114 protein-coding genes, 1 tRNA gene, 1 other RNA gene and 1 pseudogene (2 of these 117 running past the window's edge) are annotated in these 110364 nt (G+C 63.2%); 78 read left to right on the forward strand and 39 right to left on the reverse strand.

Going from position 1 to position 110364, the window contains the following annotated elements; genetic code table 11:
* The 5 genes from ACYG9R_RS12775 to ACYG9R_RS12795 all read left to right on the forward strand — a co-directional run.
* On the forward strand, nucleotides 1-409 hold the final stretch of the coding sequence (locus ACYG9R_RS12775; protein WP_460221827.1) for an IucA/IucC family protein. Its footprint begins 1379 nt before the window's first position; the window shows 409 of its 1788 coding nt (coding positions 1380-1788); its start codon lies off the left edge, out of view; it ends in the stop codon at nucleotides 407-409.
* Entirely contained in the window at nucleotides 406-1455 is a 1050-nt protein-coding gene (locus ACYG9R_RS12780) for a GNAT family N-acetyltransferase (protein WP_023824299.1), read from the forward strand. Before ACYG9R_RS12775 ends, ACYG9R_RS12780 begins: the two co-directional genes overlap by 4 nt.
* On the forward strand, nucleotides 1452-3272 hold the full coding sequence (locus ACYG9R_RS12785) for an IucA/IucC family protein (RefSeq protein WP_050590536.1): 1821 nt from the start codon (nucleotides 1452-1454) through the stop codon (nucleotides 3270-3272). Before ACYG9R_RS12780 ends, ACYG9R_RS12785 begins: the two co-directional genes overlap by 4 nt.
* On the forward strand, nucleotides 3269-4603 hold the full coding sequence (locus ACYG9R_RS12790; RefSeq protein ID WP_023824297.1) for a lysine N(6)-hydroxylase/L-ornithine N(5)-oxygenase family protein: 1335 nt from the start codon (nucleotides 3269-3271) through the stop codon (nucleotides 4601-4603). Before ACYG9R_RS12785 ends, ACYG9R_RS12790 begins: the two co-directional genes overlap by 4 nt.
* Before the next feature lie 110 nt (nucleotides 4604-4713).
* The gene (locus tag ACYG9R_RS12795; RefSeq protein WP_023824296.1) at nucleotides 4714-5409 is read left to right on the forward strand and encodes an aspartate/glutamate racemase family protein; all 696 of its coding nucleotides are present in this window, start codon (nucleotides 4714-4716) and stop codon (nucleotides 5407-5409) included.
* 16 nt (nucleotides 5410-5425) lie between these two features.
* Here the strand turns inward: ACYG9R_RS12795 and ACYG9R_RS12800 are convergent, their stop codons facing one another.
* On the reverse strand, nucleotides 5426-5614 hold the full coding sequence (locus ACYG9R_RS12800; RefSeq protein WP_023693181.1) for a hypothetical protein: 189 nt from the start codon (nucleotides 5612-5614) through the stop codon (nucleotides 5426-5428).
* A gap of 138 nt (nucleotides 5615-5752) precedes the next feature.
* Here ACYG9R_RS12800 and ACYG9R_RS12805 point away from each other — a divergent pair, with 138 nt between their 5' ends.
* The 7 genes from ACYG9R_RS12805 to lepB all read left to right on the forward strand — a co-directional run bounded on the left by ACYG9R_RS12805 (nucleotide 5753) and on the right by lepB (nucleotide 12834).
* A complete protein-coding gene (locus ACYG9R_RS12805; RefSeq protein ID WP_023684099.1) occupies nucleotides 5753-6148 on the forward strand; it encodes an AGROH133_08824 family phage infection protein in 396 nt (131 codons plus the stop codon).
* A 246-nt stretch (nucleotides 6149-6394) separates the two neighbouring features.
* Nucleotides 6395-6955, forward strand: a complete 561-nt coding sequence (locus ACYG9R_RS12810) for a F0F1 ATP synthase subunit delta (protein WP_023824295.1) — start codon at nucleotides 6395-6397, stop codon at nucleotides 6953-6955.
* A complete protein-coding gene (atpA, locus tag ACYG9R_RS12815; RefSeq protein WP_023684101.1) occupies nucleotides 6955-8484 on the forward strand; it encodes a F0F1 ATP synthase subunit alpha in 1530 nt (509 codons plus the stop codon). Before ACYG9R_RS12810 ends, atpA begins: the two co-directional genes overlap by 1 nt.
* A 34-nt stretch (nucleotides 8485-8518) precedes the next feature.
* The gene (locus ACYG9R_RS12820) at nucleotides 8519-9403 is read left to right on the forward strand and encodes a F0F1 ATP synthase subunit gamma (protein WP_023698225.1); all 885 of its coding nucleotides are present in this window, start codon (nucleotides 8519-8521) and stop codon (nucleotides 9401-9403) included.
* Nucleotides 9404-9473: 70 nt separating this feature from the next.
* Nucleotides 9474-11045: a F0F1 ATP synthase subunit beta gene (atpD, locus tag ACYG9R_RS12825; RefSeq protein WP_023698224.1), complete on the forward strand. Its 1572-nt coding sequence runs from the start codon at nucleotides 9474-9476 to the stop codon at nucleotides 11043-11045.
* 109 nt (nucleotides 11046-11154) lie between these two features.
* On the forward strand, nucleotides 11155-11562 hold the full coding sequence (locus tag ACYG9R_RS12830; protein ID WP_023668674.1) for a F0F1 ATP synthase subunit epsilon: 408 nt from the start codon (nucleotides 11155-11157) through the stop codon (nucleotides 11560-11562).
* Nucleotides 11563-12087: 525 nt separating this feature from the next.
* Entirely contained in the window at nucleotides 12088-12834 is a 747-nt protein-coding gene (gene lepB / locus ACYG9R_RS12835) for a signal peptidase I (protein ID WP_032886549.1), read from the forward strand.
* A 28-nt stretch (nucleotides 12835-12862) separates the two neighbouring features.
* Here lepB and ACYG9R_RS12840 read toward each other — a convergent pair whose 3' ends face one another.
* A complete protein-coding gene (locus tag ACYG9R_RS12840; protein ID WP_023824294.1) occupies nucleotides 12863-14371 on the reverse strand; it encodes a mannitol dehydrogenase family protein in 1509 nt (502 codons plus the stop codon).
* 175 nt (nucleotides 14372-14546) lie between these two features.
* Between ACYG9R_RS12840 and uxaC the strand changes: the two genes are divergently transcribed.
* The 10 genes from uxaC (at nucleotide 14547) to ACYG9R_RS12890 (ending at nucleotide 24342) form a co-directional block, all read left to right on the forward strand.
* Complete coding sequence (gene uxaC, locus ACYG9R_RS12845; RefSeq protein WP_023824293.1) at nucleotides 14547-15956, forward strand: glucuronate isomerase; 1410 nt, start codon at nucleotides 14547-14549, stop codon at nucleotides 15954-15956.
* 38 nt (nucleotides 15957-15994) lie between these two features.
* Nucleotides 15995-16972 carry a TRAP transporter substrate-binding protein gene (locus tag ACYG9R_RS12850; RefSeq protein WP_023824292.1) on the forward strand — a complete coding sequence of 326 codons (978 nt, stop codon included), beginning with the start codon at nucleotides 15995-15997 and terminating at the stop codon, nucleotides 16970-16972.
* A gap of 70 nt (nucleotides 16973-17042) precedes the next feature.
* Nucleotides 17043-17606 carry a TRAP transporter small permease gene (locus tag ACYG9R_RS12855; protein WP_023668678.1) on the forward strand — a complete coding sequence of 188 codons (564 nt, stop codon included), beginning with the start codon at nucleotides 17043-17045 and terminating at the stop codon, nucleotides 17604-17606.
* Nucleotides 17607-18887 carry a TRAP transporter large permease gene (locus ACYG9R_RS12860; RefSeq protein ID WP_023684106.1) on the forward strand — a complete coding sequence of 427 codons (1281 nt, stop codon included), beginning with the start codon at nucleotides 17607-17609 and terminating at the stop codon, nucleotides 18885-18887.
* 38 nt (nucleotides 18888-18925) lie between these two features.
* Entirely contained in the window at nucleotides 18926-19702 is a 777-nt protein-coding gene (locus ACYG9R_RS12865; protein WP_023824291.1) for a FadR/GntR family transcriptional regulator, read from the forward strand.
* 21 nt (nucleotides 19703-19723) lie between these two features.
* The gene (kduI, locus tag ACYG9R_RS12870; protein ID WP_023824290.1) at nucleotides 19724-20581 is read left to right on the forward strand and encodes a 5-dehydro-4-deoxy-D-glucuronate isomerase; all 858 of its coding nucleotides are present in this window, start codon (nucleotides 19724-19726) and stop codon (nucleotides 20579-20581) included.
* Entirely contained in the window at nucleotides 20578-21345 is a 768-nt protein-coding gene (gene kduD / locus ACYG9R_RS12875) for a 2-dehydro-3-deoxy-D-gluconate 5-dehydrogenase KduD (protein ID WP_023704936.1), read from the forward strand. Before kduI ends, kduD begins: the two co-directional genes overlap by 4 nt.
* A gap of 10 nt (nucleotides 21346-21355) precedes the next feature.
* Complete coding sequence (locus ACYG9R_RS12880; protein ID WP_023684110.1) at nucleotides 21356-21694, forward strand: cupin domain-containing protein; 339 nt, start codon at nucleotides 21356-21358, stop codon at nucleotides 21692-21694.
* Nucleotides 21695-21954: 260 nt separating this feature from the next.
* Nucleotides 21955-23793 carry a DNA helicase RecQ gene (recQ, locus tag ACYG9R_RS12885; RefSeq protein WP_023824289.1) on the forward strand — a complete coding sequence of 613 codons (1839 nt, stop codon included), beginning with the start codon at nucleotides 21955-21957 and terminating at the stop codon, nucleotides 23791-23793.
* A 396-nt stretch (nucleotides 23794-24189) separates the two neighbouring features.
* Nucleotides 24190-24342, forward strand: a complete 153-nt coding sequence (locus ACYG9R_RS12890) for a hypothetical protein (RefSeq protein WP_023684112.1) — start codon at nucleotides 24190-24192, stop codon at nucleotides 24340-24342.
* A 768-nt stretch (nucleotides 24343-25110) separates the two neighbouring features.
* On the opposite strand, the gene ACYG9R_RS12895 is transcribed toward ACYG9R_RS12890, so the two are convergent.
* On the reverse strand, nucleotides 25111-26049 hold the full coding sequence (locus ACYG9R_RS12895) for an AraC family transcriptional regulator (RefSeq protein ID WP_023824288.1): 939 nt from the start codon (nucleotides 26047-26049) through the stop codon (nucleotides 25111-25113).
* 127 nt (nucleotides 26050-26176) lie between these two features.
* On the opposite strand from ACYG9R_RS12895, the gene ACYG9R_RS12900 reads away from it, so the two are divergent.
* Nucleotides 26177-27070 (forward strand): SDR family oxidoreductase, encoded by an 894-nt coding sequence (locus tag ACYG9R_RS12900; protein ID WP_023824287.1) that lies wholly within the window; start codon nucleotides 26177-26179, stop codon nucleotides 27068-27070.
* A 277-nt stretch (nucleotides 27071-27347) separates the two neighbouring features.
* Here the strand turns inward: ACYG9R_RS12900 and ACYG9R_RS12905 are convergent, their stop codons facing one another.
* Complete coding sequence (locus tag ACYG9R_RS12905) at nucleotides 27348-28394, reverse strand: class I SAM-dependent methyltransferase (RefSeq protein WP_023824286.1); 1047 nt, start codon at nucleotides 28392-28394, stop codon at nucleotides 27348-27350.
* A gap of 266 nt (nucleotides 28395-28660) precedes the next feature.
* Between ACYG9R_RS12905 and ACYG9R_RS12910 the strand changes: the two genes are divergently transcribed.
* Nucleotides 28661-30640, forward strand: a complete 1980-nt coding sequence (locus tag ACYG9R_RS12910; RefSeq protein ID WP_023824285.1) for a putative bifunctional diguanylate cyclase/phosphodiesterase — start codon at nucleotides 28661-28663, stop codon at nucleotides 30638-30640.
* Nucleotides 30641-30780: 140 nt separating this feature from the next.
* Here the strand turns inward: ACYG9R_RS12910 and ACYG9R_RS12915 are convergent.
* Nucleotides 30781-30870 (reverse strand) — tRNA-Ser (locus tag ACYG9R_RS12915).
* Between the two features lie 369 nt (nucleotides 30871-31239).
* Here ACYG9R_RS12915 and ACYG9R_RS12920 point away from each other — a divergent pair.
* The 4 genes from ACYG9R_RS12920 to ACYG9R_RS12935 all read left to right on the forward strand — a co-directional run bounded on the left by ACYG9R_RS12920 (nucleotide 31240) and on the right by ACYG9R_RS12935 (nucleotide 33582).
* Entirely contained in the window at nucleotides 31240-31938 is a 699-nt protein-coding gene (locus ACYG9R_RS12920; protein ID WP_023726143.1) for a 50S ribosomal protein L21, read from the forward strand.
* Nucleotides 31939-32037: 99 nt separating this feature from the next.
* Nucleotides 32038-32307: a 50S ribosomal protein L27 gene (rpmA, locus tag ACYG9R_RS12925; RefSeq protein ID WP_015315190.1), complete on the forward strand. Its 270-nt coding sequence runs from the start codon at nucleotides 32038-32040 to the stop codon at nucleotides 32305-32307.
* Between the two features lie 132 nt (nucleotides 32308-32439).
* On the forward strand, nucleotides 32440-33027 hold the full coding sequence (locus ACYG9R_RS12930) for a GNAT family N-acetyltransferase (RefSeq protein WP_023824284.1): 588 nt from the start codon (nucleotides 32440-32442) through the stop codon (nucleotides 33025-33027).
* Nucleotides 33028-33048: 21 nt separating this feature from the next.
* Complete coding sequence (locus tag ACYG9R_RS12935) at nucleotides 33049-33582, forward strand: GNAT family N-acetyltransferase (RefSeq protein WP_023726145.1); 534 nt, start codon at nucleotides 33049-33051, stop codon at nucleotides 33580-33582.
* Nucleotides 33583-33593: 11 nt separating this feature from the next.
* On the opposite strand, the gene ACYG9R_RS12940 is transcribed toward ACYG9R_RS12935, so the two are convergent.
* Nucleotides 33594-34457: an endonuclease/exonuclease/phosphatase family protein gene (locus ACYG9R_RS12940; protein ID WP_023700238.1), complete on the reverse strand. Its 864-nt coding sequence runs from the start codon at nucleotides 34455-34457 to the stop codon at nucleotides 33594-33596.
* Between the two features lie 167 nt (nucleotides 34458-34624).
* On the opposite strand from ACYG9R_RS12940, the gene obgE reads away from it, so the two are divergent.
* Complete coding sequence (gene obgE / locus ACYG9R_RS12945) at nucleotides 34625-35656, forward strand: GTPase ObgE (protein ID WP_023668691.1); 1032 nt, start codon at nucleotides 34625-34627, stop codon at nucleotides 35654-35656.
* A 2-nt stretch (nucleotides 35657-35658) separates the two neighbouring features.
* Nucleotides 35659-36786 (forward strand): glutamate 5-kinase, encoded by a 1128-nt coding sequence (gene proB / locus ACYG9R_RS12950; protein WP_023824283.1) that lies wholly within the window; start codon nucleotides 35659-35661, stop codon nucleotides 36784-36786.
* A gap of 26 nt (nucleotides 36787-36812) precedes the next feature.
* On the opposite strand, the gene ACYG9R_RS12955 is transcribed toward proB, so the two are convergent.
* Nucleotides 36813-37298: a hypothetical protein gene (locus ACYG9R_RS12955; protein ID WP_023824282.1), complete on the reverse strand. Its 486-nt coding sequence runs from the start codon at nucleotides 37296-37298 to the stop codon at nucleotides 36813-36815.
* A gap of 78 nt (nucleotides 37299-37376) precedes the next feature.
* On the opposite strand from ACYG9R_RS12955, the gene ACYG9R_RS12960 reads away from it, so the two are divergent.
* The 3 genes from ACYG9R_RS12960 to ACYG9R_RS12970 all read left to right on the forward strand — a co-directional run bounded on the left by ACYG9R_RS12960 (nucleotide 37377) and on the right by ACYG9R_RS12970 (nucleotide 40847).
* Complete coding sequence (locus tag ACYG9R_RS12960; protein ID WP_023824281.1) at nucleotides 37377-38657, forward strand: glutamate-5-semialdehyde dehydrogenase; 1281 nt, start codon at nucleotides 37377-37379, stop codon at nucleotides 38655-38657.
* A gap of 203 nt (nucleotides 38658-38860) precedes the next feature.
* Nucleotides 38861-39493 (forward strand): nicotinate-nucleotide adenylyltransferase, encoded by a 633-nt coding sequence (locus ACYG9R_RS12965; RefSeq protein WP_023700240.1) that lies wholly within the window; start codon nucleotides 38861-38863, stop codon nucleotides 39491-39493.
* Between the two features lie 85 nt (nucleotides 39494-39578).
* Complete coding sequence (locus ACYG9R_RS12970; protein ID WP_460221828.1) at nucleotides 39579-40847, forward strand: MFS transporter; 1269 nt, start codon at nucleotides 39579-39581, stop codon at nucleotides 40845-40847.
* Between the two features lie 15 nt (nucleotides 40848-40862).
* Here the strand turns inward: ACYG9R_RS12970 and ACYG9R_RS12975 are convergent, their stop codons facing one another.
* On the reverse strand, nucleotides 40863-41717 hold the full coding sequence (locus tag ACYG9R_RS12975) for a mechanosensitive ion channel family protein (RefSeq protein ID WP_352666438.1): 855 nt from the start codon (nucleotides 41715-41717) through the stop codon (nucleotides 40863-40865).
* A gap of 240 nt (nucleotides 41718-41957) precedes the next feature.
* Here ACYG9R_RS12975 and rsfS point away from each other — a divergent pair, with 240 nt between their 5' ends.
* The 5 genes from rsfS to ACYG9R_RS13000 all read left to right on the forward strand — a co-directional run bounded on the left by rsfS (nucleotide 41958) and on the right by ACYG9R_RS13000 (nucleotide 47053).
* Nucleotides 41958-42335: a ribosome silencing factor gene (rsfS, locus tag ACYG9R_RS12980; protein WP_023668698.1), complete on the forward strand. Its 378-nt coding sequence runs from the start codon at nucleotides 41958-41960 to the stop codon at nucleotides 42333-42335.
* A gap of 62 nt (nucleotides 42336-42397) precedes the next feature.
* Nucleotides 42398-42880: a 23S rRNA (pseudouridine(1915)-N(3))-methyltransferase RlmH gene (rlmH, locus tag ACYG9R_RS12985; RefSeq protein ID WP_023668699.1), complete on the forward strand. Its 483-nt coding sequence runs from the start codon at nucleotides 42398-42400 to the stop codon at nucleotides 42878-42880.
* 122 nt (nucleotides 42881-43002) lie between these two features.
* Nucleotides 43003-44361, forward strand: coding sequence for a murein hydrolase activator EnvC family protein (locus tag ACYG9R_RS12990; protein ID WP_023668700.1), 1359 nt, complete (start codon nucleotides 43003-43005; stop codon nucleotides 44359-44361).
* 1 nt (nucleotide 44362) lies between these two features.
* Complete coding sequence (locus ACYG9R_RS12995) at nucleotides 44363-45688, forward strand: S41 family peptidase (protein ID WP_023668701.1); 1326 nt, start codon at nucleotides 44363-44365, stop codon at nucleotides 45686-45688.
* Between the two features lie 183 nt (nucleotides 45689-45871).
* Entirely contained in the window at nucleotides 45872-47053 is a 1182-nt protein-coding gene (locus tag ACYG9R_RS13000) for a divergent polysaccharide deacetylase family protein (RefSeq protein ID WP_023815252.1), read from the forward strand.
* Nucleotides 47054-47072: 19 nt separating this feature from the next.
* Here ACYG9R_RS13000 and ACYG9R_RS13005 read toward each other — a convergent pair whose 3' ends face one another.
* Complete coding sequence (locus ACYG9R_RS13005) at nucleotides 47073-47537, reverse strand: hypothetical protein (protein ID WP_245260086.1); 465 nt, start codon at nucleotides 47535-47537, stop codon at nucleotides 47073-47075.
* Nucleotides 47538-47584: 47 nt separating this feature from the next.
* On the opposite strand from ACYG9R_RS13005, the gene ACYG9R_RS13010 reads away from it, so the two are divergent.
* The 3 genes from ACYG9R_RS13010 (at nucleotide 47585) to ACYG9R_RS13020 (ending at nucleotide 50828) form a co-directional block, all read left to right on the forward strand.
* Nucleotides 47585-48097 carry an RNA pyrophosphohydrolase gene (locus ACYG9R_RS13010; RefSeq protein ID WP_023824279.1) on the forward strand — a complete coding sequence of 171 codons (513 nt, stop codon included), beginning with the start codon at nucleotides 47585-47587 and terminating at the stop codon, nucleotides 48095-48097.
* A gap of 271 nt (nucleotides 48098-48368) precedes the next feature.
* On the forward strand, nucleotides 48369-49478 hold the full coding sequence (gene alr / locus ACYG9R_RS13015; RefSeq protein ID WP_031199514.1) for an alanine racemase: 1110 nt from the start codon (nucleotides 48369-48371) through the stop codon (nucleotides 49476-49478).
* A gap of 93 nt (nucleotides 49479-49571) precedes the next feature.
* Nucleotides 49572-50828 carry a D-amino acid dehydrogenase gene (locus tag ACYG9R_RS13020; RefSeq protein ID WP_023668705.1) on the forward strand — a complete coding sequence of 419 codons (1257 nt, stop codon included), beginning with the start codon at nucleotides 49572-49574 and terminating at the stop codon, nucleotides 50826-50828.
* 103 nt (nucleotides 50829-50931) lie between these two features.
* Here ACYG9R_RS13020 and ACYG9R_RS13025 read toward each other — a convergent pair whose 3' ends face one another.
* The 3 genes from ACYG9R_RS13025 to ACYG9R_RS13035 all read right to left on the reverse strand — a co-directional run bounded on the left by ACYG9R_RS13025 (nucleotide 50932) and on the right by ACYG9R_RS13035 (nucleotide 54524).
* A complete protein-coding gene (locus ACYG9R_RS13025) occupies nucleotides 50932-53082 on the reverse strand; it encodes a phospholipase D-like domain-containing protein (RefSeq protein ID WP_023824277.1) in 2151 nt (716 codons plus the stop codon).
* On the reverse strand, nucleotides 53079-53519 hold the full coding sequence (locus ACYG9R_RS13030) for a hypothetical protein (protein WP_023737897.1): 441 nt from the start codon (nucleotides 53517-53519) through the stop codon (nucleotides 53079-53081). The genes ACYG9R_RS13025 and ACYG9R_RS13030 overlap by 4 nt, the downstream gene beginning before the upstream one ends.
* Before the next feature lie 123 nt (nucleotides 53520-53642).
* Entirely contained in the window at nucleotides 53643-54524 is an 882-nt protein-coding gene (locus ACYG9R_RS13035; RefSeq protein WP_023822438.1) for a LysR family transcriptional regulator, read from the reverse strand.
* A gap of 365 nt (nucleotides 54525-54889) precedes the next feature.
* Here ACYG9R_RS13035 and ACYG9R_RS13040 point away from each other — a divergent pair, with 365 nt between their 5' ends.
* A complete protein-coding gene (locus ACYG9R_RS13040; RefSeq protein ID WP_023684131.1) occupies nucleotides 54890-56386 on the forward strand; it encodes a CoA-acylating methylmalonate-semialdehyde dehydrogenase in 1497 nt (498 codons plus the stop codon).
* A gap of 203 nt (nucleotides 56387-56589) precedes the next feature.
* Nucleotides 56590-56889 (forward strand): hypothetical protein, encoded by a 300-nt coding sequence (locus tag ACYG9R_RS13045; RefSeq protein WP_023693151.1) that lies wholly within the window; start codon nucleotides 56590-56592, stop codon nucleotides 56887-56889.
* Between the two features lie 37 nt (nucleotides 56890-56926).
* On the opposite strand, the gene ACYG9R_RS13050 is transcribed toward ACYG9R_RS13045, so the two are convergent.
* Nucleotides 56927-57616, reverse strand: a complete 690-nt coding sequence (locus ACYG9R_RS13050; protein WP_373420159.1) for a GntR family transcriptional regulator — start codon at nucleotides 57614-57616, stop codon at nucleotides 56927-56929.
* 69 nt (nucleotides 57617-57685) lie between these two features.
* Here ACYG9R_RS13050 and ACYG9R_RS13055 point away from each other — a divergent pair, with 69 nt between their 5' ends.
* The 13 genes and pseudogenes from ACYG9R_RS13055 (at nucleotide 57686) to ACYG9R_RS13115 (ending at nucleotide 72723) form a co-directional block, all read left to right on the forward strand.
* Nucleotides 57686-58579: a dihydrodipicolinate synthase family protein gene (locus ACYG9R_RS13055; protein WP_023693150.1), complete on the forward strand. Its 894-nt coding sequence runs from the start codon at nucleotides 57686-57688 to the stop codon at nucleotides 58577-58579.
* A gap of 51 nt (nucleotides 58580-58630) precedes the next feature.
* Nucleotides 58631-60049 (forward strand): NAD(P)/FAD-dependent oxidoreductase, encoded by a 1419-nt coding sequence (locus ACYG9R_RS13060; RefSeq protein WP_280800232.1) that lies wholly within the window; start codon nucleotides 58631-58633, stop codon nucleotides 60047-60049.
* A 13-nt stretch (nucleotides 60050-60062) separates the two neighbouring features.
* Nucleotides 60063-61064, forward strand: coding sequence for a 4-hydroxyproline epimerase (locus tag ACYG9R_RS13065; RefSeq protein WP_023693148.1), 1002 nt, complete (start codon nucleotides 60063-60065; stop codon nucleotides 61062-61064).
* A gap of 580 nt (nucleotides 61065-61644) precedes the next feature.
* Nucleotides 61645-62547 (forward strand): branched-chain amino acid ABC transporter permease, encoded by a 903-nt coding sequence (locus tag ACYG9R_RS13070; RefSeq protein WP_023668715.1) that lies wholly within the window; start codon nucleotides 61645-61647, stop codon nucleotides 62545-62547.
* Between the two features lie 4 nt (nucleotides 62548-62551).
* Entirely contained in the window at nucleotides 62552-64147 is a 1596-nt protein-coding gene (livM, locus tag ACYG9R_RS13075; RefSeq protein ID WP_023668716.1) for a high-affinity branched-chain amino acid ABC transporter permease LivM, read from the forward strand.
* Nucleotides 64147-65256: pseudogene (locus ACYG9R_RS13080) on the forward strand (ABC transporter ATP-binding protein); the annotation flags it as partial. The gene livM and the pseudogene ACYG9R_RS13080, both read left to right, overlap by 1 nt.
* 17 nt (nucleotides 65257-65273) lie before the next feature.
* Nucleotides 65274-66002 carry an ABC transporter ATP-binding protein gene (locus ACYG9R_RS13085; RefSeq protein ID WP_023668718.1) on the forward strand — a complete coding sequence of 243 codons (729 nt, stop codon included), beginning with the start codon at nucleotides 65274-65276 and terminating at the stop codon, nucleotides 66000-66002.
* A 112-nt stretch (nucleotides 66003-66114) separates the two neighbouring features.
* Nucleotides 66115-66462 (forward strand): DUF6867 family protein, encoded by a 348-nt coding sequence (locus ACYG9R_RS13090; RefSeq protein ID WP_023668719.1) that lies wholly within the window; start codon nucleotides 66115-66117, stop codon nucleotides 66460-66462.
* 137 nt (nucleotides 66463-66599) lie between these two features.
* Nucleotides 66600-67721: a branched-chain amino acid ABC transporter substrate-binding protein gene (locus tag ACYG9R_RS13095; RefSeq protein ID WP_023668720.1), complete on the forward strand. Its 1122-nt coding sequence runs from the start codon at nucleotides 66600-66602 to the stop codon at nucleotides 67719-67721.
* A 279-nt stretch (nucleotides 67722-68000) separates the two neighbouring features.
* Nucleotides 68001-71459 carry a pyruvate carboxylase gene (pyc, locus tag ACYG9R_RS13100; protein ID WP_023824276.1) on the forward strand — a complete coding sequence of 1153 codons (3459 nt, stop codon included), beginning with the start codon at nucleotides 68001-68003 and terminating at the stop codon, nucleotides 71457-71459.
* Nucleotides 71460-71609: 150 nt separating this feature from the next.
* Nucleotides 71610-71870, forward strand: a complete 261-nt coding sequence (locus ACYG9R_RS13105; protein ID WP_023668722.1) for a DUF2312 domain-containing protein — start codon at nucleotides 71610-71612, stop codon at nucleotides 71868-71870.
* 93 nt (nucleotides 71871-71963) lie between these two features.
* Complete coding sequence (locus ACYG9R_RS13110; RefSeq protein ID WP_023694568.1) at nucleotides 71964-72404, forward strand: hypothetical protein; 441 nt, start codon at nucleotides 71964-71966, stop codon at nucleotides 72402-72404.
* 7 nt (nucleotides 72405-72411) lie between these two features.
* Nucleotides 72412-72723 (forward strand): hypothetical protein, encoded by a 312-nt coding sequence (locus ACYG9R_RS13115; RefSeq protein ID WP_031196451.1) that lies wholly within the window; start codon nucleotides 72412-72414, stop codon nucleotides 72721-72723.
* A gap of 62 nt (nucleotides 72724-72785) precedes the next feature.
* Here the strand turns inward: ACYG9R_RS13115 and msrB are convergent, their stop codons facing one another.
* From msrB to ACYG9R_RS13140, 5 genes are all read right to left on the reverse strand, one after another.
* Nucleotides 72786-73190, reverse strand: coding sequence for a peptide-methionine (R)-S-oxide reductase MsrB (gene msrB, locus ACYG9R_RS13120; RefSeq protein WP_023688927.1), 405 nt, complete (start codon nucleotides 73188-73190; stop codon nucleotides 72786-72788).
* A gap of 100 nt (nucleotides 73191-73290) precedes the next feature.
* The gene (locus ACYG9R_RS13125) at nucleotides 73291-74088 is read right to left on the reverse strand and encodes an MBL fold metallo-hydrolase (protein ID WP_023726160.1); all 798 of its coding nucleotides are present in this window, start codon (nucleotides 74086-74088) and stop codon (nucleotides 73291-73293) included.
* 16 nt (nucleotides 74089-74104) lie between these two features.
* Nucleotides 74105-75295, reverse strand: coding sequence for a vWA domain-containing protein (locus ACYG9R_RS13130; RefSeq protein WP_023824275.1), 1191 nt, complete (start codon nucleotides 75293-75295; stop codon nucleotides 74105-74107).
* 306 nt (nucleotides 75296-75601) lie between these two features.
* Complete coding sequence (locus tag ACYG9R_RS13135; RefSeq protein WP_023824274.1) at nucleotides 75602-76048, reverse strand: GNAT family N-acetyltransferase; 447 nt, start codon at nucleotides 76046-76048, stop codon at nucleotides 75602-75604.
* Between the two features lie 58 nt (nucleotides 76049-76106).
* Nucleotides 76107-76970 carry a LysR family transcriptional regulator gene (locus ACYG9R_RS13140; RefSeq protein WP_023824273.1) on the reverse strand — a complete coding sequence of 288 codons (864 nt, stop codon included), beginning with the start codon at nucleotides 76968-76970 and terminating at the stop codon, nucleotides 76107-76109.
* Nucleotides 76971-77111: 141 nt separating this feature from the next.
* Between ACYG9R_RS13140 and ACYG9R_RS13145 the strand changes: the two genes are divergently transcribed.
* Entirely contained in the window at nucleotides 77112-78650 is a 1539-nt protein-coding gene (locus tag ACYG9R_RS13145) for an MFS transporter (RefSeq protein WP_023736866.1), read from the forward strand.
* A gap of 41 nt (nucleotides 78651-78691) precedes the next feature.
* Here the strand turns inward: ACYG9R_RS13145 and ACYG9R_RS13150 are convergent, their stop codons facing one another.
* On the reverse strand, nucleotides 78692-79531 hold the full coding sequence (locus ACYG9R_RS13150; protein WP_023806577.1) for an AAA family ATPase: 840 nt from the start codon (nucleotides 79529-79531) through the stop codon (nucleotides 78692-78694).
* A 149-nt stretch (nucleotides 79532-79680) separates the two neighbouring features.
* Here ACYG9R_RS13150 and ssrS point away from each other — a divergent pair.
* The 6 genes from ssrS (at nucleotide 79681) to ACYG9R_RS13180 (ending at nucleotide 82838) form a co-directional block, all read left to right on the forward strand.
* A non-coding RNA gene (gene ssrS / locus ACYG9R_RS13155) (6S RNA) lies at nucleotides 79681-79836 on the forward strand.
* A gap of 92 nt (nucleotides 79837-79928) precedes the next feature.
* Nucleotides 79929-80513: a 5-formyltetrahydrofolate cyclo-ligase gene (locus ACYG9R_RS13160; RefSeq protein WP_023698428.1), complete on the forward strand. Its 585-nt coding sequence runs from the start codon at nucleotides 79929-79931 to the stop codon at nucleotides 80511-80513.
* A gap of 82 nt (nucleotides 80514-80595) precedes the next feature.
* Nucleotides 80596-80727 (forward strand): hypothetical protein, encoded by a 132-nt coding sequence (locus ACYG9R_RS13165; protein WP_280800231.1) that lies wholly within the window; start codon nucleotides 80596-80598, stop codon nucleotides 80725-80727.
* Nucleotides 80724-81122 carry a DUF3592 domain-containing protein gene (locus ACYG9R_RS13170; protein ID WP_023824271.1) on the forward strand — a complete coding sequence of 133 codons (399 nt, stop codon included), beginning with the start codon at nucleotides 80724-80726 and terminating at the stop codon, nucleotides 81120-81122. The genes ACYG9R_RS13165 and ACYG9R_RS13170 overlap by 4 nt, the downstream gene beginning before the upstream one ends.
* 56 nt (nucleotides 81123-81178) lie before the next feature.
* Nucleotides 81179-82003 carry a TIGR00282 family metallophosphoesterase gene (locus ACYG9R_RS13175; protein ID WP_023668734.1) on the forward strand — a complete coding sequence of 275 codons (825 nt, stop codon included), beginning with the start codon at nucleotides 81179-81181 and terminating at the stop codon, nucleotides 82001-82003.
* A 73-nt stretch (nucleotides 82004-82076) separates the two neighbouring features.
* A complete protein-coding gene (locus ACYG9R_RS13180; protein WP_023694576.1) occupies nucleotides 82077-82838 on the forward strand; it encodes a TerC family protein in 762 nt (253 codons plus the stop codon).
* 21 nt (nucleotides 82839-82859) lie between these two features.
* Here the strand turns inward: ACYG9R_RS13180 and ACYG9R_RS13185 are convergent, their stop codons facing one another.
* The 3 genes from ACYG9R_RS13185 to ACYG9R_RS13195 are packed head-to-tail and all read right to left on the reverse strand — an operon-like array spanning nucleotide 82860 to nucleotide 84237.
* A complete protein-coding gene (locus tag ACYG9R_RS13185) occupies nucleotides 82860-83342 on the reverse strand; it encodes an SRPBCC family protein (RefSeq protein WP_023698429.1) in 483 nt (160 codons plus the stop codon).
* A 29-nt stretch (nucleotides 83343-83371) separates the two neighbouring features.
* Entirely contained in the window at nucleotides 83372-83734 is a 363-nt protein-coding gene (locus tag ACYG9R_RS13190; protein ID WP_023700266.1) for a VOC family protein, read from the reverse strand.
* Nucleotides 83735-83754: 20 nt separating this feature from the next.
* Nucleotides 83755-84237 (reverse strand): SRPBCC domain-containing protein, encoded by a 483-nt coding sequence (locus ACYG9R_RS13195; protein ID WP_023668738.1) that lies wholly within the window; start codon nucleotides 84235-84237, stop codon nucleotides 83755-83757.
* A gap of 50 nt (nucleotides 84238-84287) precedes the next feature.
* On the opposite strand from ACYG9R_RS13195, the gene ACYG9R_RS13200 reads away from it, so the two are divergent.
* The 4 genes from ACYG9R_RS13200 (at nucleotide 84288) to ACYG9R_RS13215 (ending at nucleotide 86719) form a co-directional block, all read left to right on the forward strand.
* Entirely contained in the window at nucleotides 84288-84611 is a 324-nt protein-coding gene (locus ACYG9R_RS13200; protein WP_023824270.1) for an ArsR/SmtB family transcription factor, read from the forward strand.
* A 180-nt stretch (nucleotides 84612-84791) separates the two neighbouring features.
* Nucleotides 84792-85541 (forward strand): YebC/PmpR family DNA-binding transcriptional regulator, encoded by a 750-nt coding sequence (locus ACYG9R_RS13205; protein WP_023668740.1) that lies wholly within the window; start codon nucleotides 84792-84794, stop codon nucleotides 85539-85541.
* 81 nt (nucleotides 85542-85622) lie between these two features.
* A complete protein-coding gene (locus tag ACYG9R_RS13210) occupies nucleotides 85623-86411 on the forward strand; it encodes an RDD family protein (protein WP_023700267.1) in 789 nt (262 codons plus the stop codon).
* Nucleotides 86408-86719: an Rdx family protein gene (locus ACYG9R_RS13215; RefSeq protein ID WP_023824269.1), complete on the forward strand. Its 312-nt coding sequence runs from the start codon at nucleotides 86408-86410 to the stop codon at nucleotides 86717-86719. Before ACYG9R_RS13210 ends, ACYG9R_RS13215 begins: the two co-directional genes overlap by 4 nt.
* Before the next feature lie 33 nt (nucleotides 86720-86752).
* Here the strand turns inward: ACYG9R_RS13215 and ACYG9R_RS13220 are convergent, their stop codons facing one another.
* Nucleotides 86753-87229, reverse strand: a complete 477-nt coding sequence (locus ACYG9R_RS13220; protein ID WP_023824268.1) for an anthrone oxygenase family protein — start codon at nucleotides 87227-87229, stop codon at nucleotides 86753-86755.
* 1 nt (nucleotide 87230) lies between these two features.
* Complete coding sequence (locus ACYG9R_RS13225) at nucleotides 87231-88058, reverse strand: NAD(P)H-binding protein (RefSeq protein ID WP_023824267.1); 828 nt, start codon at nucleotides 88056-88058, stop codon at nucleotides 87231-87233.
* Nucleotides 88059-88176: 118 nt separating this feature from the next.
* Here ACYG9R_RS13225 and ACYG9R_RS13230 point away from each other — a divergent pair, with 118 nt between their 5' ends.
* Nucleotides 88177-88818, forward strand: a complete 642-nt coding sequence (locus ACYG9R_RS13230; protein WP_023668745.1) for a TetR/AcrR family transcriptional regulator — start codon at nucleotides 88177-88179, stop codon at nucleotides 88816-88818.
* A 16-nt stretch (nucleotides 88819-88834) separates the two neighbouring features.
* Here the strand turns inward: ACYG9R_RS13230 and ACYG9R_RS13235 are convergent, their stop codons facing one another.
* Entirely contained in the window at nucleotides 88835-89902 is a 1068-nt protein-coding gene (locus ACYG9R_RS13235) for a helix-turn-helix domain-containing protein (protein ID WP_023806575.1), read from the reverse strand.
* A gap of 173 nt (nucleotides 89903-90075) precedes the next feature.
* Here ACYG9R_RS13235 and ACYG9R_RS13240 point away from each other — a divergent pair, with 173 nt between their 5' ends.
* Complete coding sequence (locus ACYG9R_RS13240; protein WP_031199509.1) at nucleotides 90076-90783, forward strand: hypothetical protein; 708 nt, start codon at nucleotides 90076-90078, stop codon at nucleotides 90781-90783.
* A gap of 51 nt (nucleotides 90784-90834) precedes the next feature.
* Here ACYG9R_RS13240 and rpmE read toward each other — a convergent pair whose 3' ends face one another.
* The gene (rpmE, locus tag ACYG9R_RS13245) at nucleotides 90835-91056 is read right to left on the reverse strand and encodes a 50S ribosomal protein L31 (protein WP_023668748.1); all 222 of its coding nucleotides are present in this window, start codon (nucleotides 91054-91056) and stop codon (nucleotides 90835-90837) included.
* 204 nt (nucleotides 91057-91260) lie between these two features.
* Here rpmE and ACYG9R_RS13250 point away from each other — a divergent pair, with 204 nt between their 5' ends.
* A complete protein-coding gene (locus tag ACYG9R_RS13250; protein ID WP_023668749.1) occupies nucleotides 91261-93063 on the forward strand; it encodes an ABC transporter transmembrane domain-containing protein in 1803 nt (600 codons plus the stop codon).
* A 10-nt stretch (nucleotides 93064-93073) separates the two neighbouring features.
* Here ACYG9R_RS13250 and ACYG9R_RS13255 read toward each other — a convergent pair whose 3' ends face one another.
* On the reverse strand, nucleotides 93074-94561 hold the full coding sequence (locus ACYG9R_RS13255; protein ID WP_023824266.1) for a carboxypeptidase M32: 1488 nt from the start codon (nucleotides 94559-94561) through the stop codon (nucleotides 93074-93076).
* 146 nt (nucleotides 94562-94707) lie between these two features.
* On the opposite strand from ACYG9R_RS13255, the gene ACYG9R_RS13260 reads away from it, so the two are divergent.
* Nucleotides 94708-95061, forward strand: a complete 354-nt coding sequence (locus ACYG9R_RS13260; RefSeq protein WP_023711988.1) for a DUF1304 domain-containing protein — start codon at nucleotides 94708-94710, stop codon at nucleotides 95059-95061.
* A gap of 79 nt (nucleotides 95062-95140) precedes the next feature.
* Here the strand turns inward: ACYG9R_RS13260 and ACYG9R_RS13265 are convergent, their stop codons facing one another.
* From ACYG9R_RS13265 to ACYG9R_RS13295, 7 genes are all read right to left on the reverse strand, one after another.
* Nucleotides 95141-95566: a hypothetical protein gene (locus tag ACYG9R_RS13265; RefSeq protein ID WP_023824265.1), complete on the reverse strand. Its 426-nt coding sequence runs from the start codon at nucleotides 95564-95566 to the stop codon at nucleotides 95141-95143.
* 239 nt (nucleotides 95567-95805) lie between these two features.
* Nucleotides 95806-96837: a peptidoglycan -binding protein gene (locus ACYG9R_RS13270; RefSeq protein ID WP_023684164.1), complete on the reverse strand. Its 1032-nt coding sequence runs from the start codon at nucleotides 96835-96837 to the stop codon at nucleotides 95806-95808.
* 1 nt (nucleotide 96838) lies between these two features.
* A complete protein-coding gene (locus tag ACYG9R_RS13275) occupies nucleotides 96839-97864 on the reverse strand; it encodes a MotA/TolQ/ExbB proton channel family protein (protein ID WP_023668754.1) in 1026 nt (341 codons plus the stop codon).
* 179 nt (nucleotides 97865-98043) lie between these two features.
* The gene (gene trhA, locus ACYG9R_RS13280; RefSeq protein WP_023688947.1) at nucleotides 98044-98760 is read right to left on the reverse strand and encodes a PAQR family membrane homeostasis protein TrhA; all 717 of its coding nucleotides are present in this window, start codon (nucleotides 98758-98760) and stop codon (nucleotides 98044-98046) included.
* A 110-nt stretch (nucleotides 98761-98870) separates the two neighbouring features.
* A complete protein-coding gene (locus ACYG9R_RS13285; protein WP_023684166.1) occupies nucleotides 98871-99671 on the reverse strand; it encodes an inositol monophosphatase family protein in 801 nt (266 codons plus the stop codon).
* A 22-nt stretch (nucleotides 99672-99693) separates the two neighbouring features.
* On the reverse strand, nucleotides 99694-100260 hold the full coding sequence (gene efp / locus ACYG9R_RS13290) for an elongation factor P (protein WP_023668757.1): 567 nt from the start codon (nucleotides 100258-100260) through the stop codon (nucleotides 99694-99696).
* 142 nt (nucleotides 100261-100402) lie between these two features.
* Nucleotides 100403-101266, reverse strand: coding sequence for a LysR family transcriptional regulator (locus ACYG9R_RS13295; RefSeq protein WP_023694589.1), 864 nt, complete (start codon nucleotides 101264-101266; stop codon nucleotides 100403-100405).
* Between the two features lie 101 nt (nucleotides 101267-101367).
* Between ACYG9R_RS13295 and ACYG9R_RS13300 the strand changes: the two genes are divergently transcribed.
* A complete protein-coding gene (locus ACYG9R_RS13300; protein ID WP_023711985.1) occupies nucleotides 101368-102384 on the forward strand; it encodes a zinc-dependent alcohol dehydrogenase family protein in 1017 nt (338 codons plus the stop codon).
* A gap of 9 nt (nucleotides 102385-102393) precedes the next feature.
* Here the strand turns inward: ACYG9R_RS13300 and ACYG9R_RS13305 are convergent, their stop codons facing one another.
* The 3 genes from ACYG9R_RS13305 to ACYG9R_RS13315 all read right to left on the reverse strand — a co-directional run bounded on the left by ACYG9R_RS13305 (nucleotide 102394) and on the right by ACYG9R_RS13315 (nucleotide 105212).
* Nucleotides 102394-103458 carry a tetratricopeptide repeat protein gene (locus ACYG9R_RS13305; protein ID WP_023824264.1) on the reverse strand — a complete coding sequence of 355 codons (1065 nt, stop codon included), beginning with the start codon at nucleotides 103456-103458 and terminating at the stop codon, nucleotides 102394-102396.
* Between the two features lie 46 nt (nucleotides 103459-103504).
* Nucleotides 103505-104152: a thiamine phosphate synthase gene (locus ACYG9R_RS13310; RefSeq protein WP_023694592.1), complete on the reverse strand. Its 648-nt coding sequence runs from the start codon at nucleotides 104150-104152 to the stop codon at nucleotides 103505-103507.
* A gap of 142 nt (nucleotides 104153-104294) precedes the next feature.
* Entirely contained in the window at nucleotides 104295-105212 is a 918-nt protein-coding gene (locus ACYG9R_RS13315; RefSeq protein ID WP_023716071.1) for a DMT family transporter, read from the reverse strand.
* A gap of 123 nt (nucleotides 105213-105335) precedes the next feature.
* Here ACYG9R_RS13315 and ACYG9R_RS13320 point away from each other — a divergent pair, with 123 nt between their 5' ends.
* Entirely contained in the window at nucleotides 105336-105779 is a 444-nt protein-coding gene (locus tag ACYG9R_RS13320) for an Lrp/AsnC family transcriptional regulator (RefSeq protein ID WP_031199504.1), read from the forward strand.
* Here the strand turns inward: ACYG9R_RS13320 and ACYG9R_RS13325 are convergent.
* Nucleotides 105736-106233, reverse strand: coding sequence for a GNAT family N-acetyltransferase (locus ACYG9R_RS13325; RefSeq protein ID WP_023824263.1), 498 nt, complete (start codon nucleotides 106231-106233; stop codon nucleotides 105736-105738). The two genes, ACYG9R_RS13320 and ACYG9R_RS13325, sit on opposite strands and share 44 nt — an antisense overlap.
* Nucleotides 106234-106462: 229 nt before the next feature.
* Between ACYG9R_RS13325 and ACYG9R_RS13330 the strand changes: the two genes are divergently transcribed.
* Nucleotides 106463-107233, forward strand: coding sequence for a sulfite exporter TauE/SafE family protein (locus tag ACYG9R_RS13330; RefSeq protein ID WP_023668765.1), 771 nt, complete (start codon nucleotides 106463-106465; stop codon nucleotides 107231-107233).
* A gap of 7 nt (nucleotides 107234-107240) precedes the next feature.
* Here ACYG9R_RS13330 and ACYG9R_RS13335 read toward each other — a convergent pair whose 3' ends face one another.
* Nucleotides 107241-107792 (reverse strand): DUF2269 family protein, encoded by a 552-nt coding sequence (locus ACYG9R_RS13335; protein WP_023824262.1) that lies wholly within the window; start codon nucleotides 107790-107792, stop codon nucleotides 107241-107243.
* A 311-nt stretch (nucleotides 107793-108103) separates the two neighbouring features.
* Between ACYG9R_RS13335 and ACYG9R_RS13340 the strand changes: the two genes are divergently transcribed.
* The 4 genes from ACYG9R_RS13340 to ruvA all read left to right on the forward strand — a co-directional run.
* Nucleotides 108104-108484, forward strand: coding sequence for a hypothetical protein (locus ACYG9R_RS13340; RefSeq protein WP_023824261.1), 381 nt, complete (start codon nucleotides 108104-108106; stop codon nucleotides 108482-108484).
* Between the two features lie 385 nt (nucleotides 108485-108869).
* A complete protein-coding gene (gene rcdA / locus ACYG9R_RS13345; protein ID WP_023824260.1) occupies nucleotides 108870-109400 on the forward strand; it encodes a protease adaptor protein RcdA in 531 nt (176 codons plus the stop codon).
* A 67-nt stretch (nucleotides 109401-109467) separates the two neighbouring features.
* Entirely contained in the window at nucleotides 109468-109974 is a 507-nt protein-coding gene (ruvC, locus tag ACYG9R_RS13350; protein ID WP_023688957.1) for a crossover junction endodeoxyribonuclease RuvC, read from the forward strand.
* A 10-nt stretch (nucleotides 109975-109984) separates the two neighbouring features.
* On the forward strand, nucleotides 109985-110364 hold the 5' portion of the coding sequence (ruvA, locus tag ACYG9R_RS13355) for a Holliday junction branch migration protein RuvA (protein ID WP_023684176.1). The gene runs 241 nt beyond the window's last position; the window shows 380 of its 621 coding nt (coding positions 1-380); its start codon is at nucleotides 109985-109987; its stop codon lies off the right edge, out of view.

A 110364-nucleotide genomic window follows, 5' to 3' on the forward strand; every position in this document is an offset into this window, starting at 1 on the left:
CTGCCAGGGCACCGGTTATGTCGAGGAATTCCTGCCCAGGCTGCGCAAATTCGTGCCCGAGGCCGGTCAGGCGGGCGATCATGTCTTCCCAGCGGAAGCGGCCGCGAAGCTGTTCGGCTACTATCTGGTCGTCAATGGCGCTTTCGCCGCCGTCGCAGCCCTTGCCGCCGCTGGCCTCACCAACGAAGACGATCTGCTGGCGATATTCCGCCGCTCGCTCGAGCGGCTGGCCGCCACGCCCATGGCTGACCGGTCCTGCGTCGACTATTTGCTTAACGCGCCGACGCTCGCCGCCAAGGGCAATTTCCTGATCGCGCTGCGCGACATCAATGAGAACACCGAAGTGACCGACCCGCTGGCAGGTTACGTCGAGCTTCCGAACCCCCTGCATGTGAGAGAATACGCATGAACATCGAGGCTGCGAAAAACTGGTCACCCGCCACCGTCGCCGGCAACGAAGGATGGCAGCATCTGGCCTCGGCCGCGGAGCCGCTCGCCATCCGTGCCGGCGATGGCCATGTCAGCCTGGTCAACGCTGAGGGAACAGCGGTGGGACAGGCCCGCATCTCCGACGCGGATGGCCGCCTGCTCATCGACGATGTCGCGTTTATTGGCGGCCGCCTCGACCAACCGCAAATCCTGGCAGGTCTCGTTGACGCCGCGCTGCGCCTGCATCCTACCTTCGACCGCGCCTTCCTGCCGGCGGCCAAGACCCTGTGGCCGGTTTCGGCGCTGGCCACCGAGACGGTTCCGGGTGAACCGGAACGCGCCGTCATCCATCGCTCGGTCCTGCGCCAGCTGCCGCTGCTGTGGCGCAGCCAGGCCTCGCATGTCACCTATCCGGCATTGATGACCGCTATCGGCCCGCCATTGCGCCAACCGCGCCCCTGCGGCCCGATGTACGAACGCTGGATTGCCGAGATTGGTCTCACCGTGTCGTTGCGGCCGATCGACCGCCGGACCGATCTCGACCTCTTCCATCGCTGGATGAACGATGGCCGCGTCGCCTTCTTCTGGGAACTTGCCCAGAGCCATGAGGATCTCGACAAATATCTCGCCGAGCAGGAAAGCGATCCGCACATCTTCGGCGTCATCGCCAGCTTCGATGGGGAGCCGACCGGCTATTTCGAGTTCTACTGGGCCAAGGAGGACCGGCTCGGACCTTATTACGAGCCGCTCGACTGGGATCGCGGCTGGCATGGGCTGATCGGCAATACGCGCCATCTCGGCCGGCCGAAGACGCTGGCTCTGTTCCGTTCCGTCACCCACTATTTGTTCCTCGACGAGCCGCGCACGCAGCGCATCGTCGGCGAGCCACGCGCCGCGCACCAGAAGATGCTGAGCTATTGCGCCGACGCCGCCTACGACAAGGTCAAGGAGTTCGACTTCCCGCACAAGCGCGCGGCGCTGGTCTGCTGCGAACGCGAGCGCTTCTTCCGCGAGGTGCCGCTGTGACGGTGCAGCAACCGATCGCCAAAGCGGAGGAGGCGACACGCTGGGCTGCGATCAACCGCGACGCCGTCGCTAAGGCCATTTCCGAACTGACCTTCGAGGAGTGCCTGTCGCCCCGCGAGCTTTCGCCCGGCCGATGGAAACTGACGCTCGGTCCCGGCGTGACCTATCGCTTTGCCGCGACGCGGCGCCTGTGGGGCCAGATCGCCGTCCGTCCGGAGACGCTGACCCGCGATGCCGGCATCGAGCTGCCGGTCGACGATGCGGTCGCTTTCTTCGCCGACGCGCGCGAGACGCTCGGCATGTCGCCGGCAACATTCTGCACCTATGCGAAGGAGCTTTACAATACGCTGATGGCCGACATGCGGATCGCCAAAGCCCGCGGCAATCGACCAGCCGCCGAACTAGCCGCGCTGCCGGATACCGAGTTGCAGGCATTGCTCGACGGCCATCCGAAGGCGCCCGCCAACAAGGGACGGCTTGGCTGGGGACGGGACGACTTCGAGCGCTACGCGCCAGAATCGGCTGCCGCATTCCAGCTCTTCTGGCTTGCCGCCGCCAGCGATCGCTGCCTGCTGGCGCTTGACTGCGGGCCCGACGAAGAGGCGCTGCTGCAGGCCGCACTCGGCGACTACGAACGCGCAAGGCTCGAAGCGGCCTTCACTGCCGCTGGGGCCTCGCGATCGACGCATAGGCTGCTGCCGGTCCACCCCTGGCAGTGGCAGGCGATGATCGCCTCGCAATATGGTAGCGAGATCGCCGCCGGCCGGCTGGTGCCGCTTGGCCAGTTCGGCGATCCGTTCCTGCCCTTGCAGTCGCTGCGCACGCTTGCCAATGTGGCACGGCCCGAGGCGCTGCACGTCAAGCTGCCGCTGACCGTCCTCAACACCTCAGCGTGGCGCGGCGTGCCGGGCAAATACATGGCGATCGGCGCCGATCTGTCGCGCTGGCTGGCCACGGTGGCGGCCGCGGACCCGGTGCTCAAGGACGTCAAGGTGCTGAAGGAAGTCGCCGGCGCCTTCTATCCGCATCCGCACTATACCGGCGTTGAAGGCGCGCCCTATCAGTTTTGCGAGATGCTGGGCGCCATCTGGCGCGAAAGCCCCGAAAAGGATCTGACAGCGGGCCAGCGGCCGATGATGATGGGCGCCTTGCCGCAGCGCGACGCCCATGGCAGGCCGATCGCCAGCGCCCTGATGGAGCAGTCCGGCCTTGGTCCGGAGGCATGGCTCGATCGCCTGTTCTCCACGGCCTTCGTGCCGCTCTACCACTTCATGTGCCGTTACGGCGTCGGCTTCATCGCCCATGGCCAGAACGTCACCATCATCCTCGACGGAGCGGCGCCTCTCGGCGTGGCGGTCAAGGATTTCCAGGGCGACCTCGATCTCGTCGACCAGCCGTTTCCCGAACTGGCCGGCCTCGACCCCAAAATCCTGTCGACGCTGAAGCGCCGGCCCCCGGCACATCTTCTCCAGCATCTGCAAACGGGACACATCGTCAGCGTTCTGCGTTTCCTGTCCGAGGCGCTGGCCGCCTATGACCGCTTCGACGAGAGGACTTTCTACGCCATCCTGGCCGGCGCCATCCGGCGCTACCAGGCGCAGAACCCGGATCTGTCGGAACGGTTCGCGCTCTTCGATCTGTTTGCTCCGAAGATCCCACGCATCGCCATCAACAAGGTGCGCTTCGCCATCGGCTACGGCGACAGCGGCGAACGCCCTCTGCCCGACCTTGGCACGCCGCTCGACAATCCGCTTAACCCCGAGTCAGCCCGGCGATCTCCCATCAGCCCAGCCAGCTCCATAAGGAGTTCGCCATGACCCATACGCTTGACCTCGCAGGCATCGGCATCGGGCCGTTCAATCTCAGCCTCGCCGCCCATCTCGATGCGGTGGACGGCGTCGAAGCGCGCTTCTTTGATCGGGCGACGCGGCTCGAATGGCACCCGGGCATGATGCTGCCGGGCGTCGAACTGCAGACATCCTTCCTCAAGGATCTCGTCACCGCGACGCATCCGACCAGCCCATGGTCGTTCATGTCCTATCTGGTCGCGCAGAAGCGGTTCTACGAATTCCTCAACGCGGATTTCTCGGCCATCCCGCGGCCGGAATTCGCCCGCTATCTCGGATGGGTCGGCGAGAACTTGTCTTCGCTGCGGTTCGCCAGCGCCGTCGACCGGATCGACTTCGACGGAACGAATTTCAGGCTGCGTATCGGCCGCGAGCAGGTGATCGCGCGCAATCTCGCCATTGCCGTCGGGCTGGTGCCCAACATCCCCGCCTGGGCGCGGGCGGCGGCCTCCGATCAATGCTTCCACAACGCCCAGGCCGCCAACCGCCTCGATCGCCTGAGCGGACAGCGTGTCGCCGTGATCGGCGGTGGCCAGAGCGGCGCCGAAGTGCTTCTGCATCTGATCTCCTCCGACCGCTTCGCCGGCCGCGAAATCGAGTGGATCTCGATGCGGCCGAATTTCCTGCCACTGGACGACTCGCCCTTCACCGACGAACTCTTCACGCCGGGCTATGTCGAAAACTTCCATCGGCTACCGCAAGGCCGGCGCGAGACGATCCTGGAACAGCAGCTGCTTGCCGGTGACGGCGCATCGACGAGCACGCTGAGGGCGATCTATCGCCAGCTTTACACGCTGCGGCACCTCTCGGAGGAAACGACGGCGGTCAACATGACGCCGCACCGCGAAGTGCTGAACGTGACGCGGGAAGGCAGCGAATACCGGCTGATCATGCGCAACGGCTTCGACGGCGCCATCGAGACGCGCACCGTCGATGCGGTGGTTCTGGCCACCGGCTATGCCTTTGCCATTCCTGATTGCATGGCACCGCTCATGAACAGGATCGCGCTGGACGAGCGCGGTCATTACAGGCTCAACGCCAGCTTCGAGGTCGAATGGGACGGGCCCGACGACCGCCGGATCTACGCACTCAATGCCGGCCGGCTCAGCCATGGCATAGCCGAACCGCAGCTCAGCCTGATGGCTTGGCGCAGCGCCAAGATCGTCAATTCGCTGCTCGGGCGGGCACAGTTCGATCTCGATCTGCCCGATCCGCCGGTTGCCTGGAGTTCAAGGCACACGACACAAAGCCTGCATCATCTCGGCGCCAATGCGAGGATGACCGAATCGGGCGCGCGGTGATGTTTGTGGAGGCGGGCCGAAGAGCGTGGTACGGCGCGCGTTAAGATTGACATCGACCCGTAAAGCTTTTCTGTGAGAGAGATCGTTCGGTCCTGCTGGAGGCTCAGCGCATGAAAACCCTTGGCCTCATCGGCGGCATGAGCTGGGAATCGACGGCGATCTATTATCGCCTGCTCAACGAGATCGTGCGCGAGCGGCTGAGCGGGCTGCATTCGGCAAAGCTGTTGCTCTATTCCTTCGACTTCGCCGAAATCGCCGACCGGCAGCATCATGGCGACTGGGACAGTGCGGGCGTGCTGCTGGCGGATGCGGCGCGCAAGCTGGAGGCGGGCGGCGCAGAGGGGCTTTTGATCTGCACCAACACCATGCACAAGCTCGCCGACCGGGTGCAGGCGGCGGTGCCGATCGCGCTTATCCACATTGCCGACGCCACGGCAGTCGCGGTCAAGGGCGCCGGCGTCAAGCGGCCGGCGCTGCTGGCGACCCGCTTCACCATGGAGCAGGATTTCTACAAGGGCCGGCTGACGGAGAAATACGGGCTGCAGCCCGTGGTGCCGGACCAGGCCGGGCGCGACATGGTGCACCAGGTAATCTACGACGAGCTTTGCCGGGGCATCGTCAGCGCGGCATCGAAGGCGGCCTATATCGACGAGGTCGCCCGTCTGCGGCGCGATGAGAAGATCGATGGCGTCATCATGGGCTGCACCGAGATCACCATGTTGATTGGCGAGCGCGATTTCGACATTCCGGTGTTCGACACCACGCGCATCCATGCCGAGGCGGCGGTCGCATTCATGCTGCCCTGAAGGGTCAAAACAAGGATCAGGGCTGGGCAGCCACGGCGACATTGCCGCTGCCGGCCACTTTCAGCTTCCATCGATCTGCTTCCGTGCCGGCCAGATTGAGGTGCCCGGTCAGGAAATAAAGGCGACCGGTGTCGGGGCCTTTGGCTGTGCAAAACCGGTCCTGCAGATAGGAGGGAGGCGTCGCCTGACAATACAGGTTGGCCACGATGCTGGCCGGACGCGTGCGCGGCCTAAACAGCCTTCCGCTCCTTCACGAATTGCGCGCCGAAACTGCCGCGCGCTTGACTTCTTTTTGCAGCGACATTCAATGCATCCGGCATTGCTGTGAGGGGATGAAAGCAAGATGGAATTCGCGTTTCCTTGGCCGACCAGCCAGGGCGAATGGCTGGCTTGGTCCAGCGCCGTCGTCACCTTGGCGCTCGGTCTGCTGTTTTTCCTCGCGCCAGGGCTGGCATTTCGGATTCTGCGGCTGCAGGTCCGGCCCGAAAGGGCAGCGGCAATCGCGGAAGGGCGCGGCCGCATGTCGGGCTTCTATCTCGGCGTCAGCCTGTGCTGCATTCTGTTGGCGCAGCCGTGGCTCTATATGGCACTCGGCTTTTCCTGGCTGTTCACCGCTTTTGGCCGTTTGCTGTCGATGATGTCGGACGGCGCCAACACGCCTTTCAACTGGGCGTCGATCGTCGTCGAACTCGTCCTGGCCGCGTTGCCGCTTGCCTTCGTCTTCGGCTTTCTGCCCTGAATCGGCAGCCAATCCAAAGGCTTCAGTTGAACTCTGCGGCCGGATGCGACAATAGTGCCCGAAAAGCATGCGGGACGACGCATTGCGGTCTTAAAATGCCTGTGCTAGACGGCAATCGACTTTCGGCCGGGGATAGCGGAAGCCGCGCCTCCGTGCTTGGAAAAACTTAGTAAGGTCAAAGATTTAGCCAGAGTTTTTGCTCGCGCCAACAATCTGCGGCCCCTCAGACAAGAGAAAAGACGGTCCGTGGCTCAATCGTCATCGCCAATCTCAGGTGTCGCAGAACGCTACGCGGGTTCGCTGTTCGAACTTGCGCTGCAGTCGAATTCGGTGGCCAAGGTCGAGGCCGACCTCAACAGTTTCGCCAGGATGCTGGATGACAGCGCCGACCTGACGCGCCTCATCAACAGCCCGGTGTTCTCCAGCGAGGACCAGGCCAAGGCAATCGCGTCGATCGCCGACAAGGCCGGCATCACCGGCCTGACCGGCAATTTCCTGCGCGTCGTCGCCCGCAACCGCCGGCTCTTCGCGGTGCCCGGCATAATCAAGGCATTTCGCCGGATCTCTGCCGAACAGCGCGGTGAGACATCAGCCGAGGTCACTTCGGCGCATGAACTGACGTCTGCCCAGCAGACGGAACTCAAGGCCGCGCTGAAAAGCGTCGCCGGCAAGGACGTGGCCATCACTGTTACCGTCGATCCGTCGCTGCTCGGCGGGCTGGTGGTCAAGATGGGCTCGCGCCAGATCGATACGTCGCTCAAAACCAAACTCAATTCGCTCAAGCTTGCACTGAAAGAGGTCGGCTGATGGACATCCGCGCCGCGGAAATTTCCGCAATTCTCAAAGATCAGATCAAGAATTTCGGCAAGGAGGCCGAGGTCTCCGAAGTCGGCCAGGTGCTGTCCGTCGGTGACGGTATCGCTCGCGTCTACGGCCTCGACAATGTCCAGGCCGGCGAAATGGTCGAGTTCCCCGGCGGCATCCGCGGCATGGCGCTCAACCTCGAAGCCGACAATGTCGGCGTCGTCATCTTCGGCGCCGACCGCGACATCAAGGAAGGCGACATCGTCAAGCGCACCGGCGCCATCGTCGATACGCCTGTCGGCATGGGCCTGCTCGGCCGCGTCGTCGACGCGCTCGGCAATCCGATCGACGGCAAGGGCCCGATCAAGGCGACCGAACGCAAGCGCGTGGACGTCAAGGCGCCAGGCATCATCCCGCGCAAGTCGGTCAACGAGCCGATGTCGACCGGCCTCAAGGCCATCGATGCGCTGATCCCCGTTGGCCGCGGCCAGCGCGAGCTGGTCATCGGCGATCGCCAGACCGGCAAAACCGCGATCATCCTCGACACGATGCTCAACCAGAAGGCCGTGCACGACAACGGACCGGAAAAGGAAAAGCTCTACTGCGTCTACGTCGCCATCGGGCAGAAGCGCTCGACGGTCGCGCAGTTCGTGAAGGTTCTCGAAGAGCGCGGCGCGCTTGAATATTCGATCATCGTCGCCGCCACCGCTTCCGATCCGGCGCCGATGCAGTTCCTGGCGCCGTTCACCGGCGCCACCATGGGCGAATATTTCCGGGACAACGGCATGCATGCGCTGATCAGCTATGACGATCTGTCGAAGCAGGCCGTCGCCTATCGCCAGATGTCGCTCTTGCTGCGCCGCCCGCCGGGTCGCGAAGCCTATCCGGGCGACGTGTTCTACCTGCATTCGCGCCTGCTCGAGCGCGCCGCCAAGCTCAACGACGATCTGGGTGGCGGTTCGCTGACCGCGCTGCCGATCATCGAGACGCAGGCCAACGACGTGTCGGCCTACATCCCGACCAACGTGATCTCGATCACCGACGGCCAGATCTTCCTCGAAACCAACCTGTTCTTCCAGGGCATCCGTCCGGCGGTCAACGTCGGCCTGTCGGTGTCGCGCGTCGGTTCGTCGGCGCAGATCAAGGCAATGAAGCAGGTCGCCGGCTCGATCAAGGGAGAGCTGGCGCAGTACCGCGAAATGGCTGCGTTCGCGCAGTTCGGCTCCGATCTCGACGCCGCCACGCAGCGCCTGCTCAACCGCGGCTCGCGCCTGACCGAACTGTTGAAGCAGCCGCAGTTCTCGCCGCTCAAGGTCGAGGAGCAGGTCACGGTGATCTTCGCCGGCGTCAACGGCTATCTCGACAAGCTGGCGCTGAACCAGGTCGGCAAGTTCGAGCATGGTCTGCTCAGCCATATGCGCTCGGCCGGCAAGGACGTGCTGGACGGCATCCGCAAGGAAAAGGCGCTGTCGGACGATCTGCGCGCCAAGCTGAAGGCCGAGATCGACGCCTTCGCCAAGACCTTCGCTTGAGAAGAAGCCGGACGCTCGGGATCAGGTTTGAAGCATGCCTTCATTAAAAGACCTTCGTAACCGTATCGCCTCGGTCAAGGCGACGCAGAAGATCACCAAGGCGATGCAGATGGTCGCCGCGGCGAAGCTGCGCCGCGCGCAGGAAGCGGCGGAAGCGGCGCGTCCCTATTCCGAGCGGATGGGTGCGGTGCTGGCCAATATCACGCAGGCGATCGGCGGCGGCGGCGATGCCCCGGCGCTGATGACCGGCACCGGCAAGGACGATGTGCATCTGCTCGTCGTCTGCACCGCCGAGCGCGGCCTGTGCGGCGGCTTCAACTCGCAGATCGCACGTCTGGCCCGCGACCATATCCGCCGGCTTCTGGCCGACGGCAAGCAGGTCAAGATCATCTGCGTCGGCAAGAAGGGTTTCGACATTCTGCGCCGAGACTATGCCTCGCTGATTATCGACCGCGTCGACCTGCGCGATGTCAAGAAGCTCGGCTTCGTCAATGCCGATGCGATCGCCCGTAAGATCATCCATCTGTTCGGCGAAGGCGGCTTCGATATCTGCACGCTGTTTTATTCGCAGTTCAAGTCGGTGATCAGCCAGATTCCGACCGCGCAGCAGATCATTCCTGCCGGCGTGGCTTCCGCTCCCGCCGAAGCGACCGCCGGTGGCAATGCCGTCTACGAATACGAGCCGGAGCCGGGCGAGATCCTCACCGATCTCATTCCGCGCAACATCTCGGTCCAGATCTTCCGCGCGCTGCTCGAAAACGCAGCCGGCGAGATGGGCGCCAAAATGAGCGCCATGGACAATGCAACGCGCAATGCCGGCGACATGATCAACAAACTGTCGATCACCTATAACCGCCAGCGGCAGGCGCAGATCACCAAGGAACTGATCGAAATCATTTCGGGCGCCGAAGCGCTCTAGGCGCGACCGCCAGGAGGTCATCGACCTTCTGATGGAGCGTGAGAAACAAAGGACGAGAAGGGTAAAGACGATGGCGAAAGCAGCGACCCCCGCGAAGACGGCCCCCAAGGCGGCCGCAAAGGCTCCGGCAGCAGCGGCGAAGGCCGCTCCGGCCAAGAAGGCGGCCGCGCCCGCCAAGGCCGCGGCCCCGGCAGTGAAGACGACGAGCGTTGCCGTCAAGAAGACCGGCGCCATCGGCAAGGTTCGCCAGGTCATCGGCGCCGTCGTCGACGTGCAGTTCGGCGATCATCTGCCGGCCATTTTGAACGCCATCGAAACCTCCAATGTCGGCAACCGCCTGGTGCTCGAAGTTGCCCAGCATCTGGGCGAAAACACCGTGCGCTGTATCGCCATGGATTCCACCGAAGGCCTGGTTCGCGGCCAGGACGTCTATGACACCGGCGCGCCGATCACCGTTCCGGTCGGCCCGGGCATGCTCGGCCGCATCATCAACGTCATCGGCGAGCCGGTCGACGAAGAAGGCCCGGTCGACGGCATCGAGATGCGCGCCATCCACCAGCCGGCGCCTACCTATGTCGAACAGTCGACGGAAGCGCAGATCCTGATCACCGGCATCAAGGTGCTCGACCTTCTGGCGCCCTACGCCCGCGGAGGCAAGATCGGCCTGTTCGGCGGCGCCGGCGTCGGCAAGACGGTTCTGATCCAGGAGCTGATCAACAACGTCGCCAAGGCGCATGGCGGCTTCTCGGTCTTCGCCGGCGTCGGCGAGCGCACCCGCGAGGGCAACGATCTTTATCACGAGTTCATCGAGTCCGGCGTCAACAAGAAGGGCGGCGGCGAAGGCTCCAAGGCGGCACTGGTCTATGGCCAGATGAACGAGCCGCCGGGCGCGCGTGCCCGCGTCGGCCTGACCGGCCTGACGGTCGCCGAATATTTCCGCGACCAGGGCCAGGACGTGCTGTTCTTCGTCGACAACATCTTCCGCTTCACGCAGGCCGGTTCTGAAGTGTCGGCGCTGCTCGGCCGTATTCCTTCGGCCGTGGGTTACCAGCCAACGCTGGCCACCGACATGGGTGCGCTGCAGGAACGCATCACCACAACGACCAAGGGTTCGATCACTTCGGTGCAGGCGATCTACGTGCCGGCCGACGATTTGACCGACCCGGCGCCTGCGACCTCGTTCGCCCACCTGGACGCGACGACCGTGCTCAACCGCGCGATCTCGGAAAAGGGCATCTACCCCGCCGTCGATCCGCTCGACTCGACCTCGCGCATGCTCGATCCGCTGGTCGTCGGCGAGGAGCACTATGCCGTCGCCCGCCAGGTGCAGTCGATCCTCCAGCGCTATAAGTCGCTGCAGGACATTATCGCCATCCTTGGCATGGATGAGCTGTCGGAAGAGGACAAGCAGACGGTGGCCCGCGCCCGCAAGATCGAGCGCTTCCTGTCGCAGCCGTTCTTCGTCGCCGAAGTGTTTACGGGTGCGCCGGGCAAGCTGGTCGACCTCGCCGACACAATCAAGGGCTTCAAGGGCCTCTGCAACGGCGACTACGATCACCTGCCGGAAGCCGCCTTCTACATGGTCGGCGGCATCGACGAAGCGGTCGAGAAGGCTCAGCGCCTGGCGGCTGAAGCAGCGTAATCAAGGCAATAGGGAGTAGTCAGTAGTCAGTAGTGAATAGCGGCCGGGTGATCAGGACAGCTGTCCTCTCCCTACTCCCTACTCACTATTCCCTACTCACTAAATTGACATGGCTGAAGCTTTCAAGTTCGAACTGGTCTCGCCGGAGCGCCTCCTGGTTTCCGAGCAGGTCGAGTCCGTCGTCATTCCAGGCGCCGAAGGTGAAATGACAGTCATGGCGCACCATGCGCCAGTCATGACCACGATCAAGCCGGGCGTCGTCACGCTGAAGACCGCCGGCGGCAAGGAAGAACGCTATGTGGTGTTCGGCGGCTTTGCCGACATCGTCCCTGCCGGCTGCACGCTGCTCGCCGAATCGGCGGTCGCCGTCGGCGATATCGACCGCGCCGATCTCGCCCGCCGCATCCAGGAAGCCAAGGAAGACGCCGCCGACGCCAAGGACGACCAGAGCCGCAGCAAGGCGGAGCAGTTCCTTAGCCAGCTTACCACGCTCGAAGGCGCGCTGCTGCCGGCGTAAGCCGCAGAATGACTTGAAGAAAAGGCCGGGCTCAGCCCGGCTTTTTTGTTGCGGCCGCCATCCTGGATCGTCTCGCATAGGCGCAGGGCCTTGGCGGGATTTCGGGGCGGGCAGCCAGCATGATCAGATCGGGTGGCGGCATGCCGGCTGCCAGTCAGGGCGAGATGAGCTTGTATTAGGCGATGGCGCCGGCGGAACCGCGATTTGGCTGCGGCGGTACAGTCGGATCGGGGCTTGCCCCTGCTTTCTGGTTGTTCGACAGTCCGGCTGTCTATCGATTTGGGGTGGCCGATGACGGAACAAACAACGCAACCGGAAGCGGCCTCGCGATCCCGGTGGACGACGGCGCTGATCGCGGCCTTTGGCGGTCCGTTCGGCGGGTTCCTTTGGATCGGCGCCGGCCGGCCGGCGGTTGCCAGCCTGGTGGTGATCAGCGCCATAAGCATTGCGCTGACATATGTGGGATTCCCGGTTCTGCCGGGGGTCGATCTCGCCTGGCTGGTGGATCTCTCCAGTTTAGGTCTCATGGTCCTGTGGGTAGCGCTCGTCGTGCCTTTCGCGTCACGATACAGACCGAACCGGTGGTATTCACACGGCCTTTCGGTGCTGCTGTTGGCCGTGCTGACCTCCTACGGAGCCGCGTTAGCGATCCGCACATTCCTCTTCCAGCCGTTTTCGACCCCGGCAGGCAGCATGACACCAACGCTGGAACTCGGCGACTATTTCTTCGTCTCGAAGTTTGCCTATGGTTACAGCCGCTACAGTGTTCCTCTTGGGCTGCTGCCCTTCGAAGGCCGGATCTTTGCCGCCGAGCCGAAGCGCGGAGATATTGTGGTGTTCAAATTTCCAGCGGATCCGAGCATCGACTACGTCAAGCGGGTCGTTGGACTGCCGGGCGACAAAATCCAGATGGTCGACGGAATCCTTCGCATCAATGGTGTGGCGGTCAAACTCGAGGATGTTGGTCCGTACAGCTCCGAGGACTCTCCCCAAAGCGCCAGACTGCAACGTGAAACCCTCCCCAACGGCGTTTCCTATTCCGTCATCAGTCTTACGGACAATTCAACAACCGACAACACGCGGGTGTTCGACGTGCCCGAAGGCCACTATTTCGCGCTTGGCGACAACAGGGATAATTCCTCCGATAGCCGGCTCAGTGTCGGCTTCGTTCCTGCCGAAAACCTGGTCGGCAAGGCAGTGCGACTGTTCTGGAATTCGCAAGGCACGGAGTATTCGTCGCGGCAGAGGCTGGACGCTCCGGCGGGACAATAGGCTTGAAATGGGCGGTTCCGGACCAGCTTCAGCCTACGTTTGTCGGCTCCGGTATGCCGAGCGCTGAGAGCGCAAGCACGATCCCGCCTTGCAGGATATGCTCGCGATGAGCGGCGACCAGTTCGATCAGCGTCTGCCGCTCGGGCTTGCCGCTGGCGAAGCCGGCCCAGTCGAACACCGCCGCTACTCGTTCCAGCATCCGTCGTTCGTCGAGCGCCGCCAGCGCCGCGTCGAGCGGATCGGTAAAGTGGGCTTCCGGCAGGTCCTTGCCGCGCGCCTCGCAGGCGGCGATCCAGGCGGCGATCACCAGCGTCAGATGCTCCGGGACCAGGCCGGCCTGGATGCGCTCGATTGCGGTAGCGACAATGCGTTGCGGCAATTTCTGGCTGCCGTCATTGGCGATCTGCGCCGTGCGGTGGGCCAGCGCTGTGTTGGAGAAACGTTCGGCAAGTTCGGCCGTATAGGCTGAGGTGTCGAGCCCGGCATCCCCAGGCAATGTCGGGATGGCCTCGGCCCAGAGCCGGTCGACGAACGCGCGGATCGCGGGATCCGCGAAGGCGCGGTCGACCGTGACGTGGCCGCTGAGCAGGCCGATATAGGCGATGCCCGAATGGGCGCCGTTGAGCAGCCGAAGCTTCATGTCCTCGAACGGCCGGACATCCTCGACCATGGTGACGCCGAATTTCTCCCAGGCCGGGCGGCCGGCTGGAAACCTGTTTTCGATCACCCATTGCCGGAACGGTTCGGTCATCACCGGCCAGGCGTCCTCGAGGCCGAGTTCGACCGCGATGCGCGCCCGGTCGGCATCGGTGGTTGCCGGCACGATGCGGTCGACCATGCTCGATGGGAATGCAACGTCATCGGCTATATGACCGGCGAGGGCAGCGTCGCCTGAAGCAGCAGCGCCGGCATCGCGCAGTTTTGCAAACCCGACCAGCAGCCGGTGCAGCGTGGCGCCATTGGCCGGCAGGTTGTCGCAGCAAAGCACGGTGAAGGGCGGCGTGCCGGCGGCCCGGCGTCGCACCAGCGCTTCCGCCAGGAATCCATGCGCTGTCCTGGGAGATCCGGGATTGCCCAGATCGTGGACGATATCGGGATGGTTTTCGTCGAGGCTGCCGTCGGCGGCCCTGAGATAGGCCTTTTCGGTGATGGTCAGGGTGACGATGCGGGTGCGCGGGTCGGCCAGCGCGGCCAGCACCGCGCCGGGGTCTTCCGGCGCGACCAGCATCGACTGGATCGAGCCGATAATGTGCAGCGCTTCGCCATCGCTGCCGCGCACCGCCAGCGTGTAGAGCCCGTCCTGTGGCGTCAGCGCATCGCGCGTGTCGGGGCTGCGCAGCGAGACGCCGACAATGCCCCAGCCGGTCTCGCCGGCCGCTAGGCAGTCATCGACATAGGCGGCCTGATGGGCACGGTGGAAGGCTCCAACGCCCAGATGGACGATGCCTGGGGCGACACTGGCGCGATCATAGGCGGGGACGGCGACCGAGGCCGGCAAGGATTGCACTGTTGCGTTGGAAAGGCGTCTGCTGGTCATGGCGCGGCTTGTCGCTGGATGGTGTGCGGGGCGGGATCTGCTAGCGGCGTAACATCCGCTCTTCCGCCGCACAATGACCTGACGCCGGTTAAAAGTCATCATACAACAATCCAGTTTTTGTATGTTGACATTATTTCTTTCCAATCCTACCGATATCGCCCCTGGGAGGAACGACGTGGCGGGACTGACCGATTCGGATCTGCTTTTTGCCGCCGAAGGGCGCGCGCTGTCGATCGCGCGCGATCTCCATGCCGGCATCAAGGACCTGCCGATCATCAGCCCGCACGGCCACACCGATCCGCGTTGGTATGCGCTCAACGAGCCATTCCCCGATCCCGCGCAATTGGTGGTGGTGCCCGACCACTACATTTTCCGTATGCTGTTCAGCCAGGGCGTGCGGCTGGAAGATCTCGGCGTCCCGACCCTCGACGGCTCGCCGGTCGAGACCGATCCCAGGGCGATCTGGCGGCGCTTCGCCGAGCACTATTACCTCTTCCGCGGCACGCCGACGCGGTTGTGGCTCGACCATGTGCTCGAGCATCTGTTCGGCATCGAAGAGCCGCTCAACGCCAGCACCGCTAGCCGCCATTACGACACCATCGCGGCGCTTTTGCAGCGCGACGATTATCGCCCACGCGCGCTGTTCGAGCGCTTCAACATCGAGGTCATCGCGACGACCGAGGGCGCACTCGACGATCTCCAATGGCACAAGACGATCCGCGACAGCGGCTGGCAGGGCCGCGTCATCACTGCCTACAGGCCGGATGCCGTCGTCGATCCCGACTTCGAAGGATTTTCTGCCAATCTCGATCGCCTGGGCGAGATCGCCGGCTGCGACACCGGCACATGGGCCGGCTATCTCGACGCGCATCGCCAGCGCCGCGCCTTCTTCAAAAGTTTCGGCGCAACCTCGTCGGATCACGGCCATCCGACGGCCGAGACCGCCAATCTTTCCGATGCGGCGGCGGAAGAGCTGTTCAACCGCATCCGCCGCGGCTCGGACGACGAGCGCGAGCGCAAACTGTTTCGCGCCCAGATGCTGACCGAAATGGCCAAGATGAGCCGCGACGACGGGCTGGTCATGCAGATCCATCCCGGCTCGTGGCGCAACCACTCGCCTGGTGTTTTCCAAAAATTCGGCCGCGACAAAGGCTTCGATATTCCGACCCGCACCGACTATGCCGCGGCGCTCAAACCCTTGCTCGACTGCGTCGGGCTGGAGCGCGACCTCTCCATCATTCTGTTCACGCTCGACGAGACCAGCTACGCGCGCGAACTGGCGCCGCTGGCCGGCGTCTATCCGGCGTTGAAGCTCGGGCCGGCCTGGTGGTTCCACGACAGTCCGGAAGGCATGCGCCGGTTCCGCGAGATGACCACCGAGACCGCCGGCTTCTACAACACCGTCGGCTTCAACGATGACACCCGTGCCTTTCCGTCGATTCCCGCCCGTCACGATGTGGCGCGCCGGGTTGACTGCGCCTTTCTCGCCCGTCTCGTCGCCGAGCACCGGCTGCGTGAGGACGAGGCGCATGAGCTGGCGCGGGAGCTTGCCTACACGCTTGCCAAGAAGGCGTACCGGCTGTGAGCCGGGCGCGTGGAATTTTAAAAGGGAGGAAGACAGTCATGTTGCATTTTTCAAAACTGATGGCAGCCACATTCGCCTTCGGCTCGCTGATGATCGGCGTTGCCGGCGCCCAGACCGTACTGCGCTCGGCCGACACCCATCCGGACGGGTATCCGACCGTCGAGGCGGTCAAATATCTCGGCGAGCTCATCAAGGAGCGCACCGCCGGCCGCTATTCGGTCGAGGTCTATCATTCGGCGCAGCTCGGCGAGGAAAAAGACACGATCGAGCAGACGCAGACCGGTGTCATCGATCTGAACCGCGTCTCGATGGGTCCGTTCAACGGCATCGTGCCGGAAACCGCGGTGCCGTCGCTGCCCTACATGTTCCGTTCGGTCGAGCACATGCGCCATGTCATGGACGGGCCGATCGGCGACGAGATCCTCAAGGCCTTCGAGACGCATGATCTGGTCGGCCTTGCCTTCTACGATTCCGGCGCCCGTTCCTTCTACAACACCAAGAAGGACATCACCTCGATCGCCGATCTGAAAGGCATGAAGTTCCGCGTCATCCAGTCCGACGTGTTCGTCGACATGGTCAACGCGCTTGGCGCAAATGCCACGCCGATGGCCTATGGCGAGGTCTATTCGGCGCTCGAAACCGGCGTCATCGACGGCGCCGAGAACAACTGGCCCAGCTTCGAATCCGCCAAGCACTACGAAGTCGCCAAGCACTATACCGTCGACCAGCACCAGATCGTGCCGGAAGTGCTGGTGATGTCGAAATCGAGCTGGGACAGACTGACGCCGGAAGACCAGGCGATCGTCAAGCAGGCGGCCAAGGATAGCGTCGTCAAGATGCGCGAATTGTGGGACGCGCAGGAGAAGAAGTCGCGAGAGATCGTCGAGAAGGCCGGCGTCAAGGTCAGCGAGATCGACAAGCAGCCGCTGATCGATGCGATGAAGCCGGTCTACGACAAGTATCTGAAGGCGCCGGAGCTCAAGGACCTCGCGACGCGCATCCAGGCGACCAAGTGATTTTCTGGCGGGGCGGCATGGCGCCGCCCCGCCAATCGCTTTTAGGGGACGGAAAGACCGGGAGGATCGGATGACTGCGGGAACGGCCAGGAGCGGAGCGCCACCGCGCTTCAGCGCGGTGCTTTCGAAGATTTGCGACGGTGCGCTCTATCTCGCGGGCATCGGGATGGTCGCCATGACCGCGCTTGTTGCCTACCAGGTGTTTTCCCGCTTCGTGCTCAACGCGTCACCGAGCTGGACCGAAGTCACCGCCATCATGCTGATGAACTGGTTCATCTTCCTGGGCGCTGCCGTCGGTGTGCGCGAGAATTACCATATGGGCTTCGACGTGCTGCTCTATATCCTGCCCAAGGGCAGCAAATGGGCGCTGCGCACCCTGTCCGACCTGATCGCGTTTGGCTTCGGCTTCGGCATGGTCTGGTACGGCTGCAAGCTGGTCGGGCTGACCTGGCACACTGTCATCCCGGCGCTCGAACTTCCCGGCGGTTTCGACTATCTGCCGCTGGTTGCCGGCGGCTTTCTGATCTGCCTGTTCTCGGCCGAACGCATCGCGCTGCGCTGGTCCGGCGCCGACATCGACAAGGATATCAATCTCGAAGAAGTGCCGGAAATGCCGGCCGTGCAGGAGGCCTAGATGGAACTCTGGATCCTGTTTGGCGTCTTCACGCTTTTGATGTTTGCCGGCACGCCGATCGCCTTTTGCCTGGGTGCGGCGTCCTTCGCCACCGTGCTTTATCTCGGCCTGCCGCCCCTGGTGGTGTTCCAGCAATTGAAGTCGGGCATGTCGGCGTTCTCGCTGATGGCGATCCCGTTCTTCATCTTTGCCGGCGACCTGATGGTGCGCGGCGGCATCGCGCAGCGCATCGTTTCCTTTGCCGGCTCGCTGGTCGGTCATGTCCGCGGTGGGCTCGGTCAGGTCAACATCATCGCCGCGACGTTGTTCGGCGGCATTTCCGGCTCGGCTGTGGCGGAAGCCGCTGCCGTCGGCGGGCTGATGATCCCGCAGATGAAAGCGCGCGGCTACGGAGCCGACTATGCCGTCAACGTCACCTCGATGGCGGCGCTGATCGCGCTGCTTCTGCCGCCGTCGCAGAACATGATCATCTATTCGATCGCCGGCGGCGGCAAGATTTCGATCGCCGACCTGTTCACCGCCGGTATCCTGCCTGGTCTGCTGTTCGCCGCTTCGCTGATGGTCACCGCCTATTTCGTCGCCCGCAGCCGCGGCTACCCGGTCGAGGCTTTTCCCGGCTTCTCGCGTGTCGGCCAGCTGGCGGTCATCGCCATCCCCGGACTTCTGCTCATCGGGATCATCTTCGGCGGCGTTCGCTCGGGCATTTTCACGGCGACGGAAAGCTCCTGCATCGCCATCATCTACGCTTTGCTGGTCACCGTCTTCGTCTACCGGTCGATGGCCTGGGGCGATTTCGTCCATGCCACAAAGGGCGCGGTGCGCACGACCTCAATGGTGCTGCTGATCATCGGCACGGCGGCCTCGTTCAGCTGGCTGATGGCCTATCTCAAAGTGCCGGTGTTGCTGATCGCAGGCATGAACGCCATCTCCACCGATCCGCTGGTGGTGCTGCTTCTGCTCAACGTCTTGATGCTGCTGCTCGGCACCTTCATGGACATGGGGCCGATGATCATCATCTGCACGCCGATCTTCCTGCCGCTGGTCACCCATTACGGCGTCGACCCCGTGCATTTCGGCGTCATCACCATCCTCAATCTCGGCATTGGCCTCAACACGCCACCGGTCGGCACGGTGCAGTTCGTCGCCTGTGCCGTCGGCAAGATTACGGTCTGGGAAGCGATGCGCTCGATCTGGCCGTTCTATGGCGCGGGCATCGTGGTTCTGGGGCTGGTGACCTATATTCCGGCGATTTCGCTCTGGTTGCCGAGCGTGTTCAAATAGGGCGTCTTCAAATAGGCGTCTTCAAACAGGGGTGCGATATGGCATCGGATAGCGCTGTTGATCTCAGGGTCGAGAGAAAACCCAAACTGTCGGAGACCGTCGTTGCGGCGATCCGCAAGCAGTTGCAGGCGGGCGAGATCCTGCCCGGCTACAAATTGCCGACCGAGAGCCAGCTGACCGAGACCTTCGGCGTCAGCCGCACCGTCATCCGCGAAGCGCTGGCCAAGCTCGCCGCCGACGGGCTGGTCGAGGCGCGCCAGGGCGCCGGCGTGTTCGTCACCGAGCACATCTCAACGATGTTCGGCGCTCTCGCCGCCGACATGGGCAGCAAGGATTCCATCGCGCTCAATGTGCTCGAAGTGCGCCTGGCCGTCGAAATCGAATCGGCCGGGCTCGCCGCCATCCGCCGCAACGCCGCGCAGGAAGCAGCGATCCAGGAAGCGTTCTTCGAATTCGAACGGCTGCTTCTCAACAGCGAGCCGACCGGCCCGGCCGATCTCGCCTTCCACCGGGCAATCGCCAGCGCCACCAACAATCCGTTCTATGTCGAGATGCTCGATGTGCTCGGACGCCGCGCCATTCCTTGCGACGTGACCTCGCCCTGGTCGACCGAACTGGTGCAATCCGACAGCTATCAGCGCGGGCTGCAACGCGAGCATCTGGTGATCCTGAATGCGATCACCTCGGGCGACGCCGAAGCTGCGCGCGAGGCGATGCGCGCTCATCTCACCGCCAGCCAGGAGCGCTACCGCGAGCGGCTGCACGCCCGCCAAGTCTTCTACGCCGACTCGGTCAAGGCGGCGGCATCCGAATAACCATTTTCAGCCGGAGCAGCAATGTCTCAAAGTCGCCCGCATACCGATTTCACCTCGCGTTTCGCCATCGACCCGGTCGCCGCGGCGTCCATGGGAACCGACGAGCTGCGTCACAATTTCCATATTGACGACCTGTTCCAGCAGGGACGCATCAGCCTGACCTACACCCACTATGACCGCATGATCGTCGGCGGCGCCGTGCCGGCTGCGGCACAACTGCCGCTGGAGGCGATCAAGCCGACGGGCACCAAGAATTTTCTCGACCGCCGCGAGTTGATCATCGTCAACATCGGCGGCGCCGGCTCGGTGACGGCGAATGGCGAGGCCCACCAGTTGCAGGCGCGCGACATGCTCTATCTCGGCATGGGCAGCACCGACGTTTCGTTCGCATCGGCCGATGAGGGCGCACTGGCCAAATTCTATCTGCTCAGCGCGCCTGCGCATCACACCCATCCCAACCGGCTGATCCGCATTGGCGATGCCAAGCGCCTCAATCTCGGCAGCAAGGAAACCTGCAACGAACGCTCCATCTTCCAGTTCATCCATGCCGATGGCGTCAAGACCTGCCAACTGCTGGTCGGTATGACCCAACTGGCGCCGGGCTCGGTGTGGAACACCATGCCTTGCCATGTGCATGACCGGCGCATGGAGGCCTATCTCTATTTCGACCTGCCGGAGACGGCGCGCGTCTTCCATTTCATGGGCGAGCCGGACGAAACCCGCCACATCGTCATGGCCAATGAGGAGGCAGTGCTGTCGCCCGGCTGGTCGATCCATTCAGGGGCAGGCACCTCGAATTATTCCTTCATCTGGGCGATGGCCGGCGACAATGTCGACTACACCGATGTCGACCCGGTGCCGCTGGGCGAACTGCGTTGAGCGGCCCTTCCTCCTTCAGCCTGGCCGGCAAGCGCGTCCTGGTCACCGGCGCAAACACCGGCATCGGCCAGGGCATCGCGGTCTCGATCGCGCGCGCCGGCGGCACCGTCATCGGTGTCGGCCGCTCGGCGATGGACGACACGGAAAGACAAGTCGCGGAAGCCGGCGGCCAGTTCGAGACTGTGCGGTGCGATCTCGCCGATCATGTTGCCGCCAAGGCCATGCTCGACCAGGTGTGGGAGAAGACCGGCCCGATCGACGGGCTGGTCAACAATGCCGGCATCATCCGCCGCGCCGATGCGGTCGATTTCTCGGAAACCGACTGGGACGACGTCGTCGACGTCAATCTGAAGACGCTGTTCTTTCTCAGCCAGGGTTTTGCCAGGCGCGTGCTGACCGACCCGAGGCGGCGCGGCAAGATCGTCAACATCGCCTCGGTGCTGAGTTTCCAGGGCGGCATCCGCGTCGCGTCCTATACCGCGTCGAAACATGGCGCGCTCGGCATAACCCGGCTGCTGGCCTGCGAATGGGCGGCAAAAGGCATCAACGTCAACGCCATTGCGCCCGGCTATATCGAAACCAACAACACCGAGGCGTTGCGCGCCGATCCCGACCGCAGTGCTGCCATCCTGGCGCGCATTCCGGCGGGACGTTGGGGCGGGCCGGAAGACATAGGCGATGCCGCCGTGTTCCTGCTGGCGCCAGCGTCCGACTATATGCATGGCGCGGTGGTTCCCGTGGACGGCGGCTGGCTGGCGCGATGAGGAGATGGTCATGATTGAAGCCAAGATTTTCGCACAGCCCGGCGAGAGCGCGTGGACGCCGACGCCGGACGGCAACAGGCGGCGCGTTCTCGTCTCCACCGATGAGCTGATGATGGTCGAGTTCGGCTTCGACAAGGGCGGCGTCGGCGCGCTGCATTCGCACCCGCATGTCCAGGCCAGCTATGTCGCCGAAGGCCGCTTCGAGGTGACCATCGACGGCCGCACCGCGACCATCGAGACCGGCGGCAGCTTCATCGTGCCGTCCAATCTGGTGCACGGCGTCAAGGCGCTGGAGGCCGGGCGCCTGGTCGACAGCTTTACCCCGCACCGCGCCGATTTCCTGGCCTGACCTTTTTCGGCAATTCCAGAAACAGGAAACCCGCGCCTCCTGGGGAGGCGCGGGCTGTTGCCTGTGCGCTCGTGGCGCAGCGGTACTCGAAACATCGCCGCAGGGTTGGACGGTGCCGCAACATGGTGAAGATAGGTTTAACGATGCCAATCAGGTCGATCGCCGGTGGGGTGTTGCTGCTGCTTGTTGTGGTCACGCAGGGGCTGCGCTAATCGTTCTGTCCACGCCGCTGCTTCGGGCGGCCGATCGAAACATCAGTGATGCAGATATTGACGACAAGCGTGCCGACGCACGATCCCAAACGGCGCGTCCTCAAGGACGTGTTCGGCTTCGACGATTTCCGTCCCGGACAGGCCGCGGTGATGGAGGCGCTGCTTGGCGGCCGCCATGTGCTGGCCGTCATGCCGACGGGTGCCGGCAAATCGCTGTGCTACCAGGTTCCGGCGCTGGTCAAGGGTGGGCTGACCATTGTCGTTTCGCCGCTAGTGGCGCTGATGCAGGATCAGGTCGCGGCACTGCGCCTCGCCGGCGTCGCCGCCGATACGATCAATTCCTCGATCGACCGTGATGCCAATGTCGCGGCATGGCGCCGCGTCGCGTCGGGCCAGACGCGGCTGCTCTACCTCGCGCCGGAACGGCTGATGACCGAGCGGATGCTGGATGCGCTTGCCAGGCTCGATGTCAGCCTGATCGCCATCGACGAGGCGCATTGCATTTCGCAGTGGGGGCCGGCGTTCCGGCGCGAATATGAAGACCTGTCGCAGCTGCGTGGCATCTTTCCCGACGTACCGATCATTGCGGTGACGGCGACGGCGGACGAGACGACGCGGGCAGACATCGAGAGACGGCTGTTTGGCGGGCGTGTCGAAACGCAGGTGCTTGGCTTCGACCGGCCCAACATCAAGCTTGCCATCGAGCCCAAGCAGGACAGCAAGCGGCAGTTGCTCAACTTCATCGAGCGCCATCAGGGGCGCAGCGGCATCGTCTACTGCCTGTCGCGCAAGAAGACCGAAGAGATGGCGGCATTCCTCGAAAAGAACGGCGTCCCCGCGCTCGCCTATCACGCCGGCATGAGCAAGGAGGCGCGTGATGCCAACCAGAACGCCTTCATGACGCTGTCGGGCGTCGTCATGGTGGCGACCATCGCCTTCGGCATGGGGATCGACAAGCCTGATGTCGCGTATGTCTTCCACACCGACCTGCCGGGCAGCCTCGAGGCCTATTACCAGGAAATCGGCCGCGCCGGTCGCGACGGCCGGGCGGCGGAGGCGCATATGCTTTACGGCCTTGGCGACATCCGCATGCGCCGCATGTTCATCGACGACGAGGACGCCGCTGTCGAACACAAGCGCCGCTCGCATGGCCGGCTCGATACGCTGATCGGCTATTGCGAGACGGCCGAGTGCCGCCGCCAGGTGCTGCTCGGTTATTTCGGTGAAGAGGCGGTCCCTTGCGGCAATTGCGACAATTGCCTGGAACAGGCGCCGCGCGCCGACGGCACCTCCGAGGCGCGCCTCATCCTGGCGGCGGTGGCGCAGAGCGGCGAGCGCTTCGGCGCCGGCCATGTCATCGACATCCTGATCGGCCACGAGACTGAAAAGATCGCGGCAAGGGGGCATCACAGGCTGGCAGCCTTCGGCAATGGCGCCGCGCACAAGAAGGATTTTTGGCAATCTATGATTCGCCAGCTGGTCGCGAACGGTTTCCTGATGCCGGACCCGGCCGGCCATGGCGGGTTGGCCATCGCGGACAAGGGCCACGCACTCGGCCGGGGCGAGGTGCCGTTCCAGTATCGGGTCGAGATGCGCACGCGCGCCGCGCGCCGCGCGGCTCGTGCCGGGCAGAGCCCCCAGAGCGAAAATGTAGATGCGTCGCTGCTCGCGACGCTGAAGACGCTGCGGCTGCGTCTGGCCAAGGAACGCCAGGTGCCGGCCTATGTGGTGTTTTCGGATCGTACACTGATCGACATGGCCGAGCGTCGTCCGCAAGACCTCGACGATTTTGCCGGGGTCAACGGCGTAGGTGCGGCCAAGCTCAAGGAGTTCGGCGCGATTTTTGTCAGCGCCATTGCCGCGCACCTTTCCGAGACGCCAGGCTGAAAGGGGTTTTGCTGGACCAAAGCCCGATCCGGCATCAGTACGCCTTCAACTTGCCCGCCCGCTTATCCTTTCATTTTGGCGCTACCCTGCCGTAGGGGAATGGCCTTCCAAATTGTATGGAACCGTGACGACAACACACATTCCTGAATCTATGCGGTCGATTCTTCGGATGTAGCCGTGACTATGGAAACCCGCTGTTGCGCGCGGATGGCGGTTTTCTCGGCCTTGGAGACGCTACGTCGGCAGCCGCTATCCCTGACCCGAATGGTATGATTCAGACCATCTTTGTTGTTGAAAACCCGCTTTCGACGGGAGTATAAAACTCGAGGTTACCATTGCTTTTCGTATAGAGGCTGTGGTGGAAACGTGGGTCCAATCCGCAAAGCATTGCCTTGCGTGGAAGTGGTCGAAGCCGGCGGCGAATGGTCCGTTCCTGTGGCCAAGGAAGACCAGGAAATTACCCGATCATTCGTGATTGAACCGTTTGCGCTGTCCTATGCTGAGGGCCAGCGGATACGCCTGCTTCTCGACAAGTTCGTTCGTCTGTAGAGAGGCTAAGCCCGATGAAAGACCGGTGGGAACCTGACCACCAGTTCATTGAAAGCGCCCGCCGTAGCCAGCTCCGAGCGGAGAGCCAACTGGACTCCCTGCAATCGACCATCGCCGAAACGCGACGCGTCCTAGAGGCTTCACGGAAGCTCTTGGAAAAGATTGCCGAGCGGGAACACCATACCCAGCCATAGGGAATGGCCGGTGCAGGTTGGGCATGCTTGTGGGGCTTCACCGCACCGGCCACTGCGGGAAGATATGAGGCCCCCCGCGCCGCCTAAGATATAGGCATATTAGCAATCGCGCAATTAACCCTATTGCGCTACCCAGCCGTAGAGGCAAGGAAATCGGAGAAGTTGGTGCCGGTTAACCGCCAGCACGCGAGCAAGTCATTCTGAAAGCATGAAAAACGCGATTTTGCTCGTGCCAATTGAGCGTCTGAAATCTAGTTCCTGCTGCCGATTATCCCTAAGTTACTGGAATACTTATATTCCCGAAGGGTTGCGAATCAGTCGATTGTCAAGCGCATGCCATGGAGCAAGCAAGGGATCGATCTGAGCAGAAGGGCCGCAGCGGTCGAAGCGCGCTGGGAAATCCGAGCGGCTTCGGCAATTGTCCGCTCTGGCTCGCCCGCTACAACTCGACTCGCGCAGTGTGGACGGAATCACCGGCCATGTGGACGAGAACCATCTGGCGATGTCGTTCACCGAGTTTCGTTCGCGCTTCAGCCTTTAAGGGCAAGGTGATCAAGGCGATCGGATCGCCGCCTCAGGCGGCTTCGCGTTCGGCCTGCGCAGTCAGGTCCGGCTCCCGGCGGCTGTACTGCCGCGGCGAACAGCCCATGACGCGCTTGAATGCCGTGCTGAAGGCGCTTTCGGATTCGTAGCCGAGCGCCAGCGCGATGACGGAAACCGGATCGCCGGAATGCATCAGCCTGTCGCCGGCCAGCATCATGCGCCAGCGCGTCAGATAATCCAGGGGTGAGGCCCCGACCGTCTGCTTGAATCTGAGCGCAAAAGTCGATCGCGACATGCCCGCGCGCTCCGCCAGTTGCTGCAATGTCCAGCCATGCGCCGGGTCCTCGTGCATGGCGCCGATCGCCGCGCCGATCTGCCTGTCGGTAAGTGCGAACAGCCAGCCGACATTGCCTTGCGCGGTCATATGCAGGCGCAAGGCCTCGATCAGGATCATGTGGGCGAGGTGCTCGACGATGAGAAAGCCGCCGGGACGCCGCTGGCGCAATTCCTGCATCATCCGCTCCACCGGCCAGCGAAGCGCCGAATGGTCGCTCTCGCCGCGGATGTGGACGATGGGCGGCAGCATCCGCAAGAGGATGCCGGCATGGTCGCCGGACAGCGTGAAGCGACTGCTGACCAGGAGGAAATCGCCGCCGCCATTATGGACGGTGATGCCGCCGGTCCGCGCCGGTGAAAAGATCGTTCGCGCATCGACCGTCGGCAGGCCGAGATCGCTGGCAATGCGGAAAGGCCGGCCGCGCGGCAACAGGAAGCAGTCGCCCACGTCCAGCCGCACCGCGTCAGGGACGCCCTCGAGCGACAGCCAGCATCGGCCGGACACCACGGCGCCGCATTTGATAGCGGCCTGCTGGTCGGGAAACTGGATCGCCCAGTCGCCACCGGCTTCCAGGCCGGCGGACAGGTAATTGCGCGGCTTCAGTAGCGACAGCACGTCTGACAGCGGATCCATGAGCGTTCTCGGACGATTGCGAAGATATCTCGGATTTTACAGTATAGATCGTATGATCTCAACCTTCTATCTCCTTCGGCAACGGGCTGCTTGTACGGCCTTCGACAAAAACCAAGGAGAAATGATCATGCGTGTGTTCGTTACCGGCGCCACCGGTTTTGTCGGTTTGGCGGTTGTGCGGGAATTGCTCGGGGCGGGCAATCAGGTGCTTGGCCTCGCACGGTCGGAAGCAGGTGCGAAGTCGATCGTGGCAGCGGGTGCCGAGGTGCATCGCGGCGATATCGAGGATCTCGACAGCCTGCGCAGCGGCGCTGCCCGAGCGGATGGCGTCATCCACACGGCCTTCAACCACGACTTTTCGAGATTCGCCGCCAGTTGCGCAGCGGACCAGCGCGCCATCGAAACGCTCGGCGCGGCGCTCGAGGGTTCCGAGCGGCCGCTGCTTGTCACCTCCGGACTCGCCCGTTTTGCGCAGGGAAGGCCGGCAACCGAAGACGACAAACCTGCGCCTCCATCGGCCTCCATGCCGCGCGCTTCGGAAGCAACGGCCGTGGCGCTCGCAGCGCGCGGGGTGCGCGCATCGACGGTGCGGCTGGCGCCGACCGTCCATGGCGAGGGCGATCACGGTTTCGTGCCGATGCTGATTGCCATTGCGCGTGAAAAGGGCGTCTCGGCCTATGTCGGCGACGGCGCAAATCGCTGGGCGGCGGTGCACCGGTTCGACGCCGCCACCCTGTACAGGCTGGCACTGGAGAAGGGGGCGGGCGGCGTCAGCTATCATGCGGTTGCCGAACAGGGCGTGGCGAGCAAAGAGATCGCCGAGATCATCGGCCGCCGGCTCGGCCTGCCGGTCGTTTCCATAGGCCCCGAGGACGCGGCTGCGCATTTCGGCTTTCTCGGGCATTTCATCGGCAGGGACTTGTCGGCGTCAAGTGAGCAGACCCGCACTGCGCTGGGATGGCAGCCGACCGGGCCGGGGCTCATCGCCGATCTCGATCGTGCCCGCTATTTCGAGGCCTGATCAGGCCGGCCAGTCGCGTTGCATTGCACGACCGACAGCCTGGCGATCAGCGGCAGTGCCAGCAACACGGCCAGACGCAGCCCGCCGAGCGGGCAGCACCGTCGTGCTGCTGGAACCGCCGCCACATCTGTATGGCGGCAAGCAGAACGAACACGGCGTAGGCCGCCCGCAGCCCCGGACGACCTGCTCGCCCGTCGCCGGAAAGCCGGCGAAGGCATGGCCTCGTCATGGCAGACCTACCTTGTTACGGGGATGCGCGCGCGATTCCCGCGCCTATTTAGAGATCGCCCTTCCTCACCTTGCCGTAAACGATATTCCGGTTCGAGCCATAGTAGACTTTCGCGTCGAAAGGACTCCCGCCGAGCGCGGCATTGATGATGTCCCACATATCGTCGGCCGAACGTAGGATGAGCGGCCAATCCATGAAAGTCTCCATGTAACCATCCGTCGTTATCTCGTCGCTGAAATTGGCAAACAGGAATTCGCCACCGGGCTTGACGAGTTCCATGGCTCTTTGAAGCAGGCGGACGCCGATGGCACGGGGCAAGTAATCGTAAAGCCCCGATGCGTAGACGAGATCGAATGTGCCAAGGGCGTAGGCGCGGCGCAGGATGCCGCGTACGGAACCCTGGACTGCCTCGACTGCCGTGCCGGCAAAGTCGTGGTTCACCGTGGCTACGCTGACGGGGTCCTGATCCAGGCCGATCCAACGTTGCAGTTTATGCCTGGCCAACGCGTCGGAGCGTTCGGCTTCCCTGAGGTGGCCGCATGCAATCGCCAGCACCTCAGCCTTTTCCACACTGCTGGCTGTCTCGTCCACGGTCCTGGCCAGAATATCCCGCCGCTCGCGCCCCGCCACCGAACTGGCAGCTTCACTGGTGTACGCATAGATTTGCCGACCAAGTAAGGTCGACGAGGCCACGATCTCGTCGGCGATCGGATGCTTGTAGTAAATATCCAGCAGGCCTGCATCGCCCGAATACCCGCGCGGTTTTTCGACCGACCACCGCGTGAACGGGTCCTGGAGCAAATATTCCGCAACCCGATGCTGCTGAGCCAAAGGAACGAGTTTCTGCCAAACCGCGGGAGCAACCTGCCGGCGGAGCTTGTGGAGTCGCCCCGCCAAACGATGGACGACGGGGGCGGCCGGTTTGTGTCGCGCAAAGGCTTGATGAGCAAGGTCCAGTATCAGGGCGAGCTGGGCCGTGCTGTCCCTCAACTCGTCGGAGTCAGCTGCCTCTTCGGAGGTCGCAACATGTTTCTTCATCAGCCTGGTGGTGACCAGGCTGTATTGGTCGAGCTGCAGTTTTGGCTTGATAGGCATGCCGTTTACTCTCCGGTTACCGCCCCGGTCCCCGGCCAGCAGCATAGGTGCGCCGCCAACCAATGCTAATAATTTTAATAAAATTTTAATAAAATTTTAGTCGATGGAGCGGCCATCAATCCTGCAAACTGGCTAAATCCGAACCACCCGTTTACCCTCGGTTAGCGACATCTGACTTTTCCTGCGGACAGGGGCGTCTTCATTCCCCGACCGCAGGCGACGTCGGCTGTTGCATTCGCTACTGCAGATCGCGGAGGAGCGTTGCGATGCAACTGAGCGAGGACGTTGCCCACAAGGTGGCGGCAGCGATTGGACGTCCGCGGTGGCATTCCGCCGATCCGGAACTGCTGGCACTGTTCCTGCAGAAGGATGCCGATGAGAATCGCAGCCTTGTGCGATGGGGTATTGCGGCTGCTGTATTCAGCTATGTGGCCTATGGCCTTTTCGATTGGTTTCTTTTTCCGGATATCGCCGGCCGGCTTGTTTTGACGCGCGTTACGCTAGGGATCACTTCCCTGGCGCTTGTCGAATTTGTCGCCCGACGGGGCTTTGCCCTTGCCACCTTGCACCTTGTAGCAGCGCTGGCGATTGTATCCGGTGCCCTTGGGTGGCTCGTCTCCGCTGTTGGAACAGAGCATCAGGATGCCCTCTCCCATTTCATGGTTTTTGGCACCGTGTTCATCCTGGGTGCGAATCTGTTCTTCAACTTCCGTTTTTGGCTTTCAGCCCTTGCCTCCGCGACGGTCGCCGCAAGCTTTGTGTACGCCGCGATGTTCTCCCTTCAGGCCGACATCGCCGGTCGGGTCGTGTTGTCGGCCTATTTCGTGAACTGCCTCGTCTTGTCGCTTTATCTTTCCTGGCGGCTGAGCCTGGAGCGGTACCAGACCTTCCTGCACGCGCTTCGGGCGCAGTTCCAGGAGCAGGCTGCTATCAAGAAGGGGCAGAAGCTAACCGAAATCGCCGACACCGATCCGCTCACGGGAATGAAGAACCGCAGGGCGATCATTCGAGAATTCTCGGAGCTGCGCGAAGACTGGGCCGCGGACGACGACGAGATAGGGCTCATTCTGATCGACGTCGACTACTTCAAAAGGTTCAATGACGGACTTGGTCATCAGGCCGGCGACGATTGCCTGATCAAACTCGCCCATGTCCTCTCCGAGATGGCGGCTGCCAACAACGCCATCGCGGCCCGCTATGGCGGAGAAGAATTCGTCATTCTCTGCAAGGTCACCGGGCGGGCTCACCTTCATGAGATAACGAAGAAATTCTGTCGCGCTGTAGAGGATTTGGATATCTACCACCCTGATCGGGGCGACAAGCTCAACATCGTAACGATCAGTGCCGGGGCGTCGTTGACGCGCGCCGATCAGAGCATAGAGCTTAGAATCCTGCTGCAGGAAGCTGACCGCGCGCTCTACGCGTCCAAGTTTGCCGGTCGGGCTACGTTCACGATTTACGACCCGCATGCCACCAGCCAGGATCGCTCCGGCGAAAATCTTTCAGAACTGCTGAAGGTGGCAGTTTCCAACCAGCTCGTTTCTGTCGCTTACCAGCCAATTCGCGAGCTGGCGTCGGGACGCGTGCTGGGCCACGAGAGTCTGATGCGGGTATGCGACTTCGACGGCACCATGATCAGTCCGTCCGTATTCATACCCGTTGCCGAGCAGACCGGAGCGATCGTGGAACTGGGTACGTGGCTGATCGATCGAGCCTGCGGTGATATGGCGGAATACGGATTGGGCTCGGTCGTGACGGTGAACGTATCCGTTCTTCAGCTCAAGGCTCCCAACTTTTCACTCCGGATCACCGAAATCCTTGGCAGGCACGGCCTTGCGCCACAGAAACTGGCCATCGAAATCACCGAAGGCAGTGACATCTTTCTGGAGGCGCAAGCGGTCAGAAACGTGGAGCGGTTGCGAAAACTTGGCGTTCAGATCTGGCTGGACGATTTCGGAACGGGATTTGCCGGCCTTACATGGCTGCGCCGGTTCAAATTCGACGTGGTAAAGATCGATCGCAGCTTCCTCCACGATTGCCAGACCTCTCGCGGCTTGAGCCTGTTGCGGGACATGGTCGGACTGCTTCGCAATCTCGGCCATGTCGTGCTCGCCGAGGGCGTCGAAACCGAAGAGCAGTACATATTGCTGCAGCGCCTGGGGGTAAATTTGATGCAGGGCTTCCTCACCGGGCATCCAGTCCCGATCGAAGAGGTAAACCAAATGAGGCAAGGCCTCGTTGCCTAGCGGCAGCCCCTTCGCTGAAGCTTCGGAGGGCATCCTGCTTCGTTCCGGTCCCCCTACGCTACTTCGTAGCTTCGGGCGACACTCCTACGCCCAGATGCGGTTCCGGGTGGCCTGCCACCCGAAGCCCGCAGGGCGTAGGGTGGCGGAGAGGGAGGGATTCGAACCCCCGATGGGCTTGCACCCATGCCGCATTTCGAGTGCGGTGCATTCGACCACTCTGCCACCTCTCCGCGGTCATGGTCGGCCGTTGCCGGCGCGGCGCACTAGATAACGGCTGGGCGGGCAGGTTACAAGGCCAAATCCGCGGGGGAATTCAGCTTCCTGTGCGGGCTCTGTCTGGAGGGCTGCGTTGCGGCCACGTCGGCAGATGGGGCCAACCGGTCCTCGACTGGAGAGATCGGGGGCGGCAAGGAGGCGGCGTGGCCAAGGATTCCGCCCGTTTGCCTTGACTCGTACCGAACCTTCGGTTAGGGGAAGCGCGCAATCGGCGTGGAGGGTTCTTCCACGCCGCTTGTTTTTCGAACCCGCAGACTGACAAAAAGACGGCCGAACCGCGTGACGCGGCTCATCGAGGCCGACCGAACAGCGAAAGGCAAAAAATGTTCGCAGTCATTAAAACGGGCGGTAAGCAGTATCGCGTTGCCGCCAACGATCTCCTGAAGATCGAGAAGCTCGAAGCCAATGTCGGCGATATCGTCGAAATCGGCAGCGTCCTCGCCCATGGCGAAGGCGAAAATGTCACCTTCGGCGCCCCGTTCGTCGATGGCGCTCTGGTCACGGCGGAAGTCGTCGAGCAGGGCAAGAACCGCACCGTCATCGCTTTCAAGAAGCGCCGCCGGCAGAATTCGCGCCGCAAGATCGGCCATCGCCAGCTTCTGACCACCGTGCGGATCGCCGAGATCCTGCTGGGTGGCGCCAAGCCTTCCAAGAAGGCCGCAGCCAAGGTGGAAGTCAAGGCTGACGTAGCGCCCGAGGCGAAGGCCGAGGCCGCGCCGAAGGAAGCCAAGGCGAAGAAGGAAGCCAAAGCCGAGGCTGCTCCGAAGGATGAAGCCAAGACGGAGACCGCCGTCGCCGCGCCGCTGTTCAAGGCGCCGAAGGGCGAGCCGGACGATTTGGCCGTGATCAAGGGCATCGGCCCGGTTGCCGCCGGCCAGCTGCACGAGCAGGGCATCACCACCTTCGCCCAGCTTGCCAAGCTGTCGGACAAGGACGTGGCCAAGATCGACGCGCACATGCCCTTCAGCACCGACCAGATCAACGACTGGCGCGAGCAGGCCAAGGAACTGGCGAAGAAGTAAAACGAACCGGCGACAAGGTCGCCGGATCGGACTTGAAACGGAACGCGAACGCGTTCATAAGACCATTCAAGCGCCCCAGGGCGCATCGGAGTTAGTTAGATGGCACACAAGAAAGCTGGCGGCTCGTCGCGCAACGGTCGCGACTCGCATTCCAAGCGTCTGGGCGTGAAGAAGTTCGGCGGCGAAGCCGTCATCCCGGGCAACATCATCATCCGTCAACGCGGCACCACCTGGCATCCCGGCGTCAATGTCGGCATGGGCACGGACCACACCCTTTTTGCGCTCGAGACCGGCGCAGTCACCTTCAACAAAAAAGCCAACGGCCGAACCTACGTATCGGTCAACCCGATTACCAAAGCCGCGGAGTAGCCGGTTCCGCACTATAAAACCGGCGCCCATCTCGGGAACCGGTGTCTGGCCAAACCAGTGAATGGAGCCAGGAAAAGGATCAGGGGAGATGGGTTTTCCATCTCCCCTTTTTTCTTGCCTGGAGGACGTCGAATGGTTGCCGAAGCGGAAGACACCGAAGACGAAAGTTACGCGATAGATTGCCCGGTGCTGGCCACGGAGCGGCTGGTGATGCGCGCTCCCTGCGAAGCCGATATCGGGCAACTGGTCGAGCTTGCCGACAACCGTCATGTCGCCGAGATGCTGGCCCGCATGCCGCACCCCTATGGCGAGGCCGAGGCACGCGCCTTCCTGGCCATGACCCGGTCGCGCCGGGCCGGCATCGCCTACGCCCTGACGCTCGCCGGCACCGACATTTTCGTCGGCTGCGCCGGCCTCAACATGACCGATCGCGGGCTGGAACTCGGCTACTGGATCGGCGAGCCCTATTGGAAGCGCGGCTATGCGACGGAGGCCGCGCACGCGTTGGTCGACCTCGCCTTCCAACGGACGTCGATCCAGGTGCTGCAGGCTTCGACGCGGGTGATCAATCCGGCCTCGCGCCGGGTCATCCACAAATGCGGCTTCCAGTATGCCGGCCAGGGCATGCTGAACTCGATCGTCGCCGGCCAGGTGCCGGTCGAGCGGTACCGGCTGGACAGAAAGACCTGGATCAGCCTGCGCAACTGGGTCCACTTCTGATGGTTTGTTCCGATCAAGCCGATGGCCGATTATAGCAACGATATCGAAGCAGTCACGATTGCGCCGATGACGCCGCGCGATGTCGAGAGTTTTCACCAGGCGCTCGACATCGTTGCGCGTGAGCGGAAGTACCCGTCTTTCCTGGAAGCGCCGCCGCTCGATCAAACCCGAACATTCATAGTGGACCGCATCGGGAGAGGCGACCCAGGGTTCGTGGCGGTTGTTCGTGGCGAGGTTGTCGGTTGGTGCGATATCTCACGGCATGACCGGCAGATACATGCTCATCGCGGCACCCTTGGAATGGGAATTGTGCCGGACTATCGAGGACGTGGTCTGGGACTGCGGCTTATCAATGCCGCCTTGACGGAAGCACGCAACATCGGCTTCGTCCGCATCGAGCTTTCCGTGCATTCCGACAATGCCCGCGCCATCTCCCTCTACTACAAGGTCGGGTTTGTCACCGAGGGTGTGCAGCGTGACGCGGTCAAGATCGACGGCCGATACGTCGATGCGATCATGATGGCGATCGTCGACCGCAAGAACGCCGGCAGATGAACAATCGCCGGTCAGCCCATCTCGACCCAAATCGGGAGATGGTCCGAGCCGACCGCTTCACGGTCGACCCACAGGCGCTTCAGCGATCCGGCGAGCGAGGCCGAGGTGAAGATGTAGTCGATGCGTTTGTGGCGGCTTGTGTCTTCGGGTCGCGTGGGATCGACCCAGGTGACGACGTCTGGTGTGTTCAGGCGCTGGGCGACGTCGACGGCGAGATCGGCGGTCAGCGGCATGCCGAATTCATGGTCCGGGCGGCCGACGAGTTCGACATATTCGGGCGAGCCGGGCAGCATGTTGAAGTCGCCCATGACTATGAAGGCTTCGGGATAGGGCAGGTCCGGCAGGCCGATCTCGGGAATGCCGGAGAGACCGCCGCCCTCGAAGGCATAGTTCAACAGGCGCTGGCGCAGGAACCTGATCTGGCTGGCGCGCTCAACCGGACTGCGATGGTCAAGATGCGTGGAATAGAAGCGGATGAAGCCGAGCGGGGTCTCGACCAGCGCCTCGAGTGCGCCGCGCTGGAAGTTCATCGCCTCAAGGCTGCGGCTGCGCGGCAAAAGCAGATTGCGCGACAGATGGATCGGCGTCTTCGACAGCACCATGTTGCCGAGCTGGAAAGTGGTGGTGATGGCGCGGCCGGCCTCCAGGCGCGAGCCGACATTGACCTCGAAATTGCTGCCGTAGGCGGCAAAATATTCGGGCAGCGCCTCGCCGATCTCGGCGACCATGTCGCGGTTGCCGTTCCTCGGATTGTTGCGGGTCACTTCCTGCAGCGCGATCACGTCGGCGCCGCGAACCGCCTCGGTGATGCGGCCGAGATCGTAGCGGCCATCCAGACCGATACCGTACTGGATGTTGTAGCTCACAACCTTCATTCCCGCGCCCCTCAAGCTCCGTCCGCGAACACTGCTACCGCGTCCCCGACAAAAGGGCATCCGGCGCTTTAGTCGCAAAACGGCCTCGCCCTTGGCCGCGCCTTGGTTTAGAGCAAGGCGCAAGATCTAGAGCAAAGCCGCAAGGCCAACAGAAACTGCGTAGTCCAATGAAATTTCTCGATCAAGCCAAGGTTTATATCCGCTCCGGCGACGGTGGCGCCGGCTCTGTGTCGTTCCGGCGCGAAAAATTCATCGAGTTCGGCGGCCCGGATGGCGGCGACGGCGGCCGCGGCGGCGATGTCTGGCTGGAAGCGGTCAACGGTCTCAACACGCTGATCGACTATCGCTATCAGCAGCATTTCAAGGCCAAGACTGGTGTCCACGGGATGGGCCGCAACATGACCGGCGCCAAGGGCGCCGATGTGACGCTCAAGGTGCCGGCCGGAACCCAGGTGTTTGCCGAGGACAATGAGACGCTGATCTGCGACCTGACCGTGGTCGGCCAGCGCTTCCTGCTGGCCAAGGGCGGCAATGGCGGTTTCGGCAACCAGCATTTCAAGACCTCGACCAACCAGGCGCCTCGCCGCGCCAATCCCGGCCAGCCCGGCGAAGAGATGAATGTCTGGCTGCGGCTGAAGCTGATTGCCGACGCCGGCCTGGTCGGGCTGCCCAATGCAGGCAAGTCGACTTTTCTGGCAACCGTCACCGCGGCCAAGCCGAAGATCGCAGACTACCCCTTCACCACGCTGCATCCCGGCCTCGGCGTTGCCCGCATCGATGCGCGCGAATTCGTCATCGCCGACATTCCGGGCCTCATCGAGGGCGCGCATGAGGGTGTCGGCATCGGCGACCGCTTCCTCGGCCATGTCGAGCGCACGCGTGTACTTCTGCACCTGGTCTCGGCGCAGGAGGAAAACCCGGGCAAAGCCTACAAGACCGTGCGCGCCGAGCTCGACGCCTATGGCAATGGGCTGATCGAGAAGGTCGAAATCGTCGCGCTCAGCCAGGTGGATATCCTCGACGCCGATGAGCGCAAGAAGAAGGTTGCGTCCCTCAAACGCGCTGCCGGCCGCGCGCCGATGCTGCTGTCGGCGGCCACCGGCGAGGGCGTCGAAGCGGTGCTGCGCGCGCTGATGGCAGTTGTCGGCGAAGCGCGCGACAGGGCTGCCGCTCCCGTCGAGACCCGCTGGGACCGATAGCGATGACGGCGCAGTCGCTGACAAAATACCGGCGCATCACGGTCAAGATCGGTTCGGCCTTGCTGGTCGACCGCACCAGCGGCCTGAAGCGCGACTGGCTGGCTTCGCTTGCCGAGGATATTGCGGTGCTGGCCAATGGCGGCGCCGAGATCCTGGTCGTGTCGTCCGGCGCCATTGCGCTCGGCCGCACCATTCTCGGTCTCGGAAAACGGGCGCTGAAGCTCGAGGAGAGCCAGGCGGCGGCCGCCGTCGGGCAAATTGCGCTCGCCGGCGCATGGTCGGATGCGCTGGGCAAGGGTGCGCTGAAATCGGGCCAGATCCTGCTGACGCTCGGCGACACCGAGGAGCGCCGACGCTATCTGAATGCCCGCGCGACGATCTCGACGCTGCTCAAGATGAAGGCGGTGCCGGTCATCAATGAGAACGACACGGTAGCGACCTCCGAAATCCGCTATGGCGACAATGACCGGCTGGCGGCACGCGTGGCGACGATGATGGGCGCCGACCTGCTGGTGCTGCTCTCCGACATTGACGGGCTCTATACGGCGCCGCCGGCGCGCGATCCCGATGCAAAATTCATTCCGGTGGTCGACCGCATCACGCCCGATATCGAGGCGATGGCGGGGGCGGCCGCTTCCGAACTGTCGCGCGGCGGCATGCGCACCAAGCTCGACGCCGGCAAGATCGCCACCGCCGCCGGCACCGCCATGATCATCACCTCGGGCACCAGGCTGTCGCCACTGATGGCGATCGAGCGTGGCGAGCGCGCCACCTTCTTCAGGCCGAGCGCCAATCCGGTGAAAGGCTACAAGAGCTGGATCGCCGGCCAGCTCGAACCGGCCGGGCGGCTCACCGTCGACGCCGGCGCCATCGGTGCGCTGCTGTCCGGCAAATCGCTGCTGCCGGCGGGCGTCAGGCTGGTCAGCGGCAATTTCTCGCGCGGCGACACGGTGGCGATCCTGTCGCCCGGAGGGCGCGAGATCGCGCGCGGGCTGGTTGCCTATGATGCCGCCGATGCCGTAAGGATCGCAGGCCTGAAGTCCGCCGAGATCGAAACCGTGCTCGGCTACGAGGCGCGCTCGGCGATGATTCACCGCGACGATCTGGTGGTGAGCGGCGCGGCCGAGTGAGGCGCGGCCCTGCGATTGACGGCGCGCTACTTGTCAGGTTCACGCGGCCATTTGGGCGGGTTGCGGTACCTCTCCTGAACGTCCCGTTGAATTTTCAGAAGCTTGCTGCAACCTCCCAACTGTCCTTCAATGATAGCCTTGGCACGTTTATCCATTTCGGCTTGGGGGAGGTCCGTCCCGTCTGCGATGAGGTCGTGCATGACTGAGTCGGCTATCATTGCGTCTGTCGCTTTTTCCTCCTCCATCTTTTTCTTGAATTCTGCTTCAAGCCTCACACGCGGCCCACATCCATGTCCCTCCTCAACTACGACGTAGATTTGGGAAAACGGCTTCGGTAGCGCGCCGCAATAGCGCTCAGCGAGTACGAGGGACATCATCGAACCTACCATGGTCATGGCCAGGCCATCGGGGCTCTCGCCGAGTTCGATCTTGTCATCGCAGTAATCGGCTGCGCGAAGGCCGGTGGGCGCCAGCATCGTGGCCAAAGCAAACAAGACTGCGGCGCTCTTCATTCTGCTCTCCCGAATTTGCGGCCATTGCCGCGAAGGCCGGCCGCGTGTAAATCCACCAGGCTTCACCGGAGCGGTCAGATGTTGAACAAACACCAAGGCGAAGATGTAGCCAGTTTGATGGCACGGATAGGCCGCAATGCGCGCGCCGCCGCCCGACCGCTGGCTATCGCCACGACCAACGCCAAGAATGCCGCACTCGTCGCCATGGCCGACGCGATCATTTCGCGTGAGCAGGACATTCTCGACGCCAACGCCATCGATGTCTCGAATGGCCACGAATCGGGATTGTCCGGCTCGTTCATGGACCGGCTGAAGCTCGATCCGGCGCGCACCCGTGCCATGGCGGATGGCATCCGTGAAATCGCCGAGCTCAGGGACCCGGTCGGCGATGTGATCGCGGCCTGGGATCGCCCCAACGGCCTGCAGATCGAGCGCGTGCGCACGCCGCTCGGCGTTGTCGGCGTCATTTATGAAAGCCGGCCGAATGTGACGGCGGATGCCGGCGCACTCTGCCTCAAGGCCGGCAATCCGGTGATCCTGCGCGGCGGCTCGGACTCGCTCAATTCGTCCGCCGCCATCCATGCCTGCCTGGTCGAGGGGTTGAAGGCCGCCGGCCTGCCCGAAGACGCCATCCAGTTGGTGCCGACCACTGACCGCGCCGCCGTCGGTGAGATGCTGAAAGGGCTTTCCGGCAATCTCGACGTCATCATTCCGCGGGGCGGCAAGAGCCTGGTCGGGCGCGTCCAGAGCGAGGCGCGGGTGCCGGTCTTTGCCCATCTTGAAGGCATCTGCCATCTCTACATCGACCGCTCGGCCGATCTCGACATGGCGGTCAGGATCGCCGTCAACGCCAAGATGCGGCGCACCGGTGTCTGTGGCGCTGCAGAGACTTTGCTGGTCGACCGCGCGGTGGCCTCCACGCATCTGGTGCCGATCCTCGGCGCGCTACGCGCCGCCGGCTGCGAGATCCATGCCGATCAGGAAGTGATGAAGCTGTTCTTCGACGCCAAGCCGGCGACCGATGCCGACTGGGTGACCGAATATCTCGAGGCCATCATCGCGGTAAAGCTGGTAGACGGAATTGCCGGTGCCATCGACCATATCGAGACGTTCTCCTCACACCACACCGAGGCGATCATCGCCGAGGATACCAAAGCGGTCGAGCGGTTCTTCAACGAGATCGACTCGGCGATCCTTTTGCACAATGCCTCGACGCAGTTCGCAGATGGCGGCGAATTCGGCATGGGAGCCGAGATCGGCATCGCCACCGGCAAGATGCATGCGCGCGGTCCGGTCGGCGTCGAACAGCTGACCTCGTTCAAATACCGCGTGCGCGGGTCGGGACAGGTGAGGCCTTGAATCATTCGCGTCAGGGCTTGAGGCATTGAGCCCAGACACCCCCCTCTGTCCTGCCGGACATCTCCCCCGCAAGGGGGGAGATCAGCTTTTTCTTCCGCTTTCGCCAATCACTAACGTTGCAAGAAAATTGCCTTTGCCGAAGCTGCTGATCTCCCCCCTTGCGGGGGAGATGCCCGGTAGGGCAGAGGGGGGTGCCTAGCACCATGCTGTCGTCCCTTCAGCCCGCCATCCCCTCGCACTACCTCCGCATGCCGCATGCCGAGAAAGGCCTCGCCGTCGGCCTGTTCGGCGGATCGTTCAACCCGCCGCATGCCGGCCATGCGCTGGTGGCGGAAATTGCCTTGCGGCGCCTCGCGCTCGACCAGCTCTGGTGGATGGTCACTCCAGGCAATCCGCTGAAGAGCACGAGGGAATTGGCGCCGCTGAGCGACCGGCTGCTGCAGTCGGAGCAGATCGCCAAGAACCCGAAGATCAAGGTCACCGCCTTCGAGGCGGCGCATCATATTCGCTTCACCGCCGACACGCTGGCGTTGGTCAAGGCACGCAATCCCGGCGTCGATTTCGTCTGGATCATGGGCGCCGACTCGCTTCGCGATTTCCACCGCTGGCAGCGCTGGCGCCAGATCGTCATGACCTTCCCGATCGCCGTCATCGACCGCCCGGGCGCGACGCTGTCCTTCCTGTCCTCGGTCGTGGCCAAAACCTTCGACTATGCCCGCGTCGACGAGGGTGACGCGCCCCGGCTCGCCCGCATGAAGGCGCCGGCCTGGACTTTTATTCACGGCCCGCGTTCGTCGCTGTCATCGAGTGCTATTCGCAAGCAAGCCAAGGGGTAACTCGTAAGGCCAGATCGCCGATGTCGCTTTTACGGCGGCCTTTCGCGATCCGCTGGGCGATGCTGCGCTGGATATGGCCAATTCAGTGAACCAGACCGACATCGACCACAATCATGGCGCCCCGCCGGCGCCCGTGATCGCCATTGCCAGCGTAATCATGTCGATGGCGCTGATCGCGGTCGGCAACGGGTTGATGTTCGCCTATATCCCGGTCCGGCTTGGCGTCGAGCGCTTCGATCCGACCTGGGCCGGGCTGATCATCACCGGCCTGTCTGCCGGCGGACTTGCCGGCTGTATCCTGACCGGGCCGCTGGTGCGCCGCGTCGGGCACGCCCGCGCCTTCATGGTGCTGTCGGCGCTGATAGCGCTGTCGAATGCTGCCATTGGCGCCGGCACCTACCCGCTGCTGTGGATCGCGGCGCGCGCGCTTTACGGTTTTGCCATATGCGGCCTGTTCATCGTCGCCCAGAGCTGGCTCAACGATGCCGTCGCAAACGCCATTCGCGGCCGGGTGATGGCGGTGTTTTACGTCGCCTATGTCGCCGGACTTGGCGTCGGCTATGCCCTGCTGGCGGCGGTCGACATCGCGACGGCGCAGGCGCCGCTGATCGGCATTGCCTTCACCGCGGTGTCGATCCTGCCGGTCGGCATGACGCGGTTGGCTCAACCGCCGCCACCTCGCGCAGCCTCCGTGGCGCTCGGTCGCGCCTGGCGGATTTCGCCGGTCGGAGTGGCCGGCATGCTCGCCGTTGGCGGTCTGTCGATGGCGATCGCCGGCTTTGCGCCGATCCACGCCACGGCCAAAGGCTACAGCCAGGCCGATGTGGCGCTGCTTTTGTCGGCCATGCCCGTCGGCACGCTGATCCTGCAGATCCCGCTCGGCTGGATTTCGGATCGTACCGATCGCCGTTACGTGCTGGCCGGCGCTGCGGCACTGGCCATCGTTGCCGGTATTCTGGCTATCGGCTTTGACGGTGGCGCTCTGGCGGTGCTGGTGGTGATCTATGTGATCTGGGACGGCGCCTCGGAATCGATCTATTCGCTGGCCAGCGCGCATGCCGCCGACCGCGCCGGCAAGGACGACATGGTGGCGCTGTCGAGTTCGTTGCTGTTTGCCTGGTCGCTGTCGGGGTTCATCGTGCCGGGTATCGTGACGGCCCTGTCGGCTGTCTATGGCACGCAGGCCTTCATTTATGTGGCCATCGTCATCGCCACTGTCTTCTGCCTGTTCGTGCTGTGGCGAGTGGCCACCACGCGCGCCGTCCCCGCTACGGAGACCAGCAGTTTCGCGCCGATGTCGGCGCAGGCGCCGCTGCCGGTGGAGCTCGCCTACGCCCCGGAAGATAAGCGCTGAACGGTTTCACAGCTCCTACTGCCTGGTGGCGGCAGTTTCCTGTCGAGCCTCCGGCGGAGGTGCGGGAACCGAAATGGCTTCGGCGTCGAACGCCTGCTTGACGCGTTTGGTGAGATCGATCTGGGTGGCGAAGAAATCCGCCGCCGTGGTCCAGTAGCGCAAGGTGATGGCGACGCTGGCATCGCCCACCGTGGCGACGAAGGCGATCGGCGCCGGCTCTCGCTTGACGCGGCGCTCGCCGCCGGCAACGCCCAGCATGGTTTTCTGCGCCAGGTCGATGTCGTTCCAGGAGCCGATGCTCAGCGTGATATCGCCGCGGCGCACACCATTACGGGTAAAATTGCGCACCGGCTGGTTCCATAGCGTCGAATTGGGCGCCAGCACATAGACGCCGTCTGTCGTGCGGAGCTTGGTGGCGAACAGGCCGATTTCCTCGACGGTGCCGGAAATGGCGCCGACCTCGACATATTCGCCGATGCGGAATGGCCTGAGCGCCAGAAGCATGATGCCTGCGGCGATGTTCTGCAGCGTGCCTTGCAGCGCCAGGCCGATTGCCAGCCCGATGGCGCCGATGGCGGCGATGATCGAGGCCGTCTGAACGCCGAACTGGCCGAGCACCATGATGATGACCAGGATCAGGATGGCGTAGCGCACGATCTTCGAGAAGAAATGGCGCAGCGTCGCGTCGAAACCATGGATATGGCCGAGGCCGGCTGAGATCGATCGTTCTGCGAGCCCGGCGACGAGATAGCCGACGACCAGCAGGATGATGGCGCCGATGGCGGAGAAGGAATAGGAAACGATCAGCGTGCTGAGTTGCGCAAGGCCAGCCTGCACGGTGAGCAGCGTGTTCTGGGGGTCGATTGGCATCAGGAAAATCCGTTTGGGGGTGTGTCGATAACCTCTGCCGCGGCCATGGGTTCCGATTTTTCTCAAGGCTCCGGAACCGGAAGTCGTGCACTGCGTTCGCGCTGGCAGGGCCTCCCGTCTTGAAACTGCAAGGGAACTCTGCCTATCTATAGGGTGTCACCTGATTTCGTGGGTGATTTGGTTGTTCTTGCTGCGAAAGGAAATACACTGAGAACAGCATTGCGGAAGAAGGCTGACATCATGCCTTCGCCGGCCAGGATCAGCGTAGATGACGCCGTGTCCCGTGCCATCAAGACAGTCCTTGCCAGTCTGGAAGACTCCAAGGCCGAAAATATTGTCTCAATCGACATTCAGCGGAAATCGAGCCTCGGCGACTATATGGTCATCGCGTCGGGCCGGTCGCACCGTCATGTCTCGGCTGTCGCCGACCACCTCCTCAAGGCGCTCAAGGATGCCGGTCTCGGCACGGCGCGCGTCGAGGGGCTGTCCGGCGCCGACTGGGTCCTGATCGATTCAGGCGACATCATCGTCCATGTCTTCCGCCCAGAAGTCCGCGAATTCTACAATCTTGAAAAGATGTGGCAGGCGCCGGACCTCGAGGAAGAGACCTTGCACTGAGCTCCGTCTCATGTCGTAACCATCCTGGGTGCGACATGGATTGAAAGCTCGCCGAGGCAGGGATGAAGATAGCAGTTCATGCCGTGGGCCGGATGAAGGCCGGCCCCGAGAGAGAACTCGCCGACCGCTATTTCGAGCGTTTCGCCAAGAGCGGCCCGGCGATCGGGTTCGAATTCTCTGGTGTCGCCGAGATCGCCGAGGGACGAGCCCAGAACGCCAATGAGCGCCGCCGCGAGGAAGGCCAGAAGCTGCAGGCACAGCTGCAGCCGGGCACGGCGCTGTTCCTGCTCGACGAACGCGGCAAAAACCTGTCCTCAGACGATTTCGCCAGCCGTATCGGCCAGCTGCGCGATGGCGGACGCAAGGCGTTGGTCATCGCCATTGGCGGCGCCGACGGGCACGACCAGTCGATTCGCGACCAGGCTGAGCTGATGGTCTCGTTCGGCGCGGCGACCTGGCCGCACCAACTGGTGCGTGTCATGCTGGGCGAGCAGCTCTATCGGGCGGCAACGATTCTTTCGGGACATCCCTACCACCGTTCGTAAATCAGTGGGTCGAGGGTCAATCGTCCGGATTTCCGCCCCAATGCGCGGCTGTTTTGTGCTAGGCTTCGGTTCGATCATGGTTGATGGTTCGTTAACGAAGCCACGCATAGAGTCGGGCTTCAATGGCTGACAACGGGAAATCACGAACGGGCTTCCGGCACGCGCGCTGCGGCATCGCTGCAGCGGTGGTTTTGCTGTCGCTCGGGCTTGCGCGGGCCGAAAATACGCTGGACGTGGCGCCCGACCCCGATCTGAGCCGTGCCGAATATGAGAAGGTGTCGGCCGAGATCACGCTGTCGTCCGAACGGCTGGCCAAGCTCGCCGCCGACATTGCTTCGGTCAAGAAGGACCATGCCTCGATCACCGCGGCGCTTATCCAGTCGGCGATGACCGAGCAGAAGCTCGGCCAGGACATCGAGGATATCGGCGCCAGGCTCGAAGGACTGAAGGGCGAGGAACAGAAGATCCGTGTCTCGCTGGCGGCGCGGCGCGACGTGCTGGCCGAGGTGCTGGGCGCGCTGCAGCGCATGGGGCTCAATCCGCCGCCGGCGATCCTGGTCAAGCCGGAAGACGCGCTGTCGTCGGTGCGCAGCGCCATCCTGCTCGGCGCAGTGGTGCCGGAACTGCGCCAGCAGACCGACAAATTGCTGGCCGACCTCAGGGAACAGACCCGGGTGACGGCCTCGATCGAGGCCGAGCGGACGCGGCTGACGGCGGCGGTCGGCGAGCAGACGGCGGAAAAGAAACGCCTCTCCATGCTGCTCGAAGCCAAGCAGAAGCTCGAGGCGGACACCTGGACGGCGATGGCCGCTGAAAAGCAGCGGTCCCAGGCGCTTGCGGCCAAGGCCGGCAGCCTGAAAGAGCTGATCGCTTCGCTTGAAGCCGACAAGAGCCGCAAGGCGGCGGATGCCGTCAAGGCAGGCGAACAGAAAGCGGCCGACAGCGATAAGCCGGACGCCGATAACGCCGATGCAGGCACAACCGCGTCGACGGAGCTGGCTTCGCTGCCCGTGCCGGAAGGCAACCGCCTCACCGCCGCTGCGCCGTTTTCGGCACTTCAGGGACAAGTCTCGCTGCCGGTCACCGGCAAGATCAAGCTGCGTTTCGGGGCCGATGACGGTAACGGCGCGGTGATGCTTGGCGACATGGTTGCGACACAATCGGGAGCCATCGTCACGGCACCGGCGGACGGAAATGTGCTTTATGCGGGGCCTTTTCGCTCCTATGGTCAACTCTTGATCCTCAATGCGGGAGACGGCTATCATGTCGTCCTGGCGGGGATGAGCAGAATCAGCGTCGCGTCTGGCCAGTCGGTGCTCGCAGGAGAGCCGGTCGGCGCGATGGGAGAGGCCCGGGTGGCAAGCACCTCGGCCTCGAAGAATGGAAATGCCACGCCGGAACTCTACGTCGAGTTCCGCAAGGATGGAAAACCCGTCGATCCGACCCCATGGTGGGCGGACCGCTTCTCTGGAAGGACGTGAAATGATGCGGAAACTGTCGCTTCTTATTGCCGGTGCGCTGATGGGCGCGTCAGCGATGAGCCTGGTCTATGGCGCGCCCGGCTCGACGGCGAACGCTGCAGGCTCCGAGACCTACAAGCAACTGGCGATCTTCGGCGACATCTTCGAGCGCGTGCGGGCGCAGTATGTGACGCCGCCGGACGACAAGTCGCTGGTCGAAAACGCCATCAACGGCATGCTCACCTCGCTCGACCCGCACTCCTCCTACATGAACGCCGAGCAGGCGCAGGACATGCGCGTGCAGACCAAGGGTGAGTTCGGCGGCCTCGGCATCGAGGTCACCATGGAGAACGACCTGGTCAAGGTGATCACGCCGATCGACGACACCCCGGCTGCCAAGGCAGGCGTGCTGGCCGGCGACTATATCGCCAAGATCGACGGCCAAGAGGTTCGCGGCCTGACGCTCAACGATGCAGTCGAAAAGATGCGCGGCCTGGTCAACACGCCGATCAAGCTGACCATCCTGCGCCAAGGCGCCGACAAGCCGATCGAGCTGACGGTGGTGCGCGATATCATCAAGGTCAAGGCGGTCAAGTTCCGGGTCGAGAACGACATCGGCTACATGAAGATCACCTCCTTCACCGAAAAGACCTATGACGACCTCGAGAATGCCATCGACACCATCAAGAAGCAGGTGCCGAACGACAAGCTCAAGGGCTATGTGCTCGATCTCAGGCTCAACCCGGGCGGCCTGCTCGACCAGGCGGTGAGCGTGTCCGACGCCTTCCTCGACCGTGGCGAGATCGTCTCGACCCGCGGCCGCGACCCGAAGGACGTCACACGCTTCGACGCCAAGGCAGGCGACGACATCGGCGCCAAGCCGCTGATCGTGCTCGTCAATGGCGGTTCGGCCAGCGCCTCCGAGATCGTCGCCGGCGCGCTGCAGGACCTGCGCCGCGCCACAGTGGTCGGCACGCAGTCATTCGGCAAGGGCTCGGTGCAGACCATCATCCCGCTTGGCGAGAACGGCGCGCTGCGCCTGACGACGGCGCTCTATTACACGCCGTCCGGCAAGTCGATCCAGGGCAAGGGCATCACGCCCGACATCAAGGTCGACCAGCCGCTGCCGCCCGAACTGCAGGGCAGGGACCTGACGCGCGGTGAATCTGACCTCAAGGGCCATATCAAGGGGGCCGACGAGAGCGATACCGGCTCGGGCTCGGCTGCCTATGTGCCGCCGGATCCAAAGGACGATCTGCAGCTGATCTATGCCGAACAGCTGCTGCGCGGCCAGAAGACCGATCCGGCATTCCCGCCGAATCCTGAGAAGGCAGTGCTTAACCAGTAAAATCGACTGGTAGCTCTGGCTGCCCAATCGAAGCGATGCAATGCTGCCGGGACCGTGAGGTTCCGGCAGTTTGATTCGGGGGCAGCTGGGCGCTGCGCCTCAAAAGGCGCAGGGGACGCGCCTTCAGTTTTGGATCTGCGCATGGCGAAAAGATTTCGCTGATCACGCGCCCGGGGATGCGGCTTGGCTGACGTCGGCAAGGACATCGAACGCCCGCTCGGACAGACCGTCCGACCGCGTGCTGCGTCGCGCGGGATCAGCGCTGGCGCCGTCGCGGCGACGCTGGTCGTGCTGGCCGCGGTCGGCATCTCCGGCGCGATCGCGCTGCGCGAGAAGCCGTTCCGCAAACCGGAAGCAATCGCGGTCTCGACGCCAAAGGTGACGGCGGCGGCCGAGCCCGCGGCCGCAGCGCCCACTGCTCAAGCGACGGCGGCAGCGCCGAAGGCGGAAACGCCCAAGGCCAGCGGTCCGCAGATCATCCATGTGCAAACCCAGGAGGGTGACGGCCCGCCCAATGCAGCCATTGTCATCCACGACCCGTCGACGATCGGCCAGAACCTGAAGATCGCGCATGTCCCCGACAGGGCGCTGATCGAGGCCAGCGACACCGGCCCACTCCCGGTTCGCGCCGCTGACGGCCGGCGGCCGTTCGATGTCTATGCGCGGCCGTGGTCGGGTTCGCGCGGCGCTCGCGTGGCAATCGTCATCGGCGGGCTTGCCGTGTCGCAGACCGGCACGCAGGCGGCGATCGCCAAGCTGCCGGCCGAAGTGACGCTGGCTTTTGCGCCGCAAGGCAACAGCATTGGCCGGTGGATGCAGGCGGCACGGCAGAGCGGGCATGAGGTGGTCATGCAGGTGCCGCTCGAACCGTTCGACTATCCCAATGTCAATCCCGGCCGCAACACGCTGACAGTGGCGGCAAGCCAGGACGACAATCTGAAGAATCTGCGCTGGGCGCTGTCGCGGACCACCAACTATACCGGCGTCATGAACTATATGGGGGCGCGCTTTTCGGCCGACGCGACAGCGATGGGGCCGTTCATGGCCGAGCTTGGCAAGCGCGGCCTTGCCTATATCGATGACGGCTCGTCCGCACGGAGCTTGGCGTCCGATCTCGCCTTGAAGGACGGTGTGCCGTTCGTCGCCGGCGATACGGCAATCGACGCCGTGCAGGACCGCGGCGCCATCCTGAAAAAGCTCGACGCGCTGGAAGCGACCGCGCGTGCGAAAGGCTCCGCCGTCGGCATCGGCTCGGCTTTCGACCTCACCGTCGACACCGTGGCGTTCTGGGCGGTCGAAGCGAAAAAGCGCGGCATCGAGATCGTGCCGATCTCGGCGGTGGCCATCGACCCGGAAAAGGGCTGACCGGCGCTTGTGGCGATTTTCAACGATGCCGAGAAAAGAGCTCTCTCTGGGCCTGATTGATTGAACCATCATCCCAGTCGACCTCGCGCTTTGATTGCGGGATGTGTCTCCGCCGATATTCGTTGTTGTAGAACAGGGTGCCGTGGATTCCGAGCACATCGCGTTTCAGGATGGGACGACCCCAAAGCGGCGCCAGCACGCGACCTGCCTCGTCTTCACCAAGCCGCTCAAATAAATCTTCGGCCAGTTCCATGTCTCTTCCATCCGGGAAGATGGCGGCGTACTCCTCCTCTGTTGCCTCGAACACGCTGAAGGTTGCGTTCAAGGCGCCGTCGATGATTTGAATATTTTTCATGGGATTACTCTGCCATTCGACCGCAACGGCGGCAACGGGGCCGGGTGGCAGTGACTGGAACGAACCCAAGTTTTCCGCTTCCGGGGCAAGCCTACTTTGAGTACGCTCCGCTCCGGTTCTCGAAATCATTCGCCACTGCCTCGCCGGAGCGAATCTCAGAACGGCTTTAAACTCCGATGGCTAAAAAGATCGATCCCGAGACGCTGCCATACCGCCCCTGTGTCGGGCTGATGATCCTCAATGGCGACGGGCTGGTCTGGGTTGGGCACCGCATCGCCGAGCCGGACAGCGAATTCGCCGGCACCACGCAGCTCTGGCAGATGCCGCAAGGCGGCATCGACGAGGGCGAGGAGCCGCTGCAGGCGGCCGGGCGCGAGCTCTATGAAGAGACCGGCATGCGCTCTGTCACGCTGCTGGCCGAGGCGCCGCACTGGATCAATTACGACCTGCCGCCCGATCTGGTCGGCATAGCCCTCAAGGGGCGTTATCGCGGCCAGACGCAGAAATGGTTCGCCTACCGCTTTCACGGCGAGGCCAGCGAGATCCAGATCAATCCGCCGCCCGGCGGCCACACCGCCGAATTCGATGAATGGGCATGGCGGCCAATGCAGGACCTGCCCGATCTGATAGTGCCGTTCAAACGCAACGTCTATGAGGATGTGGTGGCGACGTTCCGTCATCTTGCCTAGCTGGATGTGACGGTTCGCACGGCACCTGATTCGTGCTTTATTGATCGGGACACCCGCAGCCACGAGACCCATATGAACGACGCCGGGCAATGGCCTCTTAGCGCAGCGTATGGGCTGCCCCTCACCCGCCTGCCGGCTTTCGTCACTCGAAAAGCCAAGCAGTTGGCTTTTCGTCCGCTTTACGCCGACCGCTCCTCAACTCCCCGTATAGGGATAGGGAGAGATATCCGGCAGGACAATGAGGGGCAGCGCCGACTTCAGCGGGTCTGCGATGCATAAAGCCAAAGATACGATCAGCGAAGCGGCGGCCGGCGCCATTCTCACCATCGATCTCGGCGCTATCCGAGAGAATTACCGGCGGCTCAAGGCAAAGCTCGGCGGCGTGCGCTGCGCCGGCGTCGTCAAGGCCGACGGTTACGGGCTCGGCGCGCGGCAAGTGGCGGCGGCACTGGTTGCCGAAGGCTGCGACAGCTTCTTTGTCGCGCATCTCACCGAGGGTGTCGCGCTGCGCGACGCACTCGGACCGAAGCTGGAAATCCATGTGCTGAACGGCCTGCCGCCGGGCTCGGAATCTGAAGCGGTGGCCGCCGACCTTGTTCCCGTCATCAACAGCACCGGGCAACTGAAGGCGTGGAGCGAGGCAGGCCAAAAGGCCGGCCGCAAGCTCAAGGCCGCCATCCAGGTCGACAGCGGCATGTCGCGGCTGGGCATGGCGCCGGCAGAGGTCGAGGCGCTTACGGCCGATGCTTTCGCCGGCGTCGATGTCGTCCTCGTCATGAGCCATCTGGCCCGCGCCGACGAGCCGGGCAATCCGGCCAATGACGCGCAGCTCAAAGAGTTCGAACGGCTGCGCAAAATGCTGCCCAAGGCGCCGGCGTCGCTCGACAATTCCTCCGGCATCTTTCTTGGGCCGCGCTATCAGTACGACCTGGCGCGTCCGGGCGCTGCGCTCTACGGCATCAATCCGACGCCTGATGAGGCGAACCCGATGCTGCCGGTGGTGCGGCTCGAGGCAAAGATCATCCAGACACGCGGCATCGATAAGGGCGCGGGCGTCGGCTACGGACATGCGTTTCTGGCCAGCGGTCCCTTGCGCGCGGCGACGATCTCGCTCGGCTATGCCGATGGCTGGCACCGGCGCGCGGCTTCGGCTGCCTGGCTCGACGGCGTGCGACTGCCCTTTGTCGGGCGGGTGTCGATGGATTCGATCATACTCGACATCTCGGCCCTGCCGGCCGGCCGGCTGCGCGAGGGCGACCTTGTCGAACTCCTAGGCCCCTCGCAGAGCGTCGATGACGCCGCCGGTCATGCCGGCACGATCGGTTATGAAATCCTGACCAGTCTCGGCCCCCGCTTCCACCGCCGCTATATCAACGAATAGAGCCGCGACACGCCGCCCCTTGGCGGACGCCGCAGAATCCGGCAGACAGGAGGCGGCGGCCCTCTGACGGAAGTCGTCGTGGAGAGTGATGCGATGAAGATCTTCGTGTTGGGCGGCGGCGTTATCGGGGTCACCACTGCCTATTATCTCGCTGAGGCCGGCCACGAGGTGACGGTGTTCGACCGCCAGAAAGGGCCGGCGCTGGAAACCAGCTTCGCCAATGCCGGCGAGATCTCGCCGGGCTATGCTTCGCCCTGGGCCGGCCCCGGCATTCCGCTGAAGGCAATCAAGTGGCTGTTGATGAAGCACGGCCCGCTGGTGGTGCGGCCGGCCTTCGATCCGTATATGTGGACATGGCTCATCAAGATGCTGCGCAATTGCACCGCGGATCGCTACGCCATCAACAAGGCGCGCATGGTGCCGCTCGCCGAATACAGCCGCGACACGCTGAAGGCGCTGCGCGAGGCGACCGGCATCGCCTATGACGAGCGGACCAAGGGCACGCTGCAGCTGTTTCGCACGCAAAAGCAGCTCGACGGCACCGGCGGCGATGTCGAGGTGCTGAAGAAATATGGCGTTCCCTACGAGTTGCTCGATCCCGAAGGCTGCATTGGGGCCGAGCCGGCGCTGGCCGGCGTGCGGGAAAAGTTTGTCGGCGGGCTGAGATTGCCCGGCGACGAAACTGGCGACTGCAAGATGTTCACCGATCGGCTGGCCGAGCTCTGCGTGGCGCGCGGCGTCACGTTCGAGTACGGCACGCAGATCCGGCGCTTCTCCAAGAACCGCAATCGCATCGTCAGCGTCGGCACCGACCAGCGCTCGCGCGCCGCCGACGCTTATGTGCTGGCGCTGGGCAGCTATTCGGCGCGCTTCATGCGCCTGCTCAGGCGCCCGATCCCGGTCTATCCGGTCAAGGGCTATTCGATCACCGTTCCGATCAAGGACGCGGTCGCCGCCCCGGTGTCGACGGTAATGGACGAAACCTACAAGGTGGCGATCACCAGGCTCGGCGACCGCATCCGCGTCGGCGGCACGGCGGAGATTTCCGGCTTCGATCTCAGGCTGCACGAATCGCGCCGGCGCACCCTCGAACATTCGGTCGGCGATCTGTTCCCGGATGGCGGCGACCTCAAGGCGGCGTCCTTCTGGTGCGGGCTGCGGCCGATGACGCCGGACGGGCCGCCGCTGGTCGGCCGCACCGAGTTCTCCAACCTCTATCTCAACACCGGGCACGGCACGCTTGGCTGGACCATGGCCTGCGGCTCGGCCAAGGTGCTGTCCGACATCATCTCCAGCAAGGTGCCTGATATCGATGTGCGGGAGCTGGGGCCGGAGCGGTATTTGAGGTAGGGGTGCTTTTTAAAGCTGGCGGGCCAGCACCCCCTCTGTCCTACCGGACAGAGGGGTGTAAAGGATCGCTACAGAACGGCATTCCTTCAGCCTCGCCAGCCCCTCAAAACGCCTCCTTCACCCAACCCTTCGAGAACAGCCATCGGTAGGCCCACGGTATCGTCACCTTGGTCGATACCGGGTTCGAATGGGCGACATAGTCGTCATAGACCGGCTGCATCCTGGCGTAGAAGGCAGGGTCGAGCACCGTCATGCCGTTCTCCAGATCGTGGAAGAAACTGCGGTTGTTGAGATTGACCGACGAGATCGTCACCAGCCTTTCGTCGATCATCATGATCTTGGAGTGCAGCACGACATCGGGCGCCTTGAATTCGCGGATGTTGATGCGGTCGCCATATTTCTCGACGAACAGCTTGTTGAGCGCGGTCAGCAGCTTGCCGCCAATATCGCCCTTGAGGTCGATGCGGCCGACAATGTCGATCCTGACGCCGCGCGCCAGCGCCCGCTCGATGGCCAGGCTGAGCTTCGGCGTCAGATTAAGGTAGGGATTGACGATCTCGATATGGTGCCGGGCAGTGTCGATCAGCTCGACGAAATAGGTCTCGAGCGCATGGTTGTCCTCGTAGGGCACGGAAATGAAATGGCGCACCGTGCCCGGCGGGCGCCGGCTGTCGGAGCGCACCGGAATGGAAAAGGGTCTTGCGATGTTGGCGTCGGCGTCGCGCAGCCACAATGTCGAGAGATGCGCGGCCAGCGTTTCGACCGTGGCCGGGTCGGCAAACTCGATGTCGAAATCGCTCCAGTTCGAATAGTAGTTGAGCGAGAGGCCGTCGGTCTTGCCGTATTGCTCCAGGTTCGGGTGGCGCGACAAGTCGATCGGCTTGTGGAACAGGAAGCCGTCATGAATGTTGCGGCCGCCGATGATGACGCGCGAGCGGGCGGAATCCTCGGCAAGTGTCGCCAGCATCTTGACGTGATGGGTCTTGTGCAGCTGCGACAGCTGCTCGTCGACCGGCGCGCCGTGGTCGGCCCGCCAGCGATATTCCTGCAACTCGACATTGGGATAATCCGCCGCCAGCCGGTGCAGCAGCGCGTCGTCCTTGTCGCGCTCCAGCACGTCTGTGACCATGATGCGCACTTTGGTGCCGAGGCCTGCGTGATGGCGGATCAGCCGCTCGATGACGCGGCCGGAAAAATCGGCCTTGAACTCCAGCGACGACAGATAGACCAGCTTGAGTTTCGGCGCGCGCGAGAAATCGAGCGGCAGTTCGGGGTCGGCCTTGTCGAAGGCGCTGTCGGGTAAAGGCGCGCCGAGCAGCGCTTCGACCTTGGCGTTGAAGCCGTCGCGCGACTTGCGTAACAGGCGCGGTGACCCGAGCGGCAGCGAACAGGTCTGCGACAGCCAGCGGCCGGCGTAAAAGACGCTGGCAAGCTTATCCAGGCCGGACGGATCGGGCACTGGACAACGCTCGTAGCGGCTGTCGAGCGCGGCTATCGCCGGATAGGCAACCTCTTCGCGCAGGATGGTGAGCGGGGCGCCTGCCGGCGCCAGGCTGGAACTGAGCTTGAGGCTGCAGCGGTTCAGGTCAAATCTGGGGAACATGGAGACGGTTTGCCCGGCCGACAGGCGGAGCCGGAAGGCGGCGCCGCTCGCCACGCTGCGCGAGCCACCGCCGGCGCGAAACGCCAGCGCACCGTCGCAGACGCCCGATATCTCAACCGGCTGCTTTCCCGCCTGGCGCATCACGATCTCGACCGAGCGCGCCTGCAGGCCGGAAAAGCTGAACGTCTTTGGCGCGGAGGGCCGCGCGGCGGCGTCGACATAGAGCGTCTGCCGCGACACCCGCCAGCGGCCGTCAAAATGGCCTTCGCCGGGCTTGCCCTCTGCCGGCATCTGTTCGGCGGTGACCGGTTTCGCCAGCCGTTCCAGCGTCCGGTAGGTGGCCTGGAAATCGCGGTTGGCGATGGCGTGGCGGTCATGGCCGAACGGACCGGTGCCGTTCGCCCTGTCGATGGCGCCGATCTGGTTGTGGGCGAGCAGCGCCAGAAACTGCCTTTCATAGTCGCGGGCGCCGGCATCGCCGAAAAACGCTGCTGCTGCAGTCTGCGGTCCCGGCGTGTCGGCCGATAGCGACGGCCGGCCGCAATCCTTCGCATCGGGAAAGAAATCGCAGCTGTGCCGGATCGGGGCGGCGCAACCGGCAAGGGCCGCCAGCCCCAGCCCGGCCAAGGCCAGGCAGATGGCGCGGTTCATCCGGTCGCACCGTTCATCGTCTTCAGTTCAGCCGGATCGCGCGGCGGCATAAAGCCTTGCGGAAAGACCTTGCAGACGGGAAGTGCGAAAGTGGCGATCAAAAGCTCGGCCTCGCCGCGCTCCTTTTTCGGCGCTGTCTTGTCATCACGGATCGCCTTTGCCGAGGCGACGAGCGCGCCGTCGCAGTCGCAATGATTATGGCGCGCGATGTAGCAGGCGTCATGGATTTGGCAGGCGCTGTCGAGGCGATTGACAGGGCGAGCCGAGAGGTCGCCGGTGCGGGTGCCGGGACCGCAATAATTGCCGAAGACGAAAGGCGACGGGCGGGCCATTGCGATGCGGACCGGCTTGGGCAGTTCGGCTTCCGGAACTTCGGTCCATGGATTGGCGCAGGCGGAAAGCGCGACAAGCGGCAAGATGGCGAGCACCGCTCGCATTTTGATCCGCACCAGCTTTGCAAAAAAGTGTCCCACCCGGCGCAGCCAATCCTTAATGATAGGCGACATCGCGCTTGTTGCCACACTGGCCGATTTTGTGGCGAAGGCAAGGCGGCGCGGCCATCAGACAAACAGCCCGCGCTCTCTCTCGACCGCCTTGGTGATGAAGTTGGCGACGATCTGCACGCGGCGCAGCGGCCGGACCGATTCATGATAGACCAGCCAGTAGGCGCGGCGGATCGGCGTCACGATGTTGACGGGGATCAGCTCCGGCATCGAGCGGGCGACAAAGGTGTGCAAGATGCCGATGCCGGCGCCCGACCGCACCGCTTCGGCCTGGCCCAGCGCTGAGGAGATGGCGAAGCTGGTGCGCCAGTCCGGGCTGAACTCCGCCGCATAGTCGAGCGAAGGGCTGACGATCAGGTCTGGGACGTAGCCGATCAGCGTATGGTGGCCGAGTTCGGCAGCGGTCTCGGGTAAGCCGTGCGCCTGTGCATAGTCGCGCGAGGCAAACAGGCCGAGCGTGTAGTCGACCAGCTTTCCCGCCACCAGCCTGCCTTCGCTCGGCCGCTCGACGGTGATGGCGATGTCGGCCTCGCGCCGCGACAGCGAGAAGGAACGCGGCACCGGCACCAGCTGGATGGTGAGTTCGCGGTGCAGCGCGGTCAGCGCGCCAAGACGCGTGGCGAGGAATGCAACGCCAAACCCGTCGGGCGCGCCGATGCGCACCGTGCCTGAGATATCGTCGCCTTCGCCCGACACGGCGGAGCGCGCGGCGATCATGTCGGCTTCCATGCGCTCGGCAATGTCGAGAAAGCGCTGGCCGGCCGGCGTCAGCTCGCTGCCGGTGGTAAGCCGGCGAAACAGTTTTGTCCGTAACGCATCCTCAAGCGCTGCGATGCGGCGCGAGACGGTGGCGTGATTGAGTTCCAGCCGCTTGGCGGCGCCAAGGATCTGCCCGGCGCGGGCCACGGCGAGGAAGATGCGGACGTCATCCCAGTTCATGGGGGTGGTCCGGGCTAGCGGCGAACGCGGTGTTCCCGCCCACCCCCCTCTGGCCTGCCGGCCATCTCCCCCGCAAGGAGGGAGATTGGCAGCTCCGCCACCTGCGTCTCTTTTGGTGCGTTGAAGATTTGCGAAGGCGGCAGCCACATCTGATCTCCCCCCTTGCGGGGGAGATGTCCGGCAGGACAGAGGGCGGTGTGACGGAGCGCAACCTTCGGGCCTTTCAGCAATCTGTAATTTGCGGCAATTAATGCACACTCGTCCTTCGTTGTCTATTTTTTGCACAACGGTTGCGTTTCCCCTCGCGTTGCCTTCGCGCCTGCAAAGGCGTTGAATGCTTCATCACAAACTCAGGGAGAGAAACCATGATCGAATACGGTCATTTCATCGGCGGCAAGCATGTCGCCGGGACCAGCGGGCGCAAGCAGGACGTCATGCAGCCCATGGACGGCTCGGTGCGCGGCACGGTGGCGCTGGCTTCGCCGGCGGAACTGCGTGCGGCTGTCCTGAATGCCAAGGAAGCACAGATCAAATGGGCTGCGACCAACCCGCAGCGGCGTGTGCGCGTGCTGATGAAGTTTCTTGAACTGGTTGCCCGCGACTATGACGAACTGGCCGATCTCCTGGCGCGCGAGCACGGCAAGACCATCGCCGACGCCAAGGGCGACATCCAGCGCGGCCTCGAAGTGGTCGAAGTCTGCATCGGTGCGCCTCACATGATGAAGGGCGAGTTCACCGACGGCGCCGGCCCCGGCATCGATGTCTATTCGATGCGCCAGCCGCTTGGCGTCGTTGCCGGCATCACCCCGTTCAATTTCCCGGCGATGATCCCGTTGTGGAAGATTGCCCCGGCGCTGGCCTGCGGCAACGCCTTTATCCTGAAGCCTTCCGAGCGTGACCCTGGCGTGCCGATGCGCATCGCCGAACTGTTCCTCGAGGCTGGCCTGCCGGCTGGCGTTCTCAACGTCGTCAATGGCGACAAGGATGTCGTCGACGCCATCCTCGACGATCCTGATATCAAGGCTATCGGCTTTGTCGGCTCGACGCCGATCGCGCATTACATCTATTCGCGCGGCACGGCGGCGGGAAAACGCGTGCAGTGCTTCGGCGGCGCCAAGAACCACATGATCATCATGCCCGATGCCGACATGGACCAGACCGTCGACGCGCTGATCGGCGCGGGCTACGGCTCGGCCGGCGAGCGCTGCATGGCGATCTCGGTTGCCGTTCCCGTCGGCAACGACACCGCCAACCGGCTGATGGAAAAGCTGATCCCGCGTGTCGAAAGCCTCAAGGTCGGCCCGTCGACGGATTCGTCCGCCGATTTCGGCCCGCTGGTGACGGCGCAGGCATTGGAACGCGTCAAGGGTTATGTCGACACCGGCGTCAAGGAAGGCGCCAAGCTGGTCGTCGATGGCCGCGGCTTCTCCATGCAGGGCTACGAGGATGGCTACTATATGGGCGGCTGCCTGTTCGACAATGTGACCGCTGACATGCGCATCTACAAGGAAGAGATTTTTGGCCCGGTGCTGTCGGTGGTGCGTGCGCCGACCTATGAGAGCGCCATCAAGCTCGCCAACGATCATGAGATGGGCAATGGCGTCGCCATCTTCACCCGTGACGGGGATGCTGCTCGTGATTTTGCTTCGCGCGTCCAGGTCGGCATGGTCGGCATCAACGTGCCGATCCCGGTTCCGATCGCTTACTACACGTTCGGCGGCTGGAAGGCGTCGTCCTTCGGCGACCTCAACCAGCACGGCCCGGACGCGTTCCGCTTCTACACCAAGACCAAGACGGTGACCTCGCGCTGGCCCTCCGGCGTCAAGGACGGTGCCGAGTTCGTCATCCCGACGATGAACTGACCGGACGATTTCGAAGATCGGCAAGAAGGCCCGGGTTCAACGTCCCGGGCCTTTCTTTGTACGAAACCGACATTGGCCATCACGTTAAAGCGATGGAACCAAGAGCCTGTCATCTGCCTTAAATTGCATTCCTGCCGTGGTGCAGGCCATCAAAATAGCGCCGGTTGCAGCCGGGGTTCTCGTCTGGCGCAAGGAGGTGTCAGATGACACGACGTCTTGTGGCGGCGATATTCTTTGCGGTGTTCGCGATGTCCGGCATCGCCGAGGCCAAAGCCGATCAATGCGCGGCGCGGACCGACCTGGTCAAGGCGCTCGGCGAGAAGTTCCACGAAAGCCAAGCCGCACGTGGCCTGGTGAACCCAAATGTGGTGCTTGAGATATTCGTCTCCGACCAGGGCACCTGGACCATCCTGGCCACCGACACACACGGCCAAAGCTGCATCATCACGGCTGGCGAAGGCTGGGACGGGGCGGCTATGGCAGCAGTCTTGCCGGGCACCTGATAAAAGACCGGTCGGAAGTCTGGAGCAAAGACGGAGTTCAGCGTGTGGCGGCCACTTCGGCATGGCCGCGCAGCAGTGCCATAAGGCGTTTGGCGTCCTTGGCGGCAGCCTCTTCGTCACCAGCCAGGATCGAGCGGATTAGCGCGACGTGGTGCTCAGCCGATTCGGCCAGTCCTGTGTCGGCCTTGTAGCGGAACCAGAAGCGGCGGCTGTGGGTCTGCAGGGGCGCGGCCAGACGGGCCGCAAACGGGTTGTCGGCGGCCATCGCCAAGGCCTCGTCGAGCGCCTTGTCGGCCTGGATGAAGGCCAGCACATTGCCCGAGATGACGGCCTTCTGCATGGCAAGGGCTGCCTCATGAAACAGGTCGGCGGCCTCGCGGGTGACGAAGCGGGCGGCCGAGCGCGCCAGCACCACCTCGACGCCGCGCCTGGCATCCAGCACGCGCAGCCAGTCGCCGGGATGAAGCGGGGCAATGGCGATGCCGGCGCGTGGCCTGACATCGAGCAGTCCTTCCCAGGCGAGGCGCTGGATCGCTTCGCGCACCGGCGTGCGTCCTAGCGCCAGCTTCTCGATGAGGGCGCCTTCGGTGACAAAGCTCGCCGGCGCCAGTTCCAACGTCACGATCATATGCTCGAGTACATGGTAGGCCTTGGCGGCAGCCGGCTCGGGGTATGCTGTCTCACTGGATATCAAAGGTGGGCTCCTGATATATCTTCCATATATCACAACGGGGTCCGCGTTGACAGCCGGTCTTCCAACAGATATACGGCTGATATATCAGATGGAGAGACGATCATGTGGACCGGAGTTTTCCCCGCCGTCACGACCAAGTTTACTGATGACGACCGCCTCGACCATGCCGAGATGGAGCGCTGCTTTGCTTTGCAGATGGAGGCCGGTTGCGACGGCATCATCGTCTGCGGTTCGCTCGGCGAAGGCCCGATGCTGTCGCATGACGAAAAAATCGAGGTGCTGAAGACTGCCCAGAAAGTTGCCGGCAGCAAGCCGGTTCTGCTGACGGTCAACGAGGCAGGCACCCGCGAGGCGGCGAGCATCGCAAAGCGCGCGAGCCGGGAAGGCGCCAACGGGCTGATGGTGGTGCCGAGCCCGATCTATCACACCAACCCGGAAGAGACGGTCGCCGCCTTGCGCGCCGTCGCTCAGGCCGGCGACCTGCCGGTGATGATCTACTCCAACCGCCTCGCCTACCGCGTCGACGTCACCGTCGACCAGATGGAGGAACTGGCCGCCGACAAGCGCTTCGTCGCCATCAAGGAGTCCTCCGACGACATCCGCCGCTCGACAGAGATCATCAACCGCTTCGGCGACCGCTACGATCTGTTCACCGGCGTCGACAATCTCGCCTTCGAGGCGCTGTCGGTGGGCGCCATCGGCTGGGTGGCGGGTCTGGTCGTCGCCTTCCCGCGCGAGACCGTCGCCATCTACCAGCTGATGAAGCAGGGCCGCCGCGAGGAGGCGCTTTCGATCTACCGCTGGTTCCGGCCGCTGCTCGATCTCGATGTCTCGACCTATCTGGTCCAAAACATCAAGCTTGCCGAAGTGCTCGCGATCGACACAAATGACCGCGTGCGCATGCCGCGCCAGCCGCTGTCGGGCGAGCGCCGCAAAGCGGTCGAGAAGATCGTCAAGGACGCGCTGGCGGTACGGCCGAAGCTGCCGCAGTTCTGAAGGCTTTCTTCTCCCCGTGCACGTGCACGGGGAGAAGATGGCGGCAGCCAGATGAGGGGCAGCGCCGACGTGCAAGGAAATTCCAGGGACACAGAGGAGGGCCGCCGCCCCTCATCCGCCCTTCGGGCCCCGCAGCCCTTCGCTGGCGCTCCGGGCGTTCGTCGTTCGGAAAGCCAAGCAGTCGGCTTTTCCACCGCTTCGCGGACCACTCCTCACCCCCGTGAACGGGGAGAAGGGGTAGATATCGCCATTGTCGGTGGCGGCATTGTCGGCATCTGCGCGGCGGCCATGCTGGCCGAGGCCGGGCGCAGCGTCACGGTCTTCGACCGCACCGGCATCTGCGAGGAGACGAGCTCCGGCAATGCCGCCGCCTTCGCCTTCTCCGACGTGCTGCCGCTGGCGCATAAGGGCATGATGAGGCACTTGCCGAAATGGCTTGCCGATCCGCTCGGGCCACTCAGCATCCCGCCGGCCTACTTGCCGAAGCTGTTGCCTTGGCTGTTGCGCTTCTGGCGCGCTGGCGCACCAGAAAAATATGAGGCGAGCCTTGCTGCTCAGGCAGGCATGATGAAGCTCGCCGAGGCTGAATGGATGGGCCTGCTCGACCGTTCCGGCACGCGGCTGATGCTGCGCGAGGACGGCTCGCTGGAGCTTTATGAAAGCGAGGCCGAATTTCAGGCCGGGCTGCCGGGCTGGGCGGCGCGCGAGCGCTTCGGCATCGGCTTTCGCCATGTCGAAGGCGACGAACTGGCGCGGCTGCAGCCGGGACTGTCGCCGCGCTTCATCAAGGGCACCTTCGTGCCGGGCTGGAAGACCGTCGCCGATCCGAAACTGCTCGGCAAGGGGGTGTGGGCCTATGCCGAAGGGTTGGGCGCGCGTTTCGAAAAGGCGCGCATAGAGCGCGTCGCCGCCAATCCTGATGGCGCGACGCTGGCGCTGACCGACGGCACGACCAGGCAGGCAAGACATCTTGTCGTGGCCGCCGGGGCATGGTCGCATCGGCTGGCGAAGGCGCTTGGCGACACCATCCCGCTCGAAACCGAGCGCGGCTACAACACCACACTGCCGAAGACCGCTTTCGACGTGCAGCGGATGCTGATCTTTTCCGGCCATGGCTTCGTCATCACGCCACTCGACACGGGCTTGCGCGTCGGCGGCGCCGTCGAGTTGGGCGGTCTCGACCGGCCGCCGAATTTTGCGCGCTCGAAGGCCATGCTGGAAAAAGCCAGACAGTTCCTTCCGGGGCTGGACGCGTCAGGTGGCCGCGAATGGATGGGCTATCGCCCGTCGCTGCCGGATTCGCTGCCGGTGATCGGCACGGCGCGAACCGCGCCCAACGTTGTCTACGCCTTCGGCCATGGCCATCTCGGCCTGACCCAGGCGGCGGCCACCGGCCGCTTGATCCGCGATCTTGTTCTCGGGCAGACTTCGCCGATCGATCTTGCTCCCTTCAGCCCGCAACGGTTTTGAGTTCGAGGAAATCATGGCCAAAAAATCCTTCTTTTGCATCGACGGCCATACCTGCGGCAATCCGGTGCGGCTGGTCGCCGGCGGCGGTCCCTTGCTCGAGGGGTCGACGATGATGGAGCGGCGGGCGCATTTCCTGGCGGAGTATGACTGGATCCGCACCGGGCTGATGTTCGAGCCGCGCGGCCACGATGTCATGTCGGGCTCGATCCTCTATCCGCCGACGCGCGAGGATTGCGACATAGCCATCCTGTTCATCGAGACGTCGGGCTGCCTGCCGATGTGCGGCCACGGCACGATCGGCACGGTGACGATGGCCATTGAACATGGGCTGATCAAGCCGAAGACACCCGGCGTGCTCCGGCTCGACACACCGGCCGGGCTGGTTATCGCCGAATACAAGCAAGTCGGCGACTATGTCGAGGAGGTGCGCATCACCAATGTACCGTCCTTCCTTTATGCCGAGGGACTGACGGTCGACTGCCCGCAGCTTGGCGAGATCACCGTCGATGTCGCCTATGGCGGCAATTTTTACGCAATCGTCGAGCCGCAGGCGAATTTTCGCGACATGGCTGATTATTCCGCCGGCGATTTCGTCGCCTGGAGCCCTGTGGTGCGGCAGCGGCTCAACGAGAAGTACTCGTTCGTGCATCCGGAAAACCCCGGCATCAACCGGCTGTCCCACATGCTGTGGACCGGCGAGCCGACAGTGGCGGGCGCGGATGCGCGCAACGCGGTCTTCTATGGCGACAAGGCGATCGACCGCTCACCTTGCGGCACCGGCACCTCGGCGCGCATGGCGCAGCTCCATGCCAAGGGCAAGCTCAAGGCCGGCGACAGTTTTGTCCACGAATCGATCATCGGCTCGCTGTTCAAGGGCAAGGTCGAGAGGGACGTCACTGTTGCCGGCAAGCCGGCCATCATTCCCTCGATCGGCGGCTGGGCGCGGATGACCGGCCTGAACACCATCTTCATCGACGACCGCGATCCGTTCGCGCACGGGTTCGTCGTCAAGTGAGCTTGCCGGGTGCTGATCATCCGGCCCGACCCAGACCTCACGGCGAAACCAGTCGGCAAAGGTTAGTGCAGCGGTCGAGGCGTTCGCTGACACGGTCAGGTAGTATCCCTTGTCGCAGTTGCGCCGTGCATCAACCCGCCGCTGAACGGTACCGAACGGCATGCGCTCAGCGAGGAGGTGGACCAGCTTATTGATCGCAGACGGCAGCGCTTCCCTGCCCGGCGGCCATGGCTTGAGGCCAACAGCAGGAATCTTGCCCCCGCGGAAAGGAATGTGGCCAAACAACGATCCCTCTCCAAAATGCAACGATTCGTCTCACCACCCATTCTTGACGGCGAATTCTTCGAAATGATGTGCCTGGTCCGGCTGAATCGTCAAAGACATTGCGTTATGCCAATGATAGGGTCCGCGATAGTCCAGGGGTCGGGAGCAAAAAAACGGGCAATCGGAAGGCGTGCCGGCAAAACACGCTCGACGTTTGAAAAATCACGTTGCAATCCGGGCTCGAAACTTTACGACTAGGGGAAATACGAAAAGGAATGCGTCTGCATGGGCGACATTCCAGGGGAGCCATGTACACATGCAGTACTTTGTCCAGCAGCTTATCAATGGGCTGACGCTGGGATCGATCTATGGGCTGATCGCAATCGGCTACACGATGGTCTACGGCATCATCGGCATGATCAACTTCGCCCACGGCGACATTTTCATGGTCGGGGCATTCGCCGCCCTCGTCGTCTTCCTCATCCTCGGCTCCTTGTTCTATTCAGTGCCGGTCGTCCTGGCGCTGCTGATCATGATGATCGTGGCGATGCTGCTCACCAGCCTCTACAACTGGACGATCGAGAAGGTGGCCTACCGGCCGCTGCGCGGTTCGTTCCGGCTGGCGCCGCTGATCACCGCCATCGGCATGTCGATCGCGCTGTCGAACTTCATCCAGGTGACGCAAGGCCCGCGCAACAAGCCGATCCCGCCGATGGTCAGCCAAGTCTACAACATCAACGGCATCAGCGTGTCGCTGAAGCAGATCATCATCGTCGTCGTCACCGCCCTGCTGCTGGCGCTGTTCTGGTACCTGGTTAACAGGACTTCCCTCGGCCGGGCGCAAAGGGCGTGCGAGCAGGACCGCAAGATGGCGGCGCTGCTCGGTGTCGATGTCGACCGTACGATCTCGATCACCTTTATCATGGGTGCAGCGCTTGCGGCCGTCGCGGGCACGTTGTTCCTGATGTATTACGGCGTCATCGCCTTTTCCGACGGCTTTGTGCCGGGGGTCAAGGCCTTCACCGCGGCCGTTCTCGGCGGCATCGGGTCTCTGCCGGGCGCGGTGCTTGGCGGGCTTTTGATCGGCTTCATCGAGAGCATGTGGTCGGCGTATTTCTCGATCGACTACAAGGACGTCGCGGCGTTCTCGATCCTGGCGATCGTGCTGATCTTCCTGCCTTCCGGCATTTTGGGCCGGCCAGAAGTCGAAAAGGTCTGAGACAATGGCGGTTTCCGTATCCTCGGAGCGCGACACCGTCGCCTCCCCCGTGCAGCGTGCATTGCGCGAAGCGTTCTATGCCGGCGCCATCTCGCTGGGGTTGTTCATTCTCTTCATCGGCCTGAAGACCGACCAGAACATAAGCAACCAGCTGATCCTGGTGCAGCGCTGGTTGCTGCTCATCACCGTGGTCGTGCTGACCATGCTTGGCCGCTTCTTCTACATTGCATATGGCCAGCCGTTCATGGCCAATCAGAAGATCACCAATGTCGCCACCGGCCTGTTGCCGGCGAGCGTCGCGTCGCGCTTCTTCCTGCTTCCGGCCTTCATCGTCGCCGTCGTGCTGGCGGTTGTCCTGGTTGCGTTCGGCAGCGCCCTGCCGGTGTTGGTGGGACCCGATCTGGCCGGCTACCTTCAGTTCCTGCGCGCATTGGCCGTCATTTACGCGCTCGCTTGCGTGATCTTCTATTTCCGCTCCTTCATCCACGCCAATTTCACCAAGCTCGGCATTGCGGCGCTGGTGCTATACCCGATCCTCGTCGTCGTGGTGCTGTCGATCTACGCGTGGTCGATAACCGGCGGCCTGCAGGGCTCGTTGAAGTGGGTCGACAATTTCGGCATCCAGATCCTGATCTATGTGATGCTGGCCTGGGGGCTGAACATCGTCGTCGGCCTCGCCGGCCTGCTCGATCTCGGCTACGTCGCCTTTTACGCGGTCGGCGCCTATGCCTATGCGTTGCTCGGTTCGCAATACGGCCTGTCGTTCTGGATCCTGCTGCCCGCCGCCGGCGCCATGGCCGCCTTCTGGGGCGTTATGCTCGGCTTTCCGGTGCTCAGGCTTCGTGGCGATTACCTGGCGATCGTGACGCTGGCCTTCGGCGAGATCATCCGCCTGGTGCTGATCAACTGGCGTGAAGTCACCAACGGCTCGGCCGGCATCTCCGGCATCCCGAAGGTCACCTTCTTCGGCCTGATGACGTTTAATTCGACCGACCCGAACTATATCGGCAAGGTGCTGCACATTGCCCAGTCGAGCGCCTACTACAAGATCTTCCTCTACTATCTGATTCTCGGGCTGGCGCTGCTGACCGCCTTCGTCACCATCAGGCTCAGGCGCATGCCTGTCGGCCGCGCCTGGGAGGCGCTGCGCGAGGACGAGATTGCCTGCCGCTCGCTTGGCATCAACACCACCACCACCAAGCTCACCGCCTTTGCCACCGGCGCCATGTTCGGCGGTTTTGCCGGCGCCTTCTTCGCCGCACGGCAAGGCTTCGTCAGCCCTGAATCCTTCGTCTTCCTGGAATCGGCGATCATCCTGGCCATAGTGGTGCTCGGCGGCATGGGCTCGCTGGTCGGCATCGCGGTCGCCGCGCTGGTGATGATCGGCGGCACCGAGGCACTGCGCGAACTCGATTTCCTGAAAAGTGTCTTCGGAAAAGATTTCACGCCGGAGCTTTACCGCATGCTTTTGTTCGGCATGGCGATGGTCATCGTCATGCTGTGGAAGCCGCGCGGCTTTGTCGGCAGCCGTGAACCGACGGCCTTCCTCAGTGAACGAAAAGCGGTCTCCTCCTCCTTCACCAAGGAAGGGCACGGCTGATGAGCGCGACCTCCATTCAGAAGACCAATCCGGGTATGAAAGACGCCATCCTCCAGGTCGAGCATCTTTCGATGAAGTTCGGCGGCCTGATCGCCATCGGCGACCTGTCGTTCCAGGCCAAGCGCGGCGAGATCACCGCTCTGATCGGACCCAATGGCGCCGGCAAGACCACCGTCTTCAATTGCATCACCGGCTTCTACAAGCCGTCGGAAGGCATGATTACGCTCAACCGGGCCGACGGCTCGAGCTTCCTGCTCGAACGGCTGCCCAATCATGAGATCCCGGCGCGCGCCAAGGTGGCGCGCACCTTCCAGAACATCCGCCTGTTCTCGGGCATGACGCTGCTGGAGAATCTGCTGGTTGCCCAGCACAACAAGCTGATGAAGGCATCCGGCTACACGATCCTGGGCCTGTTCGGGATCGGCGGCTACCGCAGAGCCTCGGCTGAATCGGTGGAGCTTGCCAAGCACTGGCTGGAGAAGGCCGACCTTGTCGATCGCGCCGACGATCCGGCCGGCGACCTGCCCTATGGCGCGCAGCGGCGCCTCGAGATTGCGCGCGCCATGTGCACAGGGCCCGAACTTCTGTGCCTCGACGAGCCTGCGGCCGGTCTCAATCCGAAGGAGTCGGCTGCGCTGAATTCGCTGCTGATGGACATCAAGAGCAGTACCTCGATCCTGCTGATCGAACATGACATGTCGGTGGTCATGCAGATTTCCGACCATGTCGTGGTGCTTGAATATGGCCGCAAGATTTCCGACGGCAGCCCGCAATCGGTGCGTACCGACCCGCGCGTCATCGCCGCCTATCTCGGCGTCGACGACGAGGAGGTCGAGACGGTGCTGACCGAGGTCGGCGATGAAGACGTCATCGAGCAGCTGGACATCGGGCCGGATTCGGCTCACGGACCAGGCACATCGTCTTCCTATCTCGCCGGCCCGGTAAGCGACACGATCGGCCACAGCCAGGGCGAGCGGGTCACAGTGTCGAAGGGAGCTTCAAAGGCCACCCAATACGATACAAGAGCCAACTCCGCGCCAAGAGCACCGTCCGAGCGTCTAACGGCCAAGTCCAAGCCGGCGGCCACCAGATCCCCGACAGGCAAGCCGCGCGGAGGGCGTAAGTGATGGCCGAGACAACGCTCCTCGACATCAAGGGCGTCGAGACCTACTACGGCAACATCAAGGCGCTGAACGGCGTCGATGTCCACGTCAACCAGGGCGAGATCGTCGCGCTGATTGGTGCGAACGGTGCCGGCAAGTCGACGCTGATGATGACCATCTTCGGTGCGCCGCGCGCCCGTGCCGGCTCAATCACTTTCGCCGGCACCGACATCACCCAGATGCCGACGCACGAGATCGCCCGCATGCGCATTGCGCAGTCGCCGGAAGGCAGGCGCATTTTCCCGCGCATGACGGTGATGGAAAACCTGCAGATGGGCGCCGGTCTCGACAATCTCAAGCACTATGACGAAGATGCTGAGAAGGTGTTCGCGCTGTTCCCGCGCCTCAAGGAGCGCATTGCCCAGCGCGGCGGCACGCTGTCGGGCGGCGAGCAGCAGATGCTGTCGATCGGACGTGCGCTGATGGCGCGGCCGAAGCTGCTGCTGCTCGACGAGCCGTCGCTGGGTCTGGCGCCGCTGATCGTCAAGCAGATCTTCGATGCCATCCGCGAGCTGAACCGCACGCAAGGGCTGACCGTGTTCCTGGTCGAGCAGAACGCCTTCGGCGCGCTCAAACTCGCCACGCGCGGCTATGTCATGGTCAACGGCAACGTGACCATGAGCGGCACAGGCAAGGAATTGCTCGCCAATCCGGAAGTGCGGGCGGCCTATCTCGAAGGCGGCCATCACTGATTTTGGAGCGGAATGTATGCATACGGTATTCCGCTCCAACTTGTTTGTTTGTCGCATGACCTTTGTCCGAAAAGTCTGCAACTTTTCGGGATCATGCTAGGGAGTCTTCATCATGCAAGGCATTCTTCACGAGGAACCTTCCATCTGGCAGTTCTTCTTCGTCACCTGTCTGCTCGGCGGCTGGGCGGCATGGATGACCGGCAAGGCCAGCGCCCAGACATGGCGCAGCCTGCCGGCGCTGTTCGCCTATCTGCTGGGCCTCGGCATCGGCATCAGGTTCATCCATCATGCCTTGTTCGGCGGCACGATGTTTTCGCTGCAATACTATGTCGTGGACACAATCGTGCTCATGATATTGGGGTTTGTCGGCTATCAATACACGCGTACGAACCAGATGGTGACGCAGTATAATTGGCTTTACGAACGGGCTTCGATCTTAAGCTGGAAACCGAAAGGTTGACGTTCATCATTAACGCCGTTCCGGGGATGAATCGGCGTGACAAGGGCCTGAAAATCGGCAAAGTACGCTTTCTGCGATAAGGGTGGGCATCGCATGAAAGTTTCATCCACGCCCACCTCGTAAATGGGAGCGTTTAAATGAAGAAATCACTTTTGTCCGCCGTTGCCCTGACCGCGCTTGTCGCGTTCGGTGGCAATGCATGGGCTGACGTTATCGTCGGCGTCGCAGGTCCGATCACCGGTCCGAATGCGGCCTTCGGTGCGCAGCTGCAGAAGGGTGCGGAAGCGGCCGTTGCCGACATCAACGCCGCAGGCGGCATGAACGGCGAGCAGATCAAGCTCGAAGTCGGCGACGACGTCTCCGATCCGAAGCAGGGCATTTCGGTCGGCAACAAGTTCGTCGGCGACGGCGTGAAGTTCGTGATCGGCCACTTCAACTCGGGCGTCTCGATCCCGGTTTCGCAGGAAGTCTACGTCGACAACAACATCGTCGAAGTAACCCCGGCGGCGACCAACCCGAAATTCACCGAGCGCGGCCTGTGGAACGTGTTCCGCACCTGCGGACGCGATGACCAGCAGGGCGGCATCGCCGGCGGCTATATCGCGACCAACTTCAAGGACGCCAAGGTTGCCGTCATCCACGACAAGACCCCCTATGGTCAGGGCCTTGCCGACGAGACCAAGAAGGCGATGAACGCAGCCGGCCTGACCGAAGTCATGTACGAAGGCGTCAATGTCGGCGACAAGGACTTCTCGGCGCTGATTGCCAAGATGAAGGACGCCGGTGTTACCCTGATCTATTGGGGCGGCCTGCATACCGAAGCCGGCCTGATCATCCGCCAGTCGGCGGACCAGGGCCTCAAGGCTACCCTGATGTCGGGCGACGGCATCGTCACCGACGAGCTGGCTGCGATCGCCGGCGATGCGGTTATCGGTACGCTCAACACCTTCGGTCCCGATCCGCGCCTGATCCCCGAGAACAAGGCACTGGTCGAGAAGTTCCGCGCTCAGGGCTTCGAGCCGGAAGCCTACACTCTCTACTCCTACGCCGCCATGCAGGTGATCGCCGAGGCCGCTGCCGTGGCCAAGTCGAACGACCCCGTGGAAGTGGCCAAGGCGCTGCACGAGAAGGGTCCGTTCAAGACCGTTCTGGGCGATCTCGCCTATGACGCGAAGGGCGATCCGAAGCTCCCGGGCTACATCATGTACGAATGGAAGAAGGGTCCGGACGGCAAGATCTCCTGGTTCCCGAAGTCGTAATTCGGGACACAGCTCTATGGAATGCCCGGCGCTCGCGCCGGGCATTTTTCTTTGGTGACAGGGCGCAGCGAGGGTGGCTGGACAAGCCGCTAGCCGGGTCGAATTTGTGCGGGCACGACAATTAGCGTCACCTCGCGACGCCAATCGCACGCATCTTTTCGATCGGTGGTGCTAGAATCGCATTTAAATCGGTTTAACCTCTCCCCGATTTTGGTTGCACTGCAGCATTTTCGCGTTAATCATGCCTCTGCCCCACCCTCCTGTCCGGAGCCTGCTTCCTTGGCCATCACGAAGATCCTCGTCGCCAACCGGTCCGAAATTGCCATCCGCGTCTTTCGCGCGGCCAACGAGCTCGGCCTCAAAACCGTGGCGATCTGGGCCGAGGAGGACAAATATTCGCTTCATCGGTTCAAGGCCGATGAAAGCTACCAGGTCGGGCGCGGGCCGCATCTGGCCAGGGACATGGGGCCGATCGAAAGCTATCTGTCGATCGAGGAAGTGATCCGGGTCGCCAGACTGTCCGGCGCCGACGCCATCCACCCGGGCTATGGCCTCCTGTCGGAAAGCCCTGAATTCGCAGATGCCTGCGCCGAGGCCGGCATCACTTTCATAGGGCCGAAGCCCGACACGATGCGCCGGCTCGGCAACAAGGTCGCCGCGCGCAATCTGGCCATTGAGGTCGGCGTGCCGGTGGTGCCGGCAACCGAACCGCTGCCGGACGACATGGAAGCAGTCAAGCAGCTCGCCAAGACAGTCGGCTATCCGGTGATGCTCAAGGCATCATGGGGCGGCGGCGGGCGCGGCATGCGCGCCATCCGCGCGGAAGCCGACCTCGCCCGCGAGGTGATGGAAGGCAAGCGCGAGGCCAAGGCCGCCTTCGGCAAGGACGAGGTCTATCTCGAAAAGCTGATCGAGCGCGCTCGCCATGTCGAGGTCCAGGTGCTCGGCGACACGCATGGCAACGCTGTACATCTATTCGAGCGCGACTGCTCGATCCAGCGCCGCAACCAGAAGGTCGTCGAACGGGCGCCGGCGCCCTATCTCAGCGAGGCATTGCGCCAGGAGCTTTGCGGCTATGCGCTCAAGATCGCGCGCGAGACCAGCTATATCGGCGCCGGTACGGTGGAATTCCTGCAGGACGCCGACACCGGCAAATTCTACTTCATCGAGGTCAATCCGCGCATCCAGGTCGAGCACACCGTCACCGAGCAGGTGACCGGCATCGACATCGTCAAGGCGCAGATCCACATACTGGACGGCTTTGCCATCGGCACGAAAGAGTCGGGCGTGCCGGCGCAGGCCGACATCAGGCTGAACGGTCATGCGCTGCAGTGCCGCATCACGACCGAGGATCCGGAGCATAGTTTCATTCCGGACTACGGCCGCATCACCGCTTATCGCGAAGCCGCCGGTTTCGGCATCCGCCTCGACGGCGGCACCGCCTATTCGGGCGCGGTCATCACCCGCTTCTACGATCCGCTGCTGGAGAAGGTGACTGCCTGGGCGCCGACACCGGCCGAGGCGATCGCCCGCATGAATCGGGCCCTGCGCGAGTTCCGCATCCGCGGCGTGGCCACCAACCTCACCTTCCTCGAGGCAATCATCAACCACCCGCGCTTCGCCGACAATTCCTACACGACCAGGTTCATCGACACGACGCCGGAGCTGTTCGCGCAGGTGAAGCGGCAGGACCGCGCCACCAAGCTGCTCAACTATCTGGCCGACGTCAGCGTCAACGGCCATCCCGAAACCCGCGGCCGACCGATGCCCAAGACCGATGCGGCAGCGCCTGTCGTGCCCTATCTCAACGGCAATGTGCCTGATGGCAGCAAGCAGAAGCTAGACGCGTTGGGGCCGGAGAAATTCGCTGCCTGGATGCGTGAGCAAAAAGAGGTGCTTGTCACCGACACGACGATGCGCGACGGTCACCAGTCGCTGCTCGCCACCCGCATGCGCACGCATGACATTGCCGGCATTGCCGGTACCTATGCGCGCGCGCTGCCGCGGCTGCTGTCGCTGGAATGCTGGGGCGGCGCCACTTTCGACGTCGCCATGCGCTTCCTCACCGAGGATCCGTGGGAGCGGTTGAGCAAAGTGCGCGAAGCGGCCCCCAACCTTTTGCTGCAGATGCTTCTGCGCGGCGCCAATGGCGTCGGCTACACCAACTATCCCGACAATGTCGTGCAACATTTCGTCAGCCAGGCAGCGGCCGGTGGGGTCGACCTGTTCCGCGTCTTCGACTGCCTGAACTGGGTCGAGAATATGCGCGTCGCCATGGACGCGGTGGGCGCGGAGGGCAAGCTGGTCGAAGCGGCGATCTGCTACACCGGCGACATCCTCGATCCGGCGCGCGCCAAATACGACCTTAAATACTATGTCGGGTTGGCGAAGGAATTGCAGGCAGCCGGCGCCCATATCATCGCCGTCAAGGACATGGCCGGGCTTTTGAAGCCGGCTGCCGCCCGCGTGCTGTTCAAGGCGCTGCGCGAGGCGACCGACCTGCCGATCCATTTCCACACCCACGACACGTCAGGCCTGTCGGCGGCGACGGTGCTGGCCGGCGTGGAAAGCGGCGTCGACGCCATCGACGCGGCGATGGATTCCTTCTCCGGCAACACCTCGCAGCCTTGCCTGGGCTCGATCGTCGAGGCGCTGAAGGGAACCGAGCGCGATCCCGGCCTCGATCCGCAATGGATCCGCAAAATCTCCTTCTACTGGGAAGCGGTGCGCAACCAGTATGCCGCCTTCGAAAGCGACCTCAAGGGGCCAGCCTCGGAAGTCTATCTGCACGAAATGCCGGGCGGCCAGTTCACCAACCTCAAGGAACAGGCGCGTTCGCTGGGGCTGGAAACGCGTTGGCACGAGGTGGCACAAGCCTATCACGACGTCAATTTGATGTTCGGTGACATCGTCAAGGTGACGCCGTCGTCCAAGGTGGTCGGCGACATGGCGCTGATGATGGTGAGCCAGGATCTGACCGTTGCCGACGTCGAAAACCCAGCCAAGGACATCGCCTTCCCGGACTCGGTCGTCTCGATGCTGCGCGGCGATCTCGGCCAGTCGCCCGGTGGCTGGCCTGCGAAGCTGCAGAAGAAGGCACTGAAGGAAAGCAAGCCGATCACCGAGCGCCCGGGCTCGCTGCTCAAGCCAGCCGACCTCAAGGCCAGCCGCAAGGAGATCGAGCAGAAGCTGGTGCGCAAGCTCTCGGAGTACGAATTCGCCTCCTGGCTGATGTATCCGAAGGTGTTCACCGACTTCGCCGCCGCGCAGGAAACCTACGGGCCGGTCAGTGTGCTGCCGACGCCGACCTATTTCTACGGCATGAAGTCCGAAGACGAGATCTTCCTGGACATCGAAAAAGGCAAGACGCTTGTAGTGCGCTGCCTTGCGATCGGCGACGTCGATGAGAAGGGCATGGTCACCGTGTTCTTCGAGCTCAACGGCCAGCCGCGCCGTGTCCGGGTGCCGGACAGGGCGCATGGCGCCTCGGCGGCCAAGGCTCGGCGCAAGGCCGAGCCCGGCAACGAGGCGCATGTCGGCGCGCCGATGCCGGGCGTGGTCTCCGCCCTTTCGGTTGCCGCCGGCCAAGCGGTCAAGGCCGGCGACGTGCTGTTGTCGATCGAAGCCATGAAGATGGAGACGGCCCTGCATGCCGAGCGCGACGGCACAGTGGCCGAAGTGCTGGTCAAGGCCGGCGATCAGATCGATGCGAAGGATCTGTTGATCGCGTTTGGCTGACGCGCGGATCCATCACACTGGGGACGGCTGGCAGCAGCCGTTCACGAAGCGCCGATAATGGCTTGACCCGCCGCGCCTGCTCGGGCATCGAACCCGCTCCCAATTTACCGCGCCAGAATCGCGGTGGTTAAAAAGTAGCGGAGAAAAAACATGGCCGACGACATCACAGATACCAGCCAGACTGTTGCCGCCGGCCAGTTGCGCGCCTTCATCGAGCGCATCGAGCGGCTCGAGGAAGAAAAGAAGACCATCGCCGACGACATCAAGGAAGTGTTCGCCGAGGCCAAGGGCACCGGCTTCGACACCAAGGCGATGCGGTCGATCATCCGGCTGCGCAAGAAGGACCAGGCCGAGCGCCAGGAAGAGGAAACCATCCTCGATCTCTACAAGGCCGCGCTCGGCATGGTGTAAGGCTGTGTGGAAATTCTACTCCGGTTGATATCGCCGGAGCGAATTTCGAAACAGTCTCGGGCCAAGGAATGATGCTGGAACGGGCATCGAACCATGAGCGAATTCGACTTCGGCGCCCGCCGCGCCTCTGAATTCCGCCAACGCAGCTTCTGGGCGCTGTTCGCCGAACGGCATCCGGAGGAACGCGCTTCCATGGCGCGGCGCGGACCCTGGTTCTGGCAGCGCGGGCTGCCCGACTTCGCTCTGGTCCTGTCCATGTATGTCGCGCCGGCGCAAAGCCAAGTTGGCGTCTTTTTCGGCCGTAACGAGAAGTTCGGCGCGACCGGGGTCTGGTCGCGGCTGAAGCCGTTCCAACCGGCAATCGAAGACAGGCTGAAGCTCAGGCCGGAGCAGAGCTGCGAGGCCCTCGGCATCAATTCGATGTGGCGGGTGAACTGCTATGCCGAGGACAACTGGCCGGCCATGGCCGACTGGCTGGTGACGGAATGCTCGCGCTTCGAGCGCGCCGTCACCGACGTGCTGAGAGAGGGATAGCTATTAGGTGTTGGTGCAAAGCATCGGATCCTTCTTCGGCTCGCGCTGGCAAGGCGCGGTTCCGGTCGAGCGGTTGTTCTGGCGCGATCTAGTCCTTGTCGGCACGGCGATCAACATCACCTCGTCGGTGGCCGCGCTCATTCTGCTCGGCTTGAAGCTGCCGCTCGCCGTCGTCCTGGCGGTGCATTTCGCGCCCGTGCCCTACAACATCTTTCTGACCTTTGCCGTCTGGCGAACCACGGAAAAATCCAGTGGCGCCAAGGCTTCGTTGATGACGCTCGGGGCTACGCTTTGGCTGATCCTGGTGGTGGTTGTCTGAGAAGATTGACACGAAAAAGGGCGGCCGAAGCCGCCCTTTGAAGATGGTGGTCAAGCCGCGGTTTAAGCCGTCGGCTCGAATTTCAGCGCCACGCCGTTGATGCAATAGCGCAGGCCGGTCGGCGGCGGGCCGTCCTCGAAGACATGGCCGAGATGGCTGCCGCAGCGGGCGCAGTGGCATTCGGTGCGGACCATGCCGTAGCTGCGGTCGACGGTGTTTTCGACCGAACCGGGCACCGGATCATTGAAGCTCGGCCAGCCGGTGCCGCTCTCGAACTTGAGCTTGGATTCGAACAGCGGCTGGTCGCAGCCGACGCAGGAAAAGGTGCCGGCGCGCTTTTCGTAGAGCAGGGCGCAGCTTCCGGGCCGTTCGGTGCCATGGCCGCGCATGACCGCATATTGCTCGGGCGTCAGGCGGGCGCGCCATTCGGCGTCGGTGCGGGTGACAGGGTAGGTGTGGGTGTCCATTTGATCTCCTCAGCCTTGGCGGCTTGTTGTTGGTTGCAAGCTATATTCGCTTAGAGATAGGCGTTTGTTACGTGTTTTGCTCGCATTTTCAGCCGAGCTCCTACCCAATCGCCTGAAGATAGCGGGCGATCGACGCATGAAATGCCGTTCCTGCGCCGCCGATGATGTTCTGCTGCCACCACGCGCCGTAGATGTCGTCGAATTCGAAAGGCTCAAGTGCCGCCGCGATGCGTCGCACGGCCGGCGCATTGAGCGGAATGTAGTTCGGATAGCTGTACATGAAGCTGACATGGCGACGCGTCGGCGTCACCTGCAATATGTCGCCGGACAGCAGGGCGTTACCGTCATCGCGTTTCCAATGCAGCACCTGGCCGCCGGCAAAATGGCCACCGCAACGCACGAGTGTCAGCGACGGGTTTATGGCCAGCGTCTCGCCCGCCCAGCTGACGATGGCGTTGTGCGGCCGCATGATCCACTGGCGGTCGTCGGCATGGAGATAGATCGGCACGCCGCCAAACGCCTCGCTCCACTCGACCATCACCGAATAATAGTGGCAGTGCGAAATGGCGATCGCGGCCAGGCCGCCGCGACGGTTGATTTCGGCTACCGCCTCGTCGCTCACCATCGAGATGCAATCCCACAGCACATTGCCGTGCGGCGTCTGCGCCAGCAGCGCCCGCTGGCCGATAGCAAAGCGCGGCTCGATGCCGAAAGCGAGAACGCCGGCATCGTCCTTCATCACAAGCCTATGCCCGGCAGAGAGTTCTTCCCCAGTGGTCCAGGCCTGGCCTTCCCAGCGCACATATTGCCGCTCGTCCTCGCAGATCGGGCAATTTTCTGGAGGGGTCTGCGTTGCCGCGAACTGGACGCCGCATTGCGGGCAAAGAAAGCAGGTCATCGGTTTTCCTCTCATATCAACGCTTGCGTGAGAGCTGCTTCGTCGCGGCTTCCAACCCGGCCAGCGTCAGTGGGAACATGCGGCCGCCGAAGAGATCGCGGATCATCGCGATCGAATGGGTGAAGCCCCAGTTTTTCTGATTTTCGGGGTTCAGCCAGACCGCATTCGGCCATTGCTGGATGAGGCGGTCAAGCCAGACACTGCCGGCTTCCGGGTTCCAATGCTCGACCGAACCGCCGGGATGCGCGATCTCGTAAGGGCTCATCGAGGCATCGCCGACGACGATCACCTTGTAGTCGGGGCCGTATTTGTGAAGCAGATCGAAGGTCGGGATGGTCTCGGCATGCCTGCGCCGGTTGTCCTTCCAGACGCCCTCGTAAAGGCAGTTGTGGAAGTAAAAATATTCGAGCTGGCGGAATTCGGCGCGGGCGGCCGAAAACAGCTCCTCGACGCTTTTGATGTGGTCGTCCATCGAGCCGCCGACATCGAAGAACATCAAGAGCTTCACGGCGTTGCGCCGTTCGGGGCGCGTCTGCACATCGAGATAGCCGTGCTCGGCGGTGGCATGGATGGTGCCGGGCAGGTCGAACTCTTCCTCCGCACCCTCGCGCACCCAGCGACGCAGGCGCTTCAGCGCCACCTTGATGTTGCGGGTGCCGAGCTCGACGGCGTCGTCGAAGTTTTTGAACTCGCGCTTGTCCCAGACTTTCACCGCACGGCGATTGCGGCTTTCATGCTGGCCGATGCGCACGCCTTCGGGATTGTAGCCATAGGCGCCGAAAGGCGAAGTGCCGCCGGTGCCGATCCATTTCGAGCCGCCCTGGTGGCGGCCTTTCTGCTCCTCCAGCCGCTGCTTCAGTGTCTCCATCAGCTTGTCGAAACCGCCGAGCGCCTCGATCAGTTTCTTCTCTTCCTCGGTCAGGTGCTTTTCGGCGAGCCGGCGCAGCCATTCCTCAGGGATGTTGGCGACACCGACGGCATCGGGGCCGGTGAGCGCCTCGATCCCCTTGAAGACATGCGCAAACACCTGGTCGAAGCGGTCGATATGGCGTTCGTCCTTCACAAGCGCGGCGCGGGCGAGGTAGTAAAAACCCTGGACGTCATAGTCGACCAGCCCGGCCTCCAGCCCTTCCAGCAGCGACAGATATTCCCTGAGCGAAACGGGAACCCGCGCGGCCTTTAGTTCGAGAAAGAAGGGGAGGAACATGGTTGGCCGTTATCTATGCCGAACGGTCACGGCGGAGTCGCCACGGGCACTGCCGATTTCGCCGGATTGCAGAAGATTTGCCACAGTACGTGGGTTGGGCATGGGCAAGTGCTTTGCGATGCGGGCTTCCGCCCCATTCGCGCATAGCCGACGCGGCATCGGCTATCGCTTCAGCCGGGTTTGCGCCGGCCCCGTGGCAGCCGGCGAGATCGGGCATCCGCACTCCCCAAACGCCGTCACTGCCATCCACGATTCCGACATAGCGGATCATTCGGCTCCTTCCGCGTTATTTCGATCGCGCTCGCATCATAGCAGATCATACTCGATGAAGCCCGTCCGCCGCGCGACATGGTCGTAGAGTTTGCGCGCGGTGGCGTTGGTTTCGTGGGTCATCCAGTAGACGTTCTTGACGCCGATCTTGCCGGCTTCCTGCGTCACCGCTTCGATGAGGGCCGCACCGATGCCCTTGCCGCGCACGTCGGGGTCGGCGAACAGGTCCTGCAGGTAGCAGTTGTTTTTCTCCGACCAGCCGGAGCGGTGATAGAGATAATGGGTCAGGCCGACCGCCTTGCCGTCGAGCGTGGCGATAAACCCCTTCGGTTCGAATTCACCTTCCGTGAACAGTCGTTTCCAGGTGATGTCGTAGACCTCGTCCGGCAGCTTGGTCTCGTAGAAGGTGAGGTAGGCAGTCCACAGCCGCCGCCAGTCGGCATGGTCGGCCAGCGCCAGCGGGCGGACGGTGATCTCGGTCATTTCGGTTCCTCCAAAGCCTTATCGGATTCCAGCGGAATCAGATCGGAAACACCATCGCCTAATCCACCGGCGAATTGTACTCGCGAAATGCGGTCGCCAGCATTTGCAGCGCGTCACGCGCCCGCGGCGCCAGATTGTGCGAATGCAGGACCACTTCGGAGGGGTCAAGCGACGGCAGGCCGAGCTTGCGGCCAACCTCGATCAGGCCGGGCGGAGCGACGCAGTGAGCCAGCGCCGAAACGGCAAAGCCCGCCGATATCGCAATGTTGACGGCCGCGCCGCCGCCGCCGACGAAGGCCTCCTCCCAGGCGATGCCTGCTTTGTCCAGCGCCTCGAGCGCACGCACACGATCCGGACAGTTGCACACGGTGCTTAAGAGCGCGAGGCGCAACGGCGTTCCGCGCTGCCACTCGAAGGAAGGTGCGGCGAACCAGCCATAGTGGTTGCGCGACAAGGTCCGGCCAGGACGGCTGTCGCCTTCGCGGTGCACGATGACTGCGTCGAGCTCGCCGTGATCGAAAGCTTCCTTGAGCACCGTGCTGGTGTCGATCCTCAAACTGAGCGTCAGCGATGGATCGTGCGCATGGAGCTGGGCAATCAGAATGGACAGCGCCGGACCGGCGGCATGATCGACAAAGCCGAGCGCAAGCCGGCACGGTGCTGACGCAAACTCCGCCATGGCGCGCTCGTGCGCGGCAAGGAAGTCACGCGCGGCGGGGAGGAAGACGGCGCCTCGTGCCGACAGGCTGACGCGGCGCGGCGTTCTTTCGATCAATCGCGCGCCGAGCTTCTCCTCAAGGCGGCGCAGCTTGACGCTGATCGTCGCCTGCGTGCTGCCCAGCGCCGATGCCGCCTGGGTGAAGCTCTGCAGATCGGCCACCATCACAAAGGTTCGTACGGCGTCCACATCAAGACTGGTCATCGCAGCACTCCATTGGCCAACTATTCGATTTTGTCATTTCTGATATAGCCGAGCATAGTCTTTTTTCATGGTCAAGTCTCCTCTATGTCAAACTGGTCGCGGTTTGAAGAGCGCCTCATGCTCGGATGGAAAGAGATCGATATGCCAATTCAACGAAACACCATCGCGCTCACCGGCGTGTGCTTGGCGTCGCTCTTGTTCGGGCTCGAAATCTCCAGCGTGCCGGTGATCCTGCCGAAACTCGAAAGCGTGCTCGCCGCCGATTTCAAAGACCTGCAATGGATCATGAACGCCTACACCATTGCCTGCACCACGGTGCTGATGGCGACAGGGACATTGGCCGACCGTTTCGGCCGCAAGAGCGTGATGGTGATCACCACCGTCGCCTTCGGCCTCGCCTCGCTGCTGTGCGGCCTGGCTCCGAGTGCGGCGCTGCTGATCGCCGCCCGCTTCCTGCAAGGCCTCGCCGGCGGCGCGATGCTGACCTGCAGCGTCGCCGTGCTGTCGCATCAGTTCCAGGATGGCCGCGAACGCGGCAAGGCTTTCGTCGCCTGGAGCGTCGTCTCAGGCATCGGGCTCGGTTTCGGGCCCGCCATCGGTGGCTTGATCGTGGCGCTGTCGAACTGGCAATGGGTGTTCCTCATCCACGTGCCGCTGGCGCTCCTGGCGCTCGCCTTTATCGGCGCCGGTGTCACGCAATCGCGCGATCACAATGCCCAGAAGCTCGACTGGGCCGGCATGCTGACGCTGTCGGCTTCTGTGTTCGGCTTCTCCTATCTGATTACGCAGGGTGCGGATCTCGGGACCAGCGCCCGCATCGGCGTGATATCAGCCTCCGTGGCTGCGTTCATCGCTTTCCTTGTCGCCGAGAGGGTCAATCCCTATCCGATGTTCGATTTCTCCGTGTTCCGCATCCGCCAGTTTTCCGGCGCGATCATGGGCGCCATCGGCATGAATTTCAGCTACTGGCCGTTCATCATCTATCTGCCGATCTATTATTCCGGCGTTCTCGGCTACGACAGCACGACGACCGGCCTGCTGTTGCTCGTCTACACGCTGCCCTTCATGGTGATGCCGCCGATCGCCGAGCGCATTCGCGCGCGCTATCAGGCACGAATTGCCATCCCGCTCGGTCTGCTGACGCTAGGGATCGGTTTCATCGCCATGTGGATCGGCTCCAGGCTCGAGGGCGCCACCTGGCTGACCATGCTGCCGGGCACGCTGATTGCCGGCATAGGCATCGGTCTCACCAATTCGCCGACCACCAATACCACGACCGGCGCGGTATCGCCGGATCGTGCCGGCATGGCGTCCGGCATCGACATCAGCGCACGCCTGATCACGCTCGCTATCAACATCGCGGTGCTCGGCCTGCTGCTGACGCAAGGTATCGTTTCCCACCTGCGGGCCACACTCGGCGCGGCTTTGGAGCCGGATGAGTTGCGGGCACTGGCGGAAAGGGTCGCTACCGGCAATCTGGAGGGCCTTGCGCAGGGGACGCCGAAGCTCGCAGCCCTCGGCCCATCCGGCGCCATCGTGCATGCCGCGCTGGTCAATGGTTTCGGCTGGGTCATGCTCTATTGCGGGATCGGCGTTCTCGCCCTGTCGGTCATCGGCTTCGTCATCTTCGGGCCGAAGCGCGTCGCGCCGCAGGAGAGAGGGTTTGCTCCCGCGGAGTAAGCGGCCAAAGCCGCCCGTAGCTGTCAGCCAACCCTCGATCCTCACCCCTGCCGTCTGGCCATGAAGGCCAGGCGTTCAAACAGATGCACGTCCTGTTCGTTCTTGAGCAGTGCGCCGTGCAGTTTCGGCAGCGCGTTCCTGGGGTCGGCGCGCAGATCCTCGGGTGCGATGTCGTCGGCGACCAGCAGGCGGATCCAGTCGAGCGCCTCGGAGGTCGACGGCTTCTTCTTCAACCCCTGCACGTCGCGGATTTCGTAGAACTGGGTCAGGGCAGCACGCACCAAATTCTGCTTTATGCCGGGATAGTGCACGTCGACGATTTTGTGCAGCGTGTCGACATCGGGAAAGCGGATGTAGTGGAAGAAGCACCGGCGCAGGAAGGCGTCGGGCAGTTCCTTCTCGTTGTTGGAAGTGATGATGACGATGGGGCGCACAGCGGCGCGGATCGTTTCGCCGGTTTCGTAGACGAAGAACTCCATTCGATCGAGTTCCTGCAGCAGGTCGTTGGGGAATTCGATATCGGCCTTGTCGATCTCGTCGATCAACAGCACGACCTTCTTGCCGGCCGCGAAGGCGTCCCAGAGCTTGCCGCGCTTGATGTAGTTTTTGATGTCGTTGAACCTGGCATCGCCGAGCTGGCTGTCGCGCAGCCGCGAGACAGCATCATATTCATACAGTCCCTGCTGCGCACGGGTGGTCGACTTGACGTGCCATTCGATCAGGTCGAGGCCGAGCGCCGATGCCACTTGTCTGGCAAGCTCGGTCTTGCCGGTGCCCGGCTCGCCCTTGACCAGCAACGGCCGCTCCAGCGCGATCGCGGCGTTCACCGCCACCATCAGATCCTTGTCGGCGACATAGGCCGCCGTGCCTTCGAAACGCATACTTGCTCCTCGGTTGGTCAGCGCGAGCGTAAGGACGCTGCTTGACCTGTGCAAGGGCGAGCCGGCTGCGACCAAAGCGTGTGAGATCGAAATGGAAACATCGGCTCATGTCACTAGCGCTTGACCGACCAGCCGCCTATATTGGGCTTGGCGGTCTGCGCTTCCCGGCAGGAGAACATTTTCCCCGGGGCCTTAACGATCCTTAGGGAGCTGTCCCTGGGAAGACCCGTGGGTTTTCTCATACGGCGCCCACCTACTTTGTAGGTTCCCGGGATCGCTCTCTCCACCGGTTGTGTGGATCGTCACTTACCTGTATCCGCCCAGTTTGGCGGATGATGTGGTAGAAAACGTCGCTCATGAAACGTCACCCAGATCCGACCTTTTCTATCGTCCGCGCATGACATCTCCCAAAGACCTGAAAAAGCAGTTGCGCCTCGAGGCACTCGGCCGTCGCGATGCGCTCGATCCGCTGTGGCGGGTGGAGATCGCGCTTGAAATGGCCGAGACGGCGCGCGACCACCTCGCCATCGAGCCGGGTCAGATCGTTTCAGCTTTCTGGCCGATGCGATCGGAAGTCGACGTCAGGCCGCTGATGTTCGCCTTGCGCGAGAACGGGGCCAGGCTTTGCCTGCCGGCCATCCTCGACAAGACCACCATCGTCTTTCGCGAACTGGTGCGCGGCGCGCCGATGGTCGAGATGGGTTTTGGCACGGTCGGTCCGCATGCGGAGGCCGAGGTTCTCGATCCCGCGGTGATGCTGGTGCCGCTCGCGGCCTTCGACAGCCGCGGCCATCGCATCGGGTATGGCGCCGGCTATTACGACCGCGCCATCGCCAGGCTGATCGACAAGGGCCAGCCGCCACGACTGATCGGCATCGCTTTCGATTGCCAGGAGGTGGGTCTGGTGCCGGATGAGGCGCACGACGTCATCATCCCGGAAATACTCACCGAGAGCGGTTTGCGCCGCTTCGACATCGCTTAAAAGACCGCGATCCCGCTTAACGCGTTTCCAAGACGTGCCGGATAGTATTCCGGCAACACAGTCCGAGCCGATGGCGGCCATCATGTTTGTCTTCGCACGCTTCCTGCTGATGCCGTTCGTCCTCATCGCGGTAACGCTGTTCGCGATGGCATTGCACATTTCCGGAACGGCCCTGCACCACCAGTTCGCCTGCATCAGACGGTTGCCACAGTGACGGATGTCAGTTCCTACAGCGAAGCCCAGGGTAATGGCCTCACCGCGAAAGGCATCAACGTCGCTGTCACCTATGTCGCGAACGATGCACCGATGACGTGGTCCGGCAAGGGAAAGGACATCGGCCTCTACACGGCGTCCAAAGGCGACGCGGTGAAGTTGTATTACAACCCTGCCAATCCATCGATCCTCGATACCGCGGCGATGAAGGGCTGGCGCGGCGGGCTGTTGCTCCTGGCCGCTACTGGTGGGTTCACTGTTTTTTACGTGTGGTTCTTCTGGCTGCGCGGACGCACCGCACCGCCGGCGTCACCGATGATGCCTTCGGCAGTTCGCGTTGCGGGCGCGAGCGCCAAGCCGCCTCAACAGCAGCGTGGTACTTTCGGCCGGCGTTAGCGCCAATCGCCCGGGTAGCGCTTGCCTAGCGTCCGTGCCTCTGGATAGAAGTGGGCATGAGACTTCTCTTCCTCGGCGACATGGTGGGCAAATCGGGACGTACGGCGGTGTGGGAACAACTGCCCGGCCTGATCTCGGATTTCAAACTCGACTTCGTCATCGTCAATGGCGAGAACGCCGCCGGCGGCTTCGGCATCACCGAAGACATTTTTCGCGACACCATCGCCGCCGGTGCGGATGTCGTCACCACCGGCAACCATGTCTGGGACCAGCGCGACGCACTGGTCTTCGCGCCGCGCGAGGAGCGCTTCTTGCGCCCGTCCAACTTCCCCAAGGGCACGCCGGGGCGCGGTTCCGGCGTCTATATCGCCAAAAACGGCGCGCGCGTGCTGGTCGCCAACATCATGGGCCGGGTGTTCATGCATCCCGAGCTCGACGATCCGTTCCAGGCCGGCGAGCGCGAGCTGGCCGCCTGTCCGCTGGGCGAGCAGGCCGATGCCGTGGTCATCGACTTCCATGCCGAAGCGACCTCGGAGAAAATGTGCTTCGCGCATTTCGTCGACGGCCGCGCCAGCCTCGTCATCGGCACCCATACGCACCAGCCGACGGCCGACCACCAGATCCTCAACGGCGGCACCGGCTACATGTCCGATGCCGGCATGTGCGGCGACTATGATTCCTCGCTCGGCATGGACAAGGAAGAGCCGCTCAACCGCTTCCTGTCGAAAGTGCCGAAAGGCCGCTTCGAGGCGGCGACCGGACCGGCGACATTGTGCGGCGTCGGCGTCACTATTTCCGACCGCACCGGCCTGACCGAGAAGATCGCGCCTTTTCGTCGCGGGCCGCGGCTCGAAGAAACCGCGCCATCCTTCTGGTCTTGACATTGATATAGTCGAGTAAAGTACCTAACTGGCGACGAAACTGCTCTAGATCGTTAAAGAGGGGACGACCTCCATGCAGCTGATCGAGTTCTTTGCGCCGCATTTTCAATTTGTTTCCGATCCAACCGCGTGGGTCGCGTTGCTGACGCTGATCGTCCTCGAGGTCGTGCTCGGCATCGACAATCTGATCTTCATCTCGATCCTGACCAACAAATTGCCTGAGGCGCAGCGCGCCCGCGCCCGCCGTCTCGGCATCTCGGCGGCGCTGATCATGCGGCTGGTGCTGCTCGCAACCATCTCCATCATCGTGCAGCTGACGACGCCGGTGTTCACAGCGTTCGGCCATGGCTTTTCCTGGCGCGACCTGATCCTGATTGCCGGCGGCCTGTTCCTGGTCTGGAAGGCGACCAAGGAAATCCACCACACCGTCGATCCCGACGACCACAAGGATACGATGATGGGCGAGACGCTGCAGATCTCGCTTGCCGGCGCCATCTTCCAGATCCTGCTGCTCGATCTCGTCTTTTCGATCGATTCGATCATCACCGCCGTCGGCATGACCGACGAGATTGCCATCATGTACATCGCCGTGATCGTGGCGGTGAGCGTGATGATGCTGGCGGCCGGGCCGCTGGCCAATTTCATCGCCAAGAACCCGAGCATCGTCATGCTGGCGCTGGGCTTCCTGCTGATGATCGGCATGACGCTGATCGCCGACGGCATGGGCTATCATGTGCCGAAGGGCTACATCTACGCCGCGATGGGCTTTTCCGCCCTGGTCGAGGGCCTCAACATGCTGGCGCGGCGAAGGAAGAAATCCAGCGGTGGGCATTGAGGCTGGGCGATCGGGGCGATCCTAGCGCCCCGGCACGCCCTTCGGATAACGGTCGCCGATCAGGCCAAGCGACAGGCCCTGTTCCAGCCATGCCTTTGCGCCGGCAAGAACCAGTGCGAAGCCGTCGGTCGAGCCGACCGCCTGCTTGACCTGCTCGTCGGCGGTGCCGGCGAAGCCAAAATTGCTGACCTCAAGAAAGGTCGCACCGTCAGGCGTTTCGGCGCCGGGCATCTCCGTGAATGTCCAGACCACAGTGGTCGGCGGATCGCTCCATTGCATGACGATCTTCTTGTTCTCGACGATCTCGCTGACATTGACCATCGCCGAGGCCCCGTACATGCGCCACTCCCAGCGAACCTCTTTGCGGCTATCCAGCCGGCCGCTACTGTGGGTAAACCAGAATTTCGTGGTGATGGCCGGGTCGACGATCGCCTCGAAGACCTCGGCGACCGGCCGCCTGATCAGCATGCCAGCTTCGGCAGTCGGCGTTTTGTGAATTTCCATCGATGCTCCTTTCCTTGTCCGGTTTGCGCTCACCAGGCGTCAGGCTCGCGCACCATGTGAACGATGCTGGCCGGGTTGGCGATCCAGAAGCCGCGAAAGCCTTCGCCCAGGGGCTCGACCGCGTCGCAACGGACGACGCCGGCCTTGGCGAGATGATCCGCAATGGCTGCAGAATTGTCGGTGAAAAGCTCAAGCCAGACTTCGGCCTGGCTCAGCATCGGCGCCTCGTCGATCCACAGACGGTTTGGGCCAAGCTCGAAGCCGATGGCCGGCGTCTTGGCGGTGAATGGATTCAAGCCGACGACGTCGCGATAGAAGGCGATCGTCGCCTCGTACTGATGTGACGGGACTTTCATGGCGATGTTGATTCCACCTGTCATTTTCGCGGTCATTGCGGGCTCCGTTGCGCTGTTCATCTGTTTGTCTCGTTGGCCGGCTCGCCCCTCATCTCGCCGCGGTAGTAGCCGTCGCGCAGATTGATGCCGTATTCGACATAGGCCTTCATGCAGGCCAGCATCTGCGACCAGCCCTCGCAATTGAGGTAGGATTTCTGCAGGCCGACCACGCCTTCCGGCCAGCCGGATTCAGCAATGGTCACAAGGGTGCCGCCATCGTCCAGCGGCTCGAAGTTCATCTCGATGCGTGTCTTGTAGGCGGGCTTGCCTTCGGCATCGGTGGCATCCCAGCGCAGCACGATATGGCGGTCCTTGATCACCTCATCGACTTCGACGGGCACCTTGCCCCACCAGACCACCCCGGTGCCGGCCTTCAGCGGCGCGCTGGCGCCGCCGATGGTGGTGAAATAGCCACTCAGCTTTTTGGGATTGACGACGGCGTCGAAGACTTCGGCGACCGGTTTGCCGATGCGCCCGGAAACTCTGAATCCAAGAGACATATCCACAGCTCCTCCTTGATTGGCTCGACGATATGTTATAGAAACATAACATGTCAAGCCAAACCGCAGACGATCACGTTTTCAAGGCGTTGGCGCATCCGCGCCGTCGCGAATTGCTGGATCGGCTGAAGGATGCGCCGCAGACGACCGGCATGTTGTGCGAGGCGTTTCCCGACATCGATCGCTGCACCGTCATGCTGCATCTCAAGGTGCTGGAAGAAGCCGAACTGGTGGTGGCAAAGCGCCAAGGGCGAGAGCGCTGGAACCATCTCAACGCGCTGCCGATCAAGCACATCCACGACCACTGGATCAGCCAGTATGCCGGCCATGCGCTCAGCATTATCGACCGGCTGAAGTCCGATCTGGAGGGCTGAACCGGCGCGGCTGGACGAATTGAGCCGATTTATCTATAAGCCGGCCATTCCGACAGAGAACGCCGTGCATCCATCGCGTTGCACCTTGGACGGCTCTGAAAATTTGAATTCGAGTACCCGGGAGGACGAGGTGAGACCACCTCGCTTCGGGATGCTCTAGCCGAAGACGACAGGGGTGCCATGGCCGGCCATTCACAGTTCAAGAACATCATGCACCGCAAGGGCCGGCAAGACGCGGTGCGGTCGAAAATGTTTTCCAAGCTGGCGCGCGAAATCACCGTCGCCGCCAAGAGCGGAACACCGGATCCGTCGATGAACCCGCGTTTGCGCCTGGCCATTCAGAACGCCAAGGCGGTGTCGATGCCGAAGGACAACATCCAGCGCGCCATCAACAAGGCATCGATGGGCGATGCCGAGAATTACGAAGCGGTGCGCTATGAAGGCTATGGGCCAGGCGGCGTGGCGCTGATCGTCGAGGCGCTGACCGACAACCGCAACCGCTCGGCCTCGAACGTGCGCGCCGCCTTCACCAAAGCCGGGGGTGCGCTTGGTGAAACCGGCTCGGTGTCGTTCATGTGGAACCGCGCCGGCGAGATTTACTATCCGGCCTCCGCCGGCAGCGCCGACAAGGTGATGGACGCGGCGATCGAGGCCGGCGCCGATGACGTCGAGTCCGACGAGGAAGGCCACACCATCTACTGTGCGTTCGAGAGTATGGGCGAAGTGTCTAAGGCGCTGGAAGCCTCGCTTGGCGAGGCCGAATCGGTGAAGCCGATCTGGCAGCCGCAGAACAATGTCCCGGTCGACGAAGAGCGGGCGCAATCGCTGATGAAACTGGTGGCAACGCTCGAGGACGATGACGACGTGCAGAGCGTCTACGCCAATTTCGAGGTCGACGACGAGACCATGGCCAAGCTCAGCGCGGCGTAGGTCCGTGCAATACAGTCGGATGCGAATATTGCTGTATGACGGCGGCCTGCCTATAGATTAGTCAGTTATCAGGGGGGGCCGATGACCGACTATAAAGAGGCAAGTTTTGCCGATGCGGTGGCCTGGCCTCGCCGGCCCGGCATATGGCGACGGTTTCTCGCTGCACTCATCGACTACCTTGTAATCCTGATCGCCCTCTATTTGCTCGTAGGGGCTCTATTTCTGCTGACCAACGGTGGCGTAAAAGGCAGCTTTTGGCTGAACTGGAAACTATGCCAGGAGGGTACGGTTCACGGTGCCCCGACACTTGCCCGTTATGATTGGCAGGTGTGTAGAACATCAGTACTCGGTTTGCCGGTCGCCATATGGAGCGTGGGTACGGCGCCGGGCTCAAAGCCTGGAGAAACCTCCTCCATCTCGATCGATCTGGATTCGCAAGGGAATTTCAGGCCTGCAGCATTGGACCTGGGTTTCCTCGAGCTGATCGCTCTGGCGTCTTATCTCCTCATTATGGAGTTGAAGTCCGGCCAATCAATCGGCAAGCGGCTCACGGAGCTCACTGTACATGATGAGGACGACAGACATAGGGTCGGCCTGCCGGCGAGAAAGGCTGTTCGGCGGCAACTTATCAAGTTTCTCGGCGCATTACCGATCGTCCTGACGGGAAGCTGGTATGCTTTTCAGGCTTGGGGCACCGCTCCCGGTGGCGTGCAGGATTACTCCAGCCTGGAAATAGTGGTTGCATCCGCTGCCCTCGTTTTGGTGCTGATCTGGCCGGTCTGGATTGCGATATCCATAGCTCTGGGCGACGACCCGATACACGATCGATTCGCAAATACCACGGTGCGCATACAGGAGGCCCAGACATGAGTGTGCCGGAGAGGCCCCGCGTGGTCATCACCTATTGCACGCAGTGCCAGTGGCTGTTGCGGGCCGGCTGGATGGCGCAGGAACTGCTCTCCACCTTCGGCACGGATCTTGGTGAAGTGACGCTGGTGCCGGGCACAGACGGCATCTTCACCGTTTCCTGCAACGATGTGCTGGTCTGGGACCGCAAGCGCGACGGCGGCTTTCCCGATGCCGCCAAGCTCAAGCAGCTGGTGCGCGACGTCATCGATCCGGGCCGCGATCTCGGTCATTCCGACCGCAAGGGTCACACGCAAAAGGACCCCGCTTGAGGCGAGGTCCTTGCGTTTGCGAAGTGTCATTTTTCAGAGCAATGCGAACATGAAGCAGGCCATCGACACGATGGCGGTGATGGTGCGGACGTGGTTCCACATCACCCATTGATTCAGATGGTTCGCCCACACGGCTGCGCCATTGGCGCTGGCCGGGTCGACGGCGGCGAGCGCATCGTTGAGCGGCACATTGAAGACCATGGTCACGATCGGGTTGCCGATCAAATAGATCACGGCGCCGGCAAGCAGCCAGTATGAGCCGGACTGGCTCCACCCCATGAGAACGGCGGCGATAAGCACCAGACAGAGCACGCCGGTGCCGAACAGCGCCGTCATGAAGGTGGGCGTGATCACCGTGATGTTGATCGAATTCATCGCTGCGATGCCTTGGGGGACCGGCAGCCGGGCAAGCGCCGACATGATAAAGTTGGAAAAGGCGAAGAACACGCCGCCGACGACGCCCGAGCCGATGGCGGCGATGATGGTGAGGGTGGGAAGAAGCTTGATCATCTCAGTTGCTCCAGATGCCGGTTGCAGCGGTTTCATTTGCGTAGGCGGAAAAGTCTTTCGGCGCGCGGCCGAGCACACGCTGGACGCCGTCGGTCAGCGTCTCGTTGCGGCCGTCAAGCACTTCGGTGAACAGCTCGTTGAGCAGCCAGGCGATTTCGGGCGGCAGTTCGTATGCCGCCGTCGCGGCGGTGAATTCGTCATGCGAGATCTTGATATAGCGGATGTCGCGGCCGGTCGCCTTGGCGATCTCGGCAACCGCGTCGGCGAAGCTTAGCAGCCGCGGCCCGGTCAACTCATAGAGCTGGCCGACATGGCCCGGTTCGGTCAGCGCAACGAAGGCAGCATCGGCGATGTCGTCGACATCGACGAAGGGCTCGCCAACAGGGCCGACAGGCAAAGCCACTTCGCCCTGCCGCAAGGACTCGACGAGAAAACCTTCGCTGAAATTCTGCGAAAACCAAGCGCAACGCAGGATCGTCCAGTCAGCGCCCGAGGCTTTGACCATCTCTTCGGCGCGCTGGGCTTCGGTCTCGCCGCGGCCGGAGAGCAGCACCATGCGGGTGACGCCATTTGCCACCGCAAGCCTGGCGAAGGCGCCGACGGTCTCGGCGGCGCCCGGCACGGCGATGTCGGGATAGTAACTGATGTAGACGGCGCCCACGCCCAGCATGGCAGGCTCCCAGGTCGCCGGAACCTCCCAGTCGAAGCGGGGGCTGCCGGAACGCGAGCCGATGCGCACGGGAATGCCCTGTGAGGTCAGCCGCTCGGCGAGGCGACGGCCGGCCTTGCCAGTGCCACCGAGGATCAGGACTGGTTTGGTGTCGGTCATTGTGGTTTTCCTCTGTTTACAAATATGAGTAATCCTCACATTTGCAAAACGTGATAAACCCTCGTATTTTGGGAGTCAAGCCGTCTGTTGGCAGATTTTGTCGAGACCGGAGGCCGTCATGGAAGACACAGCAACGCCCGCATCTGCCCAGGAGCAGGTCGCATCGCCGCGACGGGCGCCCACCCAGCAGCGCAGCCGCGAGCGGGTCGAGCGCATGCTGGCCGCAGCCTCGGCGCTGATTGCCGAGCAAGGCAGCGACGCCATGCGCATGGGCGAGGTGGCGGAACGGGCCGCGGTGTCGATCGGCTCGCTCTACCAGTTCTTTCCCGACAAGCGGGCGATCGTCTGGGCGCTGGCCGAGCGCTACACCGCCGAAAGCCAGGCCTGCATCTCCTCGGCGCTCAAGGATGTCGTCGACGCCGAGGGCCTGCGGCAGGCGTTTTCGGAGCTGGTGGATATCTACTATCAGCTGTTCCTGGCCGAGCCGGTGATGCGCGACATCTGGTCGGGCACGCAGGCCGACAAGGCGCTGCGCCAGCTCGAACTCGCCGACAGCCGGGCGAATGCCGAATTCCTGACCATGGTGCTGAAGCGGCTGCATCCCGGCGCCGATCCGGTGGCGCTGGAGACCACAGCGTTTCTGGTCTGGCAGATGGGCGAGGCTGCCGTGCGGCTGGCGATCTCGGTCGACCGGCAGGAGGGCGACAGGCTGGTCGCCGCCTACAAGCGCATGGCGTTGCGGGAATTAGTCGGCGCCTGACCGGTGTCGCCCGCCTTCATTTTGTCTCGCCTGGCAACGGCATGGCCGCGAGATTTCGCTTCGACGGCCGATGCTCCAGCCGCCAAGCCTTCGGGCTCAAGCCTGTCACGCGCAGGAACTCGCGGTTGAAGTTCGATTTGCTAAGAAACCCGGCGTCGAACATGATGCGGGTGATGGGTTCGTCGCTGGCCGCCAGCAGGCGGCAGGCTTCGCCGATGCGCTGGTTGTTGACATATTGCGACACGCTCGATCCGTGGATGCGGTTGACCGCCGACGACACTTGCCGCGCCGACAGGCCGAGGCGCCTGGCGATACGGCCGAGGTTGAGGTCAACGTCCCTGTAGAGTTCTTTTGACTGCATCAGCGCGTCGACGGCCGCTGCGACCGCGGAATCCTCGCTCGTCGCCCGTGGCGTGGCTTGCGGCCCATCGTCTTCATCGTCATCCAGAGGCGCGGTTTCGCTGGCCACCGCGGCTGCACCGCCAAGCAGCAGCAGCGCCAGCACATTGCCGGCGGCAATCACCGCGCCGGAATGGGCACCGCCGGTCCATTCGAGGTCGAGGCTGATGATGATGTCGGTGACCGGCGAGGCCAGGATCGCCAGCGTCGTCACCAGCAGCGCCCGGTAGGAGCGCAAGACACCGTCCAGACGCGACTCGGCAAGGCCGTCCGGCCCGACCCGCGCAAGCCAAAGAAGGGTGACGCCATAACACAGGAAGACCAGCATGATCACGGGGCCTACCGGCTCGCGCCAGAAGATCAGCAGCAGGGCCACAAGACAGGCCGGCAACAGATGCGGCCACAGCGAAGCCAGGCGATGCCGCGAGCGTTCCCTCGCCAGACCGCTAAAAGCTATCCAGGCAAGCGGCGCGATCAATGTCGCCAACACCGCCTGGAAAGGCATGATTGCCCTGACTTCGTAGCCCCAGCGGATACCGATCAGCACCGACTGCAAGGCGTAGGCAGCCATCAGCAGCATGAAAAACATGTTTTCGCGCAGATCGGCCTCGTTTCGGCGGATCATCTGCACGAGCAGGATGACGAGCAGCAGGGCAACGACGAATGGCAAGGGAATGAAGATCATGATCGCAAGCGTGGTTCCAAAGCGGCCGACGATGGACCGGGCGGCCGACAATGACCTGGATTGCGTTCACGGTCGTCCCGGATCGTGATCGAGGTCGCGAAAATCGACGTCTCGGATCATCTGGGCAACGCCGCGGTCCTTTCGCGACCGCCCACCCATGATCGGAGACAATGATGAAATCCGCAATTCTCGTCTTGCTGCCCTTTGCCGCAGTTGCCCTGGCACCGCCGGTGGCCGGTGATGCCGCAAAGACGCTCGATCTCGCCGGTGTTACCGCCATCATCATCACCGGCGAGGCAAGCTCGGTCAAGCTGACCACTTCAGGTGCAGAACCCTACCAGGCGACGATCGGCAGCCGCCGCGAGGGCTGGTTTGCCAGCTGGTATTCGTCCTGGTTCGCTAATGACTGCCGCACCGCCAGCGACATGAAGCGAGAGGCCTCGACGTTGCGCATCAATGTCGCTCCGTCGTCCTGGCTGGACCCTTCGGATTGCAGGGTCGAGATCAACGCCAACATTGCGCCCGAGAGTTCGGTGTCGATCGACCAGGCGGCCTTGCTGGCCAGTATGACGGGGAATTTCTCCAGCATCGCCATTACCGGCAAGGCGGCCGATGTTTCGCTCGAAGGGCATGCTTCACGCATCGATCTCAAGGGCGAGGCGCTGAGGGCCAATCTCGCCTATGGCAGCATCCGGAAGGACGAGACTGTCGCCATTGCCGGCAAGGCGCTGGATGCCACGCTGACCTTCGGCAGGCAGGTTCAAATCAGCTACTCGGTGACCGCGTCGGCGTCCTTCGTCGACAGTTCGCTTGCCAACACTTCCGGTGCCAAACCCTCGATCGTCATCAAAGGCGATTTCGTCCGCGCCACGATCCGCTGAACAAAAAACCCGCCACAAGGGCGGGTTCCTGATCTGCGAAAGCCGATAGGCTTAAAGGCCGAACCCTTCGAAGCGCTTCTTGAACTTCGACAGGCGGCCGCCGCGGTCGAGCAGGGTCTGCTGGCCGCCGGTCCAGGCCGGGTGCGTGGTCGGGTCGATATCGAGGTTCATCGTATCGCCTTCCTTGCCCCAGGTCGAACGGGTCGAATATTCGGTGCCATCGGTCATGACGACCTTGATGGTGTGGTAGTCGGGATGGATATCGGCCTTCATTGTCGTGCTTCCTGGCTTGCGGCGCTACAGACGGGCCCGCGGCCTGCGTCGATGCGCCCCTTTTTAAAACTCGAAGCCGCAGCTATTGAAAAGCCACGGCTTCTAAAACGGTCGGCGAGCCTATACATCAGCCGGAATTGAATCACAAGGCCACGGCAGGCGCATATTGAACGCGCCCACCTGGAGCGGCCAGAGGAAACGGTCATGGCGGACATCAGCGGCGAGCAAGACGGGCGCAGGCGCTCGCTCGGGCCGCTCAGGCGCCTATATCCCTACATATTCCGCTACCGCAAACTGGTCATAGGCGCCCTCATTTCGCTCGCCATCGCCGCAGCGACGACGCTGGCGCTGCCGCTGGCCGTGCGGCGCATGATCGACCACGGTTTCAGCGCTTCCGGCACCGTCTTCATCGCCGAATATTTCGCCGCTTTGGTGGCGATGGCAGCCATTCTGGCGGCGGCATCGGCCGGACGCTACTACTTCGTCATCACGCTCGGCGAGCGGGTCGTTGCCGACATCCGCAGCGACGTGTTTTCGCATGTCACGACGCTTTCGCCGTCCTTCTTCGACACCGCCCAGTCGGGCGAGATCGTCTCGCGGCTTGCCGCCGACACCACGCAGGTGAAATCCGCCGTCGGCGCCACCGCCTCCGTGGCGTTGCGCAACGTCATCCTCGGCCTTGGCGCGGTGGCGATGATGGTCGTCACCAGCCCGAAACTGTCGGGCCTGGTGATCGCGGCCATTCCGCTCATCGTGCTGCCGCTGGTCGCGTTCGGCCGTTCGGTGAGGCGCCGGTCACGGCAGGCGCAGGACACGCTGGCGCAAGCGACCGCCTATGCCAGCGAGCAGATCGGCGCGGTGCGCACGCTGCAGGCGTTCACCAACGAGACGCTGGTCACCGGGCGGTTCTCGGCCGCGGTGGAAGCCGCCTTCCAAGCGGCGCGCTCGTCGATCTTCTCCCGCTCGCTGCTCACCTTCTTTGCCATCTTCATGATCTTTTCCTCGGTCGTGGCGGTGTTGTGGTTCGGCTCGCGTGACGTGCTTGCCGGCACGATGTCGCCCGGTACGCTCGGCCAGTTCCTGCTTTACTCCGTGTTTGCCGCAGGCGCGCTGGGCGCACTGTCGGAAGTCTGGGGCGAGCTTGCCCAGGCGGCGGGTGCGGCCGAAAGGCTGACCGAGATACTCGACGAGACGCCGGCGATTCAACCGCCGGCCAATCCGCTGCCGCTGCCCGCCAAGGCGACAGGCGCGATCAGTTTCGACGACGTCTCCTTCTCCTACCCGGCAAGGCCGGACCGTGCCGCCGTCCACGGCTTGAGTTTTCAGGTCAAGCCCGGCGAGACGGTGGCGATCGTCGGCCCGTCGGGCGCCGGAAAGAGCACCGTCTTTTCGCTGATCCTGCGCTTCTACGATCCCGAAACTGGCCGCATCGCCATTGACGGCGTCGACGTGCGCGAAGCCGATCCGGCTGAAGTGCGGGAGCGCATTGCGATCGTGCCGCAGGATGTCACCATCTTTGCGGCAAGCGCGCGCGACAATATCGGCTTTGGCCGGCCGGGCGCGACGAATGCCGAGATCGAGGCCGCCGCCAGGGACGCGCTGGCCGACGAGTTCATCCTCAGGCTCGACAAGGGCTACGACAGCCAGGTCGGCGAGCGCGGTGTGACCTTGTCCGGCGGCCAGCGCCAGCGCGTGGCGATCGCCCGCGCCATCCTGCGCGACGCGCCGATCCTGCTGCTCGACGAGGCCACGTCGGCGCTCGACGCCGAAAGCGAAACGCTGGTGCAGACGGCGCTGGAACGGCTGATGCAGGGCCGCACCACCATCGTCATCGCCCACCGGCTGGCGACCGTGCTGAAGGCCGACCGCATCCTGGTCATGGATGGCGGCCGCATCGTCGAGGAAGGCACGCACCAGAGCCTGGTCGCCAAGGGCGGAATCTATGCAAGGCTGGCCAAGCTGCAGTTCGAAACCGGAGCAAGCGCCTTCAGGGGTGCCGCGGAGTAGCAACCCGCAATCAGGCGGGACCATACCGCTTGCGGAGATGCTCGGTGAAATACGCGGCGTTGAGCTTTTCCCCGGTGGCGCGCTCAAGCAGTTCGGGCGTCGACCAGCGGGATCCCTGCGACCAGATATTGTCGCGGCGCCAGTCATTGATGGCGGCGAAATTGCCCTTGGCGAGGTCGCTGTCGGCTGAAGGATGGTCGCGCGTCAGCGCAGCCCATTGCTGCGCCGCCATCATAGCGCCCAGCGTATAGGACGGGAAATAGCCGAAGGCGGCGCCTGGCCAATGCACGTCCTGCATCGGTCCGTCGGCTGGGTTGTCGATGGTCGAAAGGCCAAGATACTCCCGCATCTTGGCGTCCCAGGCTTCGGGCAGGTCGGCCGCCTGCAGCCGCCCCGAGACCACCTCCTGCTCCAACTCGTAGCGCAGGATGACATGCAGCGGGTAGGTGACCTCGTCGGCGTCGACGCGGATCAGGCCGCGCTCGACCCGGTGCACATGCGGCAGGATGTCGTCGAGCGACCAGGCTTCGCCGAGATGCTTTTCGACCACGGGCAGCGCCCAGCGCCAGAATTCGGGGTTGCGGCCGACCTGTTTCTCGACGAACAGACTCTGGCTTTCATGCACCGCCATGCCGCGCGCCTTGCCGAGCGGCCAGTGCGCCCAGGCCTTCGGCAGGTTCTGCTCGTAGAGCGCGTGGCCGGTCTCGTGCAGCACGCCCATCAAAGCCGACAGGAAATCGGACGTTTTGTAGCGGGTGGTGATGCGAACGTCGCTCGGCACCCCGCCGCAGAAGGGATGGTGCGATACCGACAGAGAACCATGGGTGAGGTCGAAGCCGACCGAAGCCATCATGGCGAGACCAAGCTCGCGCTGTTTGTCGATCGCATAGCTGCCGGAGAGCGGCTTCAGCGGGCGCTTGGCCAGTCGCGCTTCCTGTACGGCCAGCGCTTCCGGCACGAAGCCCTTCAGGAATGTCTTCAGCTCGGTGAAGACCGGCGTGATGTCGGCGGCGCGGTTGCCAGGATCGTATTGCTCCATCAGTGCGTCGTAGGGATCGAGGCCGAGCGCGTCGGCGCGCAGGGCGGCTTCCTCGCGCACCAGCGCGATGACACCTTCGAGCGCCGGCAGGAATCCGGCCCAGTCATTCTTGCCGCGCAGGTCGCGCCAGAGCTGCTCGGAGCGCATACGCGCCACCGTCTGGCGCTCGACGAATTCGACCGGCAGGCAGGTCAGGTTGGTGTATTGGCGACGCAGTTCGCGGACCGCCGCCTGCTGCTCCTCGTTCAGCGCCTCCTGTTCGGCGGCGGCGAGCCAGTCGGCGATCTCCGGCGCCGTTGCCCTGATATGCAGCATCCCGGCCAGGGACGACATGGCTTCGGCGCGCTTCTCGCCGCCGCCGACGGCCATGTGGGTCGCCTCGTCGGCGCCGAGGATAGCGAGCGCATGTTCCAGCGCTTCGAGCTTGTGGCCGAGATCATCGAGCTTCTGAAAAGACATGACAGGTTCCGCGTTTTGGACCGCGGGAAAAGATACCAACGCGCCAGGATTGGCAACCCTCAAAGGTGGCTATGCAGCTTGCGCCGATGAGCTTGTGCGTGGAATGCTGGCTGGCGGTGGAACACCGCCATGCAGGGGAGACTAAGATGATCGGCAATATCCTGGTCGGGCTGGTGGCCCTGATCCACCTCTACATCGTCTATCTGGAGATGGTGGCGTGGGACACACCGCGCGGGCACAGGGCGTTCAACCTCAAGCCGGACTTCGCCAGCGCATCGAAGGTGCTCGCCGCCAATCAGGGGCTCTACAACGCCTTCCTTGCCGCCGGGCTGATCTGGGGCCTCTATCTCGGCGCGGCGGGATTCCAGATCAAGGTGTTCTTCCTGCTTTGCATCGCCGTCGCCGGGCTCTATGGCGCGGCGACTGCCAGCCGGAAGATCCTGTATGTTCAGACCGTGCCGGCGGTGCTGGCCCTCGCTGCGCTGTGGCTGGGCTGGTGACAAAAAAGACGCCCTCGGAACCAGATCCCGCGGGCGTCAGACAGTCCCTTCCTCATTCCTGGAGATATCAGAACGGACCTCAGCCGTTCGGATAATTCCCGCCGTCGGAGCCATCACCGATCATGAAGCCGCTGCCGGTGTCGGACATCAGCCTCTGATCGACATTGTCGAGGCGGCGCAGCAGATCGTGATATTGCGCGGCCGGGATCCGGCCATGGTCCGAAGCGGCGACCCCTTCGGCGGCCTGGCCGATATGCGCCGCACGCAGATGCAGCCACTGCGCTTCCGAGGTCGAGATGCCCTTGGTTTCGCGCGCATCCGCGATGCCCTGTTCGACGCCCCGCACCTGCTCGATCAGGCCGGTCACACGCGGACCGGTCATGTCGGTCGGGTCGCTGGCGTCGAGGGCGCCCTTGTGATGTCCGGCGGCATAGGCGCCGGCGAGTGGAACAGTGATCAGAAGTGTCGTGAGGGTTGCGGTCCTGAGAGTCTTCAAAGAGCGCATGATGTGCGTCTCCTCCTGCTATGGAAGGGGCAAGCGCTTTCGCTCCGCCTTCCGGAAGCGGGCCGTCCGGTTCCGTCGCGTCGCGATGGGAGGCATCGCCGGCGGTTCTCGGCCCTGCGCGTCAAAGTAGGAGCCCGGAAACGCGAAGTGTAATTAAAGAAAGATAATGTTTTCAGGCCTTGCCGGCCTGGCGTTTCGCCCTAGAGTTGAGCTGGCAAACAATTTCGCGTGACTGAAAATCACCGTTCGGTGAGTTTCAGTTCAATGCGTCGGTTCTTGTTGCGGGCGTCTTCGGTGTCGGCGGGGTCGAGCGGCTGGAATTCGCCGAAGCCGGCCGCAACCAGCCGGTTGGCGGGCACGCCGTTCTCGATCAGGAACTTGACCACCGAGGTCGAACGCGCCGTCGACAATTCCCAATTGTCGCGATAGCGGCCGGCGCCGGACAGCGGCTTGTTGTCGGTGTGGCCGTCGACGCGCAGCACCCAGTTGATCTCGGGCGGGATTTCCTTTTGCAACTCGATGATGGCATCGGCGAGCTTCTTCATCTCGACCTTGCCGGCATCGTTGATCACTTCCGACCCGGTCGGGAACAGAACTTCCGACTGGAAGACGAAGCGGTCGCCGACGATGCGGATGTTCTCGCGGTCGGCGAGGATTTCGCGCAGGCGGCCGAAGAAGTCGGAGCGATAGCGGTTCAGCTCCTGCACGCGCTGCGCCAGCGCGACGTTGAGCCGACGGCCGAGATCGGCGATCTTGGTGTTGGAATCGCGGTCGCGCGTTTCGGACACATTGAGGGCGTCCTCGAGCGCGCCGATCTGCTTGCGCAGTGCTGCGATCTGCTGGTTCAGGATCTCGACCTGGCTCAGCGCCTGCTGGCTGATCTGGCGCTGGCTGTCGAGTTCGCCGCCGAGTTCCGCGGCGCGCTGGGTGGCGGCGTCGCCGGCGCCGGCACCTTGCGCCAGCAGCTGCTCGAGCCGGCTCTTCTCAGCTTCGGCGGCCGACAGCGACGCCTGCAGATTGGCCAGCGAATCGTCCTTGTCCTGCGCGCTCGAGCGCTCCAGCGCCAGCAACTGCGTCAGTTCGTTGATCTGCGAGTTGAGGCGCGTGAGCGCCGTATCCTTGCCGGAGAGTTCGCGTCCGAGCAGGAACTGCGCCAGCACGAAAACGGTGAGCAGGAACATGATGGCGAGCAGCAGCGTCGACAGCGCGTCGACGAAGCCCGGCCAATAGTCGATCCGGCGATCGGTGCGCCGGCCCCTGGCGAGAGCCATGCTAGTGGACCCCGGGTTTCTTCAGCGCGTCGGCGATCTTTTCCAGCGTGTTGCGCATCGCCTTCTGCTCGTCCGACTGGGCCTCGACCCAGTCGCGCATGATCTGCTGCTCGGAGCGCATGTTCTTGACCAGGCCGGAAATGCCGTCGGCGAGATTGGCCATGGCGGTGGCGACGCGCGGATTGGAGCCGCCGCCGCTTTCCTGCATGCTGCGCAGCCGTTCCGACAGGACCCGGATCTCGTCGGAGGATTCAGTCTTGGCCGGGTCGGCGACGGCGATGTCGGAGGAGAGATCGGTGACCGAGGACAGCCAGTTTTCAAGCTCGGTATAGAAGCGGGTCTGCGCGCGGCCGGCCTGCAGGTCGAGGAAGCCTAGCACCAGCGACCCGGAAAGGCCGAACAGCGAGGACGAAAAGGCCGTACCCATGCCGGCCAGCGGCGCCGACAGCCCCTGCTTCAGCGAATCGAGCACGGCGGCGGCGTCGCCGGTGCCGGGATCGAGCGATTCGATGGTTTCGCGGATCGAGCCGATGGTGTTGAGCAGGCCCCAGAAGGTGCCGAGCAGACCGAGGAACACCAGCAACCCGACGAGATAGCGCGAGGTGTCGCGGCTTTCGTCGAGGCGGGTGGCGATCGAATCCAGCATGGTGCGCATCGAAGACGTCGAGAAGGCGACCGTCGAGGAGCGGCCGATCATCGCCTTCATCGGCGCCAGCAGCACCGGCTCGGTGGTTTCGGAACCGGCGCGGAAGGAATTGACCCAGCGCACTTCGCGAAACAGTCGTCCGACCTGGGCGAAGGCAAGCAGGATGCCGACCACAAGGACGCCGACGATCAGGCCGTTGAGGCCGGGATTGCTCCCGAAAGCGGTCGAGATCTGGCGGGTGAGGATGGCGGCGATGAAGGCGACGATGACCAGGAAGATGACCATGGTCAGGAGGAAGACCTGCGGGCTCGACAGTTTGTGCGGATCGTACATCAGGACATCAGAACGCCTGCCCACGCCGAAGGATCTGAGAAAAGCCATCCGTGCCCCGTTTCCGATGCTCTATTTGCCTTGACGCAATTCCGAACGGGAAGCCGCTCATACTTCCCTGGAACCGCTCCAGTGCCGCCGATCACGTAATTCGCGACTCTAAACGGAATTGTGACCAAATTGAATGGCGCTTGGCAATATTGCCCGACTGTCGGGCCGCACCACGCCGTTCAGAGGCGGTTGACGACCAGGCAGTCGACCATGGCGGCAAGATGCAGCCCGGCGCCGGTGACGACAAAGCCGTGCCAGAGGGCATTGTGAAAGCGCAGGCGTTTCCAGGCGAAGAAGATGACGCCGCAGGAGTACACGATGCCGCCGGCGACAATCAGCGCGATCGAGGTCGTCGGCAACGTCGCCACCAGCGGCTTGACCAGGACGACGCCGCTCCAGCCGATGGCGAGATAGAAGACAATGGCCAGACGATCGAAGCGGCCGGGCAGGAACACTTTCATGGCAATGCCGGTCAAAGCAGCGGTCCAGACAAGGACAATCATCGGCAGCGCCAGCGGCGAGCCGTCGAGCTGGGCCAGAAAGGGCGTGTAGGTCGCGGCGATCAGGAGATAGATCGCCGCATGATCGAAGCGCCGCAAGATCCACTTCGCCGGCGACGTCACCGGCCACAGATTGTAGGTCAGCGAAATCGACAGCACAGTCAGCAGCGACACCACGAAGAAGGCGGCGGCGATGTATTCGCCGGGACCGGCATGGAAGGCGGCCAGCGCCAGCAACGCCGAGCCGGCGGCTATCGCCAGCACGATGCCGACCGCATGGACGATGCCATCGGCGATCATCTCCGCACGCGAGTAGTGCCAACGCCCGACATAAGGGATTTCAACTGGCTGGTCTGGCTGCGCTTCTCGCGAGGATAGTGAAGGTATGCTCGTCATAAAAAATCCTGCGTCACCCTTATCTGGGCGGCCGCCGGGCAGTATTTCAAGCTTTGATTGCGGTTTTGCGACTGCGGCGCTTCAGCACGCCGCGCCGGCATGCCAAGTGATCAGCGCGCCGAAAGCGGCTTCTTCACCGCCTTGAGCAGCGCGCGCTGTATGACCTCGTTGCCGGCGACGAGCGAACCCGCTTCGAGCATATCCTGGCCGCCATCCATGTCGGAGACGAAGCCACCGGCCTCGCGGATCAGCAGCAGGCCGGCGGCAATGTCCCAGGCCGAAAGGCCGGTTTCCCAAAAGCCGTCCATGCGGCCGGCGGCGACATAAGCGAGATCGAGCGCGGCGGAACCCAGGCGGCGCACGCCCGAGACCTCGGCCATCACATTGCGCAACTCGACGAGGAAATTGCCGTGCTGGCCGCGGCCGAGATGCGGCACGCCGCAGCCGATGACGCAGTCGGTGAGCTTGCTGCGGCCGGCAACGCGCAGCCGGCGATCGTTCATGAAGGCGCCGCCGCCGCGCTCGGCGGTGTAGAGCTCATCCATTGCCGGATTGTAGATGACGGCGGCGACCAACTGGCCCTGTCGCTCCAGCGCGATCGAGATGGAAAAGATCGGAATGCCGTGCAGGAAATTGGTGGTGCCGTCGAGCGGGTCGACGATCCAACGGTGCTGGTCGTCGTCCCCTGCGATCATGCCGCGCTCTTCCATCAGGAAGGCATAGCCCGGCCGTGCCTTCGACAGTTCGGCAAACAGAATGTCCTCGGCCTTGCGGTCGGCTTGGCTGACATAGTCGCCCGGTCCCTTCATCGACACCTGCAGGTTCTGCACCTCGCCGAAGTCGCGCGACAGCGAGCGGCCGGCCTTCATGGCGGCCTGGACCATGACATTGAGAAGTGCGGAGCGTGCCATCGTATCTGTTCCTGCCTACGCGTCAGTCTGCGCGGCGCATGTAGGTGAGTTCGTTGGTGTCGACGACGATGCGTTCGCCAGCGCCGATGAATGGCGGCACCAGCACACGGATGCCGTTTTCCAGCACCGCCGGCTTGTACGAGGACGCGGCCGTCTGGCCCTTCACCACCGGGTCGGCCTCGGTGATGGTCAGCGTCACCTGGTCGGGCAGCGAAATGCCGATCGGCCTGTCCTCATAGAGCTGGACCGTCACCATCATGCCGTCCTGCAGGAAGGCGGCGCGGTCGCCGACGAAATCCTTCGCCAGCTCGAGCTGCTCGTAGCTCTGCGTGTCCATGAACACCAGTGCGTCGTCCTGGGCGTAGAGGAAGGAAAAATCCTTCAGGTCGAGCCGGATCTGCTCGACGGTCTCGGCCGAGCGGAAGCGCTCGTTGAGCTTGGTGCCGTTGATCAGGTTCTTCAGTTCGACCTGGTTATAGGCACCGCCCTTGCCGGGCTTGACGGTGTTGGTCCTGACCGCCACCCAAAGGCCGCCATCGTGCTCGATGACATAGCCGGGACGGATTTCGTTGCCATTGATCTTGGCCATGATGAGATTGATCCGGGATGCTACCAACGGCTTGGCCGTTGGTATGGGGATGGTCGCTGGACAAGCGATTTCGGGCTCCCAAGACCACAAATCGGCAGGAGAGGCAAGGGGATGCCAGATCGCCCGACAAGGGCTGGTAGCCTCAAACCTGGGCCGCAATGACTCTGCCGACAGCCTCGACGATGGCGTCCGCAGCCTCAGTCAGCCGGTTGAGATGAGGCGAACGAAGTGCGGCGACCTGCAAGGAAAGGTCGACATCTTCCGTGTTGACCAGCATGAGGCCGTCGGGAAGTCCGCGCCTTGCAAGACGCAACGGCACTAGCCCAAGGCCGTGCCCCCGACGGACCCATTCCATCTGCAAGGCCGGATCCTGTATCTCCGCCGCGATCTCGAAATAACGCCTTCCGCCGACCAGAACGGACATGAGTTTCTGGCGCGCGTCGCAAGGGGCCGGACTAAGCACCCACGGCATGGGTGTCCGGCCACCGTCTTCCGGATCGGGGACGGTGGACGCAGCTATGACGCCAAGACGTTCAGTGCCAAGCGCTTCCGGGCCTGGCTTATCCGACGATCGCAGAACAATCGTCACATCGAGCTCGCCGCGTTCGAATTGACCGATTAGTTCGGCGCTCCAGCCCGTCTTGAGCCGTAGCGACACTTTCGGGAACGCCGCCGCGGCGTTGGCGATGGCCCCGGCGATGTCGCGGTCCGAGAGGCCATGGGCGAGACCCAGGCGGAACAGTCCTTCCGGCTCGGTCTTTCCGGCGAAGGATTTCAGCGCTTCTACGGAAGCGATGATATCGCGTCCGCGCGCCAGCACTTCCAGCCCCGTCGGCGTCAGTCGCGGCGGCTTTTGCCGGCGGTCGAGCAGCGTCGTGCCAAGCATGTCCTCCAGCCGCTGGATTTGCCGGGTCACAGCCGGCTGCGTCAGCGGCAGGCGCCGGGCGACCTTCTGGATCGAGCCCTCCTCGGCAAACAGGGCGAGCGTGCGCAATTCCTCAAGCATAGCTAGAACTATGTCTCGTAAGCATAATCATTGTAAACATTATGAATTTGAAATCCATCGCCTGGCAAGCAATTTTCCTTTCAAACGAAAGGACGACGACAATGAAGGCAATCGAACTGCAGAAGCCGGGCGGCATCGACAATCTCAAGATGGTCGAACGACCAATGCCGGAGCCCGGCCGTCAGGAGATGATCGTCCGCGTCAAGGCGACGGCGCTCAACTATCGCGATGTCGAGATCGCGCGCGGCAGCTATCACACGACATTCCCCTTGCCGCTGGTGCCGCTTTCCGACGGCGTCGGCGAGGTCGTCGCGCTTGGCCCCGAGGTCAGCCGCTTCAAGGTTGGCGACCGGGTCTGCGGCACGTTCTGGCAGCGATGGGTCGGCGGCAGCTTCGCCATGGCCGAACCTTCCTACCAGCGCGGCGGCCCGATCGACGGTTTGCTGAGCGAATTCGCCCGGCTGGACGAACAGGCGGCTGTCATCGCGCCGGCGCATCTCAGCGACGTAGAGGCGGCGACATTGCCTTGCGCCGCCGTCACTGCCTGGCATGCGTTGTTCACCGAGGGCAAGCTCAAGCCAGGCGAAACCGTGCTCAGCCTCGGCACCGGCGGCGTGTCGCTGTTTGCCGTGCAGTTCGCAAGGGCGGCCGGAGCGCGCGTCATTGTTACGTCGAGCAGCGATGAGAAGCTTGCCTGGGCGAAGGGGCTTGGCGCGCATGATGGCGTCAACTACCGCGACGATCCGGATTGGTCGTCGGCCGTGCTGGCGCTGACCGATGGCCGCGGCGCCGATCACATCATCGAAGTCGGTGGTCCCCAAAGTTTCGCGCAGTCGCTCAAGGCGTCGGCGCGCGGCGCCCAGATCAACGTCATCGGTTATCTCGGCGGCAGCGAAGGGGTGATCAATCCGCTCGACATCTTCCGCCGCCAGGTGAAAGCACGCGGCATACCGGTCGGCTCGCGCGAGTCCTTCGAAGCGATGAACCGGGCGCTCGCCGTCCATCGGCTGCGGCCGGTGATCGACCGGGTCTTCCCCTGGGCAGAGGCAGCACAGGCCCTTCGCCATCTCGAACACGGCTCTCCCTTCGGCAAGGTCGTGCTGGATCATACACAGTGACGTTGCGTGTCAGGGCAGGCGGTTGGCCTTCTGCAAGGCTTGCTTTGTCTGGTCGTCGGTCAGCCCTTGCAGGAAATCGTCCATCTCCGGATCGATAAGGCCGGCGCGCCGGGCGACCACATACCAGGCCCCGGCCAGGATCAGGTCGGGGTCGGTGCCGATGCCGCCCATATAGAGCTTTGCCAACCGGTTCTGGGCAGCGACATTGCCGCCTTCAGCTGCCTGCTTCATCCAGTTGAAGCCGGATTTCAGGTCGCGAACACCGCCCCGGCCCTCGATCATCCAGGCGGCAAGATCGATCTGCGCGGTGTCGTAGTTCTGCCTGGCAGCCTGTGCCAGCAAGCTGCGCGCCTTTGCATCGTCCCGCGTCTTGCCGCCGACGCCATTGGCATAGACCTGCGCCATCGCATACTGGGCGTCGGCAAGCCCTGTCGCCGCGGCACGCTCATAATAGGGCACAGCCCGGGCGATGCCGGCATCGCCCGGATCCTGCTGCACGAGCAATTGCGCGAAGTTGAACTGCGCCAGCCGGTTGCCGGCCTCGGCGGCGGCCTGCATCAGCGCAAAGGCTCCCTTCTCGTCCTTCTTGACGTAGCGGCCGTCGAGCAGCATCAGCGCATACTGGAACTGCGATTCAGGAATCCCCTGCTCGGCGGCCTGCGCATACCATTTGGCGGCCTCAGCCGGGTTGAGCGGCACGCCCAGCCCGCGCGACAGAATCTCGGCCACGAGCGTTTGCGCCGCCGGGTCGCCATTCTTGGCCCGCACCAACGCCAGATTGTAGGCGGTCTTGTAAAGACCGCGCTGGAAAGCGCCATAGGCGGGGTCCGCCGGCTTGGCGCCGAAACGTTCGGGGTTGATCGCGTCGGCCGACGGCAGCGGCGCGGTTGTCGCCGGCTGCGGCAGCGGGGTGTCGATCGGCTTGTCGATATGGACGCCGGAATCCGTGGCACCGGCTTTTGGGGCACCCGCATCGGGGGCGACCGCATCCGGCACGCTGAGGGCGGGCGCGCTGGTGTCCGGCCTCGGCTGCGGCAGCGGAACGGTCTCCGCCGCGATCGCTGCCCCGCTCATCAAGGCCGCAACGAGAACCGCGAGAGGAAGTCCAGGTCGGCCCACGTCAGCCCTCGAAGCGCGGCGCGGTTTGGTCGAGCAGCGCATTGGCGGCAGCAATCGCCGCCTTCGGATCGGCGCCTTCGGCAAAGACGGCGCTGGACAGCGCCACGAACTCGGCGCCAGTGGCGGCCACCGCTTCTACCGAAGCGATGGCGGAACCGGCCATGACGATGCAAGGGATCTCAATCACGTCCGCCCACCATTGCCCGAGCGACAGGTTGCGCGGATGCGGTTCCGGCTTGTTGTCGTAGTCGAAGCGGCCGAAGAAGATGTAGTCGGGCCTGGTTTCGCCGAGTTCCAGCGCGTCGTCGCGCGTCTTGGCGCCACCGGCGCCGACCATCATCTTGCCCTGGAAGTGTTCGATGGTCTCGGCGAGCGCGTCCTTGGAAACCTCGACATGAATGCCGTCGGCCTGGACACGGCCGGCAATGCGGGTATCGCCGGCGATGATGACGGCGATGCCGGCCGCTTGCGCGGCCGGTACGATCTGTTCTGCGAAGGCCTGGAAGGCAGCCTCGTCCATGCCGTTCTCAGGCAGGATCAGGGAAGCGATATCACCGCCGTCGAAGGCAGCCGCAATGCGCTGCGCCGGAGCGTCCTTGGGTGCGATCAGCACGATGCGGCAGCGGTTGGGGGGTGTTGCGTCGTTCATGGCTTTCGATCCCGGGTTTCGCCTATGCCGGGCGAAGATGGTTGCATTGCGGCATAGAACAAAGCGCCCGCCTTGAACAGGCGGGCGGGGATCGATGCGATGGCTTTGGTTTACGATCGCCGGCGAGCCGACGCTCTGCGGCTCATTTGACGGCTTGCGGGCTTTCGGCCGGCGATTTGGCCCTCCACAAAGTCCAGCCGAGATTCATGCCGGCGGCGGCGATCAGGATGGCGGCTGCGCCGACGAGCTGGGCCGGATGCAGCCGGTGGCCGAAGGCCATCACATCGACCAGGATCGCAACGACAGGATAGATGAAGGACAGCGACCCCTGCAGATGCGTCGGCAGTTTCTGGATGGCGGCGTACATCAATATGTACACCAGGCCGGTGTGAACGACGCCAAGCGTGGCCAGCATGGCCCAGCTCCAGGCATCGGCGGGCAAATGCGAGAGGTTGGCAAAGGGCGCCAGCATGACGACGCCGACGCAGACCTGGATCAGCGCGATCAGATGCGGCGGGGTGCCCTTGAGCTTCTTGGCGACGATTGCCGCGACAGCCCAGAAGAAGGCCGCTCCGAGCGCCATGACGATGCCGATGACATAATCTGTGCCGGTTATGCCGGAACCGACACCCGCATCGGGCCCTGTCTGCACGATCAGCAGCATGCCGGCGAAGGCGATGCCGAGCCAGGTCAGCTTGGCCAGGGTCAGCCGCTCGCCGAAGAACAGCGCGCCGAAGCCGACCAGCATGAAGGGCTGCGTGTTGTAGACCGCCGTGGCAATCGAGATCGAGGCGCGGGAGAAGGCGCTGAACAGCAACAGCCAGTTGATGACAATGGCCGCGCCGCCAAGAGCGGCGATGGCAACAATGCGCAGCGTCAGCCTGCCGCGCAGCAGCCCGAGTGCCGCGCAGGTGATCAGCAGCGCCACCGCTCCGAAAGCGCAGCGCCAGAACACCACGTCCATGACGGGCTGGCCCGACATGACGACAAACCAGCCGATCGTGCCGACGATCGTCATCGCCGCCGTCATCTCGATCGTGCCGCGTACCGTGTTGTCCATGACAATACCTCTATCTGTTGAGGCCATAATCTCATGCCGTCTTGAGGGTTTATATACCCTATGAAAGGTGATAGGGGGGCAGGACCTTATTCAATAAGGTGCGCGCAGCCCTTTTGCGAGGAGATGATAAAGTTGGACGAGTTGGACAGAAAGCTTCTCGACATCCTGATCCTGGATTCGCGGACTTCGTTGAAGGATCTGGCGCAGCAGGTCGGGCTGTCGTCGCCGAGCGTCTCGGAACGGCTGCGGCGGCTCGAGGAACGCGGCGTCATCCGCGCCTTCACCATCGAGATCGACCCGGAGGCGCTGGGGTTTCCGCTGCAGGCGATCGTGCGGGTGCGGCCACTGCCGGGCAAGCTGCATATCGTCCAGAAGCTGATCGAGGAGATCCCGGAATTCGGCGAATGCGACAAGGTCACTGGCGACGACTGTTTCGTGGCCCGGCTCTACGTGCGCTCCATCGGCGAGCTCGACAAGCTTCTCGACCGCATCGCCGACAAGGCGGAGACCAGCACCGCCATCATCAAGGCGCAGCCGATCCGGCGCCGTCCGCCGCCACTGAATTAAGCTCCAGCTTGTAGCCGATGTGGCTGGCCTTGAAGCCGAGCCGGTCATAGAAGCGATGCGCGTCCTGGCGGCTCTTGTTGGTGGTCAGCTGGACAATCTTGCAGCCGCGTTCACGGCACTGTTCGACCGCCCATTCCAGCAGACGCTGTCCCAGCCGTTCGCCGCGGCGGTCTGCGACGACGCGCACAGCCTCGATCTGGCCGCGCAAGGCGCCCTGCAGCGACAGCCCGGCGAGATAGCTGATCTGCAACGTGCCGATGACGCGGCCGCTATCCGTCATCACGGCAAGAAACTGGTTGGGGTCGGCGTCGATGGCGGCAAAGGCGTCGCGATAGGCCTTGGCGAGTGGCTCGGTCGCATCCTCGCGGCTGCGGCCAAGCGGATCGTCGGCGAGCATGGCTACGATGGCAGGCAGGTCGGCCGCTTCGGCGCGGCGGATGTGGGGTTCGCTCATTGTCAAAAACCTGGGGTCAAAAACCTGGGGTCAAAACCTGGGGCCAAAACCTGGGGTCAAAACCTGATGCATCGGACGGCGCCCTTATGCATCGGCGGCGATCTTGCCGTAAATCCGGAACCGTCGCTTTACGCACAGTTGATCGACACGGCCGGCATTTTCCCGGTCGCGGCGCAAGGGTTTCTGGGCTATTGCAGGGCAACCGTCTTCCCTCCAGCATTTCCAGTTCATGTCAGGTCTGCTCGCCGATCCGTGGTTTTATGCCGCCGCCATTCCGGCGGTGATACTTGTCGGGCTGTCGAAAGGCGGCTTCGGCGGCGCTGTCGGCTTCGTTGGCGTGCCTTTGATGGCGCTGGCCATGCCGCCGGTGCAGGCGGCGGCCATCCTGCTGCCGATCCTGTGCCTGATGGACATCGTTTCGGTGTGGACGTGGTGGGGTGTGTATGACAGAAAGATGCTGGTCGACATGATGCCGGGCGCGGTGATCGGCATTGGGCTCGGCTGGCTGACGGCAGCGCTCGTAACCGAAGAGATGGTGCGGCTGATCGTCGGCGCTGTCGCGCTGATCTTCGTGCTGCGCTGGCTCTATCTCCAGTTCCGCCACGGTTCCGACCATGCGGCGGCGCCCAACCGCATCGCCGCCGCCTTCTGGGGCACCGTCGCCGGCTTCACCAGCTTCGTCGCCCATGTCGGCGGGCCCCCCTTCCAGGTCTATGCGCTGCCGATCCGGCTCGATCCGAAGGTGCTGTCGGGGACATCGGCGATCTTCTTTGCCGCCACCAACGCGCTGAAGCTGATCCCCTACTTCGCGCTTGGCCAGTTCGACACCGCCAACCTGACGGCGTCGGCCGTGCTGATGCCGCTGGCGCCGCTGGCCACCATCGCCGGCGCCTGGCTGGTGCGGCGCATGCGGCCGGAGATTTTTTATCCCTTCACCTACGCGACCGTGGCCGTGGTCGCGGTCAAGCTGCTTTGGGACGGGATCGCCGGCCTGCTCTAAATCCCGCTCAGGCGGCTGCCGGTTTGGTTCGCGGGGCGCTCGCAAAGGTCAGCGATGCACCACCCATGACCACGACCGCCATTGCGCCGAGAGTGGCGATATCGTGCGCGGTCGGCTTCAGCACCATGTCGGCGACGACGACGATCATGATGACGAAATCGAACTTGACGATCCGTATCATGCGGCGCCCAAACGCTATGGCAGCCGGGGTCATGCCGTCCGCGGCAAGCATTGTGGCAAGCTTTTCGAACGAAGGCTTGAGCACGAGGATACCGGTCAGAAACGCGGCGGCGTAGCCGCAAAGGCCGATGACGACCCAAAGGTCGGAGAAGCCGGTCCATAGCGAAGTCAGCACCAGACCAGAAGCCAGGGTCGCGATAGACGCCGGCACGAACAGACGCAAGCCGAGTTTGTCCGTCGTTCTCAGCATGACCATCAGCGTCTCGTCGTCGCCGGCGCGATCGGCGAGTATCGAAACCAGCAGCATGGCGAAACCGCCGCCGAGCCAGAGGATCGCTGCCATGACATGCAGGAATTTGAAGAGAGAATACCAGTCCATTGCCGCTCCTTGTGCATCGTTCCGGGGGTAAACGCTGCTATCGCGCGTCTGCTTCCGAAGGAGGGCGGATTATCTCCGTACATGTATCCAGAAGATGCCGCGTGGGTGCCGGCTTGTTGCGGTGGCGCCGTCGCCGGATTTTACCGCCAGCCCGCACAATACCCGGCATTTGCCGGATAGACGCCGTGTCGGCATTGGCTGGTTTCGCGGCATGATCCTGAAACCTGCGGGGACTAAGCCGCTCGCGACCGACGCTCCATTTTGGCCGCGCGCGGTCGGACCAAGTCTGCAACAACCAACGAGGGTATCCCATGCAAGGCGTAGCACGAAATTTCTTCACCCTGGCCGTCTTCTATTCCCTGTGCGGCATGGCGCTCGGCCTGCATATGGCGATCTCCAATGACCATGGGCAGATGCCGACCCACGCGCACACCATGGTGGCGGGCTGGCTGATGTCGGCGGTGTTTGCCTTCTTCTACCACCTGTTTCCAGCGGTCGGGCAAAAGACGATTGCCGTCGTGCATTTCTGGCTGACGGCAATCTGCGGCATCGCACTGATGATTGGGCTTTACTTTGAACTTGCCGGCCATCCGGAGATCGAGCCGGTGCTGGCTTCCTCCTCGATGGGGTTTTATGCGGCAATGCTGCTGTTCGCCTTCATTTCCTTGCCGGCTGTGTGGAAGAAGGCATGAACAAGCCGACGATCAGGCTTAGGGCACCGTTGTGCTGATACGGCACAGAAGGGCAGCGGTCGATCAAGAAATATCCGCGCCGTTAAGGGTTCATTAAGCTTTACAGGTGTTTACTATGTCCGTCCAGTGATCTGGATTCTTACCGAGTGGTTGGAGCCACTTCGTTTGACGCCTCCCTGTTAAACTCCTGAGAGCCGCCTTATCCGCGGCTCTTTTTTTGTCTGCTTTTGGTCCGCTTGGCGCCCCTGCGCAGGCGTTAACCGTTTGTTAAACATGTGCTTGCCTTCGCCGGCGGCGAAGCGCATTTTCAAGCTTCAGTCATCTAGGGTGCCGGCGTGACGGCGAGAAGCCGAATCAGCCGACGGGGCAGTGCAGGGGCGTATCGATGAACGAGCCTTCGAAGGGCATCGCGAAAACCATCAAGCTGGCGGAACGCCGGGTTTTCTCCCAATCCTTCAAACCGCTCTACCAGGAAGGCATGGGCCTGGTCGAACAGGCAGCCGAGTATCTTGACGGCAAGGGCCGGGCCGAGGCCAAGAAGCTGTCCAGGCTGGCGGCGACGCTCTATGCGGCCGAATCGATGCGGCTGACCACAAGGTTGATGCAAGTCGCCTCCTGGCTGCTTTTGCAGCGGGCGGCAAATTCCGGCGAGATGACCCGCGACCAGGTCGCCTCGGAAAAATCCAAGGTGCGTCTCGACACCGCCTCGGCGCATGACGAAGCGGTCGGCTGGGGCGAACTGCCGAAGGATTTCCTCGACCTCGTCACCCGCTCGCTGCGCCTGCAGGCGCTGGTGCGCCGCATGGACGAAGAGATCTATGGCGGCGCGTTTGCCGAGACGCCGGTAACAGGCCGCCGCGCCAATCCGGTTTCCGACCAGATCACGCTGCTGAATACGGCTTTCGCTCGAGGTTAAACGCTTCCCGTTTCCGGTTTGTTCACATTTCCCTGACATCGCTGTGCGCCGGAGGTAGACTTCGCGCATGAGGGAAGCGATTCGCATTATCGGTATCGATCCGGGGCTGAGGCGCACCGGATGGGGCATCGTCGAGAGCCTCGGCAACTCGCTGCGCTTTATCAGTTCCGGCACTGTACGCTCCGACGACAAGGCGGCGCTGGCGACACGGCTCTGCCAATTGCATGACGGGCTGGCCGAGATCCTGCATGCGGCCATGCCGCAGGAAGCGGCCGTCGAGCAAACCTTCGTCAACAAGGATGCGGTGGCGACACTGAAGCTCGGCCAGGCGCGCGGCATAGCCATGCTGGTGCCGGCGCTCGCCGGCCTTGTCGTCGCCGAATATGCCCCCAATGCCGTCAAAAAGGCGGTGATCGGCGTTGGCCATGGCGACAAGAAGCAAATCCACATGATGGTCAAGGTGCTGTTGCCGAAAGCCGTTTTCGACACCGAACATGCCGCCGACGCGCTAGCTATCGCCATCTGCCACGCGCATCACCGGCAAAGCGTCGCCTACAGGATGGCGCTGGCATGAGGGATCACGCATGATCGGCAAATTGAAAGGCACGCTGGACGAGATCGACGAGGATTTCTGCCTCGTCGATGTGCACGGCGTCGGCTATGTCGCCTATTGCTCGGCGCGCACGCTGGCCGCGCTGCCTTCGCCCGGCGAGGCGGTGGTGCTGTTCATCGAGACCTATGTGCGCGAGGACATGATCCGGCTCTACGGTTTCCAATCGGTGCTTGAGCGCGAATGGTTCCGGCTGTTGATGAGCAATGTGCAAGGCGTCGGCGCCAAGGTGGCGCTGGCCATCCTGTCGACGCTGGCGCCGGCCGACCTCGCCAATGCGATCGCGCTGCGCGACATCGCCATGGTCAGCCGCGCGCCCGGCGTCGGCAAGAAGGTGGCCGAGCGCATCGTCAC

This window comes from Mesorhizobium sp. RSR565B, from assembly GCF_054719465.1.

Bases quoted from the DNA above. Each gene is read 5' to 3' on its own strand.
- ACYG9R_RS13135 (WP_023824274.1), bottom strand. From the start codon at position 76,048: ATGACCGAGATCACCGTCCGCCCGCTGGCGCTGGCCGACCATGCCGAC.
- ACYG9R_RS13230 (WP_023668745.1), top strand. From the start codon at position 88,177: ATGGAAGACACAGCAACGCCCGCATCTGCCCAGGAGCAGGTCGCATCG.
- ruvC (WP_023688957.1), top strand. From the start codon at position 109,468: ATGAGGGAAGCGATTCGCATTATCGGTATCGATCCGGGGCTGAGGCGC.
- recQ (WP_023824289.1), top strand. From the start codon at position 21,955: ATGCAGATATTGACGACAAGCGTGCCGACGCACGATCCCAAACGGCGC.
- ACYG9R_RS12960 (WP_023824281.1), top strand. From the start codon at position 37,377: ATGTTGAACAAACACCAAGGCGAAGATGTAGCCAGTTTGATGGCACGG.
- ACYG9R_RS12940 (WP_023700238.1), bottom strand. From the start codon at position 34,457: ATGAAGGTTGTGAGCTACAACATCCAGTACGGTATCGGTCTGGATGGC.
- ACYG9R_RS12895 (WP_023824288.1), bottom strand. From the start codon at position 26,049: ATGGATCCGCTGTCAGACGTGCTGTCGCTACTGAAGCCGCGCAATTAC.
- ACYG9R_RS13145 (WP_023736866.1), top strand. From the start codon at position 77,112: ATGCCAATTCAACGAAACACCATCGCGCTCACCGGCGTGTGCTTGGCG.
- ACYG9R_RS13085 (WP_023668718.1), top strand. From the start codon at position 65,274: ATGGCCGAGACAACGCTCCTCGACATCAAGGGCGTCGAGACCTACTAC.
- ACYG9R_RS12865 (WP_023824291.1), top strand. From the start codon at position 18,926: ATGGCATCGGATAGCGCTGTTGATCTCAGGGTCGAGAGAAAACCCAAA.
- ACYG9R_RS13330 (WP_023668765.1), top strand. From the start codon at position 106,463: ATGTCAGGTCTGCTCGCCGATCCGTGGTTTTATGCCGCCGCCATTCCG.
- ACYG9R_RS13240 (WP_031199509.1), top strand. From the start codon at position 90,076: ATGAAATCCGCAATTCTCGTCTTGCTGCCCTTTGCCGCAGTTGCCCTG.
- ACYG9R_RS13045 (WP_023693151.1), top strand. From the start codon at position 56,590: ATGACACGACGTCTTGTGGCGGCGATATTCTTTGCGGTGTTCGCGATG.
- rpmE (WP_023668748.1), bottom strand. From the start codon at position 91,056: ATGAAGGCCGATATCCATCCCGACTACCACACCATCAAGGTCGTCATG.
- ACYG9R_RS13315 (WP_023716071.1), bottom strand. From the start codon at position 105,212: ATGGACAACACGGTACGCGGCACGATCGAGATGACGGCGGCGATGACG.
- ACYG9R_RS13180 (WP_023694576.1), top strand. From the start codon at position 82,077: ATGCAGCTGATCGAGTTCTTTGCGCCGCATTTTCAATTTGTTTCCGAT.
- alr (WP_031199514.1), top strand. From the start codon at position 48,369: ATGCATAAAGCCAAAGATACGATCAGCGAAGCGGCGGCCGGCGCCATT.
- ACYG9R_RS13040 (WP_023684131.1), top strand. From the start codon at position 54,890: ATGATCGAATACGGTCATTTCATCGGCGGCAAGCATGTCGCCGGGACC.
- ACYG9R_RS13295 (WP_023694589.1), bottom strand. From the start codon at position 101,266: ATGCTTGAGGAATTGCGCACGCTCGCCCTGTTTGCCGAGGAGGGCTCG.
- ACYG9R_RS13140 (WP_023824273.1), bottom strand. From the start codon at position 76,970: ATGACCAGTCTTGATGTGGACGCCGTACGAACCTTTGTGATGGTGGCC.
- ACYG9R_RS13325 (WP_023824263.1), bottom strand. From the start codon at position 106,233: ATGAGCGAACCCCACATCCGCCGCGCCGAAGCGGCCGACCTGCCTGCC.
- kduI (WP_023824290.1), top strand. From the start codon at position 19,724: ATGTCTCAAAGTCGCCCGCATACCGATTTCACCTCGCGTTTCGCCATC.
- rsfS (WP_023668698.1), top strand. From the start codon at position 41,958: ATGCCTTCGCCGGCCAGGATCAGCGTAGATGACGCCGTGTCCCGTGCC.
- ACYG9R_RS13260 (WP_023711988.1), top strand. From the start codon at position 94,708: ATGATCGGCAATATCCTGGTCGGGCTGGTGGCCCTGATCCACCTCTAC.
- ACYG9R_RS13165 (WP_280800231.1), top strand. From the start codon at position 80,596: ATGTTTGTCTTCGCACGCTTCCTGCTGATGCCGTTCGTCCTCATCGCG.
- ACYG9R_RS12920 (WP_023726143.1), top strand. From the start codon at position 31,240: ATGTTCGCAGTCATTAAAACGGGCGGTAAGCAGTATCGCGTTGCCGCC.
- ACYG9R_RS13030 (WP_023737897.1), bottom strand. From the start codon at position 53,519: ATGCGAGCGGTGCTCGCCATCTTGCCGCTTGTCGCGCTTTCCGCCTGC.
- ACYG9R_RS12790 (WP_023824297.1), top strand. From the start codon at position 3,269: ATGACCCATACGCTTGACCTCGCAGGCATCGGCATCGGGCCGTTCAAT.
- ACYG9R_RS13125 (WP_023726160.1), bottom strand. From the start codon at position 74,088: ATGACCTGCTTTCTTTGCCCGCAATGCGGCGTCCAGTTCGCGGCAACG.
- ACYG9R_RS12850 (WP_023824292.1), top strand. From the start codon at position 15,995: ATGTTGCATTTTTCAAAACTGATGGCAGCCACATTCGCCTTCGGCTCG.
- ACYG9R_RS13095 (WP_023668720.1), top strand. From the start codon at position 66,600: ATGAAGAAATCACTTTTGTCCGCCGTTGCCCTGACCGCGCTTGTCGCG.
- ACYG9R_RS13310 (WP_023694592.1), bottom strand. From the start codon at position 104,152: ATGAACGACGCAACACCCCCCAACCGCTGCCGCATCGTGCTGATCGCA.
- ACYG9R_RS12965 (WP_023700240.1), top strand. From the start codon at position 38,861: ATGCTGTCGTCCCTTCAGCCCGCCATCCCCTCGCACTACCTCCGCATG.
- ACYG9R_RS13275 (WP_023668754.1), bottom strand. From the start codon at position 97,864: ATGGCTTTTCTCAGATCCTTCGGCGTGGGCAGGCGTTCTGATGTCCTG.
- ACYG9R_RS12880 (WP_023684110.1), top strand. From the start codon at position 21,356: ATGATTGAAGCCAAGATTTTCGCACAGCCCGGCGAGAGCGCGTGGACG.
- ACYG9R_RS12900 (WP_023824287.1), top strand. From the start codon at position 26,177: ATGCGTGTGTTCGTTACCGGCGCCACCGGTTTTGTCGGTTTGGCGGTT.
- ACYG9R_RS13205 (WP_023668740.1), top strand. From the start codon at position 84,792: ATGGCCGGCCATTCACAGTTCAAGAACATCATGCACCGCAAGGGCCGG.
- ACYG9R_RS13110 (WP_023694568.1), top strand. From the start codon at position 71,964: ATGAGCGAATTCGACTTCGGCGCCCGCCGCGCCTCTGAATTCCGCCAA.
- ACYG9R_RS13065 (WP_023693148.1), top strand. From the start codon at position 60,063: ATGGCCAAAAAATCCTTCTTTTGCATCGACGGCCATACCTGCGGCAAT.
- ACYG9R_RS13160 (WP_023698428.1), top strand. From the start codon at position 79,929: ATGACATCTCCCAAAGACCTGAAAAAGCAGTTGCGCCTCGAGGCACTC.
- rcdA (WP_023824260.1), top strand. From the start codon at position 108,870: ATGAACGAGCCTTCGAAGGGCATCGCGAAAACCATCAAGCTGGCGGAA.
- efp (WP_023668757.1), bottom strand. From the start codon at position 100,260: ATGGCCAAGATCAATGGCAACGAAATCCGTCCCGGCTATGTCATCGAG.
- ACYG9R_RS13285 (WP_023684166.1), bottom strand. From the start codon at position 99,671: ATGGCACGCTCCGCACTTCTCAATGTCATGGTCCAGGCCGCCATGAAG.
- ACYG9R_RS13185 (WP_023698429.1), bottom strand. From the start codon at position 83,342: ATGGAAATTCACAAAACGCCGACTGCCGAAGCTGGCATGCTGATCAGG.
- ACYG9R_RS13175 (WP_023668734.1), top strand. From the start codon at position 81,179: ATGAGACTTCTCTTCCTCGGCGACATGGTGGGCAAATCGGGACGTACG.
- ACYG9R_RS13300 (WP_023711985.1), top strand. From the start codon at position 101,368: ATGAAGGCAATCGAACTGCAGAAGCCGGGCGGCATCGACAATCTCAAG.
- ACYG9R_RS13265 (WP_023824265.1), bottom strand. From the start codon at position 95,566: ATGCGCTCTTTGAAGACTCTCAGGACCGCAACCCTCACGACACTTCTG.
- ACYG9R_RS13070 (WP_023668715.1), top strand. From the start codon at position 61,645: ATGCAGTACTTTGTCCAGCAGCTTATCAATGGGCTGACGCTGGGATCG.
- lepB (WP_032886549.1), top strand. From the start codon at position 12,088: ATGGTCCTGTGGGTAGCGCTCGTCGTGCCTTTCGCGTCACGATACAGA.
- livM (WP_023668716.1), top strand. From the start codon at position 62,552: ATGGCGGTTTCCGTATCCTCGGAGCGCGACACCGTCGCCTCCCCCGTG.
- ACYG9R_RS13060 (WP_280800232.1), top strand. From the start codon at position 58,631: ATGAGGGGCAGCGCCGACGTGCAAGGAAATTCCAGGGACACAGAGGAG.
- ACYG9R_RS12795 (WP_023824296.1), top strand. From the start codon at position 4,714: ATGAAAACCCTTGGCCTCATCGGCGGCATGAGCTGGGAATCGACGGCG.
- ACYG9R_RS13020 (WP_023668705.1), top strand. From the start codon at position 49,572: ATGAAGATCTTCGTGTTGGGCGGCGGCGTTATCGGGGTCACCACTGCC.
- ACYG9R_RS12780 (WP_023824299.1), top strand. From the start codon at position 406: ATGAACATCGAGGCTGCGAAAAACTGGTCACCCGCCACCGTCGCCGGC.
- ACYG9R_RS13025 (WP_023824277.1), bottom strand. From the start codon at position 53,082: ATGAACCGCGCCATCTGCCTGGCCTTGGCCGGGCTGGGGCTGGCGGCC.
- ACYG9R_RS12930 (WP_023824284.1), top strand. From the start codon at position 32,440: ATGGTTGCCGAAGCGGAAGACACCGAAGACGAAAGTTACGCGATAGAT.
- ACYG9R_RS12995 (WP_023668701.1), top strand. From the start codon at position 44,363: ATGATGCGGAAACTGTCGCTTCTTATTGCCGGTGCGCTGATGGGCGCG.
- obgE (WP_023668691.1), top strand. From the start codon at position 34,625: ATGAAATTTCTCGATCAAGCCAAGGTTTATATCCGCTCCGGCGACGGT.
- ACYG9R_RS13190 (WP_023700266.1), bottom strand. From the start codon at position 83,734: ATGACCGCGAAAATGACAGGTGGAATCAACATCGCCATGAAAGTCCCG.
- ACYG9R_RS13250 (WP_023668749.1), top strand. From the start codon at position 91,261: ATGGCGGACATCAGCGGCGAGCAAGACGGGCGCAGGCGCTCGCTCGGG.
- ACYG9R_RS12840 (WP_023824294.1), bottom strand. From the start codon at position 14,371: ATGACCAGCAGACGCCTTTCCAACGCAACAGTGCAATCCTTGCCGGCC.
- ACYG9R_RS13305 (WP_023824264.1), bottom strand. From the start codon at position 103,458: ATGAGCGGGGCAGCGATCGCGGCGGAGACCGTTCCGCTGCCGCAGCCG.
- ACYG9R_RS13130 (WP_023824275.1), bottom strand. From the start codon at position 75,295: ATGTTCCTCCCCTTCTTTCTCGAACTAAAGGCCGCGCGGGTTCCCGTT.
- ACYG9R_RS12975 (WP_352666438.1), bottom strand. From the start codon at position 41,717: ATGCCAATCGACCCCCAGAACACGCTGCTCACCGTGCAGGCTGGCCTT.
- ACYG9R_RS12955 (WP_023824282.1), bottom strand. From the start codon at position 37,298: ATGAAGAGCGCCGCAGTCTTGTTTGCTTTGGCCACGATGCTGGCGCCC.
- ACYG9R_RS13010 (WP_023824279.1), top strand. From the start codon at position 47,585: ATGGCTAAAAAGATCGATCCCGAGACGCTGCCATACCGCCCCTGTGTC.
- ACYG9R_RS12860 (WP_023684106.1), top strand. From the start codon at position 17,607: ATGGAACTCTGGATCCTGTTTGGCGTCTTCACGCTTTTGATGTTTGCC.
- ACYG9R_RS12805 (WP_023684099.1), top strand. From the start codon at position 5,753: ATGGAATTCGCGTTTCCTTGGCCGACCAGCCAGGGCGAATGGCTGGCT.
- ACYG9R_RS12820 (WP_023698225.1), top strand. From the start codon at position 8,519: ATGCCTTCATTAAAAGACCTTCGTAACCGTATCGCCTCGGTCAAGGCG.
- ACYG9R_RS12910 (WP_023824285.1), top strand. From the start codon at position 28,661: ATGCAACTGAGCGAGGACGTTGCCCACAAGGTGGCGGCAGCGATTGGA.
- ACYG9R_RS13005 (WP_245260086.1), bottom strand. From the start codon at position 47,537: ATGATTTCGAGAACCGGAGCGGAGCGTACTCAAAGTAGGCTTGCCCCG.
- ACYG9R_RS12990 (WP_023668700.1), top strand. From the start codon at position 43,003: ATGGCTGACAACGGGAAATCACGAACGGGCTTCCGGCACGCGCGCTGC.
- ACYG9R_RS13200 (WP_023824270.1), top strand. From the start codon at position 84,288: ATGTCAAGCCAAACCGCAGACGATCACGTTTTCAAGGCGTTGGCGCAT.
- trhA (WP_023688947.1), bottom strand. From the start codon at position 98,760: ATGACGAGCATACCTTCACTATCCTCGCGAGAAGCGCAGCCAGACCAG.
- ACYG9R_RS13195 (WP_023668738.1), bottom strand. From the start codon at position 84,237: ATGTCTCTTGGATTCAGAGTTTCCGGGCGCATCGGCAAACCGGTCGCC.
- ACYG9R_RS12905 (WP_023824286.1), bottom strand. From the start codon at position 28,394: ATGCCTATCAAGCCAAAACTGCAGCTCGACCAATACAGCCTGGTCACC.
- ACYG9R_RS13340 (WP_023824261.1), top strand. From the start codon at position 108,104: ATGCAAGGCGTAGCACGAAATTTCTTCACCCTGGCCGTCTTCTATTCC.
- rpmA (WP_015315190.1), top strand. From the start codon at position 32,038: ATGGCACACAAGAAAGCTGGCGGCTCGTCGCGCAACGGTCGCGACTCG.
- ACYG9R_RS13105 (WP_023668722.1), top strand. From the start codon at position 71,610: ATGGCCGACGACATCACAGATACCAGCCAGACTGTTGCCGCCGGCCAG.
- ACYG9R_RS13270 (WP_023684164.1), bottom strand. From the start codon at position 96,837: ATGGCTCTCGCCAGGGGCCGGCGCACCGATCGCCGGATCGACTATTGG.
- atpD (WP_023698224.1), top strand. From the start codon at position 9,474: ATGGCGAAAGCAGCGACCCCCGCGAAGACGGCCCCCAAGGCGGCCGCA.
- ACYG9R_RS13055 (WP_023693150.1), top strand. From the start codon at position 57,686: ATGTGGACCGGAGTTTTCCCCGCCGTCACGACCAAGTTTACTGATGAC.
- ACYG9R_RS12855 (WP_023668678.1), top strand. From the start codon at position 17,043: ATGACTGCGGGAACGGCCAGGAGCGGAGCGCCACCGCGCTTCAGCGCG.
- ACYG9R_RS13220 (WP_023824268.1), bottom strand. From the start codon at position 87,229: ATGATCAAGCTTCTTCCCACCCTCACCATCATCGCCGCCATCGGCTCG.
- ACYG9R_RS13090 (WP_023668719.1), top strand. From the start codon at position 66,115: ATGCAAGGCATTCTTCACGAGGAACCTTCCATCTGGCAGTTCTTCTTC.
- ACYG9R_RS12935 (WP_023726145.1), top strand. From the start codon at position 33,049: ATGGCCGATTATAGCAACGATATCGAAGCAGTCACGATTGCGCCGATG.
- ACYG9R_RS13335 (WP_023824262.1), bottom strand. From the start codon at position 107,792: ATGGACTGGTATTCTCTCTTCAAATTCCTGCATGTCATGGCAGCGATC.
- ACYG9R_RS13255 (WP_023824266.1), bottom strand. From the start codon at position 94,561: ATGTCTTTTCAGAAGCTCGATGATCTCGGCCACAAGCTCGAAGCGCTG.
- ACYG9R_RS13035 (WP_023822438.1), bottom strand. From the start codon at position 54,524: ATGAACTGGGATGACGTCCGCATCTTCCTCGCCGTGGCCCGCGCCGGG.
- proB (WP_023824283.1), top strand. From the start codon at position 35,659: ATGACGGCGCAGTCGCTGACAAAATACCGGCGCATCACGGTCAAGATC.
- ACYG9R_RS13215 (WP_023824269.1), top strand. From the start codon at position 86,408: ATGAGTGTGCCGGAGAGGCCCCGCGTGGTCATCACCTATTGCACGCAG.
- ACYG9R_RS13235 (WP_023806575.1), bottom strand. From the start codon at position 89,902: ATGATCTTCATTCCCTTGCCATTCGTCGTTGCCCTGCTGCTCGTCATC.
- ACYG9R_RS13150 (WP_023806577.1), bottom strand. From the start codon at position 79,531: ATGCGTTTCGAAGGCACGGCGGCCTATGTCGCCGACAAGGATCTGATG.
- atpA (WP_023684101.1), top strand. From the start codon at position 6,955: ATGGACATCCGCGCCGCGGAAATTTCCGCAATTCTCAAAGATCAGATC.
- ACYG9R_RS13320 (WP_031199504.1), top strand. From the start codon at position 105,336: ATGATAAAGTTGGACGAGTTGGACAGAAAGCTTCTCGACATCCTGATC.
- msrB (WP_023688927.1), bottom strand. From the start codon at position 73,190: ATGGACACCCACACCTACCCTGTCACCCGCACCGACGCCGAATGGCGC.
- ACYG9R_RS13225 (WP_023824267.1), bottom strand. From the start codon at position 88,058: ATGACCGACACCAAACCAGTCCTGATCCTCGGTGGCACTGGCAAGGCC.
- ACYG9R_RS12830 (WP_023668674.1), top strand. From the start codon at position 11,155: ATGGCTGAAGCTTTCAAGTTCGAACTGGTCTCGCCGGAGCGCCTCCTG.
- ACYG9R_RS13210 (WP_023700267.1), top strand. From the start codon at position 85,623: ATGACCGACTATAAAGAGGCAAGTTTTGCCGATGCGGTGGCCTGGCCT.
- rlmH (WP_023668699.1), top strand. From the start codon at position 42,398: ATGAAGATAGCAGTTCATGCCGTGGGCCGGATGAAGGCCGGCCCCGAG.